This window comes from Crenobacter luteus (assembly GCF_004345725.1).
Taxonomy (GTDB): Bacteria; Pseudomonadota; Gammaproteobacteria; order Burkholderiales; family Chromobacteriaceae; genus Crenobacter; species Crenobacter luteus.
In genome coordinates this window covers 1-114697 of record NZ_SLXG01000003.1, presented here as the reverse complement: position 1 = coordinate 114697, position 114697 = coordinate 1, and the positions used below count along the sequence as shown (strand labels likewise).

The 114697-nt window shown below is 66.6% G+C and carries 102 protein-coding genes, 2 tRNA genes, 2 pseudogenes and 1 riboswitch (1 of these 107 cut by a window edge); of the genes and pseudogenes, 28 read left to right on the top strand and 78 right to left on the bottom strand.

Going from position 1 to position 114697, the window contains the following annotated elements; translation table 11 throughout:
• From metF to metK, 3 genes are all read right to left on the bottom strand, one after another.
• Positions 1–523, bottom strand: partial view of a methylenetetrahydrofolate reductase [NAD(P)H] gene (gene metF, locus EV683_RS03095; protein WP_131861795.1) — the 5' portion only. The gene continues 311 nt to the left of window position 1, outside the view; 523 of the gene's 834 nt are visible here — the first part of the coding sequence; its start codon is at positions 521–523; the stop codon falls past the left edge of the window.
• Between the two features lie 116 nt (positions 524–639).
• Positions 640–2040, bottom strand: coding sequence for an adenosylhomocysteinase (ahcY, locus tag EV683_RS03090; protein WP_066611897.1), 1401 nt, complete (start codon positions 2038–2040; stop codon positions 640–642).
• Between the two features lie 72 nt (positions 2041–2112).
• Positions 2113–2177: riboswitch (S-adenosyl-L-homocysteine riboswitch) on the bottom strand.
• A 142-nt stretch (positions 2178–2319) separates the two neighbouring features.
• Positions 2320–3489 (bottom strand): methionine adenosyltransferase, encoded by a 1170-nt coding sequence (gene metK, locus EV683_RS03085; protein WP_066611899.1) that lies wholly within the window; start codon positions 3487–3489, stop codon positions 2320–2322.
• A gap of 90 nt (positions 3490–3579) precedes the next feature.
• On the opposite strand from metK, the gene EV683_RS03080 reads away from it, so the two are divergent.
• Positions 3580–4464 (top strand): lysophospholipid acyltransferase family protein, encoded by an 885-nt coding sequence (locus EV683_RS03080; RefSeq protein WP_131861794.1) that lies wholly within the window; start codon positions 3580–3582, stop codon positions 4462–4464.
• Positions 4465–5331: a lipid A biosynthesis lauroyl acyltransferase gene (locus EV683_RS03075; RefSeq protein ID WP_131861793.1), complete on the top strand. Its 867-nt coding sequence runs from the start codon at positions 4465–4467 to the stop codon at positions 5329–5331. It abuts the gene before it with no gap.
• 180 nt (positions 5332–5511) lie between these two features.
• Here EV683_RS03075 and EV683_RS03070 read toward each other — a convergent pair whose 3' ends face one another.
• From EV683_RS03070 to tpiA, 18 genes are all read right to left on the bottom strand, one after another.
• Positions 5512–5811 (bottom strand): DUF2818 family protein, encoded by a 300-nt coding sequence (locus EV683_RS03070; RefSeq protein ID WP_066611904.1) that lies wholly within the window; start codon positions 5809–5811, stop codon positions 5512–5514.
• 108 nt (positions 5812–5919) lie between these two features.
• Positions 5920–7374, bottom strand: a complete 1455-nt coding sequence (nuoN, locus tag EV683_RS03065; RefSeq protein WP_066611905.1) for an NADH-quinone oxidoreductase subunit NuoN — start codon at positions 7372–7374, stop codon at positions 5920–5922.
• 18 nt (positions 7375–7392) lie between these two features.
• Positions 7393–8886 (bottom strand): NADH-quinone oxidoreductase subunit M, encoded by a 1494-nt coding sequence (locus tag EV683_RS03060; RefSeq protein WP_066611906.1) that lies wholly within the window; start codon positions 8884–8886, stop codon positions 7393–7395.
• A gap of 49 nt (positions 8887–8935) precedes the next feature.
• Positions 8936–10984 carry an NADH-quinone oxidoreductase subunit L gene (nuoL, locus tag EV683_RS03055; protein ID WP_131861792.1) on the bottom strand — a complete coding sequence of 683 codons (2049 nt, stop codon included), beginning with the start codon at positions 10982–10984 and terminating at the stop codon, positions 8936–8938.
• Between the two features lie 37 nt (positions 10985–11021).
• Positions 11022–11327, bottom strand: coding sequence for an NADH-quinone oxidoreductase subunit NuoK (gene nuoK, locus EV683_RS03050; protein ID WP_066611908.1), 306 nt, complete (start codon positions 11325–11327; stop codon positions 11022–11024).
• Positions 11328–11353: 26 nt separating this feature from the next.
• Complete coding sequence (locus tag EV683_RS03045; protein ID WP_066611909.1) at positions 11354–11998, bottom strand: NADH-quinone oxidoreductase subunit J; 645 nt, start codon at positions 11996–11998, stop codon at positions 11354–11356.
• Between the two features lie 9 nt (positions 11999–12007).
• Positions 12008–12487, bottom strand: coding sequence for an NADH-quinone oxidoreductase subunit NuoI (gene nuoI / locus EV683_RS03040; protein WP_197457439.1), 480 nt, complete (start codon positions 12485–12487; stop codon positions 12008–12010).
• 27 nt (positions 12488–12514) lie between these two features.
• Positions 12515–13561, bottom strand: a complete 1047-nt coding sequence (nuoH, locus tag EV683_RS03035) for an NADH-quinone oxidoreductase subunit NuoH (RefSeq protein ID WP_066611915.1) — start codon at positions 13559–13561, stop codon at positions 12515–12517.
• A gap of 3 nt (positions 13562–13564) precedes the next feature.
• Positions 13565–15922 carry an NADH-quinone oxidoreductase subunit NuoG gene (gene nuoG, locus EV683_RS03030; protein ID WP_131861791.1) on the bottom strand — a complete coding sequence of 786 codons (2358 nt, stop codon included), beginning with the start codon at positions 15920–15922 and terminating at the stop codon, positions 13565–13567.
• Between the two features lie 40 nt (positions 15923–15962).
• Complete coding sequence (gene nuoF, locus EV683_RS03025) at positions 15963–17258, bottom strand: NADH-quinone oxidoreductase subunit NuoF (protein WP_131861790.1); 1296 nt, start codon at positions 17256–17258, stop codon at positions 15963–15965.
• Positions 17258–17731, bottom strand: a complete 474-nt coding sequence (gene nuoE, locus EV683_RS03020; protein WP_066611926.1) for an NADH-quinone oxidoreductase subunit NuoE — start codon at positions 17729–17731, stop codon at positions 17258–17260. The genes nuoF and nuoE overlap by 1 nt, the downstream gene beginning before the upstream one ends.
• Positions 17731–18984 carry an NADH-quinone oxidoreductase subunit D gene (locus EV683_RS03015; RefSeq protein ID WP_066611927.1) on the bottom strand — a complete coding sequence of 418 codons (1254 nt, stop codon included), beginning with the start codon at positions 18982–18984 and terminating at the stop codon, positions 17731–17733. Before EV683_RS03015 ends, nuoE begins: the two co-directional genes overlap by 1 nt.
• Positions 18977–19570 carry an NADH-quinone oxidoreductase subunit C gene (locus EV683_RS03010; RefSeq protein WP_066611928.1) on the bottom strand — a complete coding sequence of 198 codons (594 nt, stop codon included), beginning with the start codon at positions 19568–19570 and terminating at the stop codon, positions 18977–18979. Before EV683_RS03010 ends, EV683_RS03015 begins: the two co-directional genes overlap by 8 nt.
• A gap of 12 nt (positions 19571–19582) precedes the next feature.
• A complete protein-coding gene (locus tag EV683_RS03005; RefSeq protein WP_066611930.1) occupies positions 19583–20059 on the bottom strand; it encodes a NuoB/complex I 20 kDa subunit family protein in 477 nt (158 codons plus the stop codon).
• On the bottom strand, positions 20050–20406 hold the full coding sequence (locus EV683_RS03000; RefSeq protein ID WP_066611931.1) for an NADH-quinone oxidoreductase subunit A: 357 nt from the start codon (positions 20404–20406) through the stop codon (positions 20050–20052). The genes EV683_RS03005 and EV683_RS03000 overlap by 10 nt, the downstream gene beginning before the upstream one ends.
• Before the next feature lie 93 nt (positions 20407–20499).
• Positions 20500–20585, bottom strand: a tRNA-Leu gene (locus EV683_RS02995).
• Between the two features lie 12 nt (positions 20586–20597).
• On the bottom strand, positions 20598–20942 hold the full coding sequence (secG, locus tag EV683_RS02990) for a preprotein translocase subunit SecG (protein WP_066611932.1): 345 nt from the start codon (positions 20940–20942) through the stop codon (positions 20598–20600).
• 11 nt (positions 20943–20953) lie between these two features.
• Positions 20954–21694, bottom strand: coding sequence for a triose-phosphate isomerase (tpiA, locus tag EV683_RS02985; protein WP_131861789.1), 741 nt, complete (start codon positions 21692–21694; stop codon positions 20954–20956).
• A gap of 139 nt (positions 21695–21833) precedes the next feature.
• Between tpiA and pstS the strand changes: the two genes are divergently transcribed.
• The 5 genes from pstS (at position 21834) to EV683_RS02960 (ending at position 27443) form a co-directional block, all read left to right on the top strand.
• On the top strand, positions 21834–22874 hold the full coding sequence (gene pstS / locus EV683_RS02980; protein ID WP_131861788.1) for a phosphate ABC transporter substrate-binding protein PstS: 1041 nt from the start codon (positions 21834–21836) through the stop codon (positions 22872–22874).
• A 187-nt stretch (positions 22875–23061) separates the two neighbouring features.
• Positions 23062–24024: a phosphate ABC transporter permease subunit PstC gene (gene pstC, locus EV683_RS02975; RefSeq protein WP_066611934.1), complete on the top strand. Its 963-nt coding sequence runs from the start codon at positions 23062–23064 to the stop codon at positions 24022–24024.
• 16 nt (positions 24025–24040) lie between these two features.
• Positions 24041–24889: a phosphate ABC transporter permease PstA gene (gene pstA, locus EV683_RS02970; RefSeq protein WP_082824159.1), complete on the top strand. Its 849-nt coding sequence runs from the start codon at positions 24041–24043 to the stop codon at positions 24887–24889.
• A gap of 12 nt (positions 24890–24901) precedes the next feature.
• A complete protein-coding gene (pstB, locus tag EV683_RS02965; protein WP_066611937.1) occupies positions 24902–25666 on the top strand; it encodes a phosphate ABC transporter ATP-binding protein PstB in 765 nt (254 codons plus the stop codon).
• A 202-nt stretch (positions 25667–25868) separates the two neighbouring features.
• Entirely contained in the window at positions 25869–27443 is a 1575-nt protein-coding gene (locus EV683_RS02960) for an inorganic phosphate transporter (RefSeq protein ID WP_066611938.1), read from the top strand.
• A 70-nt stretch (positions 27444–27513) separates the two neighbouring features.
• Here the strand turns inward: EV683_RS02960 and recG are convergent, their stop codons facing one another.
• The 10 genes from recG to EV683_RS02910 all read right to left on the bottom strand — a co-directional run bounded on the left by recG (position 27514) and on the right by EV683_RS02910 (position 37310).
• The gene (recG, locus tag EV683_RS02955) at positions 27514–29568 is read right to left on the bottom strand and encodes an ATP-dependent DNA helicase RecG (protein WP_131861787.1); all 2055 of its coding nucleotides are present in this window, start codon (positions 29566–29568) and stop codon (positions 27514–27516) included.
• Positions 29569–29703: 135 nt separating this feature from the next.
• Positions 29704–30135, bottom strand: coding sequence for a DUF2147 domain-containing protein (locus EV683_RS02950; protein ID WP_131861786.1), 432 nt, complete (start codon positions 30133–30135; stop codon positions 29704–29706).
• 83 nt (positions 30136–30218) lie between these two features.
• Positions 30219–31082: a PhzF family phenazine biosynthesis protein gene (locus EV683_RS02945; RefSeq protein WP_131861785.1), complete on the bottom strand. Its 864-nt coding sequence runs from the start codon at positions 31080–31082 to the stop codon at positions 30219–30221.
• Positions 31083–31233: 151 nt separating this feature from the next.
• Positions 31234–31620, bottom strand: a complete 387-nt coding sequence (locus EV683_RS02940; RefSeq protein ID WP_131861784.1) for a RidA family protein — start codon at positions 31618–31620, stop codon at positions 31234–31236.
• A gap of 1 nt (position 31621) precedes the next feature.
• On the bottom strand, positions 31622–32809 hold the full coding sequence (gene hemW / locus EV683_RS02935; protein ID WP_131861783.1) for a radical SAM family heme chaperone HemW: 1188 nt from the start codon (positions 32807–32809) through the stop codon (positions 31622–31624).
• Complete coding sequence (rdgB, locus tag EV683_RS02930; protein WP_131861782.1) at positions 32806–33399, bottom strand: RdgB/HAM1 family non-canonical purine NTP pyrophosphatase; 594 nt, start codon at positions 33397–33399, stop codon at positions 32806–32808. The genes hemW and rdgB overlap by 4 nt, the downstream gene beginning before the upstream one ends.
• A gap of 252 nt (positions 33400–33651) precedes the next feature.
• Entirely contained in the window at positions 33652–34638 is a 987-nt protein-coding gene (dusA, locus tag EV683_RS02925) for a tRNA dihydrouridine(20/20a) synthase DusA (protein ID WP_165916779.1), read from the bottom strand.
• The gene (rph, locus tag EV683_RS02920; protein ID WP_131861781.1) at positions 34635–35351 is read right to left on the bottom strand and encodes a ribonuclease PH; all 717 of its coding nucleotides are present in this window, start codon (positions 35349–35351) and stop codon (positions 34635–34637) included. The genes dusA and rph overlap by 4 nt, the downstream gene beginning before the upstream one ends.
• A gap of 80 nt (positions 35352–35431) precedes the next feature.
• Complete coding sequence (locus tag EV683_RS02915) at positions 35432–36316, bottom strand: PP2C family protein-serine/threonine phosphatase (protein ID WP_131861780.1); 885 nt, start codon at positions 36314–36316, stop codon at positions 35432–35434.
• Positions 36317–36326: 10 nt separating this feature from the next.
• Positions 36327–37310, bottom strand: coding sequence for a serine/threonine-protein kinase (locus tag EV683_RS02910; RefSeq protein WP_131861779.1), 984 nt, complete (start codon positions 37308–37310; stop codon positions 36327–36329).
• 110 nt (positions 37311–37420) lie between these two features.
• On the opposite strand from EV683_RS02910, the gene EV683_RS02905 reads away from it, so the two are divergent.
• On the top strand, positions 37421–38287 hold the full coding sequence (locus tag EV683_RS02905) for a YicC/YloC family endoribonuclease (RefSeq protein WP_131861855.1): 867 nt from the start codon (positions 37421–37423) through the stop codon (positions 38285–38287).
• A gap of 241 nt (positions 38288–38528) precedes the next feature.
• Positions 38529–39110: pseudogene (locus EV683_RS14765) on the top strand (tyrosine-type recombinase/integrase); the annotation flags it as partial.
• 266 nt (positions 39111–39376) lie between these two features.
• Here the strand turns inward: EV683_RS14765 and EV683_RS02895 are convergent.
• The 17 genes from EV683_RS02895 to EV683_RS02815 all read right to left on the bottom strand — a co-directional run bounded on the left by EV683_RS02895 (position 39377) and on the right by EV683_RS02815 (position 57481).
• On the bottom strand, positions 39377–40243 hold the full coding sequence (locus EV683_RS02895; protein WP_066611963.1) for an NAD(P)-dependent oxidoreductase: 867 nt from the start codon (positions 40241–40243) through the stop codon (positions 39377–39379).
• Between the two features lie 146 nt (positions 40244–40389).
• Positions 40390–40719: an EscU/YscU/HrcU family type III secretion system export apparatus switch protein gene (locus tag EV683_RS02890; RefSeq protein WP_131861778.1), complete on the bottom strand. Its 330-nt coding sequence runs from the start codon at positions 40717–40719 to the stop codon at positions 40390–40392.
• Entirely contained in the window at positions 40709–41773 is a 1065-nt protein-coding gene (gene fliK / locus EV683_RS02885) for a flagellar hook-length control protein FliK (RefSeq protein ID WP_131861777.1), read from the bottom strand. The genes EV683_RS02890 and fliK overlap by 11 nt, the downstream gene beginning before the upstream one ends.
• 4 nt (positions 41774–41777) lie before the next feature.
• Positions 41778–42140, bottom strand: coding sequence for a DUF2802 domain-containing protein (locus EV683_RS02880; RefSeq protein WP_131861776.1), 363 nt, complete (start codon positions 42138–42140; stop codon positions 41778–41780).
• A gap of 61 nt (positions 42141–42201) precedes the next feature.
• Complete coding sequence (gene fliT / locus EV683_RS02875; RefSeq protein ID WP_131861775.1) at positions 42202–42510, bottom strand: flagellar protein FliT; 309 nt, start codon at positions 42508–42510, stop codon at positions 42202–42204.
• Positions 42497–42934, bottom strand: a complete 438-nt coding sequence (fliS, locus tag EV683_RS02870; protein ID WP_131861774.1) for a flagellar export chaperone FliS — start codon at positions 42932–42934, stop codon at positions 42497–42499. The genes fliT and fliS overlap by 14 nt, the downstream gene beginning before the upstream one ends.
• A 24-nt stretch (positions 42935–42958) precedes the next feature.
• Positions 42959–44962: a flagellar filament capping protein FliD gene (fliD, locus tag EV683_RS02865; RefSeq protein ID WP_131861773.1), complete on the bottom strand. Its 2004-nt coding sequence runs from the start codon at positions 44960–44962 to the stop codon at positions 42959–42961.
• A 78-nt stretch (positions 44963–45040) separates the two neighbouring features.
• Positions 45041–45442, bottom strand: a complete 402-nt coding sequence (locus tag EV683_RS02860; RefSeq protein ID WP_165916778.1) for a flagellar protein FlaG — start codon at positions 45440–45442, stop codon at positions 45041–45043.
• Positions 45443–45523: 81 nt separating this feature from the next.
• Positions 45524–46975: a flagellin N-terminal helical domain-containing protein gene (locus EV683_RS02855; RefSeq protein ID WP_131861771.1), complete on the bottom strand. Its 1452-nt coding sequence runs from the start codon at positions 46973–46975 to the stop codon at positions 45524–45526.
• Positions 46976–47095: 120 nt separating this feature from the next.
• Positions 47096–48334, bottom strand: coding sequence for a flagellin lysine-N-methylase (fliB, locus tag EV683_RS02850; RefSeq protein ID WP_131861770.1), 1239 nt, complete (start codon positions 48332–48334; stop codon positions 47096–47098).
• A 21-nt stretch (positions 48335–48355) separates the two neighbouring features.
• Positions 48356–49099, bottom strand: a complete 744-nt coding sequence (locus EV683_RS02845; RefSeq protein WP_066611980.1) for an S-methyl-5'-thioinosine phosphorylase — start codon at positions 49097–49099, stop codon at positions 48356–48358.
• 129 nt (positions 49100–49228) lie between these two features.
• Entirely contained in the window at positions 49229–50734 is a 1506-nt protein-coding gene (locus tag EV683_RS02840) for a thymidine phosphorylase family protein (protein WP_131861769.1), read from the bottom strand.
• Positions 50734–52101 carry an MBL fold metallo-hydrolase RNA specificity domain-containing protein gene (locus EV683_RS02835; RefSeq protein ID WP_066611984.1) on the bottom strand — a complete coding sequence of 456 codons (1368 nt, stop codon included), beginning with the start codon at positions 52099–52101 and terminating at the stop codon, positions 50734–50736. Before EV683_RS02835 ends, EV683_RS02840 begins: the two co-directional genes overlap by 1 nt.
• Positions 52102–52245: 144 nt before the next feature.
• The gene (locus EV683_RS02830) at positions 52246–52788 is read right to left on the bottom strand and encodes a hypoxanthine-guanine phosphoribosyltransferase (RefSeq protein WP_066611985.1); all 543 of its coding nucleotides are present in this window, start codon (positions 52786–52788) and stop codon (positions 52246–52248) included.
• Between the two features lie 55 nt (positions 52789–52843).
• A complete protein-coding gene (galU, locus tag EV683_RS02825; protein WP_131861768.1) occupies positions 52844–53713 on the bottom strand; it encodes a UTP--glucose-1-phosphate uridylyltransferase GalU in 870 nt (289 codons plus the stop codon).
• An 83-nt stretch (positions 53714–53796) separates the two neighbouring features.
• On the bottom strand, positions 53797–56220 hold the full coding sequence (gene ligA, locus EV683_RS02820) for an NAD-dependent DNA ligase LigA (protein ID WP_207910386.1): 2424 nt from the start codon (positions 56218–56220) through the stop codon (positions 53797–53799).
• A gap of 91 nt (positions 56221–56311) precedes the next feature.
• A complete protein-coding gene (locus EV683_RS02815) occupies positions 56312–57481 on the bottom strand; it encodes a cell division protein ZipA C-terminal FtsZ-binding domain-containing protein (protein ID WP_131861766.1) in 1170 nt (389 codons plus the stop codon).
• Positions 57482–57659: 178 nt separating this feature from the next.
• Here EV683_RS02815 and EV683_RS02810 point away from each other — a divergent pair, with 178 nt between their 5' ends.
• The 4 genes from EV683_RS02810 to EV683_RS02795 are packed head-to-tail and all read left to right on the top strand — an operon-like array spanning position 57660 to position 59849.
• Positions 57660–58118, top strand: coding sequence for a MarR family winged helix-turn-helix transcriptional regulator (locus tag EV683_RS02810; protein WP_131861765.1), 459 nt, complete (start codon positions 57660–57662; stop codon positions 58116–58118).
• Complete coding sequence (locus EV683_RS02805) at positions 58115–58657, top strand: cytochrome b (RefSeq protein ID WP_131861764.1); 543 nt, start codon at positions 58115–58117, stop codon at positions 58655–58657. The genes EV683_RS02810 and EV683_RS02805 overlap by 4 nt, the downstream gene beginning before the upstream one ends.
• A 32-nt stretch (positions 58658–58689) precedes the next feature.
• Positions 58690–59238 carry a YceI family protein gene (locus tag EV683_RS02800; RefSeq protein WP_131861763.1) on the top strand — a complete coding sequence of 183 codons (549 nt, stop codon included), beginning with the start codon at positions 58690–58692 and terminating at the stop codon, positions 59236–59238.
• A gap of 38 nt (positions 59239–59276) precedes the next feature.
• Positions 59277–59849, top strand: a complete 573-nt coding sequence (locus EV683_RS02795) for a YceI family protein (RefSeq protein WP_131861762.1) — start codon at positions 59277–59279, stop codon at positions 59847–59849.
• A 61-nt stretch (positions 59850–59910) separates the two neighbouring features.
• On the opposite strand, the gene EV683_RS02790 is transcribed toward EV683_RS02795, so the two are convergent.
• Both EV683_RS02790 and smc read right to left on the bottom strand, forming a co-directional pair.
• The gene (locus EV683_RS02790) at positions 59911–60642 is read right to left on the bottom strand and encodes an energy transducer TonB (RefSeq protein ID WP_131861761.1); all 732 of its coding nucleotides are present in this window, start codon (positions 60640–60642) and stop codon (positions 59911–59913) included.
• A gap of 1 nt (position 60643) precedes the next feature.
• Complete coding sequence (gene smc / locus EV683_RS02785) at positions 60644–64171, bottom strand: chromosome segregation protein SMC (protein ID WP_481764291.1); 3528 nt, start codon at positions 64169–64171, stop codon at positions 60644–60646.
• 88 nt (positions 64172–64259) lie between these two features.
• On the opposite strand from smc, the gene EV683_RS02780 reads away from it, so the two are divergent.
• Together EV683_RS02780 and ruvX are read left to right on the top strand one after the other, a co-directional pair.
• On the top strand, positions 64260–64820 hold the full coding sequence (locus EV683_RS02780; RefSeq protein WP_066612008.1) for a YqgE/AlgH family protein: 561 nt from the start codon (positions 64260–64262) through the stop codon (positions 64818–64820).
• Between the two features lie 16 nt (positions 64821–64836).
• Complete coding sequence (gene ruvX / locus EV683_RS02775; RefSeq protein ID WP_066612009.1) at positions 64837–65265, top strand: Holliday junction resolvase RuvX; 429 nt, start codon at positions 64837–64839, stop codon at positions 65263–65265.
• A 60-nt stretch (positions 65266–65325) separates the two neighbouring features.
• Here the strand turns inward: ruvX and EV683_RS02770 are convergent, their stop codons facing one another.
• From EV683_RS02770 to EV683_RS02760, 3 genes are all read right to left on the bottom strand, one after another.
• Positions 65326–65799, bottom strand: coding sequence for a hypothetical protein (locus EV683_RS02770; RefSeq protein ID WP_207910385.1), 474 nt, complete (start codon positions 65797–65799; stop codon positions 65326–65328).
• A gap of 70 nt (positions 65800–65869) precedes the next feature.
• Entirely contained in the window at positions 65870–68146 is a 2277-nt protein-coding gene (locus tag EV683_RS02765; RefSeq protein WP_131861758.1) for an FdhF/YdeP family oxidoreductase, read from the bottom strand.
• 15 nt (positions 68147–68161) lie between these two features.
• Positions 68162–68380, bottom strand: a complete 219-nt coding sequence (locus EV683_RS02760) for an alpha/beta hydrolase family protein (RefSeq protein ID WP_207910384.1) — start codon at positions 68378–68380, stop codon at positions 68162–68164.
• A 183-nt stretch (positions 68381–68563) separates the two neighbouring features.
• On the opposite strand from EV683_RS02760, the gene EV683_RS02755 reads away from it, so the two are divergent.
• From EV683_RS02755 to EV683_RS02720, 8 genes are all read left to right on the top strand, one after another.
• Positions 68564–69895 (top strand): OmpP1/FadL family transporter, encoded by a 1332-nt coding sequence (locus EV683_RS02755; RefSeq protein ID WP_165916777.1) that lies wholly within the window; start codon positions 68564–68566, stop codon positions 69893–69895.
• Between the two features lie 239 nt (positions 69896–70134).
• On the top strand, positions 70135–71049 hold the full coding sequence (locus EV683_RS02750) for a VOC family protein (protein ID WP_131861756.1): 915 nt from the start codon (positions 70135–70137) through the stop codon (positions 71047–71049).
• Positions 71050–71151: 102 nt separating this feature from the next.
• Positions 71152–74151: a molybdopterin-dependent oxidoreductase gene (locus tag EV683_RS02745; RefSeq protein WP_131861755.1), complete on the top strand. Its 3000-nt coding sequence runs from the start codon at positions 71152–71154 to the stop codon at positions 74149–74151.
• Positions 74144–74980, top strand: a complete 837-nt coding sequence (locus tag EV683_RS02740; protein WP_131861754.1) for a 4Fe-4S dicluster domain-containing protein — start codon at positions 74144–74146, stop codon at positions 74978–74980. The genes EV683_RS02745 and EV683_RS02740 overlap by 8 nt, the downstream gene beginning before the upstream one ends.
• 37 nt (positions 74981–75017) lie before the next feature.
• Positions 75018–76157 (top strand): VOC family protein, encoded by a 1140-nt coding sequence (locus EV683_RS02735; RefSeq protein WP_066612018.1) that lies wholly within the window; start codon positions 75018–75020, stop codon positions 76155–76157.
• A 21-nt stretch (positions 76158–76178) separates the two neighbouring features.
• Positions 76179–77135, top strand: coding sequence for a fumarylacetoacetate hydrolase family protein (locus tag EV683_RS02730; protein WP_066612020.1), 957 nt, complete (start codon positions 76179–76181; stop codon positions 77133–77135).
• A gap of 62 nt (positions 77136–77197) precedes the next feature.
• A complete protein-coding gene (locus EV683_RS02725) occupies positions 77198–78172 on the top strand; it encodes an alcohol dehydrogenase catalytic domain-containing protein (protein ID WP_165916776.1) in 975 nt (324 codons plus the stop codon).
• A gap of 214 nt (positions 78173–78386) precedes the next feature.
• Positions 78387–80261, top strand: a complete 1875-nt coding sequence (locus EV683_RS02720; protein ID WP_131861752.1) for an acyl-CoA synthetase — start codon at positions 78387–78389, stop codon at positions 80259–80261.
• 33 nt (positions 80262–80294) lie between these two features.
• Here EV683_RS02720 and EV683_RS02715 read toward each other — a convergent pair whose 3' ends face one another.
• From EV683_RS02715 to EV683_RS02685, 7 genes are all read right to left on the bottom strand, one after another.
• Positions 80295–80957, bottom strand: a complete 663-nt coding sequence (locus EV683_RS02715; RefSeq protein ID WP_066612027.1) for a TetR/AcrR family transcriptional regulator — start codon at positions 80955–80957, stop codon at positions 80295–80297.
• A gap of 336 nt (positions 80958–81293) precedes the next feature.
• Positions 81294–81370: transfer RNA gene (locus tag EV683_RS02710), tRNA-Met, on the bottom strand.
• A gap of 45 nt (positions 81371–81415) precedes the next feature.
• Positions 81416–82237: an undecaprenyl-diphosphate phosphatase gene (locus EV683_RS02705; RefSeq protein WP_066612029.1), complete on the bottom strand. Its 822-nt coding sequence runs from the start codon at positions 82235–82237 to the stop codon at positions 81416–81418.
• 78 nt (positions 82238–82315) lie between these two features.
• The gene (locus EV683_RS02700; RefSeq protein ID WP_131861750.1) at positions 82316–82927 is read right to left on the bottom strand and encodes a thiol:disulfide interchange protein DsbA/DsbL; all 612 of its coding nucleotides are present in this window, start codon (positions 82925–82927) and stop codon (positions 82316–82318) included.
• A gap of 45 nt (positions 82928–82972) precedes the next feature.
• Entirely contained in the window at positions 82973–83689 is a 717-nt protein-coding gene (locus tag EV683_RS02695; protein ID WP_131861749.1) for an SPOR domain-containing protein, read from the bottom strand.
• Between the two features lie 44 nt (positions 83690–83733).
• A complete protein-coding gene (locus EV683_RS02690) occupies positions 83734–85230 on the bottom strand; it encodes a YifB family Mg chelatase-like AAA ATPase (protein WP_131861748.1) in 1497 nt (498 codons plus the stop codon).
• Positions 85231–85242: 12 nt separating this feature from the next.
• On the bottom strand, positions 85243–85530 hold the full coding sequence (locus EV683_RS02685; protein WP_066612038.1) for an accessory factor UbiK family protein: 288 nt from the start codon (positions 85528–85530) through the stop codon (positions 85243–85245).
• Positions 85531–85839: 309 nt separating this feature from the next.
• Between EV683_RS02685 and glnK the strand changes: the two genes are divergently transcribed.
• Together glnK and EV683_RS02675 are read left to right on the top strand one after the other, a co-directional pair.
• Positions 85840–86178, top strand: coding sequence for a P-II family nitrogen regulator (gene glnK / locus EV683_RS02680; RefSeq protein WP_066612039.1), 339 nt, complete (start codon positions 85840–85842; stop codon positions 86176–86178).
• A gap of 66 nt (positions 86179–86244) precedes the next feature.
• A complete protein-coding gene (locus EV683_RS02675; RefSeq protein WP_407919284.1) occupies positions 86245–87507 on the top strand; it encodes an ammonium transporter in 1263 nt (420 codons plus the stop codon).
• A 174-nt stretch (positions 87508–87681) separates the two neighbouring features.
• On the opposite strand, the gene EV683_RS02670 is transcribed toward EV683_RS02675, so the two are convergent.
• The 12 genes from EV683_RS02670 to gltB all read right to left on the bottom strand — a co-directional run bounded on the left by EV683_RS02670 (position 87682) and on the right by gltB (position 104517).
• The gene (locus tag EV683_RS02670; RefSeq protein WP_131861747.1) at positions 87682–88092 is read right to left on the bottom strand and encodes a ClpXP protease specificity-enhancing factor; all 411 of its coding nucleotides are present in this window, start codon (positions 88090–88092) and stop codon (positions 87682–87684) included.
• Between the two features lie 49 nt (positions 88093–88141).
• Positions 88142–88744, bottom strand: coding sequence for a glutathione S-transferase N-terminal domain-containing protein (locus EV683_RS02665; RefSeq protein WP_066612126.1), 603 nt, complete (start codon positions 88742–88744; stop codon positions 88142–88144).
• Between the two features lie 153 nt (positions 88745–88897).
• Positions 88898–89656 (bottom strand): cytochrome c1, encoded by a 759-nt coding sequence (locus tag EV683_RS02660; RefSeq protein WP_066612045.1) that lies wholly within the window; start codon positions 89654–89656, stop codon positions 88898–88900.
• 17 nt (positions 89657–89673) lie between these two features.
• Positions 89674–90993 (bottom strand): cytochrome b, encoded by a 1320-nt coding sequence (locus tag EV683_RS02655; protein ID WP_066612047.1) that lies wholly within the window; start codon positions 90991–90993, stop codon positions 89674–89676.
• Positions 90994–91008: 15 nt separating this feature from the next.
• Entirely contained in the window at positions 91009–91593 is a 585-nt protein-coding gene (gene petA, locus EV683_RS02650) for a ubiquinol-cytochrome c reductase iron-sulfur subunit (protein WP_066612049.1), read from the bottom strand.
• Positions 91594–91715: 122 nt separating this feature from the next.
• A complete protein-coding gene (locus EV683_RS02645; protein ID WP_131861746.1) occupies positions 91716–92462 on the bottom strand; it encodes a Nif3-like dinuclear metal center hexameric protein in 747 nt (248 codons plus the stop codon).
• Positions 92463–92623: 161 nt separating this feature from the next.
• The gene (gene groL / locus EV683_RS02640) at positions 92624–94261 is read right to left on the bottom strand and encodes a chaperonin GroEL (protein ID WP_066612052.1); all 1638 of its coding nucleotides are present in this window, start codon (positions 94259–94261) and stop codon (positions 92624–92626) included.
• Between the two features lie 48 nt (positions 94262–94309).
• Complete coding sequence (gene groES, locus EV683_RS02635) at positions 94310–94597, bottom strand: co-chaperone GroES (RefSeq protein WP_066612054.1); 288 nt, start codon at positions 94595–94597, stop codon at positions 94310–94312.
• A 233-nt stretch (positions 94598–94830) separates the two neighbouring features.
• Entirely contained in the window at positions 94831–96549 is a 1719-nt protein-coding gene (locus EV683_RS02630) for a potassium/proton antiporter (protein WP_131861745.1), read from the bottom strand.
• A 406-nt stretch (positions 96550–96955) separates the two neighbouring features.
• Positions 96956–98275, bottom strand: a complete 1320-nt coding sequence (locus EV683_RS02625) for a dicarboxylate/amino acid:cation symporter (protein ID WP_066612058.1) — start codon at positions 98273–98275, stop codon at positions 96956–96958.
• A 276-nt stretch (positions 98276–98551) separates the two neighbouring features.
• Positions 98552–99964, bottom strand: coding sequence for an FAD-dependent oxidoreductase (locus EV683_RS02620; protein ID WP_066612060.1), 1413 nt, complete (start codon positions 99962–99964; stop codon positions 98552–98554).
• Positions 99965–100068: 104 nt separating this feature from the next.
• Positions 100069–104517 (bottom strand): glutamate synthase large subunit, encoded by a 4449-nt coding sequence (gltB, locus tag EV683_RS02615; protein ID WP_131861744.1) that lies wholly within the window; start codon positions 104515–104517, stop codon positions 100069–100071.
• 255 nt (positions 104518–104772) lie between these two features.
• On the opposite strand from gltB, the gene EV683_RS02610 reads away from it, so the two are divergent.
• A complete protein-coding gene (locus EV683_RS02610; RefSeq protein WP_131861743.1) occupies positions 104773–106290 on the top strand; it encodes a phospholipase D-like domain-containing protein in 1518 nt (505 codons plus the stop codon).
• 70 nt (positions 106291–106360) lie between these two features.
• Here the strand turns inward: EV683_RS02610 and EV683_RS02605 are convergent, their stop codons facing one another.
• Positions 106361–107503 carry a trans-sulfuration enzyme family protein gene (locus EV683_RS02605; RefSeq protein WP_131861742.1) on the bottom strand — a complete coding sequence of 381 codons (1143 nt, stop codon included), beginning with the start codon at positions 107501–107503 and terminating at the stop codon, positions 106361–106363.
• A gap of 439 nt (positions 107504–107942) precedes the next feature.
• Between EV683_RS02605 and EV683_RS02600 the strand changes: the two genes are divergently transcribed.
• The gene (locus EV683_RS02600; protein ID WP_066612070.1) at positions 107943–110207 is read left to right on the top strand and encodes an arginine/lysine/ornithine decarboxylase; all 2265 of its coding nucleotides are present in this window, start codon (positions 107943–107945) and stop codon (positions 110205–110207) included.
• Between the two features lie 66 nt (positions 110208–110273).
• Here EV683_RS02600 and EV683_RS14760 read toward each other — a convergent pair whose 3' ends face one another.
• From EV683_RS14760 to EV683_RS02580, 5 genes and pseudogenes are all read right to left on the bottom strand, one after another.
• Positions 110274–110669, bottom strand: a complete 396-nt coding sequence (locus EV683_RS14760) for a CZB domain-containing protein (protein WP_231879857.1) — start codon at positions 110667–110669, stop codon at positions 110274–110276.
• A 45-nt stretch (positions 110670–110714) separates the two neighbouring features.
• A pseudogene (locus EV683_RS14755) lies at positions 110715–110972 on the bottom strand (methyl-accepting chemotaxis protein); the annotation flags it as partial.
• Between the two features lie 643 nt (positions 110973–111615).
• On the bottom strand, positions 111616–112275 hold the full coding sequence (locus tag EV683_RS02590; protein ID WP_131861741.1) for an amino acid ABC transporter permease: 660 nt from the start codon (positions 112273–112275) through the stop codon (positions 111616–111618).
• Positions 112276–112363: 88 nt separating this feature from the next.
• A complete protein-coding gene (locus EV683_RS02585; RefSeq protein WP_131861740.1) occupies positions 112364–113143 on the bottom strand; it encodes a cystine ABC transporter substrate-binding protein in 780 nt (259 codons plus the stop codon).
• 58 nt (positions 113144–113201) lie between these two features.
• Entirely contained in the window at positions 113202–114188 is a 987-nt protein-coding gene (locus tag EV683_RS02580; RefSeq protein WP_131861739.1) for a Wzz/FepE/Etk N-terminal domain-containing protein, read from the bottom strand.
• Positions 114189–114208: 20 nt separating this feature from the next.
• Here EV683_RS02580 and EV683_RS02575 point away from each other — a divergent pair, with 20 nt between their 5' ends.
• Positions 114209–114436 carry a hypothetical protein gene (locus tag EV683_RS02575; RefSeq protein WP_131861738.1) on the top strand — a complete coding sequence of 76 codons (228 nt, stop codon included), beginning with the start codon at positions 114209–114211 and terminating at the stop codon, positions 114434–114436.
• Positions 114437–114697: the final 261 nt, after the last annotated feature.

Below are 114697 nucleotides of genomic sequence, written 5' to 3'. Positions count from 1 at the left end.
CGTCGGCGTTATAGAAATACTGCGTGATCGCCGAGTCGGCGCCGGCCTCGACCTTGCGCACGAAGTTGTCGATGTCGGCCGCGGCGCTGGTCGCCTGCGGATGGTATTCCGGATAGGCGGCGACCTCGATGTGGAACCAGTCGCCGTGCGTTTCGCGGATGAAGGCGACCAGCTCGTTGGCGTAGCGGAATTCGCCGATGCCGACCATGCCGGACGGGATGTCGCCGCGCAGCGCGACGATGTGGCGGATGCCGTGGTTGCGGTATTCCTGCAGGATGGCGGCGATGCTGTCGCGCGTCGAGCCGATGCACGACAGATGCGGCGCGGCGGCGTGGCCCTCGCCCTGGATCTCGAGCACGGCGGCCAGCGTGCCGTCGCGCGTGGTGCCGCCGGCGCCGAAGGTCACCGAGAAGAATTCCGGCTTGAACTGCGCCAGCTGCTGGCGCGTGGTGCGCAGCTTGGCGACGCCTTCCGGCGTCTTGGGCGGGAAGAATTCGAAGCTGAAGGTGCGGTTCTGGCTCATGGACGTCTCTTGTCGCAAAAACGGCGGCGTACCGTTGCGGGCCGCCGCCGTGTGCCCGTTCAGGGTCGTTGTTCGAAAGCGCATGCCCGGCAGCGCGCAGCCCCGGGCGGACACGCTTAGTAGCGGTAGTGCGCCGGCTTGTACGGACCTTCCTTCGGCACACCGATGTAGGCGGCCTGCGCGTCGGACAGTTCGGTCAGCTTGGCGCCGATGCGCGCCAGGTGCAGGCGGGCGACCTTCTCGTCCAGATGCTTGGGCAGCACGTAGACTTCGCGGCCGTACTTGTCGCCGTGCTGGAAGATCTCGATCTGCGCCAGCACCTGGTTGGTGAAGCTGTTGCTCATCACGAACGAGGGGTGGCCGGTGGCGCAGCCGAGGTTCACCAGGCGACCCTCGGCCAACAGGATGATGCGCTTGCCGTCCGGGAAAATGATGTGGTCGACCTGCGGCTTGATGTTGTCCCACTGGTACTGGCGCAGGCTGGCGACCTCGATCTCCGAGTCGAAGTGGCCGATGTTGCACACGATGGCGTTGTTGCGCATCTTGACCATGTGCTCGTGGGTGATCACGCCGACGTTGCCGGTGGTGGTGACGAAGATGTCGCCCTGGTCGCACACGTCGTCCATCGTCACCACGCGGTAGCCTTCCATCGCCGCCTGCAACGCGCAGATCGGGTCGATCTCGGTTACCCACACGGTGGCACCGAGGCCGCGCAGGCTTTGCGCGCAGCCCTTGCCCACGTCGCCGTAGCCGAGCACCACGGCGATCTTGCCGGCCACCATCACGTCGGTGGCGCGCTTGATGCCGTCGACCAGCGATTCGCGGCAGCCGTACAGGTTGTCGAACTTGGACTTGGTCACCGAGTCGTTGACGTTGAAGGCCGGGAACGGCAGCAGGCCGTCCTTCTGCAACTGGTACAGGCGGTGCACGCCGGTGGTGGTTTCCTCGGTCACACCGCGGATGTGCGCGAGTCGCTTCGAGTACCAGGCCGGGTCGGCGTCGAGGTGACGGGCGATCGCGGCGTACAGCGCGACCTCTTCCTCGTTGCTCGGCTTGGCGATCACCGAACGGTCCTTCTCGGCCTTGCTGCCCAACAGCAGCAGCAAGGTGGCGTCGCCGCCGTCGTCGAGGATCATGTTCGCCGGCTCGTTTTCCGGCCATTCGAAGATCTTGTGGCTGAATTCCCAGTACTCGTCGAGCGACTCGCCCTTGAAGGCGAACACCGGGATGCCGGCGGCGGCGATCGCGGCGGCGGCCTGGTCCTGGGTCGAGAAGATGTTGCACGAGGCCCAGCGCACTTCGGCGCCCAGCGCGGTCAGCGTCTCGATCAAGACGCCGGTCTGGATGGTCATGTGCAGCGAGCCGGCGATGCGGGCGCCCTTGAGCGGCTTGGAGTCGCCGTATTCGGCGCGCAGCGCCATCAGGCCCGGCATTTCGGTTTCGGCGATCGCCAGTTCCTTGCGGCCCCAGTCGGCCAGCGCGATGTCGGCGACGATGTAATCGTTGAATTCAGCCATCGTGGATGATTCCTTCACGAAGGCCGGGAGGGACGCGGCTCACCCGGCATCCCGTGCCCGGCACGGGTTTTTGCGAGGTGAGCGCCGTTGATGCGGTCCGGGCCTGGGGCGGTTGCCTCGCAGCGCTCCCCGGAATGCGGCAATTATACAGGCACTTGAGGAAATGGTCGAAAGCTTGGCCAAACCGGTGCTGCGGCATGGCTCGGCCAAGCTTGCGCTTGCCGCGCCAAACAAAACGCCCCGCTCAAGGCGGGGCGTCGTCGGGTGGGCAGGCGCGGCTCAGAGGCCGGCGTCGGCGCGCAGCGCCTCGGCCTTGTCGGTGCGCTCCCAGCTGAATTCCGGCTCCTCGCGGCCGAAGTGGCCGTAGGCGGCGGTCTTGCCGTAGATCGGGCGCAAGAGGTCGAGCTGCTGGATGATGCCCTTCGGGCGCAGATCGAAATGGCGCTTGACCAGCTCGACGATCAGCTCGTTCGGTACGGTGTTGGTGCCGAAGGTATCGACCGAGATCGAGGTCGGGCGCGCGACGCCGATCGCGTACGAAACCTGGATCTGGCACTGGCGCGCGAGGCCGGCGGCGACGATGTTCTTCGCCACGTAGCGGCCGGCGTAGGCGGCCGAGCGGTCGACCTTGGACGGGTCCTTGCCCGAGAACGCGCCGCCGCCGTGTGGCGCCGCGCCGCCGTAAGTGTCGACGATGATCTTGCGGCCGGTCAGGCCGCAGTCGCCCTGCGGGCCGCCGATGACGAAGCGGCCGGTCGGGTTGATCAGGTACTTGGTGTTGGCGGTCAGCATCTCGGCCGGCAGCACCGGCTTGACGATGTCCTCGATCACCGCCTCGGTCAGCGTCTTGTGGTCGATTTCCGGCGCGTGCTGGGTCGACAGCACCACGGTGTCGATGCTTTTCGGCAGGCCGGTTTCGCTGTCGTACACGCAGGTGATCTGCGATTTGGCGTCCGGGCGCAGCCACGGCAGGCGGCCGTCCTTCCTGAGCTCCGACTGGCGCTGCACCAGGCGGTGCGCGTAGTAGATCGGGAACGGCATCAGCGTCGGGGTTTCGTCGCAGGCGTAGCCGAACATCAGGCCCTGGTCGCCGGCGCCCTGGTCGAGGTCGAGGCCCTCGCCTTCGTTGACGCCCTGGGCGATGTCCGGCGACTGCTTGTCGTAGCCGACCAGCACCGCGCAGCCGCGGTGGTCGAAGCCCATGTCGGCGTTGTCGTAGCCGATGCGCTTGATGGTGTCGCGCGCGATCTGGATGTAGTCGACGTTGGCGTGCGTGGTGATCTCGCCGGCCAGCACCACGAGGCCGGTGTTCACCAGCGTTTCGGCGGCGACGCGCGCGTGCTTGTCCTCGCGCAGGATCGCGTCGAGGATCGCGTCGGAGATCTGGTCCGCGACTTTGTCCGGGTGACCTTCGGACACCGACTCCGAAGTAAACAGGTATTCGCTCATTTCCTTGACGTTCCCGAATATTGTGGCAATTGCAGTGATGATAAACTACGCCGCCCCACCCCCTTCACAGGACAGGATTCCCGCCGCGCTATGGCCCGTTTGATCGAATGGTTGTTTCACGCCTTGTCCCGGCTGCCGCTGGGGCTGTTGCAGGGCTTGGGCGCAGCTTGCGGACGGCTGGTCTACCTCGCCTCGCCGCGGTTCGCCGCGAGGCTGAAATCGAATCTGGCGCAAAGCCAAATCGTGGGACCGTATCAGGACTTGACAAGCCTTGTCAAACAGTGCGCGGCCGAGACCGGCAAGGGCGCGTTCGAGCTGGCGATCGCCTGGTGCGCCGAGCCGGACGCGATCGCCCGGCAGGTCAGGCGCTGCGACGGCTGGGAATACGTCGAGGCGGCGCTCGCGCGCGGCGACGGCATCGTGTTCGTCACGCCACACCTGGGTAGTTACGACATCGCCGGCCGTTATCTCAGCCAACGGCTGCCCTTCCCGCTGACCGCGATGTACCGCCCGCCCAAGCTCGCCTGGCTCGAACCGCTGATGAACGCCGGCCGCGCGCGCGGCCAGGGCCGGACCGCGCCGGCGAACGCCGCCGGCGTGCGCCAGCTGGTCAAGGCGCTCCGGCAGGGCGAGGCGACCATCATCCTGCCCGACCAGGTGCCCGGCAGCGGCGAGGGCGTGTGGGCGCCGTTCTTCGGCCGCCACGCCTACACGATGACGCTGGTGGCACGGCTCGCGCAGCTCAAGGGCGTGTCGACGCTGTTCTTCACCGGCGAGCGGTTGCCGCGCGGCGCGGGTTTCGCGGTGAAGATCGAGCCGCCGGCCGAGCCGTTCACCGGCGACAAGGACGAGGACGCCGCGCGGCTGAACCGCACGATCGAGACGATGATCCGCCGCCACCCGGCGCAGTACCTGTGGAGCTACAACCGCTACAAGCGCCCGGCCGGCGTGCCGGCGCCCCCGACTGGACCCTGAATGAAATTCGTCTTCGCCTTTCTGTGGCTGGTGCGCTTCCTGCCCATCCCGCTGATCCACCTGTTGGCCGAGCTGCTCGGCACGCTTGCCTGGCTCGCCGCGCGCGAGCGGCGCCGCGTCGGCATGGTCAACGTCGGCCTGTGCTTTCCAGAGCTGACGCTCGGCCAACGTCGCCGCCTGGTGCGCGCCAACTTCGTGCAGATGCTGCGCCTGATGCTCGAGTACGGCATCTGCTGGTACGCGTCGGCCGACAAGATCCGCCGCCTCGTCACGGTGAAGAACCTCGACTACGTCACCGAGCTGCGCGACGCAGGCCACGACGTGATCATCTTCTACCCGCACTTCACCGCCTTCGAGATCGGCTGCTACCGGCTCAACCAGGACCTGCCGCTGGTCAGCGTCTACTCGCACCAGAAGAACCAGGAGCTGGACGCGGCGATCTACCGCCACCGCCAGCGCTACGACAACGTGAAGATCGTGTCGCGCCAGGAAAGCCTGCGCAGCATCATCAAGGCGATGAAGGCCGAGCACACGCCCTTCCTCTACCTGCCCGACCAGGACTTCGGCCCGCGCGACTCGATCTTCGTGAAGTTCTTCCACACCGACGCGGCGACCATCCCGGGGCTGTCGCGCATCGCGCGGCTGGCGAACGCGCGCGTGGTGCCGGCCGTCGCGCGGCGCGTCGGTTTCCGCTTCGAGCTCGAGTTCTACCCGGCGTGGGAAAACTTCCCGAGCGACGACGTGGTCGCCGACACGCGCCGCATGAACGCCTTCCTCGAAGAGCGCATCCGCGAGTGCCCCGAGCAGTACTTCTGGCTGCACAAGCGCTTCAAGACCCGTCCGGCGGGCGAGGCGCGCTTCTACTGAGCCACGCCGCCGGCCTGGCCGACGCGCTCGGCCAAGCGCCGACGGCACCGCCCCGCTCCGGCCAGCCCATTCTCCCCCCCTTGATGTGGACGCCGGCCTCCACCGCCTTGCGGCCTTTCGCGTGCCGGCCACGAAAAAACCCGGCCGCGGCCGGGTTGCGTGTCGTCGTACGGCGCCGCCTCAGGCGCCGCGCTTGGTCCAGAAGTAGCGGTAGACGAAGCCGGGAAAGGCGAACACCAGGAACAGCGACAGCGTGGTCACGTAGAACTGCCAGTTCTGCGCGTGCACCGGCGCGCTGCGCCCTTCGAGCAGGCGAGCGAACAGGCCGACCAGCGCGTACAGCACCGCCAGCTCCAGCAGGTGCCAGCCGAAGTGCTTGCGCTTGGCCGGCTTCAGCACGCCGGCGAGGCGCGGCGTCAGGAACGGCAGGTTGGCCGCCAGCACGGCGACGATCAACAGGATGGCGACACTCGCTTGCACGATCACTCCTAGGCTTACGCTCAACAAAGAGGCGACCGGCTGCGTCTCGCAGGCCGGTCGCCCGGGGGTGGCGGTTGGGCGGCGCGCGCCGCCCGAAGTTCCCGACGCTTACAGCACGGTCAGCGACTGCTTCATCGCCTCGACGCACAGCGCCACCAGACGCTCGGGCACCGCGCCGAGCACCAGCAGCGCCACGGCGTTGACCGACAGCAAGAGCTTCATGTCGCCGCGCACCACGATAGGCGCGGTGTCGACCGCGTCGTCGAAGTAGATGCACTTGACCACGCGCAGGTAGTAGAAGGCGCCGATCAGCGACATCACCACGGCGAAGACCGCCAGCCACACCAGGCCGATGTTCACCACCGACATGATGACCGCGAACTTGGCGAAGAAGCCCAACAGCGGCGGGATGCCGGCCATCGAGAACATCGCCAGCAGCATCAGCAGCGCGTACCAGCTGTTGCGCTGGTTCAGGCCCTTGAGGTCGTCGAGCGTCTCGCAGTCGAAGCCGGCGCGCGACAGCGCCAGGAGGATGCCGAAGCCGACCAGCGACATCAGCACGTAGACCACGGTATAGAACAGCGCGGCCGAGTAACCGTCGGCGTTGCCGGCGATCAGGCCCAGGAGCAGGAAGCCCATGTGCGAGATGGTCGAGTAGGCCAGCATGCGCTTGATGTTGGTCTGCGCGATCGCGGTGATGTTGCCGATCGCCATCGACAGCACGGCGACGATCGCCAGCATGCCCTGCCAGTCGGCGACCAGCGGACCGAGGCCCTGTACCAGGAAACGCAACACGAACACGAAGGCGGCCAGCTTCGGCGCGGCACCGATCATCAGCGCGACGGCGGTCGGCGAGCCCTGGTAGACGTCCGGCACCCACATGTGGAACGGCACGGCGCCCAGCTTGAACGCAAGGCCGGCGACGATGAACACCAAGCCGAACACCAGCAGCACCTGGTTGGCCGAGCCGGCGCCGATGCTCTTGGCGACTGCGGCCAGCTCGAGCGAGCCGGTCGCGCCGTAGACCATCGACATGCCGTACAGCAACAGGCCCGAGGCCAGCGCGCCGAGCACGAAGTACTTCATCGCCGACTCGGTCGCCGGCACCGAGTCGCGCTGCAGCGCGATCAGCGCGTACAGGCACAACGACAACAGTTCCAGGCCCATGTACAGCGACAGGAAGTGGCTGGCGCTGACCATGATGTTCATGCCCGCCAGCGCGAACAGCGACAGCGTGAAGTACTCACCCTTGAAGATGCCGCGGTCGGCGCAGTACTGACGCGAGTAGACCAGCACGGCGAAGGTGGTCGCGTACATCGCCAGCTTCACCAGCGTCGACAGCGGATCGGACACGAAGGTGTTGCTGAAGGTGTGGATCGCGTACGGCTCGGCCACCGCCAGCTGCAGCACGGCGGCGACGGCGAGGATCGCCAGCGACAGCACGTAGGTGATGCCGCGCTTGGCGTCGGAGACAAACAGGTCGAGGAGCAGGAGCACCGACACGGCCGAGAACAGGAACAGCTCGGGCGCGGCGGGCATCAGATTGAGATCAGCCCAGTTCATAGCGTTTTCCTTGGCCCCTTACAGCTTGCTCTGCGCCACGTGGGCGATCAGATCGTTGACCGAAAGGTGCATTTTTTCGACGAAGGCTTGCGGGTACAGACCCATGCCCAGCACGGCCAGACCCAGGAGGGCCAGCACCAGGAATTCGCGCTTGTTCACGTCCTTCATCTCGGCCACGTGGTGATTGCCGACGTCGCCGAAGATCACGCGCTTGTACATCCACAGCGTGTAGGCGGCGCCGAAGATCAGCGTGGTCGCGGCGGCGAAGGCGTACCAGAAGTTCACCTGCACGGCGCCCATGATCACCATGAACTCGCCGACGAAGCCGGAGGTGGCCGGCAGGCCCGAGTTGGCCATGCCGAACAGCATCATCAGCGCGGCGAAGATCGGCATCTTGTTGGCGACGCCGCCGTAGTCGGCGATGTTGCGGCTGTGCACGCGGTCGTACATCACGCCGATGCACATGAACATGCCGGCCGACACGAAGCCGTGGCTCACCATCTGGACGATCGCGCCCTCGATGGCCCAGACGTTCAGGTCGCTGCCGACGAACATGAACAGACCCAGCGTCACGAAGCCCATGTGCGAGATCGACGAATAGGCGACCAGCTTCTTCATGTCGGTCTGCACCAGCGCGACCAGGCCGATGTAGACCACGGCGACCAGCGACAGGCCGACCATGATCGGCGCCAGCTCGATCGAGGCGTCCGGCAGGATCGGCAGCGCGAAGCGCAGGAAGCCGTAGGCGCCGATCTTCAGCGTGATCGCGGCCAGCACCATCGAACCGCCGGTCGGCGCCTCGACGTGGGCGTCAGGCAGCCAGGTATGCACCGGCCACATCGGCACCTTCACCGCGAACGACAGGAAGAAGGCGATGAACAGCAGGATCTGCACCGACATCGCGATCTTCAGGTCGTGGAAGGCGAGGATGTCGAAGCTCTTGCCGGCCTGGAAGTACAGGTAGATGAAGGCCACCAGCATCAACAGCGAGCCCAGCAGCGTGTACAGGAAGAACTTGATCGACGCGTACACGCGGCGCGGACCGCCCCACACCCCGATGATCAGGTACATCGGGATCAGCATGCCCTCGAAGAACACGTAGAACAGGATCGCGTCCAGCGCGGCGAAGGCGCCGTTGATCAGGCCCGACATGATCAGGAAGGCGGCCATGTACTGGGCGACGCGCTTCTCGATCACCTCCCAGCCAGCCAGCACCACCATCAGCGTGGTGAAGCTGTTGAGCACGATGAACAGCATCGAGATGCCGTCCACGCCGAGGTGGTAGTTGATGTTGAGCGACTCGATCCACGGGCGGCTCTCGACGAACTGCATGCCCGCGTTCAGGTTGTCGAAGTCGGTAAACAGCGGCACGGAGACCAGGAAGCCGGCGACGGCGCCCGCCAGCGCCAACCAGCGCGCCAGGGACGCCCGCTGGTCCCCGCCGGTCGCCAGCACCAGCAACCCGGCCACGATCGGGGTCCAGATCACCAGACTAAGCGGATGTGTGAACATAGCAAGACCTAAGTTTGTTTTATTGCAATCTTGTACTTCGAAGCGGCGATCAGAAGATCAGCTGGGCAAACCACAGCGTCATCAGGGCCAGCACGCCGACGATCATCGTCGTCGCGTAGCTGTAGATGAAGCCGGTCTGCAGCTTGCGCACCACGCCCGAGAAGAAGCCCACCAGCTTGGCCGAACCGTTCACCACCAGGCCGTCGATCAGCAGCATGTCGCCGACCTTCCAGAAGAAGGTGCCCAGCGCGCGCGAGCCCTTGGCGAACAGATTGAAGTACAGGTCGTCCATGTAGTACTTGTTCTCGAGCACGCGGTCGATCACGGCGAAACGCTGCTTGATCGCGGCCGGGATGTGCGGCGCCTTCATGTAGAAGAACCACGCCAGCGCCACGCCCGCCACCGCCAGCCAGAACACCATGGTCTGCAGCGCGTGCACGCCCATCGCGGCGGCACCGTGGAACTCGTGCGCCAGCTCCGCCATCGCCGGGTGTGCCTCGCTGTTCACGACGATCACGCCCTTGAAGAAGTCGCCGTACAACAGCGGCTCGATCGCGAAGTAGCCGATCATCACCGACGGGATCGCCAGCACCACCAGCGGCAGCGTCACCACCCACGGGCTCTCGTGCGGCTTGTCGTTCGGGCCCAGACCGTGGTGGTGGTCGCCGGACGGCTCCTCGTCGTCGTGGTCGCCGTGGTGCTCATGGTGCGAACCGTGGTTCTCCATCCAGCGCTCCTTGCCGTGGAAGACGAGGAAGTACATGCGGAACGAGTAGAACGCGGTCACGAACACGCCGGCGACGACGGCGAAGTAGGCGAAGCCGGACGCGGCCAGGTTGGACGCGTGCACCGCCTCGATGATCGAGTCCTTCGAGTAGAAGCCGGAGAAGAACGGCGTACCGATCAGCGCCAGCGAGCCGAGCAGCGAGGTGATCCAGGTGATCGGCATGTATTTGCGCAGGCCGCCCATATTGCGCATGTCCTGGTCGTGGTGCATGCCGATGATCACCGAACCGGCGGCGAGGAACAGCAGCGCCTTGAAGAAGGCGTGCGTCATCACGTGGAACATCGCGATCGAGTAGGCCGAAGCGCCCAGCGCGACGGTCATGTAGCCAAGCTGCGACAGCGTCGAGTAGGCCACCACGCGCTTGATGTCGTTCTGGATGATGCCGAGGAAACCCATGAACAGCGCGGTGATCGAGCCGACGACCATGATGAAGTTCAGCGCGGTATCCGACAGCTCGAACAGCGGGCTCATGCGCGACACCATGAACAGACCGGCGGTCACCATGGTCGCGGCGTGGATCAGCGCCGAGATCGGGGTCGGACCCTCCATCGAGTCGGGCAGCCACACGTGCAGCGGGAACTGCGCCGACTTACCCATCGCGCCGACGAACAGCAGGATGCAGGTGACGGTCATCAGCGACCATTCGACCCCCGGGAAGATCGCGATCGTCGCGTTCGCCAAGCCCGGCGCGGCGGCGAACACGTCGCTGTAGTTCAGCGAACCGCCGAAATGCGCGAGCACCAGGCCGATGCCGAGCAGGAAGCCGAAGTCGCCGACGCGGTTGACCAGGAAGGCCTTCAGGTTGGCGAAGATCGCCGTCGGACGCTTGAACCAGAAGCCGATCAAGAGGTAGGACACCAGGCCCACCGCTTCCCAACCGAAGAAGAGCTGGATGAAGTTGTTGCTCATCACCAGCATCAGCATCGAGAAGGTAAACAGCGAGATGTAGCTGAAGAAGCGCTGGTAGCCCGGGTCTTCCTGCATGTAGCCGATGGTGTAGATATGCACCATCAGCGACACGAAGGAGACCACCACCATCATCATCGCGGTCAGCGTGTCGACCAGGAAGCCGACGGAGAACTCCATGCCGCCGACGGTCAGCCAGGTATAGACCGCTTCGTTGAAGACGCTGGCCTCGCCGGTCAGGAAACCGTGGAGGACCTTGAGCGACAGCGCGGCCGAAACGGCCACGCCGAGGATCGTCACGACGTGAGCCGCGCGGCGTCCGATCGCCCACCCAAACAAGCCTGCAATCAGCGAACCCGCCAGCGGCGAGAGCGCAATCAGCAGGTACAAGCTTTTCATATCCATGCTTAGCGTGCTTTAGGTAAGTTGAGATTCGGTGATCTTAGCCTTTGAGGCTGCCCAGATCTTCCACGTTGATGGTGTTCAGGTTGCGGAACAGCACCACCAGAATGGCAAGACCGATCGCGGATTCCGCGGCTGCCACGGTCAGGATGAAGAACACGAAGATCTGACCGGCGGTATCCGACAGGTAATGCGAGAACGCGATGAAGTTGAAATTCACCGCGAGCAGCATCAGCTCGATCGCCATCAACAGCACGATGACGTTCTTGCGGTTCAAAAAGATGCCCAGCACGCTAATGGCGAACAGGATTGCGGCCAGCACCAGGAAGTGAGTCAGCGTCAGCACGTTTCCTCCCTCTTTCTATGTGGCCGTCAGGCCTGTTGTTCTTCAGACACGACATCCGTGTCCGCCACGGCACGCTTCTCGGCGTCCATCTTCACGATGCGCACGCGGTCGTCGCGACGCACTTTGACCTGCACGGCCGGATCGATGAACTTGGTGTCCTTGCGCTGGCGCTGGGTCAGGCCGATCGCGGCGATGATCGCCACCAGGAGGACAAAGGCGGCCAGTTCGAACGGCAGCAGATAGGTCGTGTAGATCTGACGGCCCAGTTCCTTGACGTTGCTGGCGTCGGCGGCGAGCGGCGCGGCCGCCTTGAACTGGTCGAGCGAAGCCTCGGGGCTCATCAGGATCAGCGCCATCTCGGCGACCATGATCAGGCCGACCGTCCCGGCGAGCGGGAAGTGACGCCAGAACCCCTCGCGCAGCTTCTCGAAGTTGATGTCGAGCATCATCACGACGAACAGGAACAGCACCATCACCGCGCCGACGTAGACCAGCACCAGCGCGATCGCGAGGAACTCGGCCTGCAGCAGCAGCCAGTGGCCGGCGCTGGTGAAGAAGGCCAGCACCAGGTACAGCGCGGCGTGAACCGGGTTTTTGGCGGTGATCACGCGGAAGCTCGCGAAGATCAGGATCGCCGACAACACATAAAACACTACGGTTTGAAAGCTCATGACTCCCCCTTAGCGGTACTTGGCGTCGGCCGCCTTGTTGGCCGCGATTTCCGCCTCGTACTTGTCGCCCACGGCCAACAGCATCGGCTTGGTGTAGTAGAGGTCGCCACGTTTTTCGCCGTGGTATTCGAAAATATGCGTCTCGACGATCGCGTCGACCGGGCACGCCTCCTCGCAGAAACCGCAGAAGATGCACTTGGTCAGGTCGATGTCGTAGCGCGTCGTGCGGCGGGTGCCGTCCTCGCGCTGGTCCGACTCGATGGTGATCGCCATCGCCGGGCAGACCGCCTCGCACAACTTACAGGCGATGCAGCGCTCCTCGCCGTTGGCGTAACGGCGCTGCGCGTGCAGACCGCGGAAGCGCGGCGAGATCGGCGTCTTTTCTTCCGGGAACTGTACGGTGATCTTGCGGGCGAACAGGTGACGCCCGGTCAGCGCCAGGCCCTTCACCAGTTCGACCAGCAGGAAGGTTTTGAAAAAATTGCGAATCGTATCCATGCTCTTCACCACCCCGAATTACTGCCAGATCGACAGCGGGCTCATCATCCACGCGCCCAGTACGACCACCCAAACCAGGGTCAGCGGGATGAACACCTTCCAACCCAGACGCATGATCTGGTCGTAGCGGTAACGCGGGAACGTCGCGCGGAACCACAGGAAGCAGAACAGCACCATCGCCACCTTGAGCGCCAGCCAGAAGAAGCCGGCCGCGCCGAGGATGCCCCACGAAGCCGGGAACGGCGACAGCCAGCCGCCCAGGAACATGATCGCGGTCATCGTCGACACCAGGATCATGTTGGCGTACTCGGCGAGGAAGAACACCGCGAAGGCCATGCCCGAGTATTCGACGTGGAAGCCGGCGACGATCTCCGACTCGCCCTCGGCGACGTCGAACGGCGCGCGGTTGGTCTCGGCCACGCCGGAAATCAGGTAGACGAGGAACAGCGGGAACAGCGGCAGCCAGTTCCACGACAGGATCGAACCGCCGGCGACGCCGTGCGCCTGCTGCTCGACGATCTTCACCAGGTTCAGGCTGTCGGACACCATCAGCACGCCGACCAGCGCGAAGCCCATCGCGATTTCGTACGAGACGATCTGCGCCGCCGAACGCATCGCACCGATGAACGAGTACTTCGAGTTGGCGGCCCAGCCGGCGACGATCACGCCGTACACGCCCATCGAGGTGATCGCCATGATGAACAGCAGCGACGCGTCGATATTGGCCAGCACCAGGGTGTCGGTGAACGGCACCACCGCCCAGGCGGCCAGCGCCGGCATGATGGACAGCACCGGCGCCAGCAGGAACAGGCTCTTGTTGGCGTTGGTCGGGAGAATGATCTCCTTGAGCAGCAGCTTCAGACCGTCGGCGATCGGCTGCAGCAGACCCTTGGGACCGACCCGGTTCGGGCCGATACGGATCTGGATGTAACCGATCACCTTGCGCTCGGCCAAGGTCAGGTAAGCCACCGCCCCCATCATCGGCGCGACGATGGCGACGATCTTCAGCAGGGTCCAGGCCGTCAGCCCCGCTTCGTTGCCCAGAAGGCTTTGCAAGAATTCCATCGCTTAACCCCGCTTCAGTTCAATCGGGTCGAACAGGCCGCCAAGACCGACGGTCGCCGGATGCGCGGCCGCCAGGCGCAGCACGCCCTCCGGCAGACCGGCGTCGGCCTTGACCGGCACGCGCACCTCGCACGCGCCCTGGCGCACCACCGCCAGCTCGCCGTCGGCGAGGCCGGCCGCGGCCAGCACCGCCGGGTTGGCCGAGGCTACCGGCGCCTTGGCGTGCACGGTCGCCTGCAGCGACGGCGCGCGGCGCACGATGGCGTCGACGTGATACATCGGCACCTCGCCGACGCGCACCAGACCGGTGACGGCCGGCTTGTCGAGCGCGACGCCCGACACGGCGTTGGACAGCTTGGCCGCACCGTCGCCGAACGGGCCGACGAACTCGGCGCGCACGTCCTCGACGGTGTTCTGCTCGAAGCCTTGCAGCGACAGCAGGTTGCCCAGCACGCGCAGCACCTTCCAGCCCGGACGGGTCTCGCCCAGCGGGCGCACCACGCCGTTGAAGGTCTGCAGCTTGCCTTCCATGTTGACGAAGGAACCGGCGGTTTCGGTGAACGGCGCGGTCGGCAACAGCACGTCGGCGTAGTCGAGCAGGCCGTCGCCCTTGAACGCGGTGAACGCGATCACGGTCTCGGCGGCCTTCATCGCGGCGACGGCGGCCTGGCCGTCGTGGCAGTCGGCTTCCGGCTCGACGCCCCACAGCACGTAGGCCTTGCGCGGCGCGGCGATCATTTCGGCGGCGTTCAGGCCGGCGGTGACGGCGGCACCCGCGAAGCCGCGGCGCGGCAGCGCGCCGACGAACTGGGCGCCGACGCTGTTGGCGGCCTCGGAGAAGACGCCGAAGTGCGCGCCGCTCAGGCGGGCGATTTCGCCGCCGATGGCCAAGAGCTGCGAGAACACCGGCGAATGCTGCGCGACGCTACCGAGCACGACCGAGGCGGTTTCGGCGCGGACGAGGCTTTCGGCGATGCGGCGCGCCTCGTCGTAGACGGTCACGCCGGAAAGGTCGAGGTTGGCCGAGGCGCCCTTGAGCTCGGCGACGGCCTTGAGCACCTGCGCGAGGCCGTCGGCCAGCGCCTGCGGCGCGACGATCAGCTTGGCGTTGACGCGGGTCAAGAGCTCGTCGTCGGCGACGTGGATCAGGTTCAGTTCGGCGCCCTTCTTGACCGCCTGGCGCAGCCGGGCGGCGAGCAGCGGCTGCTCGTGGCGCTGGGTCGAGCCGACCACCAGCACCGCGTTGGCCGAGGCCATCTCGGCGATGGTCGAGCCGAGCCACAGCGCGCCGGTCTGCCCCTCGTCGGCGGCGAAGTCGCGCTGGCGCAGACGGTGGTCGATGTTGTTGACGCCGAAGGCGCGCGCGAGCTTTTGCAGCAGATACAGCTCTTCGGTGGTCGCACCAGCGCCGGCGAGCACGCCGATGGCGTCCTTGCCGTGCTGGGCGGATACGCCGGTCAGCCCCTTGACGACGTAGTCGAGCGCGGTCTGCCAGTCGGTTTCGTGCCACTTGCCGTCGTGCTTGATCATCGGGCGGGTCAGACGCGCGTCGGAATTGAGCGCCTCGTACGAGAAGCGGTCACGGTCGGAGAGCCAGCACTCGTTGATCGCCTCGTTCTCCAGCGGGAGGACGCGCATCACCTTGTGGTTGTAGACCTGGACGATCAGGTTGGAGCCGAGGCCGTCGTGCGGCGCCACGCTCTTGCGGCGCGACAGTTCCCACGAACGGGCGCTGTAGCGGAACGGCTTGGAGGTCAGCGCGCCGACCGGGCACAGGTCGATCACGTTGCCGGAGATTTCCGAATCCACCGTCTTGCCGAGGAAGGGCAGGATTTCCGAGAACTCGCCCCGGTTGGCCATGCCGATTTCCTGGAAGCCGCCGATTTCCTCGGTGAAGCGCACGCAGCGGGTGCAGTGGATGCAGCGGCTCATTTCCTCGGCCGACACCAGGGGACCCATGTCCTTGCCCGGCACCGAGCGCTTTTCTTCCTGGTAACGCGACGAGCCGCCGCCGTAGCCGACCGCGATGTCCTGCAGCTGGCATTCGCCGCCCTGGTCGCAGATCGGGCAGTCCAGCGGGTGGTTGATGAGCAGGAACTCCATCACGCCCTGCTGCGCCTTCACGGCCAGGTCGGAATGGGTGTGGACCCGCATGCCGTCGGTGACCGGGGTGGCACAGGCCGGCAGCGGCTTGGGCGCCTTTTCGACTTCCACAAGGCACATGCGGCAGTTGGCCGCGATGGACAGCTTCTTGTGGTAGCAGAAATGCGGGATATAGGTACCCACCGAGTGGGCAGCATCCATGATGGTGCTGCCCTGGGGCACCGTCAGTTTCTTACCGTCGATTTCGATTTCAAGCATAGCGATTCGCTACCCGATTTTTAGGACCCGTTGGACCGGATCAGCACCATTTGTGGTTGACCAGCGGCGTCTTGTGTTCGATCAGATGTTCGAACTCATGGCGGAAATGCTTGGTAAAGCTGCGGACCGGGAACACGGCCGCATCCGCCAGCGCGCAAATGGTGCGACCGGCCATGTTGTTGCCCACCGAGTCGAGCAGCTCCAGATCCTCCGGACGGCCTTCGCCGTTGAGGATGCGGTGGATCACGCGGTACAACCAGCCGGTGCCTTCGCGGCACGGCGTGCACTGACCACAAGACTCTTCGTGGTAGAAATAAGCGAGGCGCTCGAGCGCGCGGACCATGCAGACGTCTTCGTTCATCACGATCACCGCGCCGGAGCCGAGCATGGAGCCGGCCTTGGCGATCGAGTCGTAATCCATCGTGCACTGCATCATGATGTCGCCCGGCAGCACCGGCGCGGACGAGCCACCCGGGATCACCGCCTTGAGCTTCTTGCCGCCGCGCATGCCGCCGGCCATTTCCAGCAGCTCGGCGAACGGCGTGCCCAGCGGAATCTCGTAGTTGCCCGGACGGTTCACGTGGCCCGACACCGAGAACAGCTTGGTGCCGCCGTTGTTCGGCTTGCCCAGCTCGAGGAACTTCTGGCCGCCCTGGGTGATGATGTAGGGCACCGAGGCGAAGGTCTCGGTGTTGTTGATCGTGGTCGGCTTGCCGTACAGGCCGAACGAGGCCGGGAACGGCGGCTTGAAGCGCGGCTGGCCTTTCTTGCCCTCGAGCGACTCCAGCAGCGCGGTTTCCTCGCCGCAGATGTAGGCGCCGTAACCGTGGTGGGCGAACAGCTCGTAGCTGAAGGTCGAACCGAGGATGTTCTGGCCGAGGAAGCCGGCGCGGCGCGCCTCGTCGAGCGCCTCTTCGAAGCGCTCGTACTCGGCGAAGATTTCGCCGTGGATGTAGTTGTAGCCGCGGGCGGCGCCCATCGCGTAACCGGCGATGATCATGCCTTCGATCAGCGCGTGCGGGTTGAAGCGCAGGATGTCGCGGTCCTTGAAGGTGCCCGGCTCGCCCTCGTCGGTGTTGCACACGACGTACTTGTCGCCCGGGAAGGAGCGCGGCATGAAGCTCCATTTCAGGCCGGTCGGGAAGCCCGCGCCGCCGCGGCCGCGCAGGCTGGAGGTTTTCAGCTCGGCGATCACGTCGTCCTGGCTGATGCCCTCGGTCAGGATCTTCTTCAGCGCCTGATAGCCGCCGCGCGCCTGATAGGCTTCGATTTTCCAGCAGTTCGGGTCGGAGGTGTCGACGCCCTCGAACAGGATACCGTTAGCGAAGACCGCCATTATTCCAACTCCGCCAGTTTCTTATCGATGGCTTCACGCGTCATGAAGCTGCACATCGAATGGTTGTTCAACAGCATGACCGGCGCGTCGCCACAGGCGCCCATGCACTCGCCTTCCACCAACGTGAACCTGCCGTCGGCGCTGGTCTCGCCGAAGTCGATACCGAGCTTCTGCTTCAGGTAGTCGGCCGCGTCGTAGCCGCCGGACAAGGCGCACGGCAGGTTGGTGCAGACGGTCAGCTTGTGCTTTCCGACCGGCTTGAGGTCGTACATGTTGTAGAACGTCGCCACCTCGTAGGCGGCCACCGGCGGAATGCCGAGGTAGTTGGCCACGAACTCGATGGTCTCGGTGGCGAGCCACCCCTTTTCCTGCTGCGCGATGCGCAGCGCCGACATCGTCGCGGAGCGCTTCTGGTCGGCAGGGTACTTGGCGACCTCGCGGTCGATCTTGGCAAGCGATTCTGCGGACAACATTAGCGGTCGATCTCCCCAAATACGACGTCCTGGGTGCCGATGATCGCGACCACGTCGGCGATCATGTGGCCCTTGGCCATTTCATCCAGCGCGGCCAGATGGGCGTAGCCCGGCGCGCGGATCTTCAGACGGTAAGGTTTGTTGGCGCCGTCGGACACCAGATAGATGCCGAACTCGCCCTTCGGATGCTCGACCGCCGCGTAGGCTTCGCCTTCGGGCACGTGCATCCCTTCGGTGAAGAGCTTGAAGTGGTGGATCAGCTCTTCCATGTTCGATTTCATCGACTCGCGCGACGGCGGCGCGACCTTGTGGTTGTCGGTGATGACCGGCCCCGGGTTCTTGCGCAGCCAGTCGACGCACTGCTTGATGATGCGGTTCGACTGGCGCATTTCCTCGACGCGGACCAGATAGCGGTCGTAGCAGTCGCCGGTCACGCCGACCGGCACGTCGAACTCCATGCGGTCGTAGACGTCGTACGGCTGCTTCTTGCGCAGGTCCCAGGCGATGCCCGAGCCGCGCAGCATCGCACCGGTGAAGCCCAGCTGCAGCGCGCGCTCCGGCGACACCACGCCGATGCCGACGGTACGCTGCTTCCAGATGCGGTTGTCGGTCAGCAGGGTCTCGTACTCGTCGACGCACTTCGGGAAGCGGTTGGTGAAGTCTTCGATGAAGTCGAGCATCGTGCCCGAGCGGTTCTCGTTCAGGCGCGCCAGTTCCTTGGCGTTCTTGATCTTCGAGACCTTGTACTGCGGCATCGAATCCGGCAGGTCGCGGTAGACGCCGCCCGGACGGAAGTAGGCCGCGTGCATGCGCGCACCCGACACCGCCTCGTAGCAGTCCATCAGGTCCTCGCGCTCGCGGAAGGCGTACAGGAACATCGTCATCGCGCCGATGTCGAGCGCGTGCGCGCCGATCCACAGCAGATGGTTCAGGATCCGGGTGATTTCCGAGAACATCACCCGGATGTACTGCGCGCGCTCCGGCACCTCGAGCTGCAGCAGCTTCTCGATCGCCAGGCAGTAGGCGTGCTCGTTGCACATCATCGACACGTAGTCGAGACGGTCCATGTACGGCAGCGACTGGATGAAGGTCTTGTTCTCGGCCAACTTCTCGGTACCGCGGTGCAAGAGACCGATGTGCGGGTCGGCGCGCTGGATCACCTCGCCGTCCAGCTCGAGCACCAGACGCAGCACGCCGTGCGCGGCCGGGTGCTGCGGACCGAAGTTCAGGGTGTAGTTGCGGATCTCAGCCACCGTAGTTCTCCTCGCGGATGATGCGCGGCGTGATTTCGCGCGGTTCGATGGTCACCGGCTGGTAGATCACGCGGGCCTCGACCGGGTCGTAGCGCATCTCGACGTAGCCGGACAACGGGAAATCCTTGCGGAACGGATGGCCGACGAAACCGTAGTCGGTCAACAGGCGGCGCAGGTCGGAGTGGCCTTCGAACACGATGCCGAACAGATCGAACGCCTCGCGCTCGAACCAGTTGATGCCGTTCCAGACGGCTTCGAGCGACGGCAGTACCGGGAAGCCGTCGTCCGGCGCGAAGGCGCGCACGCGGATGCGGTGGTTGTGCTTGATCGACAGCAGGTGATAGACGACGGCGAAGCGCGGCCCCTCCCAGACGGTGTCCTGGTAGGTGCTGTAATCGATGCCTGCCGCGTCGATGCACTGCTCGAAGGAAAGATCGGGATGATCGCGCAACGTCGTCGCGACCTGGACGAGGTCTGCGGACTGACAGACGATGGTCAGTTCGTCGAGCGCCAGCTTGGTCGACACCAGTTTGTCGCCAAACACCTGCTCGACCAGCGCCTTGAGCGCTTCCGTTTTGGATGCCATGGGCGGGTTACCTTAGCGGGCGATGGTATAGGTGCGTTTGATCTTGTTCTGGAGCTGGATGATGCCGTAGAGCAGCGCCTCGGCCGTCGGCGGACAGCCCGGCACGTAGACGTCGACCGGCACGATGCGATCGCAGCCGCGCACCACCGAGTAGGAATAATGGTAATAACCACCGCCGTTGGCACAGGACCCCATCGAGATCACCCAGCGCGGCTCGGCCATCTGGTCGTACACCTTGCGCAGGGCGGGGGCCATCTTGTTGCACAGCGTGCCGGCCACGATCATCAGGTCGGACTGCCGCGGACTCGGACGGAACACGATACCGAAGCGGTCCAGGTCGTAACGGGCGGCGCCCGCGTGCATCATTTCAACCGCACAGCAGGCCAGACCGAAGGTCATCGGCCACAAGGAACCGGTGCGGGTCCAGTTGATGAGCTTGTCGGCCGAGGTGGTGACGAAACCTTTTTCAAGGATGCCTTCTACTCCCATTCCAGGGCTCCTTTTTTCCATTCATATGCAAGACCAATCGTCAGAACGCCCAGAAAGATCAGCATTGCGCCGAAACCGAACATGCCGAGCTCCTTGAACACCACGGCCCAAGGCACAAGGAAGGCGACTTCAAGGTCGAACAGGATGAACAGAATCGCCACCAGGTAGTACCGGACGTCGAACTTCATGCGCGCATCTTCGAAGGCCTCGAAACCGCACTCATAAGGAGAGAGTTTTTCCGGATCAGGACGGCTTGGTGCAACCAGACGACCCAGGAGAATCGGCGCGACGCCGACGAACAGACCCACCACGACGAACATCAGAATGGGAAAGTAGTTTTGCAGCATTCCCGCACACCCCTAAAAAAAGGAGGCCGCAGACCTCCTTGACACTGAACAAAACAGGCCGCCGGGATTCCCGGCGGCCTGTTTTTTCTTTGGTGGTGCCGACAGTGAGACTCGAACTCACACAGCCTTAGGCCACTACCCCCTCAAGATAGCGTGTCTACCAATTTCACCATGTCGGCTAAAACCTTATGTCACTCCGGAATCGTCGAAGCCGGAGCCTTTTCACCAGATGCCCCGCCCGGGACTTGCGGAGCGGCACTGTTGACTTGACCCTCCATCACGCCAAGCTCGCGCTTACCGCCAGAAGACAGATAAGCCAAACCAAGGCACGTAGAGAAGAAAACCACTGCGGATACCGCCGTAAACCGGCTCATGAAATTCGCGGAACCCGTGGCGCCGAACAGGCTACCCGAAGAACCGCCGCCAAATGCCGCGCCAGCGTCAGCCCCCTTGCCGTGCTGCATCAAAACCAGCACGATGATCGCAACCGCGGAGACGACGTTAAGGACCCAGATCAGCGTTTTCAGAATTTCCATACTTTATCATCTCATCCGGCAGCTTGGCAAATCTTTTCAAACGACTCGGCATCCAGCGACGCCCCGCCGACAAGAGCACCATCTACACCGGGCGTCGCCAAAATGGCGCTGGCGTTGTCGCTCTTGACGCTGCCGCCGTAGAGGACGCGAATATTAAACGAGCCCCCACTGGTTTGCAAGAGCTTTTGCGTCAGGTGCGCGTGCATTTCGGCGATCTGTCCGATGCTCGCCACTTTGCCGGTGCCGATCGCCCAGACCGGCTCGTACGCCACCACGCAGCGCCCGTCCAGCGCCAGACCGTCGAGCACCGCCAGCTGCCGCCCGGTGACGTCCAGGTGCCGGCCAGCCTCGCGCTCGGCCAACGTCTCGCCGATGCACAACACCGGCGTCATGCCGGCGTCGAGCACCGCCGCCAGCTTGTCGCGCAGGATAGCCTCGTCCTCCTGGAAATACTGACGGCGCTCCGAGTGTCCGAGCAACACGTAGCGCACGCCGAGGTCGGCCAGCATGTTGGCCGAGGTCTCGCCGGTATAGGCGCCGTCGACCGGAAAACGGCTCGCATCCTGGGCGCACAGCGCGATGCCGCTCCCCTCGAGCAAGGCCGCCACCTGCGCCAGATAGGGCGCCGGCACCGCGACGCCGACGTCGGCTGCGCAAGCGGCCAGGCGTTCGCGCAACTGCGCGACGAGTTCGGCGTTGCGCGCGAGGCGGCCGTGCATTTTCCAGTTACCGATGATCAGTTTGCGATTCATAAGCTTATCCTCGTAGACGGCGCGCATTATATAAGAAGATGCGCCGGCCGCACCCCGTTCGGCGACTTGTAATATTTCTGCAAACTCCCCGCTATAGCATCCGCCCTGTGCCATAAAGCGCTAACCATTGGGAGCTTGCATGAAAACCACCGTCCGCCTGGCTGCAACCCTCGCCCTGACCGGGGCCTTTGCCTCCACCGCCTTCGCCGCCAACATCACCGGCGCCGGCGCGACCTTCCCGTACCCGCTGTACGCGAAATGGGCCGAGGCCTACAAGGCCAAGACCAACAACAATATGAACTACCAATCGATCGGCTCGGGCGGCGGCATCAAGCAGATCCAGTCCAAGACCGTCGATTTCGGCGCGTCCGACATGCCGCTCAAGCCGGAAGAGCTGGACAAGCACGGCCTGCTGCAGTTCCCGACCGTGATCGGCGGCGTGGTGCCGGTGATCAACGTGCCCGGCATCGCTCCGGGCCAGCTGAAGCTGACCGGCCCGCTGTTGGCCGACATCTATCTGGGCAAGGTGAGCCAGTGGAACGACGCGGCGATCGCCAAGCTGAACCCGGGCGTCGCGCTGCCGGCACAGAAGATCACCGTGGTGCGCCGCTCGGACGGCTCGGGCACCACCTTCGTGTTCACCAACTACCTGGCCAAGGTGTCGCCGGAGTGGAACAGCAGCATCGGCGCCAACACCGCGGTCAACTGGAAGACCGGCGTCGGCGGCAAGGGCAACGAGGGCGTCGCCAACTACGTGACCCGCATCAAGGGCTCGATCGGCTACGTCGAGTACGCCTACGTCAAGCAGAACAAGATGACGTACACCAAGGTGCAGAACGCCGCCGGCAACTTTGTCGAGCCGAGCGACACCAGCTTCAAGGCCGCCGCCGCCAACGCCAACTGGAAGGCCGCGCCGGGCATGTACCTGATCCTGACCAACCAGCCGGGCAAGGATACCTGGCCGATCTCGAACCCGACCTTCATCCTGATGCACAAGAAGCAGGACGACGCGGCACGCGCCGCCGAGGCGCTGAAGTTCTTCGACTGGGCCTACACCCACGGCGACAAGATCGCCCAGGACCTGGTCTACGTGCCGATGCCGGCGAACGTGAAGGCGCAGATCCGCGACAGCTGGAAGCAGATCACCGTCGACGGTACCAAGCCGGTCGCCTGGAAGTAATGCATAAGTTGTAATAACGACGGGCCGGCCGCGACGCCCTTGCGTCGCACCGCCGGCCGAATTGACAGCCGGGGGATTCGCTCCTCCCGGCTTTTTGTCTAGATGTCGGCCGAACGGTTTATTCCAAAAGGATAAAAAGTGTATGCCTCCCTCCATGGATCAAGCACGGCTGCGCACTGAGCAAAGCATGCAAAAGTACCGGAATACCCCGAACCACCAGCGCCAGCGTCTGCTCGACGCGGCGTTCAAGAACCTGACCCGCGCCGCCGCCTTCCTCGTGCTGGCGCTGCTCTTGGGCATCCTGCTGTCGCTGCTCGTCGGCGCGATGCCGAGCATCCAGGCCTTCGGCTGGAGCTTTCTGACCTCGAGCGACTGGGACCCGGTCGCCGAAAAATTCGGCGCGCTGGTGCCGATCTTCGGCACGCTCGCCACCGCGACCATCGCGCTCTTGATCGGCGTCCCGGTCAGCTTCGGCATCGCCCTCTTCCTGACCGAGCTGTGTCCGGTCTGGCTCAAGCGTCCGCTGGGTATCGCGATCGAACTGCTGGCCGGCATCCCGTCGATCATCTACGGCATCTGGGGCCTGTTCGTGTTCGCCCCGTTCTTCTCCGACCACATCCAGCCGTGGATGATCGACAATATCGGCCCGCTGCCGGGCATCGGTTTCCTGTTCCAGGGCGCGCCGCTGGGCATCGGCGTGTTCACCGCCGGCCTGATCCTTGCGATCATGGTGATCCCGTTCATCGCCTCGGTGATGCGCGACGTGTTCGAGGTCGTGCCGGCCATGCTGAAGGAGTCGGCGTACGGCCTCGGCTCGACCACCTGGGAGGTCGTACGCCACGTGGTGCTGCCGTACACCAAAACCGGCGTGGTCGGCGGCATCATGCTCGGCCTCGGTCGCGCGCTCGGCGAGACGATGGCCGTCACCTTCGTGATCGGCAATACCGCGCTGTTCTCGACCTCGCTGTTCGACCCGGGCAACTCGATCGCCTCGGCGCTGGCGAACGAATTCGCCGAGGCACACGGCGAGCTATACCTCGCTTCGCTGATCGAACTCGGCCTGATCCTGTTCTTCATCACCTTCGTGGTGCTGGCCTGCTCCAAGCTCCTGCTGCTTCGCCTGAAGCGCCAGGAAGGCCGCCAGCACTAACCGGGGAGCTTTCATCTTGAATACTTCGATCTACCGCCGCCGCCGCTTCACCAACGCCTTCAACATGACGGCGTCGATGCTGACCATGGCCTTCGGCCTGTTCTGGCTCGCGTGGATTCTGTACACGCTGCTCGCCTACGGCCTGTCGGGCATCTCGGCCGACGTGTTCACCCAGATCACGCCGCCGCCGGGCAGCGCCGGCGGCCTCGCCAACGCGATCTACGGCAGCCTGCTGATGACGCTGTTCGGCACGCTGATCGGCACGCCGGTCGGCATTCTGGCCGGGATTTATCTGGCCGAATACGGCGAGCGCGGCTGGCTGGCGCCGGCCACCCGCTTCATCAACGACATCCTGCTGTCGGCGCCGTCGATCGTGATCGGCCTGTTCATCTACGAGGTCTACGTGATCTCGGTCGGCCACTTCTCCGGCTGGGCCGGCTCGCTGGCGCTGTCGCTGATCGTCATCCCGGTGGTGATCCGCACCACCGAAAACATGCTGCGCCTGGTGCCCAACAGCCTCAGGGAAGCCGCCGCCGCGCTCGGCGCGCCGCGCTGGAAGGTCATCATGTACGTGACGCTGCGCTCGGCCAAGGCCGGCGTGATCACCGGCATGCTGCTGGCGGTGGCGCGCATCTCGGGCGAGACCGCCCCGCTGCTGTTTACCGCGCTGAACAACCAGTTCATGACGCTCGACATGAACCAGCCGATGGCCAACCTGCCGGTGGTCATCTTCCAGTTCGCCATGAGCCCCTACGAGGACTGGCATACGCTGGCCTGGGCCGGCGCCCTGCTGATCACCTTCTCGGTGCTGTCGCTGAACATCATCGCCCGCTGGCTCGGCAGCCAGAAAACCCCATCGCATTAAGGCTGAACGACGATGACTGCCAAGAAAACCAAGCTCGAGGTCAAGAACCTCAACTTCTACTACGGCTCCTTCCACGCGCTCAAGGGCGTGAACCTCGAGATCGAGGCCAAGAAGGTCACCGCCTTCATCGGCCCGTCCGGCTGCGGCAAGTCGACGCTGTTGCGCACTTTCAACCGCATGTTCGAGCTCTACCCGGGCATGAGGAGCGAAGGCGAGATCCTGCTCGACGGCAACAACATCCTCGGCCGCGACGTCGACGTCAACCAGCTGCGCGCCAAGGTCGGCATGGTGTTCCAGAAGCCGACGCCGTTCCCGATGTCGATCTACGACAACATCACCTTCGGCGTGAAGCTGTACGAGAAGCTGTCGAAGGCCGACATGGACGACCGCGTCGAATGGGCGCTCCGCAAGGCCGCGCTGTGGGAAGAGGTCAAGGACAAGCTGCGCCAGTCGGGCAACTCGCTGTCCGGCGGCCAGCAGCAGCGCCTGTGCATCGCGCGCGCGGTGGCGGCCAAGCCCGAGGTGCTGCTGCTCGACGAGCCGACCTCGGCGCTCGACCCGATCTCGACCGCGCACATCGAGGAGCTGATCCACGAGCTCAAGCAGGACTACACGATCGCGATCGTCACGCACAATATGCAGCAGGCGGCGCGCGTGTCCGACTACACCGCCTATATGTACCTCGGCGAGATGGTCGAATTCGGCGCCACCGACGACATCTTCACCGCGCCGAAGAAAAAGGCCACCGAGGACTACATCACCGGCAAATTCGGCTGAATCCCGGCCGTTTCCGTCCGCACGATGCACCCCCGCCACACGGCGGGGGTTTTGCTTTGCGACGCGATTCACCAGCGAACGCAGACGCCGCCGCCGTTTAGCTTTTCGGCATAAACCGTGCGCTGAATCGGTAACGATCCGAAGTATAAAAACCGTCAAATTTCTGACACAATTCAGCCCTTTTGTAGCCCGGAACTGAGTAGTGGAACTCGAACATATCAGCAATATCGAAAAGGCCACCAAGCGCGGCAGAGGCGACCTGTTCCGCCTCGGGCTGGGCCTGGTTTTCGTCGTCGGCGTGGTGATGTACAGCCTCTCGATGGGCGGCGGCAATCTCGTGCTGGTTTTCTCCGCGGCGATCGGCGCTTACATGGCGATGAACATCGGCGCCAACGACGTCGCCAACAACGTCGGCCCGGCGGTCGGCTCCAAGGCGCTGACGCTGGGTGGCGCGCTGGTGCTGGCCGCGATCTTCGAGGCGGCAGGCGCACTGATCGCCGGCGGCGAGGTGGTCGGCACCATCCGCAGCGGCATCATCGACCCGGCGCTGATTCCCGACAAGGAGACCTTCATCTGGCTGATGATGGCGGCGCTGTTGGCCGCCGCGCTGTGGCTGAACCTCGCCAGCGCGATCGGCGCGCCGGTATCGACCACCCACTCCATCGTCGGCGCCGTGCTCGGCGCGGGCGTCGCGGCGCAGGGCATGGACATCGCCAACTGGAGCAAGGTCGGCGCCATCGTCGCCAGCTGGGTCATCTCGCCGCTGATGGGCGGCCTGGTGGCCGCCGGCTTCCTGTACCTGATCAAGCGCCGCATCACCTACCAGAACGACATGCGCGAAGCGGCGTGCAAAATGGTGCCGCTCTTGGTCGCCGCGATGGCCTGGACCTTCACCACCTACCTGATGCTCAAGGGCCTGAACAATATCTGGAAGATCGACTTCACGACCGCGCTCGCCTCCGGCTTCGCCGTCGCGGTCGCCGTGTTCCTGCTGCTGCGCCCGATGGTCGCGCGCCGCGCCGCACGCCTCGACAACAGCAAGGAGGCGGTCAACCAGTTCTTCACCGTGCCGCTGATCTTTGCCGCCGCGCTGCTGAGTTTCGCGCACGGCTCGAACGACGTGGCCAACGCGGTCGGCCCGCTGGCGGCCATCGTCGACGCGGTTTCGCACGCCGGCAACGAGATCGGCAGCAAGGCCGCGATCCCGCTGTGGGTGATGGCGATCGGCGCGCTGGGCATCTCGATCGGCCTGGCGCTGTTCGGCCCGAAGGTGATCCGCACCGTCGGCTCGGAAATCACCGAGCTCGACCAGATGCGCGCCTTCTGCATCGCGATGGCCGCGACGCTGACCGTAATCATCGCCAGCCAGCTCGGCATGCCGGTCAGCTCGACGCATATCGCCGTCGGCGGCGTGTTCGGCGTCGGCTTCTTGCGCGAATACCTGAAGAGCCGCTACGCGCAGATGGTCGCCGAAATCAAGGCGCACCATCCGGCCGACGACCAGGAGGCGATCGACGCCTTCATCGCCAAGTTCTCCGAGGCGTCGATCGAGGAAAAAGACCGCATGCTCAAGGACCTGAAGATCCGCGGCAAGCAGCAGCGCGACCCCGCGCACTTCTCGAAGGGCGAGCGCAAGGGGCTGCGCAAGGCCTACCGCAAGGAGCTGGTCAAGCGTTCGCAGATGAAACGCATCGCCGCGGCCTGGGTCATCACCGTACCGGCCTCGGCGCTGATGGCCGCGATGTTGTTCTACATGATTCGCGGCATCCTGCTCTGAGCGAGTCCCCAAACGCCAACCGCCCCGCAATCGACGGGGCGGTTTTTTTTCCGGCCGACGTTGGCCGAGCTCAGGCTTCGAGAAAATGTTCGCGGCCGGCGAGCCAGCGCGTCAGGTGCGCCTCGGCCAAGCCGGGGTGCTCCTTCAGCATCTGCGGCGCCAGCGCCCTCGCCTCCTCCAGCAAGGCGAGATCCTCCTCGAGGTTGGCGAAGCGCAGCATCGGCACGCCGCTCTGGCGCGCGCCGAGGAATTCGCCCGGGCCGCGGATCAAGAGGTCCTGGCGCGCGATCTCGAAGCCGTCGGTGTTCTCGTAGATCACCTTGAGGCGCGCCTTGGCGACCTCCGACAGCGGCGTCTCGAACAGCAGCACGCAGCTGCTCTTGGCCGCGCCGCGCCCGACACGGCCGCGCAGCTGGTGCAGCTGCGCCAAGCCCATGCGCTCGGCGTGCTCGATCACCATCAGGCTGGCGTTGGGCACGTCGACGCCGACCTCGATCACCGTGGTGGCGACCAGAAGCTGCAGCTCGTTGCGCGCGAACGCCGCCATCACCTCGGCCTTCTCGGCCGGCTTGAGCCGCCCGTGCACCAGACCGACCTTCAGCTCCGGCAGGTCCTCGGCCAACTGCACGTGGGTGTCGACCGCGGTCTGCAATTCGAGTGCCTCCGACTCCTCGATCAAGGGGCAGACCCAGTACACCTGCCGCCCCTCGGCGACGGTGCGGCGCACAAACTCGACCACCTCGTCGCGGCGATTGGCGTTGATCAGCTTGGTGACGATAGGCGTGCGCCCCGGCGGCAGCTCGTCGATCACCGACACGTCGAGGTCGGCGTAGAAGCTCATCGCCAGCGTGCGTGGGATCGGCGTCGCCGACATCATCAGCTGGTGCGCCTGCGCGTCGCCACTCTTGTCCTTGAGCGCGAGGCGCTGGCCGACGCCGAAGCGGTGCTGCTCGTCGACGATGGCCAGCCCCAGGCTCGCGAACGCGACGTCGTCCTGGAACAACGCGTGGGTACCGACCGCCAGCCGCGCCGTGCCGTCGGCGATGCGCGCCATCGCCTCGGTTTTCTGTTTCTTCTTCAGGCTGCCCGACAGCCACACCACCTCGACGCCCAGGGGCGCGAGCCAGCCGCTCAATTTGAGGTAATGCTGCTCGGCGAGGATCTCGGTCGGCGCCATCAGAGCGACCTGATGGCCGGCCTCGATCGCCGACAGCGCCGCCATCGCCGCGACGATGGTCTTGCCGCTGCCGACGTCGCCCTGCAACAGCCGGTGCATCGGGTGGGTCCGGGCGAGGTCGGCGTCGATCTCGGCCAGCACGCGGGTCTGCGCGCCGGTCAGCGCGAACGGCAGCGCCTCGGCCAACCTTCGGCGCAACGCGCCGCTGCCGACGAGCGGCAGCGCGCGGCCCTTGCGGCGCGCGCGATAGGCGAGCCGCATCGACAGCTGCTGCGCCAGCAATTCGTCGAACTTCAGCCGCTGCCAGGCCGGCAGCGCCGGGTTGGTCAGATCCTTGGCCGAATACTCGGGCGTCGGCGAATGCAAGAGCCGCACCGCGTCGGCGAAATCGACCAGATCGAGCCGCCGCCGCTCCTCGACGGGCAACGTGTCGGCGAGGTCCTGCACCTTCAGCTCGGCGGCGATCAGCCGGCGCAACACCGGCTGGGTCAGGCCGTTGACGGTCGGGTAGATCGGCGTCAGGTGGTCGGCGAGCGCGTCGCCCTCGATCACCTCGCGGATCTTCGGGTGGATGATCTCGTCGCCGTGGTAGCCGCGCTTGATCTCGCCAAGCGCGCGCACGCGGCGCCCCTTGGCGAGCTGCTTTTGCTGGCTGGGGTAGAAATGGATGAAGCGCAGGTTGAGCGTGCCGGTTTTGTCCTCGATCTGCACCAGCAACTGGCGGCGCGGCTTGAACTGCACCTCGCTGGCGATCACCTCGCCCTCGACCAGCACCGCCTGCCCGTAGGGCGCGTCGGCGATGGTGTAGAGGTGGGTTTCATCCTCGTAGCGCAACGGCAGGTGCAGCACGAAGTCGAAGCGGCGGCGGATGCCGAGCTTCTCGAGGCGTTTGGCGGTGGCCGGCGCGGCGACGACCGGCTGGTTGGCGATATCGGCGAACACATCCATGCGCCGATGTTAGCGCAAAAACGCATAAGCGGCGCCCGGCGGCGCGCGCAAACGAAAAAGCCCGGGATCGCCGGGCTTGGCAGGGGGCCGACCGCGCCGGGTGCGAGGCGGTGGCGTCGTCGGGCTTGGCCGGGTTTACTGGCGTTCCCAGATTTGCGTGCGCCCCAGCAGCGAGACGCCCATGAAGCCGCGCACTTCGAGTTTCTTGCCGTCGTCGGCGAGCCTCATCTTGGCGCTGTAGACCGCGCCCTTCTTCGGGTCGAGGATCTTGCCGCCTTCCCAGCCGTCGCCGGCCTTCTTCAGGCCCCACAGGATGGTCATGCCCTGGATCGGCTTGCCCTTCCTGTCGCCGTCGCACTTGTCGCACAGCGCGTCCGGATTGGCGAACAGCTTGACGATGCGGCCGGACAGCTCGCCCGTCGGGCTCTCGCTGACCTGCACCAGCGCCTTGGGCTGCTTCGTTTCGTCGTCTATGGCCTTCCAGGTTCCGGCGACGCCCTGGGCCAGCGCGGCGCAGGGCAGCAGGAGCGCGCAGGCGAGCGGCGCGAACTTCAGCATGGCTTTCATGGTTTTCCTCTTCTCTCGTGTTGGCCCGCATTCAAACGGACGTTTTATTGTGTCCGTCAATCTGCCAGCCGCCACCGACGCCGTCAAGCCGGCCGCGCGTCGTCGAGGGGCAGTCCGAGCGAACCCTGTCCCACGAATACCACATCGCCGCCGACGCGGATCGTGCCGGCCGCGTCGACGTCGAGGAAGAGATGGTTGGGCCGCGTGATCGCCTCGCCCTGCAGCAGGCGCCACGACAAGGGCAGCGGCACGCCGTTGAGCCGGCACCAGCCGCCGAGGTTGGCCGCCGCCGAGCCGGTGCCCGGGTCCTCGCGCAGGCCGCCGTTGTCGGCGAAGAACAGCCGCACCGTCGCCTGCCCGTCCGCCTCGTGCCACAGGTAGGCGAGCTGGCGTGCCGGGTCGTCGCCGCAGTGGCGGAAAAACAGCGGCAGCACGGGCCGCGCGGCGAGCACCGCGGCGCGGCTGGCGAGCCGGATCAGCAGTTGCTCGACGCCGGTGTCCACCCACACCGGGTCGGCGGCGACGTCGGCCTCGGCCAGGGTGAAGATCGCGGCGGCCTCGGCGCGCCCGAAGGCGGCCGGGCGCTGCGTCGGCGCGTTCGCAGTCAGCGTGGCGCGCATGCCGTCGAGCGCGACCGGGATCACGCCGGCGCGCGTCTTGAGCCGCACCGTACCGCCGAGGCCGTGCAGGCGCGCGAGCACCTGCGCGGCGCCCAGCGTCGGGTGGCCGGCGAAGGGCAGTTCGACGGCCGGCGTGAAGATGCGCAGTTCGGCGTCGGCCTCGTCGGACGGCAACAGGAAGACGGTCTCGGACAGGTTCATCTGGCGCGCGACCGCCAGCATCCGGCGCTCGTCGAGGCCGCGCCCGTCGGTAAACACGGCGAGCGGGTTGCCGCCGTCGAAGTCGCGGCTGAACACGTTGACGAGCAGGAAGGCGCGGTCGGTCATGGCGGATCTCGCAGCAAGGAAACGGAACGCTTCACGATAGAGGCCGGCGCGCCGCCCGACAAGCGACAGCGTCGCGCCCGCGCGCGCGGTACAGCGCGCGCAAAAAACGCGCCCCGCGGGGCGCGCTGCACACGGCAAGCTTGGCCGAGGCTTACTCGCCCAGCACCATCACCGCGTCGGCTTCGACCTGCACGCCCTTGGGCAGGCTGGCGACGCCGATGGCGGCGCGCGCCGGGTACGGCTGCGCGAAGTACTGGCCCATCACTTCGTTGAAGGTGGCGAAGTTGGACAGGTCGGTCAGGAAGGCGTTGAGCTTGACGATCTTGTTCAGGTCGCCGCCGGCCGCCTCGCACACCGCCTTCAGGTTCTTGAACACCTGGTGCGCCTCGGCTGCGAAGCCGCCTTCGACGACGGTCATGGTCGTCGGGTCGAGCGGGATCTGGCCGGACAGGTAGACGGTGTCGCCGGCCTTGACGGCCTGGGAGTAAGCGCCGATCGCGGCCGGGGCCAGGTCGGTGTGGATGATTTCGCGAGCCATGTCAGTCTCCTTCTTTGAGGAAGAGGGTCAAGAGGTCGTTCAGAAAACGTTGGCCGAGCTCGGTCGGCCGGATGGTGGCGAGGTCGCGCGCGATCAGCCCGCGCGCCTCGGCCTGTTTCAGTTCGGCTTCGATCTTGATCAGCGGCAGGCCGGTGCGCTCCTGGAACAGGCGGCTCTCGAAGCCGCCGGTCAGCCGCATCAGGTTCATCATGAATTCGAACGGCAGGTCGGCCTTGTCGACGCTATGCAGGCTCTGGTTCGGCACGCCGTCGGCGACCGCCTTCAGGTAGGCCGCCGGCTGCTTGGCGCGCATGAAGCGCTCGATGCGGTCGTGGAACGACAGCTTGCCGTGCGCGCCGGCGCCGATGCCGAGGTAGTCGCCGAACTGCCAGTAGTTGACGTTGTGGCGGCTCTGCTGGCCAGGCTTGGCGAACGCCGAGGTTTCGTAATGCAGGTAGCCGGCCTCGGCCAACCTTTGCTCGATCGCCTCCTGCATCCGGGCCGACTCGTCGTCCTCGGGCAGGTTGGCCGGCACCTGCACCGCGAACAGCGTGTTCGGCTCGATGGTCAGGTGGTAGGCCGACACGTGGCTGACGCCGTAGGAAATCGCGGTCTCGACGTCGGAGAGCGCCTCGGCCAAGGTTTGGTTCGGCAGCGCGTACATCAGGTCGAGGTTGACCCGCTCGAAGATGCCGGTCGCGATCTCGACCGCGCGGCGCGCCTCGGCGGCGTCGTGGATGCGGCCGAGCGCCTTCAGGTGCGCCTCGTTGAAGCTCTGGATGCCGATCGACAGCCGGTTGACGCCGGCGTCGCGGAAGCCCTGGAATTTGTCGATCTCGAAGGTGCCGGGGTTCGCCTCGAGCGTGATCTCGGCCTCGGGGTCGAGCTTCACGCGCATGCGGATGCCGGTCAGCAAGGCGTCGATCGCGGCGGCCGACAACAGGCTCGGCGTGCCGCCGCCGATGAAGATGGTGCGCACCGGCCGGCCCCAGACCTTGGGCAGGTCGAATTCGAGGTCACGCAGCAAGGCGTCGACGTAGGCCATCTCGTCGAAGCCGTTCTTCGCCTCGTGCGAATTGAAGTCGCAGTACGGGCATTTCCTCACGCACCACGGCACGTGCACGTAGAGCGACAGGGGCGGCAACTCCTTCAGCCCCCAGCGCAGCGCGTCGAGCGAGACGACGCTCATGCCAGCGCCTTCAGGCGCGCGATCAGCGCCGCGAGCGCCTGGCCGCGGTGGCTGATGCGGTTCTTCTCGGCCGGGTCGAGCTCGGCGGCGGTGCGGCCGTGCTCGGGCAGGAAGAAGTACGGGTCGTAGCCGAAACCGCCCTCACCCGCCGGCGTGTCCTGCACCTGGCCGACCCACACGCCGTCGGCGACGATCGGATGCGGGTCGTCGGGGTGGCGCACCAGCACCAGCACGCAGGTGTACCAGGCGCGGCGGTTCGCCTCGCCCTGCAGTTTTTCGACCAAGAGCGCGTTGTTGCGCGCGTCCGACTTCGGTTCGCCGGCGAAGCGCGCCGAGTACACGCCGGGCGCGCCGCCGAGCGCGTCGACGCAGATGCCCGAATCGTCGGCCAGCGCCGGCAGGCCGGTCACGCGGCTGGCGTGGCGCGCCTTCTCGAGCGCGTTCTCGAGGAAGGTGTGGTGCGGCTCCGGGCACTCGGGCACGCCCAGTTCGCCCTGCGGGATCACGGTGATCCCCAAGGGCGCGAACAGCGCGGAGAATTCCTTCAGTTTGCCGGCGTTGTTGCTCGCCAGCACGATGCGGTCGAACATGCTTGCTCCCAATGTCGGGCCCGGTGCCGGCAGCGATTTAGCCACAGATGCGCGCGCACCGGAAGCGAAAAATCCGCCGCCGGAAAAGCTCTGGATTCCGGGCGATTTATGTCCATTTTTTCGCGAAAAATCGTCACAAAGTAGACAATTTCGCTACGTTCTGTTTGATTTTCACGACATCGTCGCTGCTGCGAAAACGACGACCGGCCGGCCGGATCGACATCCGTGCCGGCCGGTGCGCACCACTGCCTATCAGTCGCGGGCAACGCGATCGCGCGCGGCGAGCAGCAGGCTGCCGTCGGCGCCCTTGAGCAGCGTCGAATCCGACAGCATGCGGCGCCAGACGCGCGCGCCCGGCTGGCCCTGGTAGAGGCCGAGGATGTGGCGCGCGATGTGGCGCAGCTGCGCGCCCGGCTCGGCCAACCTTTGCTCGATATACGGCAGCAGCGCCGCGATCACCGCGTCGCGCGTCGCAGGCTCGCCCGCGTCGCCGTAGAAGCGCGCGTCCCAGTCGGCCATCAGCCACGGGTTGTGGTAGGCCTCGCGGCCGACCATCACGCCGTCGACGTGTTCGAGGTGGGTGGCGATCTCGTCGTTGGTCTTCACGCCGCCGTTGATCAGGATCTCGAAGTCGGGGAAGTCGCGCTTGAGGCGGTAGACGTAGTCGTACTTGAGCGGCGGGATCTCGCGGTTTTCCTTCGGCGACAGGCCCTTGAGGATGGCGTTGCGCGCGTGGACGATGAAGGTGGTGCAGCCGGCCTCGGACACGCGGCCGACGAAATCGCGCACGTAGTCGTAATCCTCGACCGCGTCGATGCCGATACGGTGCTTGACGGTGACGTCGATGCCGACCGCGTCGCGCATCGCCTTCACGCAGTCGGACACCAGCGCCGGCTCGGCCATCAGGCAGGCGCCGAAGGCGCCCTTCTGCACGCGCTCGGACGGACAGCCGACGTTGAGGTTGACCTCGTCGTAGCCCCACTGCTCGGCCAACTTCGCGCAGCGCGCCAGTTCGTCGGGTTCGGAGCCGCCCAGCTGCAGCGCGACCGGGTGCTCGGCCTCGTCGTAGCGCAGGTGGCGCGCGACGTCGCCGTACAAGAGCGCGCCGGTGGTCACCATCTCGGTGTAAAGCCAGGTGTTCCGGGTGATCTGCCGCGCGAAGTAGCGGTAGTGGCGGTCGGTCCAGTCCAGCATCGGCGCGACCGACAGGCGGCGCGACGGTAAAACCTTCTTGCTCACAGCCCCAGCGCCTCTTTCTGCTTGGCGATCAGCTCGCCGATGCCCTTCTCGGCCAACTCCAGCAGCGCGTTCATTTCCTGGCGGCTGAACGGTTCGCCCTCGGCGGTGCCCTGCACCTCGACGAAGCGGCCGGCGCCGGTCATCACCACGTTCATGTCGGTGTCGCAGGCCGAGTCTTCCGGGTAGTCGAGGTCGAGCACCGGCACGCCCTCGTAGACGCCGACCGAGATCGCGGCGACGAAATCCTTGATCGGGCTCTCGGCCAGCTTGCCGGCGGCGATCAGGCCCGAGATCGCGTCGTGCAAGGCGACGAAGGCGCCGGTGATGCTGGCGGTGCGCGTGCCGCCGTCGGCCTGGATCACGTCGCAGTCGATCACGATCTGGCGCTCGCCGAGCCGGGCGAGGTCGACCACCGCGCGCAGCGAACGGCCGATCAGGCGCTGGATCTCCTGCGTGCGGCCGGACTGCTTGCCGGAGGCGGCCTCGCGGCGCATGCGGCTGCCGGTCGAGCGCGGCAGCATGCCGTATTCGGCGGTGATCCAGCCCTGGCCGCGGCCCTTGAGGAAGCCCGGCACGCTTTCTTCGACGCTGGCGGTGCAGATCACCTTGGTATCGCCGAATTCGACCAGCACCGAACCTTCGGCGTGGCGCGTGTAGTGACGGGTGAGTTTGACCGCGCGCAGGGCGTCGGCGGAACGTTGGGAGGGGCGCATGACAGGCACTCGTGCAAAAACCGTAAATTATACAAGCTCTTGGACGCGGGCTCGACCCCGGACGCGCCGGGGCCGGCCGCTCAGGCCCGCGGCGGCAGCTGGCTGGCGAGGATTTCGCGGTGGGCGATGGCGAGGTTGTGCTCGCAGCCGGGCTCGGACGGGCGCCGGCCAGTGGCGGCGCTGGCGGTGTCGATCAGGTCTGCCCGCTCGGCCAACTCGACCGTGTCGGGCAAGAGCGTGACGCCGAGCGCGGTCAGGTTGTCGCCGCCGGCGCCGCCGCGGCGCTCGGCGATCGTCATCAGCGCCGGCAGCACCACGCCGACCGTGCGACCGGCGGCGAACACCTTGTCCCATTCGGCGTCGTGGATATGGCCCCACAAGCCGTCGCTGCACAACAGCACCGTCTGGCCGGGCGCCAGCGGCTGGCGCTCGCCGATGTCGATGTCCGGCTCGGGCGCGGCGCCCAGGCAGTTGTAGATCTTGTTGCGGTCGGGATGGACGCGTGCGGTTTCCTCGGTCAGCAGGCCCTGCTCGATCATGCGCTGCACCTGGGAGTGGTCGCGCGAGCGCAGCCGCACGCCGTCCTGGTCGATCAGGTAAAGGCGCGAATCGCCGACGTGGCACCAGTACAGCATGCCCTTCTGCAGCAGCGCGACGACGACGGTGGTGCTCGGTATCTCGGGCAGGTGGTGGTCGATCGCGTGATCGAGGATCGCCTGGTGCGCGGCGCCGACGGCGTTGACGAGGAAACGGTTCGGGTAGTCGACGGTCGGTTGCGCCTGCCGGCGGAAACACTCGGCGAGCACGTCGCAGGCGATCTGCGCGGCGACCTCGCCCTGCAGGTGGCCGCCCATGCCGTCGGCGACGACCAGCAGCACCGCCTCCGCGGTATAGGCGAAGGCGCTGCGGTCCTGGTTGTAGGCACGGCCGCCGACGCGGCTGTCCTGGAAAAATGCCATTTTCATCGCCTCTTCCTCACTCGACGCGCCGGGTAATGTGCTTGAGCCAGCTCACCAGCCGCGACGGCACGTCGCCCCCCTCGACCAGCGCCGGCTCGGCGCGCTGCGTCGCCGGCGCGGCGTAGCCTTCGGCCATCAGCAGCTTCTGTAGCTGCATCAGGCTGGCGGGCCGTTCGTCGGGCGAGAGGGCGAGGCAACGGTCGGTCAGTGCGGCCAGTTCCGGCGAATAGTAGGCCGCGAACGCGTCGCGGGCCGGCGCGAGCGCGTCGTGCTGCACGCGCTCGTTGGCCGGCGGCGGCGGCGTGCCACCCATGCAGGTGTAAAGACAGGCGCCGATCGCGTAGATGTCGGTCCACGGCCCGAGCGCGCCGTCGCGCTGATACTGTTCGGGTGCGGCGAAACCCGGCGTATACATCGACGCGAACTGGCGGCTGCCGCGCATCAGCGTCTCGCGCGCGGCGCCGAAGTCGAGCAAGAGCGGCGCGCCGTTGCGCCTCAGGTAGATGTTGGCCGGCTTCAGGTCCAGATGCAGCAGGCGGTTCAGGTGCACCTCGCGCAGCCCGGCGACCAGATGGGCGAACACGCGCCGCAGGCGCCGCTCCGCCAGCCGGCCGCCGGCCAGCTCCAGCTCGCGCGACAGCGGGCGCCCGTCCGCGTACTCCATCACCATGTAGACGGTATGGTTGGCGCGGAAGAAATTGCTGACCCGCACCACGTTCGGATGGTGGATGCCCGCCAGCACGCGCCCCTCTTCGAAAAAACACTTCAGGCCGAGGTTGAAGGCGTCGCGGTCGAGCTCGTTCTTTACCGTCACCGCGAACTGCTCGCTGCGGCAGGCGAGGCTGTGCGGCAGGTATTCCTTGATCGCGAAGGTCCGCTCCTGATCGTCCAGCGCCAGGTAGACGATGCTGAAGCCGCCAACCGACAGCTGGCGGACCACGGTGTAATCACCCAGACGGTAGCCGGCGGGCAGCGGTTTTTGCGGCGCGGATTGAGTCATGTCGGGGCCGTTGTTATAGTGGACCGGGGTCTGAAAACCTGGCTTAGCTTAGCCGCTCAGACCGCGTAGGCGTCAATCATTTTACTGCAATATTTCCCGGAGTTTTCTTGATGATCCTCAGCATGACGGGCTTTTCCGTCGCGACGCGCGACCTGCCCGGCGCCGTGCTCAACCTCGAACTGCGCGCCGTCAACCACCGCTACCTCGACCTGCAGATGCGCCTGCCCGAGGAGCTGCGCCCGGTCGAGTCGCAACTGCGCGAACTGATCTCGGCCAAGGTCACGCGCGGCAAGGTCGAATGCCGCATCGGCTTCAATGTCGCCGAATCGGACGCCCCGTCGCTGGAACTGAACCGTGCGCTGCTCGAGCGCGTGCTCGCGCTCGGCGACGAGCTGGCCGCGCTGCGCCCCGGCCTCGCCCCGCTGTCGACCGCCGAGCTGCTGCGCTGGCCCGGCGTGCTCAAGAGCAACGAGCTCGCCGCCGAAACGCTGCAGAAGGGCGCGCTCGAAACGCTCGGCCGCCTGCTCGACGACTTCAACGCCAGCCGCGCGCGCGAGGGCGAGAAGCTCAAGGCCATCCTGCTCGACAAACTCGACGGCATCGAGGCCATCGTCGCCGGCGTCAAGCCGCGCCTGCCGCAGATCCTCGACGCCCACCTCGCCAAGCTGTCGGCGAGGTTGGCCGAGGCGCTCGGCAGCGTCGACGACGACCGCATCAAGCAGGAATTCGCGCTGTTCGCGCAGAAGATCGACGTCGACGAAGAACTCGGCCGCCTGTCGACCCACGTCAGCGAAGTGCGCCGCATCCTCAAGGCCGGCGGCCAGGCCGGCAAGCGGCTCGACTTCCTGATGCAGGAACTGAACCGCGAGGCGAACACGCTCGGCTCCAAGTCGGTGTCGCCGGAAACGACGCAGGCCTCGGTCGAACTGAAGGTGCTGATCGAGCAGATGCGCGAACAAATCCAGAATTTGGAATAGCCTGTCACGGCGTGTCATGCCGGATCATCGACACCAGCAAAGCCCCGTCAGCCGGGGCTTTATTCATTCATGTTGTGTCACGACGTGGCAGGAAAGCGCATAATTCGTGTGTACCCAAGCGTGTACCCAAGCCGGTTTGGGTACACGATTTTGGGACACACCCCCTATTCGCTGTTTGCGTTTTCCGACCTTCAAGGCCGGCGCGGGCCGGGGGCGTCTACTCGCTATTCAGGAGGCCGGCATGGGCAAGCTGACAGACGTACAGATCAAGGCATGGGTCCGGGCGGGCGAGCGCTTCGAGGGCAAGGCGGACGGCGATGGGCTGTGGCTGCGCTACCGCGAAGCGGACAAGGTGCCCGTCTGGCGCTTCCGCTACCGCTTCGCCGGCAAGCAACGCACGGTACAGATCGGCACCTACGCCGAGCTATCCCTCGCCAAGGCTCGCGAGGCCGCCAAGGCGCTGGCCGCGCGCGTCGCGCTCGGCCATGACGTGGCCGGCGAGAAACAGGAACGCAAGGCCGAGGCCGTCGCCAAGATCGAGGCCGAGAAAGCCGCGACGCGCGTGCTCGACCTCGCCAACGAGTATTACGAGCGCATGATCCTCGGACGCTGGAAGCACCCGGACATCGTGCGCCGCCGGATCGACAAGGACATCGGACCGCACTTGGGCAAGATGAAGGTCGAGGACGTGAAGCCGCGCCACATCGACGACATGCTGAAGGCCATCGTCAAGCGCGGCGCGCCGACCATCGCCAACGACGTGCTGAGGTGGACGCGGCGCATGTTCGACTATGCGATCAAGCGGCACATGTGCGAGTACAACCCCGCCTCGGCCTTCGACCTGAACGACGCCGGCGGCACCGAAAAGGCCCGCAAGCGCGCCCTGTCGCGCGAGGAACTGGCGAAGCTGTTCGCGGCGATGAAGGTCGCGACGCCCCCCTCCCGGCCCCGCTCTCGCGGGGCTTGTCGTTTCGGCGCCCGGCCGGGCCGCGACGTTGGCCGAGCCCGCGCGACGCCCCAAGCGAAGCGGTGTCCCGCCCAGCAAAAACCGCCCACGAAGGGGCGGTTCGGGGCGGGCGCCGGGCGGCTTCAGTTGTCTTCCCACACCAGCCGGGCGATCGCGGACGAATCGAGCTCGCCGTCGCCGCGCTCGATCAGCCGGTCGATCAGCTCGGCGATGTGCGCCGACTCGGGCAGCTTGATGCCGAGCTCGCGCGCGGTCTCGAGCACGATGCCCATGTCTTTCTTGTGCAGCACCGCCTTGAAGCCGGGCGCGAAGTTGTCGTCGATCATGCGCTGGCCGTGGATGTCGAGCACGGTGCTGGCGGCGAAGCCGCCCATCAGCGCCTGACGGACCGGCGCCGGGTCGACGCCGCAGGCGCGCGCCAGCTTCACCACCTCGGCGACGCCGAGGATAGTCGCGCCGACGGCGATCTGGTTGCACGCCTTGGCGACCTGGCCGGCGCCCGAGTCGCCGATGCGGGTGATCGACTTGCTCATCGCCGCGAGCGCCGGGCGCGCCTTCTCGAGCGCCTCGGCCTTGCCGCCGACCATGATAGACAGCGTCGCGTTGATCGCGCCGACCTCGCCGCCGGACACCGGACAGTCGAGAAAGTCGACGCCGTGCTCGGCCAAGCTTTCGGCGATGCGGCGCGCGCCGATCGGCGAGATGGTGCTCATGTCGGCGCACACGAGGCCGGGACGGGCGCCGTGGACGACGCCGTTGTCGCCCAGCAGCACGTTTTCCACGTCGCCGGTGTTGGGTACGTTGGTGATGACCAGCTCGACCTCGCCGGCCAGCGCGGCCGGGCTGTCGGCCCAGCTCGCGCCGGCGGCGAGCAGGTCCTCGGCCGACTCGCGGCGGCGGGCCCAGACGGTGACGGCGTGGCCGGCTTTCAGGAGGTTGAGCACGCACGGCCGGCCCATGATGCCGAGCCCGATGAATCCGACTTTCATTCTGCTTCCTTTCGATGACGGGGCGGCGACGGCGGCCGCCCTGCGCGGTGGCAAAGTCTTGTGGGTGTCGCAGCCCGGAGACTAAGCGACGGAGCGCCTGTCGCGCCAGATACAGCGCCCCGGGGCGGCGGGCGGCACAGCCCGGCTCAGGAATCGGCCGCCGCCGCGGGGCGCGCGGCCTGCCGGTCGGCGAAGGGAGTGTCGGGCGACAGCGCCTGCTGTTCGAGGAAGTAGACGAAGGCGAGCACCTCGGCGACCGCGCGGTAGAGTTCGGGCGGTATCTGGCTGTCGAGGTCGACCTGCATCAGCAGGCCTACCAGGGCGGGCGAATCGTGCACGAACACGCCGGCCTCGCGCGCGCGCTCGACGATGCGCTCGGCCAACTCGCCGTAGCCCTTGGCGACCACGCGCGGCACCTTCTGGCCCTCGCGGTACGACAGCGCGACCGCCGAGCGGCGATTGTCCTCAGTCGGCATCGCGGCCATCGGCGCCCACCGTCAGTTGCGCGAGGTGCAGGCCGGCCGCGCCCAGGCCGGACGCGAGCCGGTCGGCGTGGCGTTCGATCAGCGACGACGCGGCCGCGTCGTCGGCCGCGAAGCGGACCTGGACCGCGCCGCCGGAGAGCGCGAGCCGCACCGACAGGCCGCCGAGCCCGGGCAGTTCGAGGTCGAGCCGTGTGTGCCAGCCGCGCGCGGCGGCGTCGCCCTCCCCGCCGTCGGCCTCGCGCTCGGCGCGCGCCTCCTCGCGCAGCGTCAGTTCGGCCGGCTGCCCCGGCCAGGCGAGCACCGGCAATTGCAGCTGGCGCTGCTCGAGCGCGTCGAGCTGGCGCTGTACCAGTTGGCCGAGCTCGGCGACGGCCGAGCGGCCGGACGCGCGCTCGTCCTGCTCGGCAGCCGCGAGCCGCGCCTGCGGCTCGTCGCGCAGCTCGGCCAGCGACCGGCGGCCGTCGGCCCAGTCCTTCAGGTGGGACTCGTAAAAGGCGCCGCTCTTGCCGACCGCCTGCCGCAGCCCCTCGGCCAGGCTGTCCGGCTGCTCGGGGGTGAGGGACAGCAGCGCGCCCTGCGCGCGGGCGGCGCCGCCGCCGCGCTCGCGCGCGGCGGCCAGGAGGTCGTTCAGGTATTGCGCCGAGCGGCTCAACTGCACGGCGGTCGAGCCGTCCGTCCCGGCAGCGTCGGCGGCCGGCTGGCCGGCGTCCAGCAACACGAAGGTCAGCGACGGGCTGGGCTGGCTGACGCGCAGCCTGAGCGTGTCGCCGCCGACCTTGAGGTCGGGCGGCAAATCGAGCGTGAAGGCGTTGCCCTTGATCAGCGCAACCAGCCGGTTGCCGTCGAGCCGTTCGGCGACGCGCGCCAGCACCTGCTCGCCGACGGCCAGAAGCGGCACGCGCGCCGGTAGTACGCTGGCGGCGATCAGCGGCCGGCTGCCCTCGCCCAGCAGCTTGACGGCGGCGACGGCCTGAGGGGCCGACGGGCCGGCCTGCGGCGCCGGTGCGACCGAGGAGCCGGGGGGCGGGACGATGGGGTTCAGCATGCGCTCAGGAAGGCGAGTTGTTGCGATACAGCGAAATGATCAGTTCGGCCTCGCTGCGCGAGATGCCGCAGCGTTCGGCGACCTCGGCGGCGGCCAGCCCCTGGCGCACCAGCTCGATCGCCTGCGCGTAGGGGGTGCTGGCGGCGACCTCGGCCGGCAGCACGCGCGCCGATGGCAGCGCCGGGCGCTTGCTCGTCTGCTCGGCAAGATAGCGCAGGTCTTTCTGCAGCGCGACGATCTGCTGCTGCAGGCCGTCGAGGTGGGCCGAATCGATGCGGCGGGCCATGTGCAGCGAACGGACCCACCACGCCAGTGCCCCGGTACCGACCATGGAAACGCACAAGAGAGACAAGACCAACCATTCCACGATCAGCACCCTGGATGTTGTGACGCCGGCCGCATGCACCCCACCGAACCGTCAGCGCAAGCTAGCCGCCGTAGGCCTTGCTTAGTTTGTCTTCGGTTCGCAGCGATTGCAGCGCCGCAGCCAGTTCGTCGCGTTGCAATGCCATGCCCTGCTCGATCGCGCGGATGTCGCCGCGCGCCGTCTCGAGCGCCGCGACCAGCGCTGGCTCGGCGCCAGAGCCGCCCAGGTCGGGGAGACGGCGCTGCAGCTCGAGCACCTCGGCCGCCCGTTCGATCGCCTCGTCCCAACGCTCCGCTTCCAGCAGTTGCCGCAGGGTACTGACAGTATCGAACCATTGCCGCCAAGTCTCAAGGCCGTCAGGCTGCCCCATAGTGCATCCCCTGCTGGGCCGGCGGCCGGGCCGGCGCGGTGGCGGGCGCCTTGCCGATCTGCGCCCAGGCGTCGCGGATCTCGCCCAGGAGGCGGGCGACCTCGTCGAGCAGCGCCGGGTCGTTGTTCAGGTTCGCCTCGAGCAGGCGCAGGCCGCAGTATTCGTAGAGATCGTCGAGATTGGCCGCCAGTTCGCCGCCGGCGTCGCGGTTCAGCGAGGGGCGCAGCCCCTCGTCGATGATGGCGGCGGCCTTGCCGATCAGGCGCCCCTTTTCGGGCACGTTGCCGTTGGCCATCTGCAGCGCGGCCTGACGAATGGCGGCGACCGCGCCGTCGAACAGCATCAGCACCAGCTTGTGCGGGCTGGCCGCCTCCACCTCGACGGCCAGGCTGTCCTTGTAAGCGTTCAGATAGGGATTGCGCATGGTGTGTTCCTCGGCCCGCTAGGGTTACGACTTGTTCAGGCCCGCGAGTTGCTGGCTCAGGAAGTTACCGATGTTGTTGAATTGCGAGACCATCGCGTCCAGCGCGGTGAACTGTGCCCGGTAGCGTTTTTCCACATCCTCGAGACGACGGTTCAGCACGTCGCGCTGCTTGCCAAGCTCCTTGACCGAATTGTTCAGGCCCTCGGTGCGGGACGCGATCGCCCCCCTCTTGTCGTCGAGCAGTTGCGCCAGCACGCCGTCGAGCGCGAAGGCGAAGCCCTTGGCGAAGCCGACGGTGCCGCGCTCGCCGGTCGGGCCGCCGCCGATGTCGATGGCCAGCCCCTCGACCGGCGTGCCGACGGCGCCGGTCAGCACGGTGCCGTTGCCGGTCGCCGCGTAGCCGCCGATGGTGCCGGACACGTTGGCCGAGCCGGCCACGCCCGCGCCGTTGTTGAACAGGTTGACCGGCGAAGTGCCGACGGCGTCCAGACCGCTGAGCACCTCGACGGTCGAGCTGGTGCCGGTCTTTTGCGAGCTCATCACCAGCTTGCCGGTGACGCTGTCGACCGAAACCGCCACCTTGGCGCCCGCCGCGGTCAGCGTCGCGTCGCCGTTGATCGCGCTCTGCAGCGCGGTGGCGAGCGAGGCCGGCGTGTACGTGCCGGCCGGCAGCGTCAGCATGGCGCTGCTGGTGCCGTCGATCTTGACCCGGAAAGTCTGGCCGCCGGGCGCGACGGTCAGCGCGGACGGCACGACGCCGGCGCCGCCGAGCACGCCGTTGGGCAGACTGGCGACGTTGACCGCGTAGTCGCCGCTGGCGGTCTTGCCCGAGGCGGAGACGAAGGACACTTGCGGGTCGGTCGGCGTGCCGACCGAGCCGAACAGCTTGAGGATGTCCTGCGGGTTGCTGTCGATGGCCTTCTGCAGCTTGCCGGTGTCCAGCTTCATCGAGCCGTCCTGGTTGAAGCCCAGGCCGACGTCGGCCGGCACGCGGTAGGCGCCGCCGACGTCCTGCACCGAGTTGAACACGTTGCGGATCTGGGTGCGGATGGTGCGGATCACCGTCTCGCCGCTCAGCGCGGCCGCCGGCCGTGCCTCGCCCGGCTTGGTGGTCGCGTTCATGTCGACCGACGACGCCTGGGTCAGCGCCGAATTGAGCTCGTTGAAGCTCTTGACGAAGTCCTCGATGGTCTTCTTGATGCCGCTGCTGTCGCGCGTGACCGACAGCGATACCGCCGCGTCCTCGGCCTTCTGCTTCTGCTTGAGCGTCAGGGTCAGCCCCTCGACCGCATCGGTCACGGTGTTGCTCTGCTTGACGATGGTGAGGCCGTCGAGCGTGAAGCGCGCGTCCTTGGCCGCCTGCACCTCGGTCAGCGTGCTGCCGCCGGGCACATGCGCGAAGCCGGCCAGCGCGCCGCCGTCGTCGCTGTTCTCGATCTTCAGCGTGCTCGCGGTGCCGGTCGTGTTCGAGCTGAACACGAGGCGGTTGCCGCTGCCGTCGTTGACCACGCTGGCCGACACGCCAATGTCGGCCTTGTTGACCGCGTCGCGGATGTCGTTCAGCGTCGCGTTGTCGGGAATCGTCACCGTCTTCGGGATCTTCTCGGCGTTCGGCGTAAAGCTGCCGCCGCTGGTGCTGCCGAAGGTGAAGGTCAGCTTGCCGCCGCCGATCGCCGAGCTCGCGCTGCTGAAGATGCCGCTCGCCAGCTTCTGGCTTTGCGCCAGTTCCTCGACCTTGATCGAATAGTTGGCCGAGGCCGCCTTGCTGCCGGCTGAGATCGTCACCACGTCGGCGTTGCCGCTACTGGACTTGACGGCGTTGAACTTGCTGCTGTCCTGCAGCGCACGGGTCGCATTCTGGAACGCGGACACCGCACCCTTGATCTGCCCCAGCGCCGACACCTTCGCCAGGTAGGATGCCTCCTTGCTGTTCAGCTTCTGCAAGGGTTGCGATTCGACCGACATCAACTTGGAGATCAGGTCGTCGATCGGCAGGTTGGAACCCAGGCCGGATACGCTCAGCGCCATGGTCTCTCCTCGACTTCAACAGGGGCGGCCGCGTCGCGCGCCCCGACTCTCGACAATCGCCGGCAGCGGGCCGGCGGCTCAGACCTTCTGTTCGACGAACACGCCCAGGATCTTGTCCAGGCTCTTGGCGATGCGCAGCATTTCCTCGGACGGAATCTGGCGGATCACCTGCTCGGTCTGGCGGTCGATCACCTTGACGACCGGCGTGCCCGACTCCTTGTCGACGGAAAACTCCAGCTCGCTGCGCCAGGCGGACACGGCCTTGCCGACCTTTTCCAGCGCGTCTTCCAGCTCCTCGTCGGACGGCTGGAAACCCCGCTGCGCCTCGCTGGCCGACGCGGCCTGCACCGCCTGCGGCGCGACCTCGACGGTCGGCGCGGCGGCGCGCTGGCCGGGCAGCGGCGCCGGCCGGCCAGGTGCCTCGGCGAGGCCGTTCGGCACCAGCGAGGCGCCGGGAACGATAGGACTCAAAGCTGACATCATACTCTCCCAAGGAGAAAACCCGGCGACCAACGGCCACCGGGTTTTTTTTCAGGACTGGCCGATCAATCAGGCGCCCGATCAGCGCAGCAGCGACAGCACCTGCTGCGGCAGCTGGTTGGCCTGCGCCAGCATCGCGGTACCGGCCTGCTGCAGGATCTGGTTGCGGCTCAGCGTCGCGGTCTCGGCAGCGAAGTCCGCGTCGCGGATGCGGCTGCGCGAGGCGGTCAGGTTTTCCGACGACGACTGCAGGTTGGAGATGGTGTTCTGGAAGCGCGACTGCAGGGCACCGAACTGGGCGCGCTGGCCGTTGATCGCCTGCAGGGCCGAGTCGACGATCTTGATCGCGTTCTGCGAGTTGGCGAACGAGGTCACGTCGAGCGAGGCGACGGTCTTCAGCGACGACGCACCGCCCAGCGCCAGACCGGAGCCGGCGTCGGTCACCGAGAAGCTCTTCTCGGAGTCGAACACCACGGTACCGTTGGCGATCGTGGTCGCGCCCGCCGCGGTCGCACCCGGTGCGGCGACCAGCGCCGGCGTGGTACCGGTGTTGTTGTAGGTCGCCAGCGTGATGTCGCCCGAGCCGGCATTGTTGTCCAGCTTGATGTCGGCGCCGGTGCTGTTGGTCAGCTTGATGCCGCCCAGCGTGGCGTCATACTCGGCGGTCACGCCGGTCTTGCCGCTGGCGGCGTTGATCGCGTTGATCGCCTCGTTGTAGTCGTCGGCGCTCGACACGCTGGCGCCGGTGCGGAAGGACACGTTGATGGCGGTCGCGTTGTCCGAGGTAATGGCGATCGAGAAGGTCTTGCTGGCTTCCAGCGTCAGGTTGGCCTCGGTCTTGGCGGTCGCGGTCACGCCGGTCTGCGAGGTCAGCTTGTTGACGTTGGCGGCGATGCTCTTGGCCGAGTCGGAGGCGACGGTGGTGTACTTGGCAGAACCGAGGTGGCCGGACACGGTGATGTCCTTGCCCGCTACCATATTGGTGGTGGCCTTGGACGCGCTGCCGGCGACGGTGACGTTGTTGTTGCCGTAGTTCTGGGTGCGGAAGTTGCTCGCGGTCGCCGAGATGGTCTGGTTGGAGTTGGCGCCGACCTGGAAAGTCAGCGTGCCCGAGGTGCCGTCGAGCAGCTTCTGGCCGTTGAATTCGGTGGTCTGGGCGATGCGGTCCAGTTCCGAGGTCAGTTGGGTCACTTCGGCCTGCAGCGCTTGGCGGTCGGACGCCGAGTTGCTCGAGTTGGACGACTGTACCGCCAGCTCGCGGATGCGCTGCAGGATGTCGCCGGCCGACGACAGCGCGCTTTCGGCGGTCTGCGCCATCGACACGCCGTCGTTGGCGTTGCGCTTGGCCTGATCCATACCGCGGATCTGGCCCGACATGCGTTCGGAGATGGCCAGACCGGCGGCGTCGTCCTTCGCGCTGTTGATGCGCAGACCCGACGACAGGCGTTGCAGCGAGGTCGACAGCGCGTTTTGCGAGGAGCCCAGGTTGCGCTGCGCGGTCAACGAGGGAACGTTGGAGTTGATAGTTAGCATGGTCCGCTCCTTGGAAGCATCGATACTGGCGTTTCGCCTGCCGGCCCCATGCCGGCGCTACCGCCTTCACTGGCTATATCGTCATCGCCGGACGGAACTTTAGGCCCTTTTTGAATATTTTTAGTCGGGCAGCAACAGCAGCCAGTGCTCCGCCTGCACCAGGCCGGCCTGCTCGAAGGCGTCCATGCAGCGCGGCAGGTAGTCCTGGTAGTGGATCGTGGTGCGGTAAAACAGGTAAACCAGCTCGGCCTGGTCCGCGTCGGACAGTTCGCCGCCGCGCGACAGCGCAAGGCCCGCGCACCAGAAGCGCAGCATCAGGAACTGCAGGCACAGCCCCCTTACCTCGTGCGCCAGGCCCTTGTCCGTCTGCAGCGGGTAGTAGTGGATGTGGGCGAAGTTGAGCAGCACGCGCCCGAGCGCGGCGTCGCGCGCGTCGGACAGCCGCGCCTGCCCGAGGCGCCGGAACGCCTCGTCGTCACCGGCCGCCTCGTCGCCCTCCAGCCCGAGCGCCGAGAGCGCCTCGCCGATCAGCGCGAGATAGCGCGGACGGTTGAAGTGCATCTCGCTGCGGATCCGGCTGGCGGCGGCCAGCGCGCGCAGGTGCAGCGGCTGGTTGCGACGCCAGCCCGCCAGCGCATCGAGCGCCAAGCCGTCGGCGAGGCGCTGCTGCCAATCGTCCAGAACCGCCCGCGTCACCCGGGCGTAATCCTCGTCGCTGTCCGGCGCAGCGGCGCTCATCGCCTGCTCGAGCGATTCGGCTACCAGCAGCGACAGCGCCAGCCGCTGCCACACGCGCAGCACGTCGGCGCCCAGCAGCGCGAGGAAGAAGGCCCTAACCTCCTCGTTCGCCGCCGTTTTTCCCGTCTCGGCGATTTCCAGCACCATGCGCTTGCGCACCGGCTGCGTCGCGACCGACAGCGTCATCGCCGCGGGGTCGGCGATCATCAGCCGCGCGACCTCCGGGCAGGACGGCATCGCGAACTGTTCGTAGGCACCGGCGACCGACTTGGTCATGCGCGGGTAATTGGCGCAGATGTCTGGCAGGATGGCCTCGCCGCATTTGGCGTGCAGCCGGCACAAGCCTTCGTCGCTCAGCAGTTCGCAACGCGCCGAGGCATCCGTGCTGATCGACAGGTAACCGAAGTCCCGGCTGCCGCTCTTGCCGTCGCCGCGGTGCAGCGCCGACTTGATCAGCGGCTTGAGTTCCCGGTCTGGCAGGTCCCGCAGGCGCGTATAGGTTTCGTGCTCGACCGGCACTTGCCAGCCGTAGCAGCAGGTATCCGGACAGGCCGGGCCGACGCAGGAGAACTGCGTCAGGTAGCGAGGCACGATCATCTCGCGCTTGAGGATTTCGGACATCGGGCCTTCCTTCTGGGGCGCTTAGGGATTGGCCGAGCACAAGGCGCGCAGCAACTCCTGCGCGCCGGCCAGCGCGCGGGCCAGCTGGCTGCCGTCGCGGTCGAAGATCACTTCCTCGCGGCTGTCGCCGCGGCCGGCCGACCAGTTCGACACCACGCACAGGTGGGTGTAGCCGAGGCCGAGCTCGCGCGCGAGCGCGGTTTCGGGCATGCCGGTCATGCCTATCATGTCGACGCCGTCGCGCTGCAGGCGCGTCACCTCGGCGCTCGATTCGAGCCGCGGCCCCTGGGTGCAGCCGTAGACGCCGCCGTCGACCAGCGGCACGCCGACCCGCTGCGCCGTCTCGATCAGCCGCGCGCGCAAGGTACGGTCGTAGGGGTGGGTGAAGTCGACGTGCACCACCGGGCGGTTCGGTCCTTCGAAGAAGGTATGTTCGCGCCCCCAGCTGTAGTCGATCAGGTTGTCGGGCACCACCAGGGTGCCGGGCGCGAGGTCCTGGCGGATGCCGCCGACCGAACCGATGCCGATCACGCTCTTGACGCCGACCTCCTTGAGCGCCCAGATGTTGGCGCGGTAGTTGATCTCGTGCGGCGCCAGCGAATGACCGTAGCCGTGGCGGGCGATGAAGACGACGTTCTGGTCGGCGAGGCGGCCGAAGCTGAGCGCGCAGGACGGCTCGCCGTAGGGGGTGCGCACCACCTGGCGGTGGGTGACTTCGAGAATCGGCAGGCGGGACAGCCCGCTGCCTCCGATGATGGCCAGCATGATCGCAACCTGTTTATGTTGTTCGTATCAGGCGGCTAGTTTCATGAAAAACGCCCGTCAGGGCAATCCTTGGCGGGCGGATTTTCCGGCCAGGCCGGCGCGCGCGCCGTCAGGCTTCCGCCCCCCGGCTCATGCCGGCAGCACCACGACCGTCTCCGGGTGGGCGGCGAGGTAGTCGAAGGCGTAGTCGAGTTCGCCCGGGCTTTCGGCGTGCAGCGCGTAGAGCGGCGCGCCGGCGTCGACGCGGTCGCCGACCTTGACGAACAGCTCCAGCCCGGCGGCGGCGTCGCGCGGGGCGCCGGCGAGCTTGGCGATGCGGCTGACCAGCCGGTTGTCGATCGCACCGACGCGGCCGGCGCAGGGCGCGTCGACCATCCGCACGTGGGCGGCGCGCGGCGGCTCGCGAAAGCCGCCCTGCGCGTCGGCGATGGCGAGGAACTTGCGCCAGGCGCGGCCGGAGTCGAGCAGGCCGCGCGCGGTCGCGATGCCGGTGCCCTCGGCGGCGGCGCCGCAGAACTCCAGGAGCGCGCCGGACAGCATCAGCGCGCGCTCGGCCAGGTCGGCCGGCGCGCCGGCCTCGCGGCGCAGCACGGCGAGCACGTCGCGCGCCTCGAGCGCCGGGCCGACGCCGCGGCCGACCGGCTGCGCGCCGTCGCTGAGCACGATGCGGGTGGACAGGCCGAGCGTGGCGGCGACATGCTCGAGCAGGGTCATCAACAGCGCGGCCGCCTGCGGCGAGCGCACCTTGGCGGTCGGCCCGACCGGGATGTCGATCAGCGCGTGCGTGGCGCCGGCGGCGACCTTCTTGGACAGCACCGAGGCGACCAGCTGGCCCTCGCTGTCGAGGCCGAGCGGGCGCTCGACGCGGATCAGCATGTCGTCGGCCGGGCTCAGTCCGACCGCCCCGCCCCAGACGACGCAGCCGCCCTCGCGCTCGACGACGCGGCGGATCGCCGGCAGGTCGAGCTCGACCGGCGCCATCGTTTCCATCGTGTCGGCGGTGCCGGCCGGCGAGGTGATCGCACGCGACGAGGTCTTGGGCATGGTCAGCCCGGCGGCGGTGGCGATCGCCACCACGATGGGCGTGGTGCGGTTGCCGGGCAGGCCGCCGACGCAGTGCTTGTCGGCGATCGGCGCGCGGCCCCAGTCGAGCCGCTGGCCGGCGTCGACCATCGCGCGGGTCAGCGCGACGGTTTCGTCGACGTCGAGCCGGCCACCGGCGCAGGCGGCGACGAAGGCGGCCAGGTAGATGTTGGCATAGCGGCCGGCGGCGATGTCGTCGACGATGGCGCGCATCGCCGCGGCGTCGAGCCGCCGGCCGTAGATCTTGCCGCGCAGCGCGACGAGCGAGTCGAGCGGCGGCTCGGCCGACACGCGCACCGTGTCGCCGTCCGCGACGCGCAGCTGGCGCCAGGCGACGACCGACAGGCCGGCCTCGCACGGGGCGAGGATGTCCGAGTCGACGACGTTCAGCGTGGCGACGATCTGGCCGCCCGCCGCCTCGACGCGCACGCGCGCCTGCGCCTCGAAGCCTTCGGAGCGGCACACCTCGCAGTCGCGGTGCAGGTAGATCACCGCCTCCTGGTAGGTGTCGATGCCCAGCCACTTGAGCGTGAGCGGATGGCCGGCGCCCATCACGCGTCACCCGGCAGCTCGAAGCCGGCCCGGTGCTCGGGCACCGACACGCTCCAGCCCTTTTCGTGCGCGATGCGGCGCCGCAGCGTATCGGCGGCGCCGGCCTCGCCGTGGACGACGAAGGTGTGGCGCGGCGCGCGCGCGAAACCGTCCAGCCACGCCATCAGCTCGTCGGCGTCGGCGTGCGCCGACAGGTGCTCCATCGCGACGACCTCGGCGCGGATCGGCACGTCCTCGCCGAAGATGCGCACGCTGCGCGCGCCGCCGACGATGGCCGCACCGCGCGTGCCGCCGGCCTGGAAGCCCGAGAACAGCAGCGTGTTGCGCGGGTCGGGCGCGAAGGCCTTCAGGTGGTGCAGCACGCGGCCGCCGGTCGCCATGCCGCTGGCGGCGATGATGACGGCCGGCCCGTGGCGCTCGTTCAGCCGCTTCGACTCCTCGACCGAGCGGACGATGTGCGCGACGCGGCACATGCCGGCGCAGTCTTCGGCCGACAGCCGGTGCTCGGCGTGGAAACGCTGGAACAGGTCGGTGACGTCGCTCGCCATCGGGCTGTTCAGGTAGATCGGCAGCTCGGGGATGCGGCCGGCGCGCCGGAGGCGGTACAGGTAGTACATCAGCGACTGTGCGCGCTGGACCGCGAACGACGGGATCACCGTGACGCCGCGCCGCGCAGCGGTGCGGTTGACCACCTCGGCCAACTGCCGCTCGGGACTGTCGGCCGGGTGGCGGCGGTCGCCGTAGGTCGATTCGACGAGCAGGTAGTCGGCGTGGGCGACCGGCTCGGGCGCCATCATGATCGGGTCGTGCGGCCGCCCTAGGTCGCCCGAGCAGAGCAGCGTGACGCCGCCGGCGACGATCTCGACCGAAGCCGCACCGAGGATGTGGCCGGCCGGCCGCAGCCGGCAGCGCACGCCGGGCGCGACCTCGTGCTCGGCGCCAAAGGGCAGCACGCGGAAGTTCTCCAGCGCCCGCTCCGCGTCCTCCTCGGTGTAGAGCGGCAGCGCCGGATGATGCTTGGAATAGCCGTGGCGGTTGGCGTACTCGGCCTCCTCCTCGAGCAGGTGGCCGCTGTCGGGCAGCAGGATCCCGGCCAGCGCGCCGGTGGCGGCGGTGCCGTAGACCGGCCCGGCGAAACCGTCGCGCACCAGCACCGGCAGGTAGCCGCTGTGGTCGAGGTGGGCGTGCGTCAGCACCACCGCGTCCAGCGTGTCCGGCGGCACCGGGAAGACGTCGCGGTTGCGCAGCCGCAGCGCCTTGTAGCCCTGGAACAGCCCGCAGTCGACCAGCACGCGCCGGCCGCCGTGCTCGATCAGGAATTTGCTGCCGGTGACCGTGTCGGCGGCGCCGAGAAAGGTGATGCGCATCCGTGTCTCCCGATGGGACGGGGTTGCGGCGCACCCGATGGCGCCCCCCTCTGGAAGGATAGGCACGAACGGGCGCGACGGCGGCGGCGCAAAACAAAGCCCCCGGCCAGCAAGGCCGGGGGCGGTGTCGGGAGGGGGCGGCGCTTACTTGAGCGCGTAGATCGCCGGCAGGTTGCGCCAGATGCCGCGCACGTCCATGCCGTAGCCGAACACGTAGCGGTCCGGCACGTCGATGCCGACGAAGTCGGCGGCGATCGGCTTGGCCTTCTGGATCAGCTTGTTGGCGAACACGCCGCTGTAGAAGGCCTTGGCACCCATTTCCATCACCTTGTCGCGGATCGCGGCCATGGTCTCGCCCTCGTCGAGGATGTCGTCGAGCACCAGCACGACGCGGTCGCGCACGTCCTCCTTGGGCGCCATCTTCCAGTTCAGCTCGCCGCCGCGCGTCTTGTCGCCGTAGCGCGACACGTGCACGTAGTCGAAGTCGAGCGGGAACAGAAGGCGCGGCAGGAGCTGGCCGGTGAACACCACCGCGCCGCCCATCACGGCCAGCACCAGCGGGTATTCGCCGCCGAGCTTCTCGGTGATCTCGGCTGCCATGCGGTCGACGGCGGCGTTGACTTCTTCGGCGGTAAAGAGGACGTCGGCACCGTTGAGGATGCCTTGGGCTTCGGCGAGGTTGGGCATGGAAAACTCCTGGATGACAAGGGCGGCACGCCGCCCTCTGGGGCGCGCCGGCGGATTAGGGTTTCAGTTGTTCGAGGTGGGCGGTGAACTCGCGTCCCACCTCGGGATGCTTGAGGCCGTAGGCGACGGTCGCCTTCAGGTAGCCGATCTTGGAACCGCAGTCGTAACGCACGCCGTCGAACGGGTGGGCCAGCACGGCCTCGTCCTTCAACAGCGCGGCGATGCCGTCGGTCAGCTGGATCTCGCCGCCGGCGCCGGCGCCGGTGGTCGCCAGCTTGTCGAACACGCGCGGCGACAGGATGTAGCGGCCGACCACCGCCAGCGTCGACGGCGCGACGTCCGGGTGCGGCTTCTCGACGATGCTGGTGACGCGGTGGCGGCCGTCGGGTGCGTCGGCGATCTCGACGATGCCGTAGGAGCCGGTCTCCTCGCGCGCGACGGTCTCGACGCCGAGCACCGACGCGCCGCTCGCCTCGTAGACGCCGACCATCTGCTCCATCGCACCGGGTTCGCCGTCGATCAGGTCGTCGGCGAGGATGACGGCGAACGGCTCGTCGCCGACCACCGGCCGTGCGCACAGCACCGCGTGTCCGAGGCCGAGCGCCTCGGCCTGACGGATGTAAACGCAGGTCACCGACGGCGGCAGGATGCCCTTCACGATGTCGAGCAGCTTCTGCTTGTTCTTGTACTCGAGCTCGGTCTCGAGCTCGTAGGCCTTGTCGAAATGGTCCTCGATCGAGCGCTTGTTGCGGCCGGTGATGAAGATCAGCTCGGTCATGCCGGCGGCGATCGCCTCCTCGACCGCGTACTGGATCAGCGGCTTGTCGACGATGGGCAGCATTTCCTTCGGGCTCGCCTTGGTCGCCGGCAGGAACCGGGTACCGAGACCGGCTACCGGGAACACGGCCTTGGTGATCTTTTTCATGTTCGCTTCCTTCGAAGAGACCGGGGCGGATTGTAGAGGGTTTGCCCTTCCGCCTCCAGTCCGTTGCAAAAAATAAGCCGTTGTTATTGCGTATCTTGCAGCAGCGCCAGCAGGCCGCCCTCGTCGAGCACGGCGACGCCGAGCTCCTCCGCCTTGGCAAGCTTGCTGCCGGCCGCCTCGCCGGCGACCACGTAGTCGGTCTTCTTCGACACGCTGCCGGCGACCTTGCCGCCGGCAGCCTCGATCATTGCCTTGGCCGCGTCGCGCGTCAGCGTCGGCAGCGTGCCGGTCAGCACCAGCGTCTTGCCGGCGAGCACCAGCCTGGCCGGGCACGACTCGGCCGGCAGGCTGGCCAGCAGTTCGGCGCGCAAGGCGGCAAGCCGGCGCAATTGCGCGCGGTTCGTCTCGTCGTCGAGCCAGTCGGCCAGCGCGTTGACGACCTCGGCCGGCAGCTTGAACTCGATCACCTCGCGGCGCGGCAGCTCGGCCAACGTCGCCAGATCCGGCTGCTGCCCGGCCAGTTGCCGCGCGCGCGTCTCGGTCAGCTTCGGGATCGCCAGTCGCGCCAGCAGCACGGCCGGTTCGAGCTTCGCGGCCAGCTCGGCGCGCGGCGGGTGCTCGTCGGCCGGCGCGACGCCGGCGGCCAGAAGCGCGTCGAGCGCCGCCGCGTTGTTCGGCTCGGCGAAGAAGTCGGCGATCGCCTCGGCGACCACGGCGCCGATATCCGGCAGCGCGGCCAGCAGCGCCGCCGGCGCGCGGCGGATGGTGGCCAGTTGGCCGAGCCAGTCGGCCAGTGTCTTGGCGGTCGATTCGCCGACGTGGCGGATGCCGAGCGCGAACAGCAGCCGCGCCAAGGACGGCCGGCGGCTCGCGGCGATGGCCGAAAGCAGGTTCTCTGCCCACAAGGTCGCGATCTTGCCGGCCTTGACCGTCTCGGGCTCGACGCCGTCGCGCGCGTCGGCGCGGCGCTTCATTTCCAGGAGGTCGGCCAACGTCAGCCGGTACAGGTCGGCGACGCCGTTGACGTAGCCGAACTCGACCAGGTTCTCGACGTAGCGCTCGCCGAGGCCCTCGATGTCCATCATGCGGCGGCCGGCGAAGTGCAGGATCGCCTGCGCGCGCTGCGCCTTGCACGCGAGCCCGCCCGAGCAGCGCGCGACCGCCTCGCCCTCCTCGCGCACCACGTGGCTGCCGCATACCGGGCAGGTTTTGGGCAATGCGTACGGCCGGTACAGCGGCTCGGTCGACTCGCTGAACAGGTCGCCGCCGTCGGCCGGGCGCATCGGCCGGCGCTCGAGCACCACCGACACCACCTCGGGGATCACGTCGCCGGCGCGGCGCACGATCACCGTGTCGCCGACGCGCACGTCCTTGCGGCGCACCTCGTCCTCGTTGTGCAGCGTCGCGTTGGTGACGGTGACGCCGCCGACGAACACCGGCGCCAAGCGCGCGACCGGCGTGATCGCGCCGGTGCGGCCGACCTGCACGTCGATCGCCTCGACCACCGTCAGCGCCTCCTCGGCCGGGTACTTGTGCGCGATCGCAAAGCGCGGCGCGCGCGACACGAAGCCGAGCGCCTCCTGCTCGGCCTTCTTGTTGACCTTGTACACCACGCCGTCGATGTCGAACGGCAGGCTGGCGCGGCGCGCGAGCACGCCCTCGTAGAAGCGCGCCAGCCCGTCGGCGCCCTCGACCACGGCGGCGAGGCCGTCGCCGACGCGCGGGATGCCGAGCGTCGCCAACCACGCCATCTCGGCCTCGTGCGTCGCCGGCGCGTCGGCGCCCTCGACGCGGGCGACGCCGTAGGCGAAGAACGACAGCCGGCGCTGCGCGGTGATCCTGGAGTCGAGCTGGCGCAAGCTGCCGGCGGCGGCGTTGCGCGGGTTGGCGAAGGGCTTGTCGCCGCGCGCCGCCTGCTCGGCGTTCAGGCGCTCGAAGTCCTTTTTCAGCATCAGCACCTCGCCGCGCACCTCGAGCAGCGCCGGCGGGTTCGGGGTCTCGAGTCGCAAGGGAATGCTGCGCACGGTGCGCAGGTTCTCGGTGACGTTCTCGCCGGTCGTGCCGTCGCCGCGCGTCGCGCCCTGCACCAGCACGCCGTTTTCGTAGACAAGGCTGACGGCGAGGCCGTCGAATTTCGGCTCGCAGGCGTACTCGACCACCGCTTGGCCGAGCCCCTTGCGCACGCGCTCGTCGAAGGCGATCAGCTCGGCGTGGCGGGTGGCGAAGTCGGGGGCGTCGAGGTCGGAGAAGGCGTTGGACAGCGACAGCATCGGTACCGCGTGCACCACCGGCGCGAACGCCGGCAACGGCGCGGCGCCGACGCGCTGGGTCGGCGAATCGGGGCGCCTGAGTTCGGGGTGCGCGGCCTCGAGCTCGGCCAACTCGCGGAACAGCCGGTCGTATTCGGCGTCGGGCACGGTAGGCGCGTCGAGCGTGTAGTACTCGTGGTTGTAGCGTTCGAGCAGCGCGGCGAGCTCCGCCGCGCGCTCGGCAAGCGCTTGGGACATGGTCGTCATTCGCGAAAATCGGGCAAGGCCGCCATTGTAGCGCGGCCGGATGCGACGAGGCCGGCTTGCGCCGGCCCGGAGGGGTGACAGATCAGGCGAACAGCCGCAGCGCGGCGACGCTGCCGGGCGCGATGCCGCGGTCGTCCATGCTGCCGTAAATGTGCACCAGTTGCTCGCGGATGCGCGCGAGGCCCGCGTCGGACAGCTCGCGGCGGTTGTCGTCGACCAGGCGGGCGTCGAACTCGACCGCCATGCGGCGCGCGACCTCGACCGCGCGGTCGAACACCTCGACGCCGCCGGCGACGCGCGGCACGTCGAACAGCAGCGTCAGCGCGGCGAAGCGGCCGCCGGCGAGGCTGGCCGGCGTGAGCGGCGTCTGGTCGGCCGACACCAGCGAATACAGCGTGTTGCCCGAGTCGGACAGATAGTGGAAGGCGCCGTCCGGCTCGAGCGTGAAGCCGGCCGCCTCTGCGAAGCGGGCGAGACGCCCGCCCTCGAGCGGCGCGGCCGGCACGACGTTGATGCCGATCAGCACGTCGACGTCGGCGCAGAAGCGGTCGAGCTCGCGCGCGGCGACGATCTTCTGCTGACGGTGCGGCAGGTTGACCGCCGCGTCGTGCGCGTCGGCGAAGCGCGCGACCTGCTGGCAGAAGCTGTCGAGCTCCTGCTCGGTGACCGCGCCGCCGCGGTCGACCTGCTGCAGCGCGATGTTCAGCTGCTTGTAACGCGTGCCCGGCACCGCCTCGGCCGGCTTCCACAGCCCGCGCTCGGTGCGGCCGATGAGCTGCACGCGCTTGGCGACGTTGAAGCGCGGCAACGCCGCCAGTTCGTGCGGCTCGGCGAACACCACTTCGGCGATGAAGTCGAGCGAGGGGTCGAGCAGCGACGCCACCAGCGCCTGGCGGTCGGCGTCGCTGAAGTCGTCCGGCGGCACCTCGTCCTCGTCGGGCGGCAACTCGAGCGTGACCGGCTCGCGGGGCGGCGGCGCGGGCTCGTCGTCGACGCGGGGTAGCGGCGCGGCGCGGTCCGGCTCGTCGTCGAGCTCCGGCGACGCGCCGGCCAGCACCGGCTCGAGCCGGTCCGCCCTGACGCCGTCGCGCACGTTGTTCTTGGGCACCTCGAGCAGCACGTCGGGGTGGGCGCGCGCGAAGGAGGCCCGCGTTTTCTTGCGGAAACGCCATTCCTGGTACAGGTTGAAGCCGTATACCAGAGCGATCACCGCCGCGCCCAGCAGCAGCAGTCCGATTTGTAGTTCGCTCATTCGCTTAAGGGACGCCCAAAATTTGCCGTTCGTTATTATAACGATCGCCCGCGCGCCCGCTACAACAGTTGCATGGCGCGGCTTCACAGTCTTTAACAAAGCGCCGGCATCATCGCCGGGCGGCTTGCCATTTAGTTCTAATTAGAACTATCCTAGCGTGAACTTTTTGGAGCCGTTCATGCCAAACGCTTTTCGGGAGCCCTTCTTGCCGCTGATCCGCGAACTCGTGCGCACCTATCAGGCCTTCGAGGCTTATTCGAACGCGCATGTGCGCGAACTGGGGCTGACGCCGCCGCAGTTCGACGTGATCGCGACGCTCGGCAACACGCCGGGCATGAGCTGCAAAGAGCTGTCCGAACGCACGCTGATCACCAAGGGCACGCTGACCGGCGTGATCGACCGCCTCGCCGACAAGGGGCTGGTCGGCCGTCAGGCCCTGGCCGAGGACCGCCGCAGCGTGTTCGTCGCGCTGACCGACGCCGGCCAGACGCTGTTCGACACCGTGTTTCCGGCGCACCTGGCGCATATGCGCCAGGCCTTCGCCGCTTTCGACAACGACGACCTTGCGCGTCAAATCGCCGAACTGGCCGCGCTCAGGCGCGCCTTCGGCACCGCGATGGAGCACTACAAACGATGAACGATCCGGCCGAGCGCTACGCTGCCCCGACCGTCCTGTTGCACTGGCTGATGGCGGCGCTGATCGTCGCGACCTTCTGGCTCGGCCTGACGGTGGCCGACATGCCGCTGTCGCCGACCAAGTTCAAGTGGATCGCCTGGCACAAGTGGCTGGGCGTCACCTTGCTGGGCCTGTTGGCGCTGCGTCTGCTGTCGCGCGCGCTGACGCGCGCGCCGGCGCTGCCGGCGACGATGGGCACGCACGCCCGGACGATGGCCCGGCTCGGCCACCTCGGCCTGTACGCGCTGATGCTGGCCGTACCGCTGAGCGGCTGGCTGATGAGTTCGGCCTACGGCTTCCCGGTCGTCTACCTGCAGCTTTTCGCGCTGCCCGACCTGGTCGCCAAGAACGAGGCGCTGGGCGACGCGCTGCGCGACGCGCACACGGTCCTGAACTGGACGCTCGCCGCGCTGGTGGCCGGCCACGTGCTCGCGGCGCTCAAGCACCAGTTCGTCGACCGCGACGGCCTGATGGCCCGCATGCGGCTGCGCCGTCGCTGACCCCGTTTTTGTCCTTTGCCTTCAGGATGACCATGAAAAAGACCGCCCTTTTCGCCGCCGCGCTGCTTTGCGCCCCGCTCGCCTTCGCGCAACAGGTCGACCTCGCGCAAAGCCGTATCGGTTTCACCCTCAAACAGCTGAACGTGCCGGTCGACGGCAGCTTCGCGCGCTTCTCGGCCAACGTCGTGTTCGACGCCAAGAAGCCCGAGGCCGGCAAGGCCGACTTCACGATCCAGACCTCCAGCATCAACCTGCCGACCACCGACGCGGTGGTCGAGGCGAAGAAGAAGGACTGGTTCAACACCGCCCAGTACCCGACCGCGCGTTTCGTGTCGACCGGCATGAAGGCGATCGGCAACGGCCGCTACCAGCTCAGCGGCAAGCTGACGATGAAGGGCATCACTCGCGACGTGTCCGCGCCGTTCACCGTGCGCGACGCCGGCGCGCTGACGCTGGTCGAGGGGACCTTGCCCGTGTCGCGCCTGGCCTTCCGGATCGGCGAGGGCGAGTGGTCCGACACCGGCACCATCGACGACAAGGTCGAGATCAAATTCCGCGTCGCGCTCAAGCGCGGCGCCTGACCCCAGCCGTTCAACCGCCCCAAGCACAGGAGAACCCCATGCTCAAACGCACCGCCCTCGCCGCCATCCTCGCGTCCGCCGCCACCGTCGCCCTGGCCGCCCCGGCGACCTACACCATCGACCCGACCCACACCTACGCCGGCTACGAGGTCAACCACCTCGGCCTGTCGGTGCAGAACGGCGTGTTCACCAAGGTCAGCGGTACCGTGAACCTCGACGAGGTCGCCAAGAAGGGCTCGGTCGACGTCAGCATCGACGCCGCGTCGATCAACACCTACTTCGGCAAGCGCGACGAGCACCTCAAGGGGGCGGACTTCTTCAACGTCGCCAAGTACCCGACGCTGACCTTCAAGTCGACCGAGCTGAAGTACAAGGGCGACCGCCTGGCCGAAGTGAAGGGCAAGCTGACCCTGCTGGGCGTGACCCGCCCGGTCACGCTGACCGTGACCCAGGTCGCCAAGAAAGAGCACCCGATGCTGAAGAAGGAAGCCTACGGCGTGAACGCGGTCGGCACCATCAAGCGCAGCGACTTCGGCATGGGCTACGGCCTGCCGGGCATCGCCGACGAGGTGAAGCTGAACATCGCGCTCGAAGCGATCAAGTCGAGCTGAGCGGTTCGGCGTTGGCCGAGCCCTCCGAACGCCCCGGCCCGCCGGGGCGTTTTGCTGGCCGTCAGCGCGGCGCTTCGAGCCGGAACGGCATCGGCACGATCAGCCACGCTTCGACCGGCGTGTCGCCGCGCCGCGCCGGCACGAAGCGCCAGCCGGCCACCGCGCGCAGCGCCGCGTCGTCGAGGCGCCGAAAGCCGCTCGAACGGTGCAGCAGCACCTCGGCGGCGCGGCCGTCGGGGCTGACGCGCACGCGGACCTCGACGCGCCCCTCCTCGCCCAGCTCGCGCGAACGCTCCGGATAGGCCGGCGGCGGATTGCTCAGGTAATCGGCGCGATAGCGCGCCGGCGTCAGCGGCGCCTCGTCGGCGCCGCCACCGGCGGACGGGGCGCCCCCCGCGACCGGCGCGGGGCTCCTGCCCGCCTCCGACCCGGACGGCGACGCGGCGGCATTGCCTCCGCCGACCGCGCCGGCCTCGCGTGTGACGGGCGCCACCGGCACGGCGCGGGAGGGGGCGGCTCTGTCTCCTTGCCCCGGGGCGCGACGCGCCGGCTCCCGCGCGGCAAGATCGCCGGAGCGACGGGCCGGAGCCGCCGCGCGCTGCGGCGCTTGGGAGGGTGCGGCGGAGGTCACGACGCCTTTTCCAGCCGGCGCCGGCGTGTCGCCCGACACCAGCGCGACCGTCAGCGGCGCCGGCACGCCTATCGGCAACGGCCGCGGCGGCCACAGCGCGAAGGTCGCCGCGTGCGCGGCGAGCGAGGCGGCCAGCGCCGCCGCGAACGCGCGCCGCCGCATCTTAGGCGCTCTCCCGCATCTTCATCGCCTCGACGATGTCGACCGCGACGATGCGGCTGACGCCCTGCTCCTGCATCGTCACGCCGACCAGCTGCTCGGCCATTTCCATCGTCAGCCGGTTGTGCGAGATATAGAGGAACTGCGTGTTGTCCGACATCTTCTTCACCAGATCGCAAAAGCGACTGGTGTTGGCGTCGTCGAGCGGCGCGTCGACCTCGTCGAGCAGGCAGAACGGCGCCGGGTTCAGGCTGAACAAGGAAAACACCAGGCTCATCGCGGTCAGCGCCTTCTCGCCGCCCGACAACAGGTGAATCGTGCTGTTCTTCTTGCCCGGCGGCTGCGCGATGATCTGCACACCGGCGTCCAACAGGTCCTCGCCGGTCAACACCAGCTCGGCGCGGCCGCCGCCGAACAGCGTCGGGAAGAACTCGCGCATCTTGGCGTTGACCGCCTCGTAGGTGTCCTTCAGCAGCTCGCGCGTTTCGGCGTCTATCCTGGCGATCGCCTCGATAAGCGCCTCCATCGCCTGGTTGAGGTCGAGCGACTGGCTGGCGAGGTACTCGCCGCGCTTTTTCGCCTCGTCGAGCTCCTCGAGCGCCGCGAGGTTGACCGCGCCGAGGTTCTCGATCGCGCGGGCCAGACGCGCAATCTCGGCCGCCAGCGCGTTCGGCTTCACCGCGTCGCTCAGGTCGGCCAGCAGCGCGGCCTCGTCGGCGCCGGCCTCCTTCAATTCCTCGTTGTAACGCTCCAGCCCGATGCGCGCCTCCTGGTGCTTCAAGAGCCAGTCCTGGCGCGCCTCGCGGATAGACGGCAAGCGCGCGTTGGCGTCCTGCTGCTGCTGCGCCAACAGCCGCATCCGCTCGGTCAGGTGGTTGAGCGCGTCGCGCGCCTCGGCCAGCGTCGCCTCGCAGGCTTCGCGCACGACCAGCGCCTCCTGCAGCGCCTCCTCGGGCACCGCCTCGTCGACCGTCTCGGCCTCCTCGGCCAAGGCCATCAGCTTGTCTTCGAGCGCGCCGTCGCGCTCGGCAAGCTCGCGCGCGCGGCGCGCCAGCTCGGCGACCTTCTGCTCGGCGGTGTGCTGCGCGAGCTTGATTTCGTGCAGGCGCCGCTCGGCGTCGCGCGTCTTGTTGCGCGCCAGCTCCAGCCCGGTCTCGGCGTTGAGGCGATCGAGCCGCGCGTCTTCCAGTTGCGCCGACAGCGCCTCGAGCGTCATCGCCGCCTCCTCGGCCAACATTTCGCTCTCGACGATGGTGTCCTCGGCGGCGGCGCGCTCCTCGGCCAGGCGGTCGCGCTCGGCGCGGATCGCCGCCAGCCGCGCCGCGCCCTGGCGCGCCGCCTGGTCGAGCTTGACCTGTTCGAGCGTCGCGGCGTTCAGCTCCCCTTCGAGCCTCGTCAACGCGCCCTTTTGCGCGCGCACCGCCTCGGCCATCATGCCGGCGCGGCTCACCAGGCTCTCGCGCGTTTTCTGCAGGTTCTCGATCTCGGGCGCGAGCGCCTCGGCGGCGGCCTGCGCCTGCGACAGCGCCTGCTGGCGCGCGAGCAAGCCGTCGCCATGGCCTTCGGCGTGGAAAGCGACCGCGTGCGCCGACACCCGGTGTCCGTCGGGCGTCAGCAGCACTTCGCCCGCGGTCAGTTCGCCGCGTTGGCCGAGCGCGGCCTTAAGCGAGTCGGCCAGATAGACGTCGGCCAGCCAGTCGGCCAGCGGCGCGGCGAACGGCGCGTCGGCCTCGATCTTGTCGAGCAGGCGCGGCCACGGCCGCTTCGCGGCCAGAACGTTGGCCGAGCCGGCCGCATCCACCACGGTGAACGGCGCCGGCGGCGCGCCATCCGGCAAGGCGCCGGCGCGCGCGGCCAGCCGCTCGCCCAGCACCGCCTCGAACGCCACGCGCCACTCGGGCGCCACCGTGACCGACTGCCACAGGCCCGGTGCGGTCTCGAGTCCCTGTTCCTTCAGCCAGTCGCCGATCTTCTCGCCGGCCGCCTCGCGCGCCAGCACCGCCGCCAGCGCGTCGGCCTCGGCCTCGGCGCGCGCCAGGCGCGTGCGCGCCTCGGCCAAGGTTTCGTCGAGTTTCTCGCGCTCGGACGCCATGTCGGCCAGCTTGCCCTCGTCGGCCGCGACGCGCGCGCGCACCGCGTCGAGCGCGGCCTTCGCGCGCGCGACCTCGTCGCCGGCGGCCGCGAGCGCGTCGTCGCCGGGCAGGTTGAGGTCGGACAATTCCTTGGCGAGCGCCGCTTCGCGGCTGGCCAGTTGCTGCAAGCTTTCCTTCAGGTGCTCGCCGCGCTGGCGCGCCAGATCCCGCTCGCGCGTCAGGTTGGAGAGCTGCGCGGTCAACTGCGACAGCGCCGCATCCTTCTGGCGGAACAGCGCCTCGGCCTCGGGCAGGCTGTCGGCGCCGTCCTCGAGCGACATCTGCGCCTCCTCGAGCATCAGCTGCGCCTCTTCCTGGCGCGGCAGCCAGTCGTCGAGCTCGGCCTCGACCGTGGCGCGCGCCTCGGCCAACCTTTGCCGCTCGTCGCGCGCGGCGGCCATTTCGCGCTCGATGCGCGCGCGGCTCTGCTCGCGGTGGCGGCTCTGCTCCTCGAGCCGCGCCAGCTGCGCGTTGGCGTCGGACAAGCGCTGCTGCGCCGCCTGCACCGCGTCGCTGGCCGCGTAGTGCTCCTCGCGCAGCGTGGTCAGTTCGGCGTCGAAGTGCGTCGCGGCGGCCGACAGCGCGGCCTCCTCGGTCTCGAGCCTGGCCAGCTCCTCGCGCGCGGCGGCCTCGACCCTGGCCGCCTCCTCGCGCCGCGCCAGCGCCAACAGGTTCTGCTTGTGCGTCAGCGCGCCGCGCATATCGTGGTAGTGGGCGGCGACCTCGGCCTGCTCGGACAGCTTCTCGACCTGACGGTCGAGTTCCTGCTGCAGGTCGGCCAGCCGTTCGAGGTTGTCGCGCGTGTCGGCGAGCCGGTTTTCGGTCTCGCGGCGGCGTTCCTTGTACTTGGACACGCCGGCGGCTTCCTCCAGATACGCGCGCAGCTCCTCGGGCCTCGCCTCGATGATGCGCGAGATCATGCCCTGCTCGATCACCGCGTAGCCGCGCGCGCCGACGCCGGTGCCGAGGAAGAGGTCGGTGATGTCGCGGCGGCGCACCTGCTGGTTGTTGATGTAGTAGCTCGACTCGCCCTGGCGCGTCAGCACGCGCTTGATCGACACCTCGGCGTACTGGCCCCACGGTCCGGTCAGCTGGCCGTCCGCGTTGTCGAACACCAGCTCGACCGACGCGCGCGACACCGGCTTGCGGGTGCTGGAGCCGTTGAAGATCACGTCCTGCATCGACTCGCCGCGCAACTGCTTGGCGGACGACTCCCCGAGCACCCAGCGCACGGCGTCGATCACGTTGGACTTGCCGCAGCCGTTCGGGCCGATCACGGCCACCAGCTGGCCCGGCACCGGAATGGCGGTCGGGTCCACGAAGGACTTGAAGCCGGCCAGTTTGATATGGGTGAGACGCAAGACGCCCTCGCTCGAATCGGTAAAGACAGAACGCGCCATTTTAGCCGCTTTTCGGCCCGGGACGACCGCGGCGGACCGGACATGCGAAGTGCAAGCTCCGGCTGTTCCGCTGTGCCATAATGCCCGCATGGAAACGTTAACGCTCTCCAACCAGTTCCTGATCGCCATGCCCGGCATGGCCGACCCGCTCTTCGCCAAGAGCTTGGTCTACATCTGCGAGCACGGCGAACACGGCGCGATGGGGCTGATCGTCAACAAGCCGTCCGGCATCGCGCTGGCGCAGCTGTTCGAGCAGATCGACCTGCCGCTGAACGACCACGAGCTGGCCGCGCTGCCGGTGTACTTCGGCGGCCCGGTCCACCCGGATCGCGGCTTCGTGCTGCACCAGCCGGCCGGCAACTGGCAGTCGAGCCTGATGGTCACCGACGAGCTCGCGCTGACCACCTCGAAGGACGTCCTCGCCGCGCTCGGCGAAGGGCGCGGCCCGAACGAGCTGATCGTCAGCCTCGGCTATTCGGGCTGGGAGCCCGGCCAGCTCGAGCAGGAAATCGCGCAGAACGCGTGGCTGACCGTCCCGGCGTCGACCGACATCATCTTCAGCCTGCCCCCCGAGGAGCGCTTCGAGGCCGGCATGGCGCTGCTGGGCATCCACTCGACGCTGCTGTCCGGCGACGTCGGCCACGCCTGACCCCGCCGGCTCCCCGATGACAGATTCGACCGTACTGGGCTTCGACTTCGGCGAGCGCCGCATCGGCGTCGCGATGGGCGCCGCCGAGGTCGGCGTCGCCACGCCGCTCGTGACGCTGGATACCCCGAGCAACGACGAACGTTTCGCCGCGATCGGCAGGCTGATCGCCGAATGGCAACCCGGCGCGCTGGTGGTCGGCCTGCCGACGCACGCCGACGGCACGCCGCACGAGATGACGCGGCTGGCAACCAAGTTCGCACAGCGGCTCAAGGGCCGCTTCGGCCTGCCGGTGTGGCTGGTCGACGAACGCCACACTTCGCTACTGGCCGAGTCGCTGCTGGCCGAGGCCGGCGTGCGCGGCAGAAAGCAGAAACCGGCGCTCGACCAGGTTGCGGCGATGGCCATCGTGCAGACCTGGTTCGAAACCGGCGGCGCGGCGGTCTGAGCCGCCTCGCCCACGTCAAAAAGCCGCGGCATGCCGCGGCTTTTTGACGTATGGCCGCCGCTATTTCGGCGGTGCCGGAAACACCGCCGCCGGCCCGCGCGGCGGCTCGCCGGGTGGCTGGTAGGCCGGCGCCGGCTCGCCGGCCGGGCCGAGAAAGCGGATGTAGCGGTAGAGCGCCACCAGATCGGCGTCGCTCATCGCGCGCAGCGTCGGCACCGGCATCGGCGGCCGCAGTTCGCGGTGGCGGGCGACCTTGAGCCAGTCCGACTCGCTGAGGCCCTGCATGTAGAGCCGCAGATTGCTCGCGTAAGTGGTGCCCCACGGACCGTTCCAGCCGAAGGCGTCGCCGGTCAGCCACTGCTTCTCCGGCACCTTGCCCCCCGACATCAGATAGCCGGGCGTGTGACAGTCGTTGCAGCCGGCGATCTGCGTCAGGTAGCGGCCACGCTCGACCGACCTCGACTCGCCGCCGCGCTTGGCGGCCCACGCCTGCGGCACGGCCAGCGCCGCCGCCACGGCCAGCACGATTCCCATTCTTCCCGTCACGATGCCCTCCCGCTCCGCGTCGCCCCGATTTTCCATCGTAGCCGACGCGGCACCGGACTCAAGGCCCGCTGCGCTCGAGCCGGATCGGCACGAACTTGGACGTCGGCGTGCGGCTGTCGTCGCCGACGCTCGCAAGCGCGACGAGCGGGTTGGTTTCCGGGTAGTAGGCGGCGGCGCAGCCGGCCGGGATGTCGTACTCGACCAGCGTGAAGCCGTCGGCGCGGCGCGTCACGCCGTCGCCCCACTCGGCGACGAGGTTCACCGTCTCGCCGGCTTTGAAGCCGAGCCGCGCGAGGTCGGCGGCGGACACGAACACCACGCGCCGCCCGCCGAACACGCCTCTATATCGGTCGTCGAGGCCGTAGACGGTGGTGTTGTACTGGTCGTGCGAGCGCAGCGTCTGCAAGGCCAGCTCGCCCTCGTGCGACTCGAGGTGGTCCGGCAGCGGCGCGGCGGCGAAGTGGGCGCGGCCGCTGTCGGTCTGCCAGCGCCGCTCGCGCGCGCTGTTGCCCAGATAGAAGCCGCGCGGCGAAGCGAGGCGCGCGTTGAAGTCCTCGAAGCCGGGGACGGTGTCGGCGACGAGCTCGCGGATGCGGTCGTAGTCCTCGACCAACCACGCCCAGTCGACCGGCCACTTGCCGAGCACCGCCTCGGCGAGCCCGGCGACGATAGACGGCTCGGACTTGAGCTGCGCCGACGCCGGTTCGAGCACGCCGGCCGAGGCGTGCACCATGCTCATCGAGTCCTCGACCGTGATCCGCTGCGGCGCGCCGGCCTGAATATCGATCTCGGTGCGGCCCAGGCAGGGCAGGATCAGCGCGGCCTTGCCGACCACCAGGTGGCTGCGGTTGAGCTTGGTGCTGACCTGCACCGTCAAGTCGCAGTTCCGCAGCGCCGCCTCGGTCGCGGCGGTGTCCGGCGTCGCGGCGGCGAAGTTGCCGCCGAGCGCGAAGAACACCCGACTTTGCCCGGCGCGCATCGCTTCGATCGCCTCGACCACCGCGTGGCCGTGGCGGCGCGGCGGCGCGAAGCCGAAACGTTGGCCGAGCGCGTCGAGGAAGGCGTCGGCCGGCCGTTCGTTGACGCCCATCGTGCGGTCGCCCTGCACATTGCTGTGGCCGCGCACCGGGCACAGGCCGGCGCCCTCCTTGCCGACGTTGCCGCGCAGCAGCATGAGATTCGCGATTTCCTGGATCGTCGCGACCGAATGCTTGTGCTGGGTGATGCCCATCGCCCAGGTCGCGATCACGCGCTCGGCGCGGCGGTAGACCTCGGCCAACCCTTCGATGGTCGCGCGTGCGACGCCGCTCTGGGTTTCGATCGCGTCCCAGCCCGTCGCGTCGACTTCGGCGAGATAGTCGGCCAGCCCCGCGGCGTGCTCGGCGAGAAAGGCGTGGTCGAACACCGGCGGCTCGCCCCGCTCTTGCGCAGCGCGTTCGGCGGCCAAGAGCGACTTGACCATGCCGCGCACCAGCGCCATGTCGCCGCCGAGCCTGGGCTGCACGTAGCGGGTGTGCATCGTCGTGCCGCCGCCGGCGAGCATCTCGAGCGGGTGCTGCGGGTGGGTGAAGCGCTCGAGCCCCCGCTCCTTCAAGGGGTTGACCGCGACCACCTGCGCGCCGCGCCGGACCGCGTCGCGCAAGGTGTCGAGCATGCGCGGGTGGTTGGTGCCGGGGTTCTGGCCGAACACGAAGATCGCGTCGGCCCGCTCGAAGTCGTCCATCGTCACCGTGCCCTTGCCGACGCCGACGCTGCGCCTGAGCGCGACGCCGCTGGCCTCGTGGCACATGTTCGAGCAGTCGGGGAGGTTGTTGGTGCCGTAGGCGCGCACGAACAACTGGTACAGGTAGGCCGCCTCGTTGCTGGTGCGCCCCGAGGTGTAGAACTCGGCCTGGTCGGGCGAATCGAGCGCCTTCAGGTGCCGGGCGATCAGCGCGAAGGCGCCGTCCCACGAGATCGGCCGGTAGTGGTCGGTTTGCGCGTCGTAGACCATCGGCTCGGCCAACCTGCCCTGCGCTTCGAGCCAGTGGTCGCTCTGCGCGTACAGCGAGGCGACCGAATGCTCGGCGAAGAAGACGGCGTCGACGCGGCGCGCGGTCGCCTCCCAGTTCACCGCCTTGGCGCCGTTCTCGCAGAAGCTGACCCGGCCGCTGTGCTTGCCCTCGCCCCACGCGCAGCCGGGACAGTCGAAGCCGCCCGGCTGGTTGGTGTTGGCGAGCGTCTTCAGGTTGCTCAGCGCCTGCTCGCTGTTCAGCAGGTGGCGGGTGGTGCTCTTGAGCGCGCCCCAGCCGCCGGCGGGGCCGGCGTAGGGTTCGATGCGGAATTTCTGGCTCATGGCGGATGCCGCGCGTCAGCGCGCCGACAGGCGTTCGGCGTGGTGGCGCAGGTGGTCCTCGACGAAGGTGGAGACGAAATAATAACCGTGGTCGTAGCCGGCGTGGCGCCTCAGGGTCAGCGGCTGGCCGGCGTCGGCGCAGGCGGCCTCGAACGGTTCGGGTACAAGCTGCGCCTCGAGAAAGGGATCCGGCCTGCCCCGGGCCCGGAACCGACCCGTCCACGCGGTTGACACGGCAGCAACACCGCCACGGGCTCGATTCCTTGCAGCCCCCTGCGCGCCAGGTGACATAAAAACGACAATCGCTTCGTTTTCTTTGTGAACATCAATGTCAAGTTGACACTATTGATGTTTTTGAATCAAAGTCGAAGGACGCTACGAAGAGGGCGAGCTTCACAATGCACAAAGGAGACGGGAATGTCGAAGAGGACAATGGCGAGGCATGCCATACTGGCTGCCGCTGCATATGGTGCAGCCCAGGCGGCTTGGGCTGCCGGCTATCAACTGGAATTGCAAAGCATCAGGGCGCAGGGCAGCTCGAACGCCGGCTCGGCTGAGGCGGCCGACCCTTCCGCGATTTTCTACAACCCGGCGGGGCTGACGCAGCTGGACAGCAGCCAGCTGACCGTTGGCGCCGACATTGTCGTCCCGCATTCGGCGTTCAGCGGCAGCGCGGCCACCCGCAACGACATCTTCGGCAATAGCGCTCCGGTCTCTCCGGCCGGCGGCGGCGGGCGCTACGCCAAGACCGCCGTGGCGCCACACTTCTACCTGGCGCACCGCCTGAACGAGCAGTTGACCGCCGGGGTCGGCGTATACGCGCCGTTCGGCGCCAAAATCAAGTATGACGACGATTTTGCCGGCCGCTATTACGGCAGCGCGATTGATTTGAAGTCGATCGCGATCAACCCCTCGATCGCGCTCAAGCTGAGCGAACAGCACAGCATCGGTTTCGGCGTCACGGCGCAATATATGGATGCGGTGCTGGAGAAGAAGCTGAGCTTCGTCTCGTCTGAGCCCGATTCCAGAATCCGTGTGACCGGCGATGACTGGGGATACGGCTTCAATCTCGGCTACCTGTTTACGCCCACTTCGGATACCCGCATCGGCGTCGCATACCGTTCTTTCATCAAGCATACGCTGCGGGGCAATGCCCGCTATTCCGTCCCCGGCACGCCGGTGTCGCAACTGGTCAAGGGTACGGGCGCCCTCGACGACAGCGATAGCTCGGTCGATCTGACCACGCCGGAAACGCTCACCCTCCATGCTTACCAACAGCTGGATTCCCGCTGGGCGATCATGGGCGATGTGACCTGGTCCCGCCATAGCCGCTTCCAGTCCCTCGTGATCGAGATGCCGACCGCGCAGGATCCCGATCGCAAAGCCACCGACAAACTCGAATGGAAAAACAGCTGGCGTGCCTCGCTCGGTGCGAGCTACCGGCTTGACGGGCAATGGACACTGCGCGGGGGGTATATGTATGACCACTCGCCCGTTTCCGACTCTCGCTACGCCCAGCCGCTGATGCCGGACAGCGATCGGCAAATGCTTTCGCTGGGGGCCAGCTACCGGATCGATGAGCACAACACGGTCGATGTCGCCTACAGCTATCTGAAGTTCAAAGAAGCGGCCATCGACCGCAGCGCCAACAACTACGACGGCAGTAGCACCGACCGCCCGGGCACGCTGCATGGCCGCTACCGCAGCCACGCCAACCTGCTCGGGATCGGCCTCACCCACAAATTCTGAGCGAAGGTTTTCCCCCTGCTACGTCAAGCTATTTGCCTGACAGCGGACGTCGCATCTGCATCCGTGGTGCGGATAAATGGGGCGGATACAGGTTTTCGCCGATCGCGAGCGGTATGGATTCCCAGCCTTCGCTCGTGGCCTCCATCCGCTTGAAGCGGGCTCGCCGGCTAACAGCGTGTCTTTGGACCCGCGATGGCACTTTGGCGCACGGGGGTTGTTGGAACGAGAAGGAAAGTTAAATGCTGATCGACGATATTGAATACGTCATTTTCCGTCATCCCGACTTGGCTGCCATTCGCCAATTCATGCTCGATTACGGTTTGCTGGATGCGGTGCAGCAGGATGATGCACTTTATCTGCGCTCCTATGGCGGTGCACCGTTTTCCTATGTCACGACGCAAGGCGATGCCGCCTTTGTCGGCATGGGCTTCCGGGTCGCCAGTGAGGACGCCTTGCTGCAATTGGCCACCCGTTTCGGCGCCGACATCACCGATTGCCCGCACCCCGGTGGCGGCCGCTATTTCCATACCACCGATCCGGAAGGACGTCGGCTCGAATTCGGCTTTGGTGCCCGGCGTTTGGAGCCGCTTCCCTGCGGTGGCGAGCCCATCGTCTGGAACGATGCGCACGCCAAGAACCGTCTCGGCCGATACCAGCGTCCGGGGTATGGACCGTCGCACATCCAGCGGCTCGGCCATCTGGCCGTGTTCTCGTCGGCCGCCCAGCAGATGATCGAGTGGTACGGGCATAACCTCGGCCTGAAACCCTCCGAGCTGATCCACGACGGTAACGAGGCGAATGTGCTGGCGGCCTTCATGCACCTCGACAAGGGCGCCGAATGGACCGACCACCACACCCTCGCCATCGTGCAGGCAGCGGCGCCGGGGCTGGATCACGCGTCCTTCGAATGCCGCGATTTCGACGATGTCGGCACCGGCCACATGCTGATGCAGGACAAGGGCTACAAGCACCGCTGGGGTATCGGCCGCCACTTCCACGGCAGCCAGATCTTCGACTACTGGACCGATCCGGCCGGTTTCCATGTCGAGCACTACTCCGATGGCGACATGGTCAACGCCGACACGCCGACGCTGCGTTACCCGTTCGGCCGCGACACGCTGTTGCAGTGGGGGCCGCCCTTCCCTGGTCTGTGACCATTCCGGACATCCCTTAACCCATGGCCGACGAGTTCTGTCCGCGGCAAAACGCAGCGGGCAGAACCTCCGGCAGCGGGACCCGATTCAAGATTGCCCCCCATGAAGAAACTACTCCTCAAGACCATCCTGTTCGCCCTGCCCAAGGTGCTCGGCTTTACCGCCCGCAAGTACCCGGCGTTCCGCACGCGCCTGCTGCAGAGAAACTGCACCGCCTATATCGGCTTGCAGGATGGCAGCATCGGCCGCTTCCTGGAAATCCGCGGCGGCAAGGTAATGGCCCGCGCCGGCAAGGCAACCGATGCCGATGTCAGCATGCTGTTCAAGGATCTGCCGACCGCTCTCAAATTCCTGATGCCCAACCCGGACCAGGGCGAGATCATCCATGCCGCCAAGAATTTCAAGGTCGTCGCCAAGGGACCGGATCAGCTGGTCGTCTGGTTCATGCAGACGCTCAATCTCAGCCAGACCGTCGGCCTGGAGATGGGCGTCGCGATGCGCGACGGCACCCGGCGTTACACTACCTGCACCAACGGCGGGCCGCTGTTCGTCTACGTCAAGAATGGTCGCATCCAGCGCGTCACGCCTCTCGAGCTCGACGACAAGGACGCGCCAAGCTGGGAGCTGCAGGCGCGCGGCAAGACCTTCCGCCCGCAGCGCCGCGCCTTGGTGGCGCCGCACGCGCTGTCGCTGAAGTCGCTGGTCTATTCCGACAAGCGCATTCTGCAGCCGATGAGGCGGGTCGATTTCGACCCCGATGGCGAGCGCAACCCGCAAAACCGTGGCAAGTCGGGCTATGTGCCGATCAGTTGGGACGAGGCGCTGGACATCGTCAGCAAGGAAATCAAGCGCCAGAAGCGCGTGCACGGCCCCGGCTCGATCACCTTCCCGATGTCGTCGCATCATTCGTGGGGCAATGTCGGCTATTACCTCAGTTCGCTGATGCGCTTCGCCAACCTGATCGGTTTCACCCGCGTTGCGGCCAACCCTGACAGCTGGGAGGGCTGGTACTGGGGCGCCACGCATCACTTCGGCAATTCGATGCGCATCGGTGTGCCGGCAGGCTATAGCACGGTCGAGGACTGCTTGAAGGAAGCCGAGATGATCGTCTTCTGGTCCTGCGACCCGGAGAGCACCAACGGCGCCTACGCCGGCTTCGAGGGCACGACGCGCCGTCTGTGGGCCAAGGAACTCGGCATCGAGTTCGTGCATATCGACCCGCATAACAACCCGACCGCACAGTTGCTCGGCGGACGCTGGATTCCGATCCGGCCGCAAACCGACGCCGCGCTGGCCATCGCCATCATGTATGTGTGGACCGTCGAAGGCCTGTACGACAAGGACTACGTCGCGGCCCGCACTACCGGTTTCGACGAGTGGAGAGCCTACCTGCTGGGCGAGACCGATGGCATCGCCAAGACTCCCGAATGGCAGGAGGCCGAAACCGGCGTGCCGGCCAAGGACGTGCGCGCGCTGGCGCGCAAGTGGGGTAACAAAAAGGTCTATCTGGCGACCGGCATGACCGGCGCCGGCTTCGGCGGTGCTGGTCGCGGCGCCACCGGCCAGCAGTGGGCACGCTGCCTGATCATGATGATGGCTATGCAGGGCTGGGGCAAACCCGGCGTCAACTTCGGCTGCCTGCAAATCGGTACGCCGGTGGACCATCACTTCTATTTCCCCGGCTATGCCGACGGCGGGATTTCCGGCGACCTGATGTGGACCGGCAACGCGGTGAACAATTACCAGCGCATGCCGCACATCCTGACCATGAATCCGGTAAAGCAGCTGGTTCCGCGGCAGCAACTGCCCGACGCCATCATCGACGGCCATGCCACCGGTTATATCTGGGACGGCATGTCGCAGGAGGCGCAGTTCGCGCCCTTCACCTATCCGATACCCGGCTATTCGCCGATCCACATGATCTACCGCTACGGCGGTTCGGCGTTCAGCACCGTCACCAAGTCCGGTCGCTGGATCGACGCCTACCGCCACGACAGCATCGAATTCGTGGTCAACCAGTCGATCTGGATGGAGGGCGAAGCGCAGTTCGCCGACGTCATCCTGCCGGCCTGCACCCAGCTTGAGCGTTGGGACATCGGCGAATGGTGCAATTCGGGCGGTTATGCCCACCACGGCTATACCCTGGTCAACCATCGTCTGGTGACGCTGCAGCACAAGTGCATCGAGCCGCTCGGCGAGTCGCGTTCCGACTACGACATCTTCACGGCCATTCTGGAACGGCTGGGGCTGGGCGGCGTGTTCACCGAGGGGTGCAGCGAACTGGACTGGGTCAAGCGGATGTTCGACTCCTCGGACTTGCCGGAGAGGATCTCCTGGGCCGAATTCTGCCGCAAGGGTTACTACGTCGTGCCACCGGAAAGGCCGGAGCTGCGCGCGCCGGTAGACATGCGCTGGTTCGCAGAAGACCGCCGCAAGGATGTGCCGGAGCCGCATCCGCTGCCTTCGCAATTCGCCGACGAGTTCGGCAAGGGGCTGCAGACCCCCAGCGGCAAGATCGAGTTCGTGCCGGAAATCCTCAAGCGCCATACCAGGGACAACCCCGAGCGGCCAGCGCTCAACCGTTACATCCCCTCGTGGGAAGGTCTGGGCACAAGCGAACTGGCCGCCAAGTATCCGCTGCAGATGATCGCGACCCACTCGCGCTACAGCTTCCATACCTCCAGCGACGGCAAGAGCAGCGTGACCAGCCGGGTGCAGGACCATCGCGCCCGTATCGCCGGCCACGACTTCTGGCTGCTGCGCATCAGCCCCGCCGATGCGGTTGCACGCGGCATTGCACACCGCGATCTGGTCAAGGTCTGGAACGACCGCGGTGCGGTGATCTGCGCCGCCGATGTGTCGGCGCTGGTGGTGCCGGGGGTGGTCAAGTCCTTTGAAGCCAGTGCCGAGTTCCAGCTGGTGGAGGTGGCCGGCGAAGTGGTCGAAATCGGTGGCTGCATGAACATGCTCACCCCGGACCGGCCGCAGACCCAGGGGACCAGCAGCATGAGCCCGAACTCGTGTCTGGTCCAGATCGAGAAATGGCAGGGAGCCGAAGCCTTCAAACACAGCCGTATCGAAGCAGGAGTGGCCCATGACTAAGTGGAATCTGATCATCAACGTCGGGCGTTGCGAGAACTGCTACAACTGCGTGATCGCCGACCGCGACGAACATGTCGGCAACGACTATCCGGGCTACGCGGCGCCCGCGTCTCTCGCCAGCGAGGCGCCGATCCGCATCCTGCGCCGAGTGCAGGGAGAGGCGCCGATGGTCGAGACGACCTACCTGCCGGTGATGTGCAACCACTGCGACGATGCGCCGTGCATGAAGGTCGGCGGCGACGCGATCAGCAAACGCGACGATGGCATCGTCATCATTGACCCGGTCAAGGCGAAGGGGCGCAAGGATATCGTCCGTTCCTGCCCCTACAAAGCCATCGTCTGGAATGAAGAGCAACAGGTGCCGCAGACCTGGATTTTCGACGCCCATCTGCTGGACGCCGGCTGGAAAGGCCCGCGCTGTCAGCAGTCCTGCCCGACCGAAGTATTCGAGGCGGTCAAGCTCGACGATAAGGCCATGCAGGAAAAAGCCGGCAAGGAGGGGCTGCGGACGCTGCTGCCCAAGCTGAATGCCAAACCTCGCGTCTATTACCGGAATCTGGATCGCTGGGAGAAGTGCTTCATCGGCGGCAGCGTCAGCGCCAGCGTTTCGGGGGTCATCGATTGCGTTGCCGGTGCCGACGTCGTGCTATTCCAGGGGGAGAAGATAATCGCCGCAACGCACAGCGACGACTTCGGCGACTTCCGTTTTGGCGATCTGGACAGGGCGAGCGGTGCCTATCGCGTCGAAATCCGTCACGCACTGGGGCGGGCGCGGATCGACTGCGAACTCACGGAAAGCCTGTATCTGGGCGAAATTCGTATCGCCTGATTCACGGGCCAATTTGTTTCAAGGAAGGACAGTGTTTATGAAGAAGTCCAACGAACTGCAGGCGCCACCCGAGTACCCCTCCAGCCAGGCTCCCCAGCATGTCAAGAAACTGGTACGGCCACGGCCGTGGCAAAAGGCGACCCAGCTTGCCTTCCTGCGCTTCGAAAAGAAGGATCTGATCGAAGCCGAGCGTTTCTGGAGCGATTTCGGCCTGGTGACGGTATCCCGTAGCGCCGAGCAGTTGGTGATGCGCGGCGCCGGCACCGCACCGGCCATCCTGGTGGCGACGAAGTCCGAGCGCCCCCGCTTTGCCGGGGCGGCGTTCGTGGTGCCCGCCGACACCGACTTCGCGCGGCTGGAGCGGGAGAGCCAGGCCAAACCGCTCGCGCCCGAGCTGATCCCCGGCGGTGGCCGCGGCGTCGCACTCGTCGATCCGGATGGCAACGACCTTTGGCTGATCACCGACTGGGGCTCCGTACCGGCCTTGCCGACCCGGCCGTCACTGCAGCAGGACATGAACGTGCTGGGTGACATCCGGCGCGTCAACAGGACGGTCCGTTCGGCCATCGCTCCGGCCCTGGTTGGCAGGCTGGGCCATTTCGTCTACCAGACCGCCAACTTCGAAGCCATGGCCGAGTGGTATATGCGTCACATCGGGATCATCCCGACCGACGTGCAATACCTCGAAGACGGCTCGCCCATTGTGACCTTCTTCAGACTCGATCTTGGCGAGCAACCTGCGGATCACCACACCTTTGTGTTGGCAAGTGCGCTGGAGCCGCGGTACGAGCACAGCGCTTGGGAGGTCATCGACCTGGATGCGCTGGGTCAGGGCCAACAGGTCATGCATGCACGCGGTCACAAGCATTTCTGGGGCATCGGTCGGCACCTGCTGGGCAGCCAGTTGTTCGACTACTGGAAGGACGCGGACGGCTTCGACTTCGAGCACTACACCGACGGCGACGTGTTCACCGCCGACTACGAGACGCGCTACGTGCCGTTTTCGACGGGCAGCATCTGGGCCTGGGGCGACGATGCCCCCCGCGAAATCTTTCCCGCCAAGTCGCTGGGGCTCGTCTGGCGCGCCCTGAAACTCATCTGGCAGGGGCGACTGAGCATGGCCAAGCTGCGTCTGATCGGCAAGACGCTCGATACCCCGGCCCGCCCCTGGCTCTAATTGAACGCTCAAGGAAGTACCATGGCTACCCAACTGATCCGTTTCCTCTCCAATGGCACGCCACAGTGGGGCGTTGTCTTCGGCAACAAGATCGCCCCGCTGGCGGGCGACTACCCGACGACCGCCGATGTCGTCCGCAAAGGGCGCGACGCCGCCCGGCAATTGACTGCCGCCCAAGCGACGATCGACCTGGGCAGCGTCCGCGTGCTGCCGCCGGTGACCGCGAATCAGCAGTTCATCTGCCAGGGTGTCAATTACGAGAGCCACGTGCGCGAATCCGGCCTCGACCCGAAGAACTTCCCGTTCAACACCATCTTCACCAAGGCGCCCTCCTGCATCAGCGGCCCCTACGACGACGTGGTGCGCCCAGCTCACGTAAAACTGCTGGACTATGAGATCGAGCTGGGTCTGGTGCTGGCGCGGGATCTGGTGCCCGGCGAGGTGGTCAGCGACGACCGACTGCACGAGGTACTGGCGGGCGTGACCATCGTCAACGACGTATCGGCGCGCGACGTACAACTGCCACAGGGCCAGTTCTACAAGGGCAAGAGCTACCGCACCTTCGGCCCGACCGGCCCGGTATTGCTGCTGCTCGAACCGCAGGAGTGGCGGCGCTGGCGCGAGTTGAACATGACGCTGAGCGTCAATGGCGATGTCCGGCAGCGAGCCTACTGTGGCGAGATGCTGTTCAAGCCAGCCCAAACCCTGACCGAGCTGGCCGCGATGCACGATATGCAGGCTGGCGACCTGATCGCGACCGGCACGCCGGCCGGTTGTGCCGCCAAGGCACCGGGCAAACTGGTCATGTTCATTCTCAAACACTTCATGTCCGATGCGGCGAAGTGGAAGGCCTTCATCGCGAAAGCGACGAAGAATCCGCTCTACCTTCAGCCCAACGATGTCATGACGCTGAGCATTCGTACCGACGACGGCGCGCTGGATCTCGGTCAGCAACGCACGAAGGTCGTCGCTAAATGAATGTTGGCCAGCGTCTTCTCTGCACCTCTCCCGCGGAGTTGCCGGCATTCAGGATCGAGGCCATGCCCGTGCCGCAACCTGGCAAGGGGCAGGTCGTGGTGCGCGTCGAAGCGGCGGCCGTCAATCCTATCGACGTCAAGCGCGCAGGCGGCTACGGCCAACGTTTGTTGACGCTCAGGGGGGCAGGACGATTCCCGCTGGTGTTGGGAAACGATATCGCCGGCGTCGTCGAGGCCGTCGGTCCGGCAGTCACAAGCTGGCGCCCGGGAGACCGCGTCTTCGGTCTTGTTCCGACGGGGAAGAATGGTGCGTACGCGACCCATGTGGCGGTGGACGCGCGCTGGCTCCGCCCCTTCGTCGCGGGTCACGACGCCCACGCTCTGGCGGCTTTTCCATACACCTTTACCACGCTGTGGCAATCGCTGTGCAAGGCTGGCATCAGCGAGGCCAACGCCAGGGGGTGCGAAGTACTGGTACACGGCGCCTCCGGCGGGCTCGGCCGACTGGCCATCCAGCTACTGCGACGCTGGGGGGCAATCGTGACCGCGATCTGTGCTACGCAGAATGTCGAGGTTTGCAAAAGCCTCGGTGCGACCGGGGTTTGGGATCGCAAGCGCCAACCTTTATCCGGCTTGCCGCAGTGCTACGACGCGGCGCTGAATTTTGGCGCCTGGCAGGACGAGGAAACGCTGATCGCGGCACTCAAGCCGGGGGCACTGGGCATGGCGACCACGGTTCACCCCTTGCTGCCGAATTTTGACAAGCACGGCTGGATTGGCGGCGCCTGGCGAACCCGGCGTGACTTTCAGCGCGCCAGAACGTTGGCCACGGCCAAAGGGGCCCGTTACGGCTGGGTCGTGTTCAAACCGGAAGAAGAAGCGCTCGACGCGCTGCATCGCTTGCTGAGTGAAGGCGCGCTGAAGCTGCCGGTGGGCATTGCCGTTCCCTTCGCTAATGCCAGGCAGGCTTTCGATCATGTGGCATGGCAGCGACCCGGCCGGGCGCTGCTGTTGCCTCCTGTCGTTTGTCGACGGTGAGGCGCGCCGTCGCGTCGCAAGGCGGATAAAGCGCGTGCCGGCCTACATTCCCCGGCAGGATCAGGTCATGCCGGTGTCCGGGATGCGGGCCTTGACGCGGCAGCCAGCCGGCGGCTCATGCCGACGCCCTTTAATCGACGTCACCGCGAGTGGGGACGGATGTAGCAACCACAGCAATCACACACTTTACAGAGATCACACCTGGAGCAGCGCTATGAGTGACCGAACAATTCATTCTCTGGCCGATATCGAGCGGTTGGAGTCCACCCCGCTTGACCAGCGTCTGGAGGGTTTCGACTCTAGCTACGACGTGTTCAGACGCGCGGCCAAAGCTTGGCCTGATGCCCCGGCATTGAGTTTCCTGCCGCAAGGGTCTGCCGACGAAGCGGCATTGACCGTGAGCTACAAGGAACTGTTCTCCAACATCACGCGCGCAGCCAATCTGTTCCATACGCTAGGCGTAGGGGCGTCTGACGTGGTGTCCTACCTGTTGCCCAATCTGCCGCAGACCCACTTCGCATTGTGGGGAGGGCAGGCTGCAGGCATCGTCAACCCGATTAACCCGCTATTGGAGGCCGAGCAGATTGCGGCGCTGCTGAACGAGGTTTCCTGCAAGGTGTTGGTTACGCTCGGGCGCAGCGCTGGGCCGGAGTTGTGGGATAAGGTCGTACAACTGCGCGGCAAAGTCCCGTCGTTGCAGGCCGTTCTGGTGGTCAACGAGTCAGCTCCGGAAGAAGGAGCCCTGTCGTTCGACATCGAGCGGCTCAAGATGCCGGCGGATCACCTGCTCAGCGGCCGTCGTATCAAGCGCGATGATATCTGTGCTTATTTTCATACCGGCGGTACCACCGGTACACCCAAGACCGCCAGGCACAGCCACGGTAACGAGCTGGCGAACGCCTGGTGCGGCACGGTCGCAGTCGACCTTGGTCCCGGCGACACCCTGCTGTGCGGCCTGCCGCTGTTCCATGTGAATGGCGTCATTGTCACCGGCTTGACCGCCTTCATGGCCGGCTCGCATGTCGTACTCGCGGGACCGCAGGGCTACCGCAACCGGGCCATGCTTGCCCAGTTTTGGCAACTGGTCGAGCGTTTTAAAATTACCGCCTTCTCGGCCGTACCGACGGTATACGCGGCCCTGATGGCCGTGCCACGGGGCGAGGCCGATCTGTCGTCGTTGCGATTCGGCATCTGCGGCGCCGCACCGATGCCGGCCGCGCTGATCCGGCAGTTTGAACAGAGCACAGGTATTCGCATATTGGAAGGCTACGGCCTGACCGAAGGAACTTGCATCAGTGCGATCAATCCGCGCGATGGGGAGCGCCGGCCTGGCTCGATCGGCCTGCGCATTCCCTACCAGCAGATGAAACCGGTGATCCTGGACGAACAGGGTGTCTATGTGCGCGATTGTGCAGTCGATGAAATCGGCGTGTTGACCATCAGCGGTCCCAACGTGTTTGCTGGTTACATGCAGGAAGAAGCCAACCGCAAGTTGTGGATCGATGGTCGATGGCTGAACACCGGCGACCTGGCCCGGCGTGATGCGGACGGCTATTTCTGGCTTACCGGCAGGCAAAAGGAACTGATTATCCGCGGCGGCCACAATATCGATCCCGCGGTGATCGAAGAGGCCCTCATGCGACATCCGGCCGTCCAGCTTGCGGCGGCCGTCGGCAAGCCGGATCGTTACGCCGGCGAGTTACCGGTTGCTTATGTCACGCTGCACGAGGGGGCGAGCGTCAGCCAGGAAGAGCTGATCGATTATGCCCGTACGGCGATCCCAGAGCGCGCGGCAGTGCCAGGCGAGATCTTCGTCGTCGGCAGTTTGCCGCTTACGGCCGTCGGCAAGGTCTTCAAGCCCCATCTGCGCAATGACGCAACCGAGCATGTGCTGCGCACCGTGCTCGCGCCGTGTGTCCAGCAGGCGTCGGAGTGGCAGGTCAGCGTGGAACCGCACCCGGTTCATGGTGTTTATGCCAGGATCGTACTTACGGCACCGCAGCCGCTGCATTCCGAAATCACCCAGGCCATCAACGAGGCCATGGCGGGGTTCAGTCTGAAGTATGAGGTGACCTGGGTTGCTGCGTAGCTTGGCATAACCGCGGCCGGCGACGAAGCCGGCTCAGGCTACAGGCATAGACACCGGCAGACGTCGCACCATGGGCAGGGGGTGTGACAGTGCCGTGTCTATCCGGGCCGGTTCCACTCCCAGCCCCTGCAACACGATGCGAACGATATCGGTGGTATAGCCTGCCGGCGTATTACCCTGAACGTAGCCTTGCATGGCGACGATCATCGTACCTGCCAGCAAATCGAATGCGACCCGCTCATTGGGGAAGTCAAGCAGGCCCGCTTGCCGGCCTTCATGCAGGTCGCGCCAGACTGGCTCAAAAGGCAGGCGTTTGATGAAGTCCGGACGGGCCACGAACGAAGCCCAGGCAAGATCATGCTCCGCCTTGTACAGCCATAACTGCAGGCCGGTCGCCAAGCGCAACAAGGGGTCGGTTTGTTCGCCGAGCTCGCACTCGATCGACTCGATAAAGTCGGCACTCAGCCATTCTATCGTGGCCTCCAACAACTCGCCCGTGGTCCGGAAGTAGTTGTAAAAAGTACCGCGAGCGATACCCGCCTCCACGATGAAATCTTCGATTAAAGGGGCATTGGTACCTGTCCGTGCAAACACCTTGAGCGCGGCAGATAGAATCTTCTGCCGTGTGCGCTCACGGCGCTGCCGACCGACCAAGGTGCGGTGGTTGACCGGTTCGGAGGTGGGGGACTTAGTCATGTTATATGCACACGCTGATGCCAGCAGTGGGATGGGGCCGTCTTTCCTGAAGATCGTAACTGAAGGTAGCAACCTTGTCATTTCCGGGCTAAACGCCCCTGGCAAAACGACTCCCCCGGGCTGCGCATGCCTGTATCTGTGTGCTGCCCACGCTCGGGGCTGGACAACGAAAAACCGCAAAAAGGCGGTACGCACTCAAGCCCGGTGCTGACCGCGCTATCACCGCTGCATGCCTGAAAGCGGCGCAGCGCTGCACACCACAGGGTTGTGGCAGCGTTAGCGACACATAACGGAAAACCCCTGATTCAATTGAAAACTGAATCAGGGGTTTATATTTGGTTGCGGGGGCAGGATTTGAACCTACGACCTTCGGGTTATGAGCCCGACGAGCTACCAGACTGCTCCACCCCGCGTCAGGGAAAGCGAATTTAACGCAATCCACCCGTCAGGTCAAGCACTCATTGCACCACCCAGTCTATCCAGCCGAACTGCCACGACAGCAGGATGAACAGGCCGAAGGCGATGCGGTACCAGGCGAACGGCACGTAGTTGTGCCCCGACACGAAGCGGATCAGGCCCCGCACCGCGACGAAGGCGCTGAAAAAGGCCGCGACGAAGCCGACCCCGATCACCGCGACGTTGGCCGAGCTGAACAGCTCGTAGTGCTTGTAGATGTCGTAGAAGGTCGCCGCGAACATCACCGGCACCGCCAGGAAGAAGGAGAACTCGGTCGCAGCCTGACGGGACAGGCCGAAGGCGATGCCGCCGATGATGGTCGAACCGGAGCGCGAGGTACCGGGAATCAGCGCCAGCACCTGCGCCAGGCCGACCTTCAGCGCGTCCAGCGGGCGCATTTCGTCGACGGTACGCACGCGCACGTGGTTGTCGCGCCGCTCGACCCACAGGATGATCAGGCCGCCGACGATCAGCGCGGTGGCGACGCTGATCGCGTTGAAGAAATGGGCCTTGATCGGCTTGATGAACAGCATGCCCATGATCGCCGCCGGCAGGAAGGCGATGAACAGGTTGAGCACGAAGCGGTTGGCGAGCCGATCGCGCCCGAGACCGCAGGCGACCCGGAGGAAGCGCGCGCGGTATTCCCATACGATGGCGAGGATCGCGCCCAGCTGGATGACGACCTCGAACACCTTGCCGTCGTTCTGGAAGTTGATCAGGTCCCCGATGACGATCAGGTGACCGGTGCTCGAAATCGGCAGGAATTCGGTCATCCCCTCGACCAGGCCCAGCAGCAGCGCCTTGGCCAACAACAATATATCCACGGTGAATTCTCGTTAAGGCAATGAAGAAGGCAGCCTGGGCTGCCTCGCATGAACCGTCAAAGCGACGCGCGTGCCGGACTAGCGGCCCTGTTCCTTGCGCGCCTTCGCGATCAGTTCGTCGACGACCTGCATCAGGCGGGCCGGCTCGGCCGGCTGCGTCGCGTACTTGCCGGCGACGACGATGGTGGGCGTACCCTCGATCGCGTAATCGCGGGTGATCTTGCCCGCCCGCGCCACCTGCGCGTTCACGCCGAAGGACTGGTAGGCCTGCATGAAACGGTTGGTATCGACGCTCTGCGTCTTGACCCAGCCGGACAGCACCGTCGCGTCGGCCAGGTTGGCCTTCTGTTTGATGACCGCGTCGAACGCCGGCTGGTGCAGCTTGCCGACGGTGCCGGTGGCGTTCATGGTCGCGTACAGGCGGGCAAAGCCCTCCATGTTCTTGGCCCACACGATCTGTTCGCGGCGGAAGGCGACGTCGGCCGGCAGCTTTTTCTCCCACGCGCCGATCACAGGCTCCAGGTGATAGCAGTGGATGCAGGTGTAGGAGAAGAACTCGATCACCTCGACCTTTTTCGGGTCGGCGACCGGCTGCGGCTTGGCCAGCACGGTGTAGTCCTTGCCGAGGGTGATCGCCGCCTGGGCAAGCGAGCTGGCGAACAAGAGCGCCACGAGCGCGAGTTTCTTCATCGAATCGTCTCCGCGATAAAAGTGCGGCACCGCAGGTGCGGCGTCCTAGTTGTCGATCTTGACGACGGCGGTATCGATGCCGTCCTGTTTCAGTTGGGCGCGCACGCGGTCGAGATCCTCGCCGCGGCTGAACGGCCCCACCCGCACACGGTGTACCAGGCCCTTGTCGGGCACGGTGACCGACTGGATCTTGGCCTCGACGCCGAGCAGCGCGAGCTTGGCCTTCAGGTTGTCGGCCTCCGCCTCGTGCTGGAAGGCGCCGGCCTGCAGGTAGGCCTTTTTGGCCGCCACCGGGGCGGAAGGTTCCTTCTTGCCGCCCTCGCCCGGCACCGCGTCGAGCTGGCCCGGCAGGATCTTGTAGAAGTCGAACTGCGCCTCTTCCTCCTTCAGCGCGGCCGGCTTCGGCGGCGCGGCCTTGGCGATCGCCTGCGGGGCCGGCACGGGAAGGTTTTGGGCCAGCGGCGCGGAGCTCGGCTGCGGCGCTTCGGTTTGCGGCGCCTCGGCCAGGCGGGTGCCCGGCGCGAGTACCTCGGGTTTGTCCTCGGTCTGCGCCGTCGCGTCGCGCTGGTTCTTTTCCAGATTGCTGAACGGCGTGGACGCGCGGTTGAAATACATCACCACGCCGACCACCACGGCGACGCCGATGATAAGGCCGACCAGCACGCCGGCCAGCACGCCGCCGCCGCCCTTGCTCGCGGCCGACTTGCCACGCGAACGGCTCGCCGCCGGACGCGGCGAGTTCTTCAAGTCTCGATTGCCCATGCAACCTCTATACAAACGGATTTCATCGGATATGCCCGCGCCCGTCAGCCCTCGACGAGCGCGCGGCGCAACTGAACGGCCTGCAGCACCTGCGCGCGCCCGAGCCGGTCCGCCGCAGCCAGGTCGGCGATGGTCAGCGCGACCCGCCAGACCCGGTGGAAACTGCGCGCGGACAGGCCCAGCCTCTCGCTCGCCCGGCTCAGCGTCGCCAGCGCGTCTTCGTCGGCCAGGTCCAGCTCTTCGAGCTCCCGACCGCTCAGCTGGGCGTTCGGCTTGCCCTGGCGCGCCAACTGGCGCTCCCTGGCCGCCTCGACGCGGCGCCTCACCAGCGCGCTCGCCTCTCCGGGCTCGCCCTGGCGCAAATCGGCCGGCGCGAGGCTGGGCACCTCGACGACGAGATCGATGCGATCGAGCAGCGGACCGGAGATTCTACCGCGATAGCGCCGAAGCTGCTCGGGCGAGCAGCGGCAACGCCCCGACGGATGGCCGAGAAAGCCACAAGGACAGGGATTCATCGCGGCAAGCAGCTGGAAGCGGGCCGGAAAACTCGCCTGCCGCGCGGCGCGCGAGATGTGGATCACCCCGCTCTCGAGCGGCTCGCGCAACACCTCGAGCACCTTGCGGTCGAACTCGGGCAGCTCGTCGAGGAACAGCACGCCGTGGTGCGCGAGGCTGATCTCGCCCGGCTTGGGCTCGGAACCGCCGCCGACCAGCGCCACCGCAGAAGCCGAGTGATGCGGCGCACGGTAAGGGCGATGACGCCAAGGCAAGCGGCCGCCGGACTCGCTCAGCGCATGCAGGGACGCCGCCTCCAGCGCCTCGGCTTCGCTCATCGCCGGCAGGATGCCGGGCAGGCGCGCGGCGAGCATCGACTTGCCGGTGCCGGGCGGGCCGACCATCAACAGATGGTGGGCTCCGGCGGCGGCGACCTCGAGCGCGTGTCGCGCGCCGGCCTGCCCCTTGACGTCGAGCAGGTCCGGATAGTCGTCCTGGACCTCGACCGGGGTCGCCGGCTGTGCGACGAGCGGGCTCAGGCCGTTCAGGTGCGCGCAGACCGAGGTCAGCGAGGCCGCCGGCAAGACCCGGGCCTGCGCGACGCGGGCCGCCTCGGCGGCGTTGGCCGAGGGCAGCACAAAGGCCCGCCCGGCACGGCAGGCGTGCCACGCCATCGCCAGCGCGCCGCGCACCGGACGCAGCTCGCCCGACAGCGCCAGCTCGCCGGCGAACTCGTGCTCGGCCAACCTGGCCGCGGACACCTGTCCGCTGGCGGCGAGGATGCCGACCGCGATCGGCAGGTCGAAGCGCCCGGACTCCTTGGGCAGGTCGGCCGGCGCGAGGTTGACCGTGATGCGACGGGCGGGAAACTCGAAGCCGGCGACTTGGATCGCCGCCCTCACCCGCTCGCGGCTTTCCTTTACCTCGGTATCGGGCAGGCCGACGACGGTGAAAGACGGCAGGCCGTTGGCCAGATGCACCTCGACCGCCACCTCGGGTGCGTGCATGCCGGACAGCGCCCGGCTGTGCACGATCGCGAGCGCCATCGCCGCGCGGGCTCAGGAGTGGCCCTGGCTTGCCTCGGTTTCTTCCCGTTCGGCGGCGACCTCGGGAAATTGCGCGGCTTCCAGCCTGGCGAGGCGAGCCTCGAGCTGGGTGAGCTTTTCGCGCGTGCGCGCAAGCACTTCCTGCTGGACGTCGAATTCCTCGCGGGTGACGAGGTCCATCCGCGAGAAGGTCGACGACATCAGCGACTTGATGTTCTTCTCCACGTCCTTGGCCGGACTCGCGGCGATGGTTTCGCTGATCTTGCTGCTGAGTTCTTCGAAGAGTTTCTGGCCGAGCATGTTCGCCTCCTTGCCTGTGTCATTTCCTGTCTGCTCGAGTGTAGCAAAAAGGGCAGGCCAACGCCGCTTTGACTCGCCCCGACGGCAAGGTTCCCTTGCGATACCTCGCCGCCCCAGCCTGGTGCCGGAAGCCCGCCGCGGTCCAACCTGGTGCACGGAAGGTCGGCTTTCGCTCCCTGTCGGTGCAAGGGGCGACTCCCCTTCCCGCTACCAAGCCCTCTCCGGGCCGGTCGGCATGCTGGCACGGTTTCTGCATGTCGTTCCCGGCAAGCAATCCGGCCAACCGAATCCTCTGAAGGAGGCTCCGCCATGAAACTGGTAAGCGCGATTATCAAGCCGTTCAAGCTCGACGAGGTCCGCGAGGCCCTGTCGGCCATCGGCGTGCAAGGCATCACCGTCACCGAGGTCAAGGGCTTCGGTCGCCAGAAGGGTCATACCGAGCTCTACCGCGGCGCGGAATACGTGGTCGACTTCCTGCCCAAGGTCAAACTGGAAATCGCGATCCCCGAAGACCTGCTCGAAGTGGTGCTCGAGGCGATCGAGAACGCCGCGCGCACCGGCAAGATCGGCGACGGCAAGATCTTCGTGATGGACCTGGAGCAGGTAGTCCGCATCCGTACCGGCGAAACCGGCGCCGACGCACTGTAAATCGAGAGGAGAGCAATGATGAAAACCATCAACCGTTCCGCCTGGCTCGGCGCCGGGCTCGCCGCGATGCCGGCGCTGGCGCTGGCCGACGGCGCCCCCACCCTGGTCGATGCGTCGACGATCAGCGCCGGCGACACCGCCTGGATGCTGACCGCGACCGCGCTGGTGCTGTTCATGACCATTCCCGGCCTCGCGCTGTTCTACGGCGGCATGGTGCGCCGCAAGAACGTGCTGTCGACGCTGATGCAGAGCTTTGCGATCTGTGCGCTGATCACCGTGCTGTGGACGGTGGTCGGCTACAGCCTCGCGTTCACGCCGGGCAACCCGTTCATCGGCGGCTTCGACCGCGTGCTACTCGACGGTCTCGTCTACCTGAAGGACGACGCCAAGCTGACCACCCACCCGCTGGCCGGCACGATTCCCGAATCGGTATTCATGATGTTCCAGATGACCTTCGCGATCATCACGCCGGCGCTGATCACCGGCGCCTTCGCCGAGCGGATGAAATTCTCGGCGATGTTGGTGTTCATGACGGTCTGGTCGCTGGCGGTCTACGTGCCGGTCGCGCACTGGGTCTGGGCGCCGGGCGGCTGGATGGCTGACCACGGCGTGCTCGACTTCGCCGGCGGCACCGTCGTCCATATCAACGCCGGCGTCGCCGGCCTGGTGGCGGCGCTGGTGCTCGGCAAGCGCGTCGGTTACGGCCGCGAGGCGATGGCGCCGCACAACCTGGTGCTGACGCTGATCGGTGCGTCGATGCTGTGGGTCGGCTGGTTCGGCTTCAACGCCGGTTCGGCGGTGGCCGCCGACGGCCGCGCCGGCATGGCGATGATGATCACCCAGATCGCGACCGGCGCCGCCGCGCTGGCGTGGATGTTCGCCGAATGGATCGCCAAGGGCAAACCGTCGGTGCTCGGCATCGCCTCGGGCGCGGTCGCCGGCCTGGTGGCGATCACCCCGGCCGCCGGCTTCGTCGACGCCAAGGGCGCGCTCGCCATCGGCCTGATCTCCGGCGTGGTGTGCTACTGGGGCGCCACCGGCCTGAAGCACATGCTCGGCTACGACGACTCGCTCGACGCCTTCGGCGTGCATGGCGTCGGCGGCATCGTCGGCGCGCTGTTGACCGGCGTGTTCGCGGTCAAGGCCATCGGCGGCGTCGAGGCCTCGCTGTCGGCGCAGGCGCTCGGCGTGGCCATCACCATGGCCTACTGCGCGGTGGTGACCTTCGTGATCCTCAAGCTGGTCGACGCGGTGATCGGCCTGCGCGTCGACGAAGAGAAGGAACGCGAGGGCCTGGACCTGGTGCTGCACGGCGAACGCGTCGAATAAGGCTTGCCTCTTGCGCAGTCCGGATCTTGAGGGAGGACGGGCCGCGCAATCTTCACGACGGGGATCGATCCGGTCCCCGTCTTTTTTCGCGCTCGGCCAACGTTGGCCGACGGCGACAAAGAACGGCCCGCACCATGACGGTGCGGGCCGTTCTTGATGAGCCGCGCGCGGCGCTTACTTGACCACGCGCAGGTGGGCTCGCGCACCGCCGGCGGGACCGGACTCGCCTTCCGGCCGGGGTGACTCGGTTTCACCGGACGGCGCGGCTTCCTCCGCCGGCTCGACCTCGAAGCCCATGCCCTCGCCGGTCTCGCGCGCGAAGATCGACAGCACGTTGCCGACCGGAATCGCGATCTCGCGCGGCACGCCGCCGAAGCGCGCCGAAAAGGACAGCCACTCGTTGTCGATCTTCAGCCCCTGCGTGGCGCTGTAGCCGATGTTGAGCACGATCTCGTTGTCCTTGACGAACTCCTTCGGCACCCGGGTGCGGCCGTCGACCCACACCACGATGTAGGGCGTGTGGCCGTTGTCGCAGCACCATTCGTGCAGCGCGCGGATCAGATAGGGTTTGGTACTGGCAGCCATGGCAGACTCCTCGGGGCTCGGCCAACCGCTGTGCGGCCGGCCGGCGTCCTTACTTGCGCATCGCCTTTTCGGACGGCGTCAGCGAATCGATGAAGGCCTGGCGCTGGAAGATGCGCTCGGCGTACTTCAGGATAGGCGCGGCGGCCTTGCCCAGTTCGATGCCGTAGTGCTCGAGGCGCCACATCAAGGGCGCAATCGCCACGTCGATCATGGTGAATTCCTCGCCGAGCATGTACTTCTGCTTGGCGAAGATCGGCGCGATCATGGTCAGGCCGTCGCGGATCGCTTCGCGGGCGCGGGTGGCCTCCTTGCCGCTGGCGCCGGCCTCGAGCGCCTTGACGTGGACGAACAGCTCGTTCTCGAAACGGTGCAGGAACAGGCGCGCGCGCGCGCGCATCACCGGGTCGGCCGGCATCAGCTGCGGGTGCGGGAAACGCTCGTCGATATACTCATTGATGATGTTCGACTCGTGCAGGATCAGGTCGCGCTCGACCAGCACCGGCACCTCGTTGTACGGGTTCATCACCGCGAGGTCTTCGGGCTTGTTGTGGATGTCGACGTCGATGATCTCGAAATCCATGCCTTTTTCGAACAGCACGATGCGGCAGCGCTGGCTGAACGGGCAGGTGATGCCAGAGTAGAGGGTCATCATGGCGGGCAGGGTCCCTTGCGAATTGATCAACAAATGAGCAGATTCTACCACTTGTCAAGCGGAAAAATCCAGAAAAACACAGCAAATCATTGATTTGAAAACAAAAAACGGGGAGCGCGCTCCCCGTTTCTTTCTGATCGATCACCTGCTGCGTCAGTGGATGTCTTTCCAGTATTCCTTCTTCAGGAAGTAGGCAAACGGCAACAGCAGCAGGAACAGGAACATCAGCACGACGTAGCCGATCTGGTGGCGCTTGACCTGGTTCGGCTCGCCCATGAAGACGAGGTAGTTCACCAGGTCGGCGACGCGACGGTCGTACTCGGCCGTGTTGGCCTTGCCGTTTTCCAGCTTGGTCATCGTGCCCGGGGTCACCAGTTCGAGCGTTTTGCTCTCGTGGCCCTTGGCATCCTTGGCCACCTTGAGCACCTGCTCGCCCTGCCACTCCCACAGCACGTGCGGCATGCCGACGCGGTCGAACACCAGGTTGTTCCAGCCGGTGTCGCGGCTCGGGTCGCGGTAGAAGCTTCTCATGTAGGAGTAGAGCCAGTCGGCACCGCGCGAACGCGCGATCAGCGACAGGTCGGGCGGCGCGGCGCCCATCCAGCCCTTGGCGTCTTTCTTGTCCATCGCGACGGCCATGGTGTCGCCGATCTTCTCGGAGGCGAACATCAGGTTGCCCTTGATCTCTTCCTCCGACAGCGCGACGTCCATCAGGCGGTTGTAGCGCATCGCGTTGGCCGAGTGGCACGACAGACAGTAGTTGACGAAGGTCTGCGCGCCGCGCTGGATCGACTCGGTGTCCTGGATGTCGATCGGCGCCTTCTCGAGCGGCACCCCGCTCTCGGCGGCGAAGCCGGCCGCCGGCAGCACGAGGGCGACCGCGGCGATCAGATGACGGAATGTTTTTTTCATGCTGGTCGTCCCCTCAATTACACGAACATCGCAAACAGCGCCGCACCGACGATCGTCACCGCGAACAACACGAGGAAGCGGATCTGACGGGCAGGCGTGCTCTCGGTCACACGGTCGGGCACCGGCACGGTGCCGACGTCGTTCTTGGTGTAGAACGGCATGCCGAAGAAGAACGCGAAGTAGACGACGGTCAGGATTTGCGACAGCACGGTGCGGGTGTTGGTCGCCGGCAGCGCGCCCAGGATGCCCAGGCCGATGAAGGCGATGATGAACAGCACCAGCATGAACTTGAACTTCGGACCGCGGTAGCGGATCGATTTCACCGGCGACTTGTCCAGCCACGGCAGCAGCGCGATCACCACCACGCCGGCGCCCATGCCGAGCACGCCCCACACCTGGGTACCGAAGAAGGACGGGATCGCGCGCAGGATCGCGTAGAACGGCGTGAAGTACCACACCGGCGCGATGTGCGGCGGCGTCTTCAGCGGGTCGGCCGGGTCGAAGTTCGGATGCTCGAGGAAGTAGCCACCCATTTCCGGCAGGAAGAACACGATGGCCGAGAACACGATCAGGAACACCGCGACGCCCAGCACGTCCTTCACCGTGTAGTACGGATGGAACGGAATGCCGTCGACCGGGTGACCGGTTTTCGGGTCCTTGTTCTTCTTGATCTCGATGCCGTCCGGGTTGTTCGAGCCGACCTCGTGCAGCGCCACCAGGTGGGCCACCACCAGCGCCAGCAGCACCAGCGGCACCGCGATCACGTGCAGCGCGAAGAAGCGGTTCAGCGTCGCGTCGGACACCACGTAGTCGCCGCGGATCCACACCGACAGGTCAGGGCCGATCACCGGGATCGAACCGAACAGGTTGACGATCACCTGCGCGCCCCAGAACGACATCTGGCCCCACGGCAACAGGTAGCCCATGAAGGCCTCGGCCATCAGCACGAGGAAGATCAGCGAACCGAACACCCACACCAGCTCGCGCGGCTGCTTGTACGAGCCGTAGATCAGGCCGCGGAACATGTGCAGGTAGACCACGACGAAGAACATCGACGCGCCGGTCGAGTGCATGTAGCGGATGATCCAGCCACCGGGCACGTCGCGCATGATGTACTCGACGGACAGGAAGGCGAGGTTCGCGTCCGGCTTGTAGTTCATGGTCAGGAAGATGCCGGTCACGATCTGGATCACGAGCACCAGCAGCGCCAGCGAACCGAAGAAGTACCAGAAGTTGAAATTCTTCGGCGCGTAGTAATCGGTGACGTGTTCCTTGAGCGTCGACGACAGCGGGAAGCGTTCGTCCACCCAGTTGAGAAGCTTTTGCCCTTTGCTCATCTTGTGTCCTTCAGCTTATTTGTCGTCGCCGACCAGCAGTCGGGTATCGGACAGATACTTGTGCGGCGGAATTTCCAAGTTCTTCGGCGCCGGCACGCCCTTGAACACGCGGGCGGCGAGGTCGAACTTGGAGCCGTGGCACGGACAGTAGAAGCCGCCCAGCCAGTCCGGGCCGAGGTCGGCCGGCGCGAGGTCGGGGCGGAAGGTCGGGGAACAGCCCAGGTGGGTACAGATGCCGACGGCGACCAGGATCTCCGGCTTGATCGACCGGGTCTCGTTCTGGCAGTAGGCCGGCTGCTGCTCGATCTCGGACTTCGGATCGGCCAGCTTGTCGTCGTTCTTCGGCAGGTTCTTGACCATTTCCGGCGTGCGCGACAACACCCACACCGGCTTGCCGCGCCATTCGACGTTGATCTTCTGGCCCGGCTCCAGCTTGCTGATGTCGACTTCAACCGGCGCGCCGGCCGCTTTGGCCCGTTCCGACGGGAAGAAGCTCATCAAGAACGGCGTGGCCACCCCGGCCACCGCCACCCCACCAACCGCGCTGGTAGCGACCGTCAGAAACCGACGGCGCCCCGTATCGACGTGTTGTTCACTCATTTACAGTCATCCTCAAACGTGGAAACCGAGCATTTTCAAAATCGCCCGATTTTACCCGATTACCACTAGGGACTTGAAGCCGTTATGAAAAGAAATTGTTGCAGCGCGGGTTACGAACCGTTTCACACCGGGTTGGGCAGGTCGACGAATTCGACCTCGGCCCCGGTTTCGCGCGCGACGAATTCGCCGAGCGCCTTGATGCCGTAGCGTTCGGTCGCGTGGTGGCCGGCGGCGACGAAGGCGACGCCGTATTCCTCGGCCAGATGGTGATTCTGCTCGGAGACCTCGCCGGTGACGAAGGCGTCGACGCCCATCGCGACCGCGTCGGCGAAAAAGCCCTGCGCGCCGCCGGTGCACCAGGCGACGCGGTGCACGGTCTTGCCGGCAGGCCCCAGGAGCAGCGGCTCGCGGCCGAGGCGCGCCGCCACGCGGGCGGCGAAGTCGCGCGCGCTCTGCGGGACGTCGACGCGGCCGTGCCACAGCAGCCCCTGCTCGCCGCCCTGCCCTTCCAGCGCCAGGCCGAGCACCTCGGCCAAGCGCGCGTTGTTGCCGAGCGTCGGGTGCGCGTCGAGCGGCAGATGGTAGGCGAGCAGGTTGAGTTCGGCGTCGAGCAGCGTCTTGAGACGGCGGCGCTTGACGCCGGTCACGCGCGCGTCCTCGTTCTTCCAGAAATAGCCGTGGTGGACCAGCACCGCGTCGGCGCCGCGCGCGACGGCCACGTCGAGCAGCGCCTGGCTGGCGGTCACGCCGGTAACGATCTTACGCACGGCGTCGCGCCCCTCGACCTGCAGGCCGTTCGGCGCGTAGTCCTTGAAGCGCCACGGTTCGAGCGTGGCATCCAGAAGGGCGATCAATTCGCTGCGTTGCATGGCGGACTCCTGAAAAAACAATCAACATCGGAATGGCGCGATTGTGCCAGCCCTCCTTCGCCGCTCCAAGGTTGGCCGAGCCGTCGGCCGGCCGCGCACGGCAAAGAAAAACCCCGCTCGAAGGAGCGGGGTTTTGTCGTCGGACGGATCCGGACGCTTGCTTACATCATGCCGTCCATGCCCATGCCGCCCATGCCGCCCATCGGCGCGGCCGGCTTGTCTTCCGGCAGCTCGGCGATCATCGCGTCGGTGGTCAGCATCAGGCCGGCGACCGAAGCGGCGTGTTGCAGCGCCGAACGGGTCACCTTGGCCGGATCGAGCACGCCCATCTCGAGCATGTCGCCGTATTCGCCGGTGGCGGCGTTGTAACCGAAGTTACCGCTGCCTTCCAGCACCTTGTTGATCACCACCGACGGCTCGTCGCCGGCGTTGGCCACGATCTGGCGCAGCGGGGCTTCGATCGCGCGCAGCACGATCTTCACGCCGGCAGCCTGGTCGGCGTTGGCGGTCTCGACGCTGGCCAGCGTCGCGCGGGCGCGCAGGATGGCCACGCCACCGCCCGGCACCACGCCTTCTTCGACCGCGGCGCGGGTCGCGTGCAGCGCGTCTTCGACGCGGGCCTTCTTCTCTTTCATTTCGACTTCGGTCGCGGCACCGACCTTGATCACCGCCACGCCGCCGGCCAGCTTGGCCACGCGCTCCTGCAGCTTCTCGCGGTCGTAATCGGAAGTCGACACTTCGATCTGGGCGCGGATTTCTTCGACGCGAGCCTGGATCGCGGACGCCTCGCCAGCGCCGTCGATGATGGTGGTGTTTTCCTTGCCCACTTCGACGCGCTTGGCCTGACCCAGCAGCGACAGGTCGGCTTTTTCCAGCGACAGGCCGACTTCTTCGGCGATCACGGTACCGCCGGTCAGCGTGGCGATGTCCTGCAGCATGGCCTTGCGACGGTCGCCGAAGCCCGGGGCCTTAACGGCGACGACCTTCAGGATGCCGCGGATGGTGTTGACCACCAGCGTCGCCAGCGCTTCGCCTTCGACGTCTTCGGCGATGATCAAGAGCGGACGGCCGGCCTTGGCCACCTGCTCCAGCACCGGCAGCAGGTCGCGGATGTTCGAGATTTTCTTCTCGAACAGCAGCACGAACGGGTTTTCCAGCAGCGCGATCTGTTTTTCCGGGTTGTTGACGAAGTACGGCGACAGGTAGCCGCGGTCGAACTGCATGCCTTCGACCACGTCCAGCTCGTTCTCGAGCGACTTGCCGTCTTCGACGGTGATCACGCCTTCCTTGCCGACCTTTTCCATCGCGTTGGCGATGATCTGGCCGATGTCGCTGTCGGAGTTGGCCGAGATCGAACCGACCTGGGCGATTTCCTTCGAGGTCGCGCACGGCTTGGCGATGTTCTTCAGTTCGCCGACCAGCGCGACCACGGCCTTGTCGATGCCGCGCTTGAGGTCCATCGGGTTCATGCCGGCGGCGACGTACTTCATACCTTCCTGCACGATGGCCTGCGCCAGCACGGTCGCGGTGGTGGTGCCGTCACCGGCGATGTCCGAGGTCTTGGAAGCGACTTCCTTGACCATCTGCGCGCCCATGTTCTCGAACTTGTCCTTCAGTTCGATTTCCTTGGCGACCGACACGCCGTCCTTGGTGATGGTCGGCGCGCCGAACGAGCGGTCGAGCACCACGTTGCGGCCTTTCGGGCCCAGGGTCACCTTGACCGCGTCGGCCAGGATATTGACGCCGTTGACCATCTTGGCGCGGGCGGAATCACCGAATTTGACTTCTTTTGCTGCCATGTTCTCTATCTCCAGAATCTGAAAGTAAACGGAAGGCTTGGCGCGGACTTATTCCACGATGCCCATCACGTCTTCCTCGCGCATCACGAGGACTTCTTCGCCATCGACCTTGACGGTCTGGCCGGAGTATTTGCCGAAGATGACCTTGTCGCCGACCTTCAGTTCGAGCGGACGGCGTTCACCGTTCTCGAGGATCTTGCCGTTGCCAACGGCCAGCACTTCGCCCATGTCCGGCTTTTCAGCGGCGGCACCGGGCAGGACGATGCCCGAAGCGGTCTTCTCTTCAGCTTCGAGGCGCTTGATCACTACGCGATCGTGCAAGGGACGGATTGCCATTGATCTCTCTCCTAATTGGACTTTGAAAACGGGATTTTCGGTCAAAATCCCACAAAAATCAGAGCATTGGGCCGGTTATTAGCACTCGACACCAGTGAGTGCTAATAATAGGGGCGGCTTTGCCGCATTTCAAGAGCCCACGCCTTCGCGCAACGGCGACGGCATGGGCATGACGTGGGGAAAGACGGGAAGGATTTCAAGAGCCTCCGCGCGGCAAAGACGCGGCGGCGTGCTCAATCGTCATCGGCGGCGAAGCGGATGCCGAGGCGGCTGACACGCCCCGCCTCGCATTCGGCGACCACCAGCGTCAGGCGGCCGAAGGGCACCGTGTCGCCGGGCACCAGCGCGACACGGCCGTGACGCTCGCAGTACTCGGCCAAGGTCGCGCCGGCCCAGACCGGTTCGAGGGTGACGCCGTAGGCGCCGGCCAACTCGGCCGCCGGTAACGCGGCGTCGACGGTGAACACGCCGTAGAAGCGCCGCGCCTCGCGCTCGACGCGGCCGGCGAACAACGCGCCCGCCTCGGCGAGCGCCTCGCCTTCGCCGACCAGATACAGCCAGTCGCCCTCGGCCAGCGCGCCGGCCGCTTCCGGCGCCTGGCGCTCGCCGGCGCGGAACAGCGCCGCCAGATGGGCGCCGGCCGGCAACGCCAGCGCGTCCAGCGTCGTCCCTTCGGCGACCGACTCGGCCTCAACGCGGAAGGAGGCCGCCTCGTAGTGCGAATCGATGCCGGTTTCGACGCGCACGCTGCGCGCCGGACGCGCCGCCGCCGGCAGCTTCAGCCCCATGCGCGCGGCCAGCGGCACGATGCTCCAGCCCTGGAACACCAGCGACATCAGCACGACGAAGAAGGCGACGTTGAAATAGACCGTACTGTTGGGCAGGCCGGCCATCAGCGGGAAGATGCCGAGAATGATCGGCACCGCGCCGCGCAGGCCGACCCAGCTGATATAGAGCTTCTCGGCCCGGGGCAAGGCGAACGGCAACAGCCCGAGCCAGACGGCGACCGGCCGCGCGACCAGCATCAGCACCAGCGAGATCGCCAGCGCCGCCGGCGCCAGCGGCACCAGCTCGGACGGCGTCACCAGCAGGCCCAGCACGAGGAACATCACCACCTGCGCCAGCCAGGCGTAGCCGTCCTGCACCTTCAACAGCGTCGACAGCCCGGCCAGACGCGCGTTGCCGAGCAGCAGACCGGCGAGGTAGATCGCGAGGAAACCGCTGCCGCCGGCCACCGTCGCCAGCGCGAACAACAGCAGCGCGGCCGCGAGGCCGAACATCGACAGCAGCGCGCCTTCGAGCGACAGGCGGCGGAAGATCCACACCATCGCGCGGCCGCCGGCCCAGCCGGCCAGCGCGCCGACGCCCATCTGCTGCAAAAAGACCACGAGCAAGGACGCATCCGGCGTGCTGCGGCCGGCCTCGATCAGGCCGATCAACGCCATCGTCAGGAACACCGCCATCGGGTCGTTGCTGCCCGACTCGATTTCCAGCACCGCGCTGAGCCGCTGGTTCAGGCGCAAACCGCTGCCCGACAACAGCGCGAACACCGCCGCCGCGTCGGTCGAGCCGACGATGGCGCCGATCAGCAGCCCCTCCAGCCACGACAATTCCAGCACCCAGGCGGCGAAGCTGCCGGTGATCAGCGCGGTGACCAGCACGCCGAGCGTCGCCAGCGACATCGCCGGCTTGAGGCCGACGCGAAAACTGTCGATACGCGTCCTCAGCCCGCCGTCGAACAGGATCACCACCAGCGCGACGGTACCGATCAGGTAGCTGAGCGGATAGTTGTCGAACACGATGCCGCCGGGCCCGTCCTCGCCGGCCAGCATGCCGAGCGCCAGAAAAACCAGCAGCAGCGGCGCGCCGAGCCGCGACGCGAACGACGAGACCAGCAGGCTGATGAACAGGATCACCGCGGCGACCAGAATCGATTGGTTGATGAGATCCAACAAAACCCTCCACGAGAATGCAGCGACGAAGACGACGGATACGGGCAGACCGGCGGGACAGGATCGAGTTCACCACGAGTCGGCGACGGCCAGGAAATCCGGCCAGGAATATGAAAAGAAAATCAAATTCCTTCTGGCTATTTTGCCCGGGCATTTGTAACGACGCCACCATGCACCGCGACGCCTGCGGGGCTTTTCCGCTGCGGACGCCGACGGTCGCCTCGTCGGCCCCGCAGCGGAAGAAGATCGGGCAGGCAAGCCGCTGGCGCGCGGGTACGCGATCCCCGCCTCGCCCCTGCCACCCGAAGCGACGCGCGCGCCACGCCCCGCCCCCTCCCGCTTGGGCGCAGCATGAAAAAAGCCCGCCGGGTGGCGGGCTCAAGTACAACAAGGCGGAGGAATCGGATCAGCGGCGCTCTTCGGCCAGCGCGGCGACCGGCTCGACGAGGGCTTCGGTGTCGATCAGCGGGCTCGGGTTGGCCAGTTCGCGCTTCAGCGTCTCGGTATCGAGCGAGTCTTCCCACTTGGCGACCACCACGGTGGCGACCGCGTTGCCGACCAGATTGGTCAGCGCGCGCGCCTCGGACATGAAGCGGTCGATGCCGAGGATCAGCGCGAGACCGGCGACCGGGATGTCCGGCACGGTGGCCAGCGTCGCGGCCAGCGTGATGAAGCCCGAGCCGGTGACGCCGGCGGCGCCCTTGCTGGTCAGCAGCAGCACGCCGAGGATGGTCAGCTCCTGAGTCAGCGTCAGCTCGATGCCGCAGGCCTGGGCGATGAAGATCGCCGCCATGGTCAGGTAGATCGAGGTGCCGTCGAGGTTGAACGAGTAGCCGGTCGGCACCACCAGGCCCACCACCGACTTCTGGCAGCCGAGGCGCTCCATCTTCGCCATCAGGCGCGGCAGCGCCGATTCCGACGACGAGGTGCCCAGCACGATCATCAGCTCTTCCTTGATGTACTTGATCAGGCCCCAGACGCTGAAGCCGGCGGCGCGGGCGATGCTGCCCAGCACCAGGAACACGAACAGTACGCAAGTCAGGTAGAAGGAGCCCATCAGCGCGGCCAGCGAGGTCAGGCTGGCGACGCCGTACTTGCCGATGGTGAAGGCCATCGCGCCGAAGGCGCCGATCGGGGCGAGCTTCATGATCATGCCGATCACGACGAACAGGCCCTGCGACACCTTCTCGAACAGGTTGACCAGCGGCTTGGCCGGCGCGCCGATCTTGGCCAGCGCGAAGCCGAACAGCACCGAGAACAGCAGCACCTGCAGGATCTCGCCCTCGGCGAAGGCGCCGACCACGCTGTTCGGAATCACGTGCAGCACGAAATCGACCACCGACTGCTCGCCGGCCTTGGCGGTGTACTTGGCGATCGCGCCGGCGTCCAGCGTCGCCGGGTCGACGTTCATGCCGGCACCCGGCTTGAGCACGTTGACGACCACCAGACCGATGATCAGCGCCAGCGTGGTCACCACCTCGAAGTACAGCAGCGCCTTGCCGCCGACGCGGCCGACCTTCTTCATGTCCTCCATGCCGGCGATGCCGACCACGACGGTGCAGAAGATGATCGGCGCGATCATCATCTTCACCAGCTTGATGAAGCCGTCGCCGAGCGGCTTGAGCGACGCGCCGGTGTCCGGCCAGACATGGCCGACGGCCACGCCGAGCACAATCGCGACGATGACCTGGAAGTACAGGGTGCGGTAGAAAGGTTTGTTCTGCATGGTCAAGTTTCCCGTCTCTGTGCGAAGCGGTACGTCGCCGCCTCTTTGTGTTGTGGATCGTGACCGGATAATGGACGGCGCCCGGGAGCGGCGAAATCAGGAGTTTTCGCATTGCGGAAAACCCCATCAGGGAAGGCCGCAACGCGGCAGGAGGACGCGCGGCACGGACGGGAACAGCGACCGCCAGCTTGGCCGAACGGGCCTTCGCCAAGCTGACGGCAAGAAAAAAGCCCGCCAAAGGCGGGCCGGCATACCGGGCGGGAAGGAGCTGCCTTCTTACCAGACCTGCAGGTACTCGAGGATGCCCTCGGCGGCCTGACGGCCTTCGAACACGGCGCGTACCACCAGGTCGGCGCCGCGTACCTGGTCGCCGCCGGCGAACACCTTCGGGTTGGTGGTCTGGTACTTGAACGCATGACCGCTGGCGACGGTGCGGCCGCGCTTGTCGGTCTTGATGCCGGTGTGGCCGAACCAGTCGGCGGCTTCGGCCTGGAAGCCGAAGGCGACGATCACGTGGTCGCACGCGATGACCTGCTCGGAACCCTCGACCACCACGGCGGCACGGCGGCCCTTCTCGTCCGGCTCGCCCAGGCGGGTCTCGGCCAACTTGAGCAGCAGACTGCCGTCGGCGGCCTTCTCGATGCCCTGCGGCTGACGGTTCCACAGGAACTCGACGCCCTCTTCCTTGGCGTTGGCCACTTCGCGCTTGGAGCCCGGCATATTGGCCTCGTCGCGGCGATAGGCGCAGATCACGCTGTCGGCGCCCTGACGGATCGACGTGCGGTTGCAGTCCATCGCGGTGTCGCCGCCGCCGAGCACGACGACGCGCTTGCCGGCCATCGACAGGTGCGCCTCGCCCTCCGGCAGCGTGCCGAGGTTGTGGCGCACGTTGTTGATCAGGAACGGCAGCGCCTCGAGCACGCCGTCGAGGTGTTCGCCGTCGAAGCCACCCTTCATGTACTTGTACGCGCCCATGCCCATGAACACGGCGTCGTACTCGTCGAGCAGTTCGTCGATGGTCACGTCGACGCCGATCTCGGTGTTCAGACGGAACTCGACGCCCATCTCCTCCATGATCTTGCGACGGGTCCTGACGACGTCTTTCTCGAGCTTGAACTCGGGGATGCCGAAGGTCAGCAGGCCGCCGATTTCCTCGTAGCGGTCGAACACCACCGGCTTGACGCCGTTGCGCACCAGGATGTCGGCGCAACCGAGACCGGCCGGGCCGGCGCCGATCACGGCGACCTTCTTGTCGGTCCACACGACCTTGGACATGTCCGGACGCCAGCCCTGCTTGAAGGCCTCGTCGGTGATGTACTTCTCGACCGAACCGATGGTCACCGCGCCGGCGTCGACCTGGTTCAGCGTACACGAGCCTTCGCACAGGCGGTCCTGCGGACAGACGCGACCGCAGATCTCCGGCAGCGAGTTGGTCTTGTGCGACAGCTCGGCCGCTTCGAACAGGCGGCCTTCCTTCACCAGCTGCAGCCAGTTCGGGATGTAGTTGTGGACCGGGCACTCCCACTCGCAGTAGGGGTTGCCGCAGGACAGGCAGCGCCCGGCCTGCTCGCCGGCATCCGTCTTGGACAGCGGCGTGTAGATTTCCTTGAACTCGATCTTGCGCACCGCGACGTCGACCTTGTCGCCGGGGTTGCGCTGCACGTTCATGAACTGGAATACGTCACCCATGGGGGCTTTCCTCGAAACTTTATCTCGAAGCGGACTCGCCGCCTCGGCAATTCTGATCCTGGGGCGACCGGCCCGGCGCGCGCGCCGGGCCGGCTTGCCGCGACTTAGTCCTTCAAGAGGCTGTCGAGCTTGGCGGCCTTCGGCTTCACCAGCCAGAAGTAATCGACGTAGTCGTCGAAGTTCTCCAGCATCGCGCGGCCGATTTCCGAGCCGGTGTACTCGACATGCTTGGCGATCTTGTCCAGCAGGAAGGCGCGGTACATGCCCATCGCCTCGCCGTTGATCAGGTTGATGTCGATCAGCTCGTTGTTGTAGCGGTAGGCGAAACGCTCGCTCGGGTCGTACACGAAGGCGAAGCCGCCGGTCATGCCCGCGCCGAAGTTGTAGCCGGTCTCGCCCAGCACGATCACGGTACCGCCGGTCATGTATTCGCAGCAGTGGTCGCCGGCGCCCTCGATGACCGCCAGCGCGCCGGAGTTGCGCACCGCGAAGCGCTCGCCCGCCACGCCGGCCGCGTACAGCGCACCGCCGGTGGCGCCGTACAGGCAGGTGTTGCCGACGATGATCGCCTCGTTCGATTTGTAGGCCGAGCCTTTCGGCGGGTAGATCACCACGCGGCCGGCGTGCATGCCCTTGCCGACGTAGTCGTTCGCGTCGCCTTCGAGCTCGAGGTTCAGGCCCGGCGCGTTCCACACGCCGAAGCTCTGGCCGGCCGAACCCTTGAACTTCACCGTCAGGCAGCCGTCCGGCAGGCCGGCGGCGCCGTGGCGCTTGGCGATCTCGCCCGACAGACGCGCACCGATCGAACGGTGGATGTTCTCGATGTTGTACTCGAGCGTCAGCATCTGCTTGTTCTCGAGCGCCGGCAGCGCGTCGCGGACCATCTCTTCGGCCAGCTCGCCCTTGTCGAACGACGGGTTGGAATCCTCGACGCAGAAGCGCGGCTCGGTTTCCGGCACGTTGCCGAGGCTCAACAGCGGCGACAGGTCGAGTTTTTTCTGGCGCTCGGTCTGACCCTCAGCGAGGTCGACCAGGTCCATGCGGCCGATCAGTTCGTCGAGCGAACGCACGCCGATCTTGGCCATCCACTCGCGGGTCTCGCGGGCGACGAAGCGGAAGTAGTTCATCACCATTTCCGGCAGGCCGATGAAGTACTTGTCGCGCAGCTTGATTTCCTGGGTCGCCACGCCGGTCGCGCAGTTGTTCAGGTGGCAGATGCGCAGGTATTTACAACCGAGCGCGATCATCGGCGCGGTACCGAAGCCGAAGCTCTCGGCGCCGAGCACGGCGGCCTTGATCACGTCGAGGCCGGTCTTGAGGCCGCCGTCGGCCTGCACGCGTACACGGCCGCGCAGACCGTTGGCGCGCAGCACCTGCTGCGCTTCGGACAGACCCAGTTCGAACGGCGTGCCGGCGTACTTGACCGAGGTCAGCGGCGACGCACCGGTGCCGCCGTCGTAACCGGAGATGGTGATCAGGTCGGCGTAGGCCTTGGCCACGCCGGCGGCGATGGTGCCCACGCCCGGCTCGGCGACCAGCTTCACCGACACCAGCGCGTCGGGGTTGACCTGCTTGAGGTCGAAGATCAGCTGCGCCAGGTCTTCGATCGAATAGATGTCGTGGTGCGGCGGCGGCGAGATCAGGCTGATGCCCGGCTTGGCGTGACGCAGCTTGGCGATCAGCGGCGACACCTTGTCGCCCGGCAACTGGCCGCCCTCGCCCGGCTTGGCGCCCTGCGCGACCTTGATCTGCAGCACTTCGGCGTTGACCAGGTAGTGCGGGGTGACGCCGAAGCGGCCCGACGCGACCTGCTTGATCTTGGACATGCGCTCGGTGCCGTAGCGGGACTCGTCCTCGCCACCCTCACCGGAGTTGGAGCGGCCGCCGAGGCGGTTCATCGCGGTCGCCAGCGCCTCGTGCGCCTCCGGCGACAGCGCGCCCAGCGACATGCCGGCGGAGTCGAAGCGCTTGAGGATGGATTCCTCGGACTCGACCTCGTCGATCGGCAGCGGGGTCTCGGCCAACTTCAGCTGCATCAGGTCGCGGAACATCGATACCGGACGGTCGTTCACCAGGTGGGCGAAGGTCTGGTAGGCGTCGTAGTCGCCGTTCTGCACCGCCTTTTGCAGCATCATCACGACGTCGGGGTTGTACGCGTGGTACTCCTCGCCGTGCACATACTTCAACAGGCCGCCCTGCGTCAGCGGACGCATCGGGTTGAACGCGAGGCGGGCCAGCTTTTTCTGGTCTTCCTCGAAGTCCTCGAAGTGGGCGCCCTCGACGCGCGACACGGTGCCCTTCAGGCACAGCTCGACCACCTCGCTGTGCACGCCGATCGCTTCGAACAGCTGCGCGCCGCGGTACGAGGCGATGGTCGAGATGCCCATCTTCGACAGCACCTTCAACAGGCCCTTGTTGATGCCCTTGCGGTAGCGCTGCAGCGCCTCGTTGACCTTGAACGACACGGTGCCGTCGGACACCAGGTCGGCGATGATCTGGTAGGCCAGGTACGGGTAGACGCCGGTCGCGCCGTAGCCGATCAGACAGGCGATCTGGTGCGGATCGCGCGCGGAGGCGGTCTCGACGACGATGTTCGACTTGCAGCGCAGGCCGGCGTCGATCAGCGCGTGGTGCACCGCACCGGTGGCGAACAGCGCCGGGATCGGCAGACGGAACTGGCTGATGTTGCGGTCGGACAGTACGACGATCACGGTGCCTTCGCGCACGGCGCCGATCACATGCTCGGTCAGGCGCTCGATCGCGCCCTTCAGGCTGGTCTCGGCCGGGTCGTAGCACAGATCGAAGGTGGTCGCCTTCAGGTGCGCTTCCGGACGGGTGGTGATCTGGGTGAACTTCTCCAGCGACAACACCGGGCTACGCACCTCGAGGCGCTTGGCGTGCTCGGCCGACTCCTCGAACAGGTTGCGTTCCGGGCCGAACACGGTGTTCAGCGACATCACGACCGCTTCGCGGATCGGGTCGATCGGCGGGTTGGTCACCTGCGCGAACTGCTGGCGCAGGTAGTCGAACGGCGAGCGCACCTTTTGCGACAGCACGGCCATCGGGGTGTCGTCGCCCATCGAGCCGATCGCTTCCTGGGCGTCGTCGGCCAGCACGCGGATCACCTGGTCGCGCTCTTCGACGCTGACGTTGAACAGCTTCTGGAACACGTCCAGCTCTTCGCGCGGCAGCAACTCGAGCGCCGAGTCGTCCTCGCTGGAGAGCTCCAGGTACTTGGCGCTGTCCTTGATCCACTGGCGGTAGGGCTTGGCGGACTTCAGTTGCGCGTCGATCTCTTCCGGCATCAAGAGTTCGCCGGTCGCGAGGTCGGCGGCGAACAGCTGGCCCGGCTTCACGCGGCCTTTCCTGACCACGTCTTCCGGCTTGTAGTCCCACACGCCGACTTCGGACGCGATGGTCAGCACGTTGTCGCGCGTCAGCACCCAGCGCGCCGGGCGCAGGCCGTTGCGGTCCAGCAGACAGGCGGCGTAGCGGCCGTCGGTCAGCACGATGCCGGCCGGGCCGTCCCACGGCTCCATGTGCATCGAGTTGTATTCGTAGAAGGCGCGCAGGTCCTTGTCGGTCGAGTCGACGTTCTGCCAGGCCGGCGGCACCAGGAGACGCAGCGCGCGGAACAGCGGCACGCCGCCCATCAGCAACCCCTCGAGCATGTTGTCGAGCGACATCGAGTCGGAGCCGTCGGTCTGCACGATCGGGCGCACCGCGTCCATGTCGAGCAGCGGCGAGGCCATGATCTGCTCGCGCGCGCGCGCCCAGTTGCGGTTGCCCTGCACGGTGTTGATCTCGCCGTTGTGGGCGAGGAAGCGGAACGGCTGCGCGAGGCGCCACTGCGGCCAGGTGTTGGTCGAGAAGCGCTGGTGGAACACCGCGAGGCTGGACTCGAAGCGCGGATCCTTCAGGTCGAGGAAGAAATTGGCCAGGTTGTCCGGCGTCACCAGGCCCTTGTACGACAGCGTGTGCGTGTTCAGCGTCGGCAGGTAGAAGTAGCCGTCGTCGGCCTTGTTCGCCTTCTCGGCGCCGCGGCGACCCTGGTAGAGTCGACGCTGGAAGGTGGTCTCGTCCATGCCGAACGGGCAGTTGACGAACACCTGGCTGAAGGTCGGCAGCGACTTGAGCGCGGCCTCGCCGCACACCGAGGCGTCGGTCGGCACGGTGCGGAAGCCGGCGACTTCGAGGCCCTGCGACTCGAGGTGTTCCTTCAGGCGGCGCAGCGAGCGCTGGCCGACGGTTTCGTCGGGGTGCGAGAACACCAGACCGGCGGCGTACACCGCCTTCAGCGAAATGCCCGCCTCGGCGGCGACTTCGCGCAGGAAGCCGTCCGGCTTGCGGAACAGCAAGCCACAGCCGTCGCCGGACTTGCCGTCCGCCGCCACCGCGCCGCGATGGGTCAGCTTGGCGAGCGAGGAGATCGCGGTGCCGACGAGCCAGTGGCTGGGTTTGTCGTCCAACTGGGCGATCAAACCGAAGCCGCAGCTGTCCTGTTCGAAGTCCGGGCTGTACAGGGTCCCCTGCAACCAGCGCTGTCTGTCCATACCAGTTACCTACTTATAATGTGAAACGAATGTTTCGATTCTAAGGGCAAGGCGCGCGACGCTGCAACCGCTTTTTGCCACCCCGTTTTTCCCTTAAAAATCAATTGTTTACGACAATTCCGGCGATCGTTTCCGGACCCGTTTCCGGTCTGTTTTGGAATTTTTTTTTCGTTTATGAGACTCGAATATTCACAAATGCGACGCTGCCGTTCATTTTTTAGGCAAACCTGTTCGAAGTCAAACATTTAGCACCTAATGACATCGCCATCACCGACCCCCGCCTCGTTCGAATTCGTCCGCCAGCTGGCCGACCAGGCCTTCTCCCGCTCGGCCGGCGCGCCGCTGGTCGGCGGCAACGCCGTCACCCCGCTGTTCGACTGCACCGACAACTTTCCCGCCTGGGAGGCGGCGATCGCCGCCGCGCGCGACTCCATCCACGTCGAGATGTACATCTTCGCCGCCGACGCCTTCGGCACCCGGCTGCGCGACCTGTTGGCCGAGCGCGCGCGCGCCGGCGTGCGCGTGCGCCTGCTGTACGACTGGCTCGGCTGCTGGAAGGAGCACCTGTGCGGCTTCTTTCGCCCCATCGTCGCCGCCGGCGGCCAGACGCGCGCGTTCAACCCGCCGTCGCTGGGCGGCGCGGCCAGCCTGCTCGGGCGCGACCACCGCAAGCTGATCGTCGTCGACGGCCGCGTCGCCTTCGTCGGCGGGCTGTGCGTATCGAGCCGCTGGGAGGGCGACGAGCGGCGCGGCGGCGCGCCGTGGCGCGACACCGGCGTGAAGCTCGAAGGACCGATCGTGCGCGACGCGGTGCTCGCCTTCGCCGACAGCTGGGCCGCCTGCGGCGCGCCGCTGCCGGCCGACGAGCTGCCGCCGCCGCCCGCGCCGGTCGGCGAGGTCGCGGCGCGGCTGATCGCGACCACGCCGGACACCGCCAACATGATGCGGCTCGACCTGCTGATCGCCAGCTTCGCGCGCCGCACGCTGTGGCTGTCCGACGCCTACTTCATGGCCAACGGCCTGTATCTGACCGCGCTCAAGCACGCGGCGCAGGACGGCGTCGACGTGCGGCTCTTGGTGCCGCGCTCCTCCGACATCGGCTGGATCGCGACGGTATCGCGCACGCTGTACCGGCCGCTGCTGCTGGCCGGCGTGCGGGTGTACGAGTGGGACGGGCCGATGATGCACGGCAAGACGGCGGTCGCCGACGGCCGCTGGGCGCGCATCGGCTCGACCAACCTGAACTGGTCGAGCTGGATCGCCAACCGCGAGGTCGACGTCGCGATCGAGGACAGCGCGCTGGCCGGCCAGTTGGCCGAGCGCTTCCTGAAGGATCTGGAAAATTCGACCGAGATCGTGCTCGCCGGCCACAAGACGCGGCCGGTCGCCGTCAGGCCGCGGCCGCGCGCGAAGCCGACGCTGCTGTCGCCGTCGCACACGCCGCGCGAGCGCGCCGGCGCGGCGGCGGTGCGCCAGGCGGCGCGGCTGGGCGACGCCTTCGGCGCGGTGGTGCGCGGCACGCGCACCGTCGACCTCAGCGAGGCGGCGGCCTTCCTGACCATCGGTCTGTTCTTCGTCGCGCTGGCGCTGCTGATGGCCTTCTTCCCCTACCTGGTCGCCGCGCCGCTGGCGCTGTTGTCGCTGTTGTCCGGCGGCGCGATCACGCTCAAGGCGGTCAACCTGTTCCGCGCGCGCCGGCGCCGCAAGCTGGCCGAGGCGGCGACGCTCGCCGCCGCTGCCGTGCCGCCGGACGACGCGCCGCCGGCGCAGTGAATCGCGACGCCGCGACAAGTTGGCCGAGCCCTTTTGCGGGGCTCGGCCAACTTGTCGGGCTTTTACGGCCTCAGGCCAGCGCTTGCGCCAGATCGTCGAGCAGGTCGTCGACGTCCTCGATGCCGAGCGACAGCCGCAGCAAGCCCTCGCGGATGCCGAGCTCGCGCCGCTTCTCCGGCGGCAGCGAGCCGTGCGACATGGTCGCCGAGTGGTTGACCAGCGACTCGACGCCGCCGAGCGACTCGGCCAACGCGAACAACCGCAGGCGCTCGGCGACCCGGCTGGCGGCCTCGCGGCTGTCGTCCCTCAGGTAGAAGGACACAATGCCGCCGAAGCGGCGCTGCTGCCGTTTGGCAAGCGCGTGCTGCGGATGGTCGGGCAGGCCCGGGAAGAACACCTTTTCTACCGAGGCTTGGCCGAGCAGGAAGTCGGCGACCCGCTCGGCGTTGTCGCAGTGGCGCTCCATCCTGAGCGCCAGCGTCTTGATGCCGCGCAGCACGAGGAAACAGTCCTGCGGCCCGGGCACCGCGCCGGCCGACAGCTGCACGAGGCGGATGTCGCGGAACAAGGCCTCGTCGTCGAGCGCGACCAGCCCCAACAGCACGTCCGAATGGCCGCCGAGGTACTTGGTCGCCGAGTGGACGACGACGTCGGCGCCCAGCTCGAGCGGGTTCTGCAGGTAGGGCGTCGCGAAGGTGTTGTCGACCGCGACCCTGACGCCGGCGGCGCGCGCGATCGCCGCGAGCGCGGCGATGTCGACGAGATTGAGCAACGGGTTGGACGGCGACTCGAGCCAGACGAGCTTCACGCTCCCGTCAAGCAGCGCGGGCAGACTGGCGGGGTCGGACAGGTCGGCGAACACCACCTTGACGCCGGCCGGCTGCAGCAGCCGCGTCAACAGGCGGTAGGCGCCGCCGTAGCAGTCGGCCTGCGCGACGACCGTGTCGCCAGGCTTGAGCGTCGCGCGCAGCACCGCGTCGATCGCCGCCATGCCGCTGGAAAACGCCAGGCCGTGGCGGGCGTTCTCCAGCCCGGCGAGGCAATCCTCGAGCGCGGCGCGGGTCGGCGTGCCGCCGCGCGCGTAGCTGAACGGCAGCGCCTCGCCGACGTGGTCGAAGGCGAACGCCGAGGTCTGGTAGACGGGCGGCATCACCGCGCGCTGGTGCGCCTTCGGGTCGTGGCCCAGATGGATGGCCTTGGTGGCGAATTTCATGGAATGGTCCGGACGGAAAACGGTCTGACAAGGGTAGCGGGAGCAGACGACGGCCGGCAAGGCAAGCGCCGTCGTGTCGTATTGTCGTAAAACTGCGACGCTTTTTCGCCCGGGCACGACGGCCAAAAGCGCCGAAACACGGGCACTTAGCCCGGCAAACCCGCGCCGGCGCTGGATTCGCGCCGACAAGAACGCAATCTTGTCACCGTTCTCGTTTAAGATACGCCCCTTTTACGGGTGACTTGGGGCCGAAGCGGAGCCTGCGCCGTCGCGGCGCGCGCCTTCACGACACCCCCGGGCCGGCTGACGAGACGGTTGCCGAAAGCAGCTCAAGTACGCACTGCGGCGCAAAGCGCCCTTTTTTCAGCGCCCTCAGGACGGGCCGGTCGTTCGCACCGCTCCGCACCGCCAGCGCAGTTTGCTTTTTCAGGAAACTGGCATGCGTTTTTACTTCCCCATCGTCATCATCGACGAAGACTTCCGATCCGAGAACACCAGCGGCTCCGGCATCCGCGAGCTGGCGGCGGCCATCGAGGCCGAGGGCATGAGCGTGGTCGGCTACACCAGCTACGGCGACCTGACCTCCTTCGCGCAGCAGCAGAGCCGCGCCGCCGGCTTCATCCTGTCGATCGACGACGAGGAATTCGGCGGCGGCACCCCGGAGGAAACGCTGGAGGCGCTCGCCCAGCTCAGGGGCTTCGTGCAGCGCATCCGCGGCCGCAACCCGGACATCCCGCTGTACATGTACGGCGAGACGCGCACCGCGCGCCACATCCCGAACGACATCCTGCGCGAGCTGCACGGCTTCATCCACATGCACGAGGACACGCCGGAGTTCGTCGCGCGCCACATCATCCGCGAGGCGAAGTCCTACCTCGACAGCCTGGCGCCGCCGTTCTTCCGCGCGCTGGTCGACTACGCCTACGACGGCTCGTACTCGTGGCACTGCCCGGGCCACTCGGGCGGCGTCGCCTTCCTGAAGAGCCCGGTCGGCCAGATGTTCCACCAGTTCTTCGGCGAGAACATGCTGCGCGCCGACGTGTGCAACGCGGTCGACGAGCTCGGCCAACTGTTGGACCACACCGGCCCGGTCGCCGCGAGCGAGCGCAACGCCGCGCGCATCTGCCACGCCGACCACCTGTTCTTCGTCACCAACGGCACGTCGACGTCGAACAAGATCGTCTGGCACAGCACCGTCGCCGCCGGCGACATCGTGCTGGTCGACCGCAACTGCCACAAGTCGAACCTGCACGCGATCATCATGACCGGCGCGGTGCCGGTGTTCCTGATGCCGACGCGCAACCACTACGGCATCATCGGCCCGATCCCGAAATCGGAATTCCAGCCGGAAACGATCCGCCAGAAGATCCTCGCCAACCCGTTCGCGCGCGAGATCGTCGAGAAGAACCCGAACGCCAAGCCGCGCATCCTGACCATCACGCAGTCGACCTACGACGGCATCCTGTACAACGTCGAGGAGATCAAGGGCCTGCTCGACGGCGAGGTCGACACGCTGCACTTCGACGAGGCGTGGCTGCCGCACGCGGCCTTCCACGACTTCTACGGCGACTTCCACGCGATCGGCGAGGGCCGGCCGCGCTGCAAGGAGTCGATGATCTTCTCGACCCAGTCGACGCACAAGCTGTTGGCCGGTTTGAGCCAGGCGTCGCAGATCCTGGTGCAGGACCCCGAATCGCGCCCGCTCGACCGCGACAGCTTCAACGAAGCCTACCTGATGCACACGTCGACCAGCCCGCAGTACGCGATCATCGCCAGCTGCGACGTCGCCGCCGCGATGATGGAGCAGCCGGGCGGTCACGCGCTGGTCGAGGAATCGCTGGTCGAGGCGCTCGACTTCCGCCGCGCGATGCGCAAGGTCGACGAGGAATACGGCGACGACTGGTGGTTCCGCGTCTGGGGCCCCGAACAGCTGTCGGCCGAGGGCATCTGCGACGCCGACGACTGGAAGCTCAAGGCCGGCGAGGCCTGGCACGACTTCGGCAACATCGAGGACGGCTTCAACATGCTCGACCCGATCAAGGCGACGCTGTTGACCCCGGGCCTGAACGTCGACGGCAGCTTCGAGGAACTCGGCATCCCGGCCGCCATCGTCACCAAGTACCTGACCGAGCACGGCGTGGTGGTCGAGAAGACCGGTCTGTACAGCTTCTTCATCATGTTCACCATCGGCATCACCAAGGGCCGCTGGAACACGCTGATCTCGCTGCTGCAGCAGTTCAAGGACGATTACGACAAGAACCAGCCGATGTGGCGGATCATGCCGGAGTTCGTCGCCAAGTACCCGGAGTACGAGCGCGTCGGCCTGCGCGACCTGTGCCAGAAGATCCACAACCTGTACCGCGAGCACGACATCGCGCGGCTGACCACCGAGATCTACCTGTCGGGCATGGAACCGGCGATGAAGCCGTCGGACGCCTTCGCCAAGATGGCGCACCGCGAGATCGACCGCGTGCCGGTCGACGAACTGGAAGGCCGCATCACCGCGGTGCTCTTGACGCCGTACCCGCCGGGCATCCCGCTCCTGATCCCGGGCGAGCGCTTCAACAAGACCATCGTCGACTACCTGCGCTTCGCTCAGGACTTCAACCGCCGCCTGCCGGGCTTCGAGACCGACGTGCACGGCCTGGTCGCGCAGGAGCAAGACGGTCGCAAGGTCTACTGCGTCGACTGCGTGCGCCTGTAAGCGCCGCACAAGCCGGACGCGACAACGCCCCGCTGTGCGGGGCGTTTTGCCGTATGGGCACCGGCGTCAGCCGGCCAGCGTCTTGGTGCACGGCTGCTGCTCGAAGCGGGTCAGGATCGCCATCACCGCCTCGGACTGCCTTTCCATCTCGCGCAGCGCCTCGCGCGTCGCCGCCGCGTCCTGGCGCGCCCAGGCCGAGAGCGCCTGCCGCCCCTGCTCGTGCACGGCGGCGTGCGGTTTCTCCAGCCCCAGGTAGTCGGGATGGTCGCGGCACTCGTGGTAGCCGCGCCCCTCGTAATACCACTTGCCGAGCCGGCAGGTGGTATGCGAGGACAGGCTGTCGGCGTCCAGCGCCGAGAAGCCGATCAGCGCCTTGTAGATCTCGAGCTTGAACACGATGTGGTCGAGCTTGACGATCTCGAGGAAGCTGACGTTGGCGCCCTGCCCGATCACGCGCGCCATCGTCTCGGCCATGTCGGCCAGCTCGCGGATGCGCGCGGCGGTCGCGCGGCCGGCCTCCTGATAGCGGCCGGCCTCGCCCGCGGCGAGGTCGACCTGCTGCTTGGTCGCGTGCGAGGCGGTCTCGATACCGCCGACCAGCGACGCGATCTCGGTGGTGGCCAGCGCGGTGCGCTCGGCCAACTTGCGGACCTCGTCGGCGACCACCGCAAAGCCACGACCCGATTCGCCGGCGCGCGCGGCCTCGATCGCCGCGTTCAACGCCAGCAGGTTGGTCTGGTCGGCCACCTCGCGGATCAAGCGCACGAAGCCGCTGATGCGGGTGGTCTTCTCGACCAGGTCGTCCATCGCCCCCGAGGTCTGCCGCTGCTTGCTGACGATCTCGTCGAAATTGGCGACCATGCCGTCGACCGCCTCGCGGCTGTAGGCCAGCGCGCTGACCGCGCGCGTCGCGGTATCGAAATGGCCGTCGAGCAGTTGCGCCACCTCGGCGAACGACTGCCGCAACGCCGGCAGGTCGTCGCAGGTGGCCGCGAACGGCCCCATATAGGCGTCGCGTCGCGCCTCGCCGGCGCGCAGCGCGGCCAGCTCGTCCTCCAGCCGCCGCTGCTCGGCCTCCAGCGCGGCAAGGCGCGCCAGCGCCGCCTCCTTCTCCCTTTCCGCCTGCTCGCAGCGCGCCTGCCAGGCCGCCAGTTTCTTCGCTGCACCAAACACCGTTCGTCTCCTTTCGTCCTTGGCCCGCACCCGCCCGCGGGCGAGGCGCGCCGCCGCATCGCGGCGGCTTCAATCAAAGAGCAAACCTAGACAAAAGTTAAATGACATTCAAGCATTTCGTTGAAATATCTGCATCGAGTTTGCGTCAGGTAAAACTTCCTCGTCCTCCTCCGCCATCCGGCGTCCACAAACACACGCCCCGCGAAGGCGGGCGTGTCGGGCGAACGGGGCCGGCTCAGCGCCGGTGCGCCCGCTCCAGCCGCGCCTCGACGCGCTTTTGCACGCGCTCGAAGCTCGCCGACAGCGCCCAGTAGATCGCCGCGGCGGCCAGGTACAGCGGCAAGGGCTGGAAGGTTTGCGCGATCACTTCCTTGGTCGCCAGCATCAGCTCGGTGACGGTGATCACCGACACCAGCGAGGTATCCTTGATCAGCGAGATCAGGCTGTTCGACAGGCTCGGTACCGCCAGCCGCAAGGCCTGCGGCGCGACCACGTAGCGCATGCTCTGCCACCAGGTGAAGCCGAGCGACAGCGCCGCGTCCCACTGCCCCTTCTCGACGCCGGCGATCGCGCCGCGCATGCTCTCGGACAGATAGGCCGCCACGTTCAAGGTCAGCGCGAGAATGCCGGCGGTCACCGGCTCGAACTCGATGCCGACGCCCGGCAGGCCGTAGTAGATGACGAAGATCTGCACCAAAAGCGGCGTGCCGCGCATCGCGCTGACGTAGAAGGCCGCGAGATGCGAGACGAGCGGCACGCGCGCGACGCGTACCAGCGCGACGGCGAAGCCGAGCGCGAGGCCGAGCACCATGGCCGCGACCGCGAACAGCAGCGTATACAACGCGCCGGTCAGCAGCACCGGCCCGGCGGTTGCGAACAATTCCCACCAATTCATGTTGTTGTTCCAAATGCGAACGCCCCCGGGGCGGGCCCCGAGGGCGTGAGGAGCGCGCTTGCCGCGCCTCAAGGTTGGCCGAGGGCGCTTATTTTGCGCCCGGCGCCTGCGACACGTCGATGCCGAACCATTTCACCGAGATCTTCCTGAAGCTGCCGTCGGCCTGCATCGCGCGGATCGCCTTGTCGACGGCGGCCTTGAACTTCGGGTTGCCGCGGGCGAACGGCACGCCCATCTGCGTGACGCCGCCGACCGCCGCGCCGGCCTTCACCGGCAGCTTCGACTCCCGGATCGAGAACGGGATCATCAAGCTGTCGTTGAGCGCCGCGTCGACGCGGCCGGCCGCCAGGTCCTGCAGGTACTCGGGCGCGCCCGGGTAGGTCTTGACCTCGACGCCCGGCACCGCCTTGGCCATGTCGGCGTAGTTGCTGCCCTGACCGACGCCGAGCTTCTTGCCCTTCAGGTCCTCCAGGTTCTTGAAGCTGCGCGTCTCGTTCTTGCGCACGATCAGCTGCGCGCTCGACACCGTGTAGGGCACCGAGAAGTCGAACACTTCCTTGCGCTTGTCGGTGATCGACACCTGGTTGAGCACCACGTCGAACTTGCCCGCTTGCAGGCCGGCCAGCAGGCCGCTCCACTCGCCGGTGACGAATTCCGGCTTCACGCCGAGCCGCTGCGCGAGCGCGCGGCCGAACTCGACCTCGAAGCCGGTCAGTTGCTGGTTCTTGTCCTTGAAGTTGAACGGCGGGTAGGTCCCTTCGAGGGCGATCTTCAGAGAACCACGGCTTTTGACCGTGTCGAGCAGGTCGGCGGCCGTCGCTTGGGTCGATAGCAAAAGCGCCGCCAACAAGAAAATAGATTTCTTCATCGATTTTCCTCTTCATCACAAAAACAGAACTAAGGTAAAGCCTTTATTCGTCTTGAGATTAATTTTTCGAAACAGCAGACCTGGCCAGCTTTTTCTGCATGCGATGCTTGAACGTGGGCCAACTTGTTTTAAAAACAACCCAAAATAAGGCACCGAACAGACCAATCACGCCCGCCAAGGCCAAGATTCTGGCCGATTTTGGCGAACTTTTTTCGACGGGCACCTCGGCCAAGCGAACTTCACCAAAACTGTCTTTCAACACTGGCTGAAGCATGGTGATATCGCGATCAATCCGTTTCAGCAGCGCCTCATAGAAATATTGCTGCCTGACGAGACGCTCGACCACAGAGCCGGACGACCACTCGGACGAGTCCGGCACTTCAACAACCACGGTCTCTTTATCCGTTTTCGCGGATAGATCGCTCAGCATCGCCAGCAGTTTCCCCTCCCGTTCCAGCTGCTGACGCACCGCTTCCGAAGGCATGGCCACCGCCCCAACGCCACCAATACCTTGGTGCAGCTCGGCGAGCCTGTTCACAACCTGAATCCGCCTGACAGATAAGAACGCAAGCAATTGGCCTTCCGGCGTAGCGGTCGACTGGGACAAAACATCCTGCCCGGCAAGAGCGAAACTATTGGCCAGCTTGGTCGCGCGCTCCGCGACAGCATCTTCTACCGTCACCTGAATCAAACCATCTTTTGTCAGCACGGTTTTAACTCTGGCTTTCAGGTATGCCCTCCTTTCGGTTTCGGAGATTTGCGCCCCAGCCGCATCAGAAAGCGCTGCGACAAGAAGAGCATTCTTCTGCAGTTTGTCCCCGTTGAAAAGATTCAGAGCCCCTCGCCCATCCACTTTTGTGGGCAACACAACGCTTGCCGTGGCTGAATAGCGTACCGGCGCCTGAAACAGAAACAACAAGGCAGTCGCGATTGAGAGCAATGGAATCAACAAAAACCAATACCAGTTATTCCAGGCGACAATCAACAAGTCCGCAATATCCAGCTCTTCGTGTTCGCGCATATCGTCAGGCATCATTGCGTTCATAGCATTTCAATGAGGAGATAATGAAAAACATGACCGCCCCGGAGAGCGAAGGCGAGTCCATAGAAAGCAATTATGCCAACAGCGAGAAAATATTGCCTGTCATTTTTATCCCACCCAGACGGGAGCCCGACGGCAGCAAGCTCCTGACCGGCCCATTCAGCCATAACAGCGCAAAAAAACGCCGCCACCTTCATAGGGCGACGGCGTTGCTCTCTTGCTCGCCATCAGACATTGAACAGCGATTGTGACTGCAAGTCGTTGAATAAACAGTTCACCATGCTGCTCCATTAAAAAACATACTCATGTTTGTACTCAAGAAACTCAGCGTTGAGTACGTTCAACCGTGATCTGTCGCCGTTGCGCCGGCTCGGATTCAGCTTTCCAGACGCCGGCGACAGTCATCAATGGCGGATTTTATCTGTTGCGCCAGCATCTGCCTGATCGGCGCACGCTCCAACCGCTCACCCAATGGGCTTGCCTGCAGCAACATCCGTTCGATGACCTCTTCC

Bases quoted from the DNA above. Each gene is read 5' to 3' on its own strand.
- ahcY (WP_066611897.1), bottom strand. From the start codon at position 2,040: ATGGCTGAATTCAACGATTACATCGTCGCCGACATCGCGCTGGCCGAC.
- metK (WP_066611899.1), bottom strand. From the start codon at position 3,489: ATGAGCGAATACCTGTTTACTTCGGAGTCGGTGTCCGAAGGTCACCCG.
- EV683_RS03080 (WP_131861794.1), top strand. From the start codon at position 3,580: ATGGCCCGTTTGATCGAATGGTTGTTTCACGCCTTGTCCCGGCTGCCG.
- EV683_RS03075 (WP_131861793.1), top strand. From the start codon at position 4,465: ATGAAATTCGTCTTCGCCTTTCTGTGGCTGGTGCGCTTCCTGCCCATC.
- nuoN (WP_066611905.1), bottom strand. From the start codon at position 7,374: ATGAACTGGGCTGATCTCAATCTGATGCCCGCCGCGCCCGAGCTGTTC.
- EV683_RS03060 (WP_066611906.1), bottom strand. From the start codon at position 8,886: ATGTTCACACATCCGCTTAGTCTGGTGATCTGGACCCCGATCGTGGCC.
- nuoL (WP_131861792.1), bottom strand. From the start codon at position 10,984: ATGGATATGAAAAGCTTGTACCTGCTGATTGCGCTCTCGCCGCTGGCG.
- EV683_RS03045 (WP_066611909.1), bottom strand. From the start codon at position 11,998: ATGAGCTTTCAAACCGTAGTGTTTTATGTGTTGTCGGCGATCCTGATC.
- nuoH (WP_066611915.1), bottom strand. From the start codon at position 13,561: ATGGAATTCTTGCAAAGCCTTCTGGGCAACGAAGCGGGGCTGACGGCC.
- nuoG (WP_131861791.1), bottom strand. From the start codon at position 15,922: ATGCTTGAAATCGAAATCGACGGTAAGAAACTGACGGTGCCCCAGGGC.
- nuoF (WP_131861790.1), bottom strand. From the start codon at position 17,258: ATGGCGGTCTTCGCTAACGGTATCCTGTTCGAGGGCGTCGACACCTCC.
- nuoE (WP_066611926.1), bottom strand. From the start codon at position 17,731: ATGTTGTCCGCAGAATCGCTTGCCAAGATCGACCGCGAGGTCGCCAAG.
- EV683_RS03010 (WP_066611928.1), bottom strand. From the start codon at position 19,570: ATGGCATCCAAAACGGAAGCGCTCAAGGCGCTGGTCGAGCAGGTGTTT.
- EV683_RS03005 (WP_066611930.1), bottom strand. From the start codon at position 20,059: ATGGGAGTAGAAGGCATCCTTGAAAAAGGTTTCGTCACCACCTCGGCC.
- EV683_RS03000 (WP_066611931.1), bottom strand. From the start codon at position 20,406: ATGCTGCAAAACTACTTTCCCATTCTGATGTTCGTCGTGGTGGGTCTG.
- secG (WP_066611932.1), bottom strand. From the start codon at position 20,942: ATGGAAATTCTGAAAACGCTGATCTGGGTCCTTAACGTCGTCTCCGCG.
- tpiA (WP_131861789.1), bottom strand. From the start codon at position 21,694: ATGAATCGCAAACTGATCATCGGTAACTGGAAAATGCACGGCCGCCTC.
- pstS (WP_131861788.1), top strand. From the start codon at position 21,834: ATGAAAACCACCGTCCGCCTGGCTGCAACCCTCGCCCTGACCGGGGCC.
- pstC (WP_066611934.1), top strand. From the start codon at position 23,062: ATGCAAAAGTACCGGAATACCCCGAACCACCAGCGCCAGCGTCTGCTC.
- pstB (WP_066611937.1), top strand. From the start codon at position 24,902: ATGACTGCCAAGAAAACCAAGCTCGAGGTCAAGAACCTCAACTTCTAC.
- recG (WP_131861787.1), bottom strand. From the start codon at position 29,568: ATGGATGTGTTCGCCGATATCGCCAACCAGCCGGTCGTCGCCGCGCCG.
- EV683_RS02950 (WP_131861786.1), bottom strand. From the start codon at position 30,135: ATGAAAGCCATGCTGAAGTTCGCGCCGCTCGCCTGCGCGCTCCTGCTG.
- EV683_RS02945 (WP_131861785.1), bottom strand. From the start codon at position 31,082: ATGACCGACCGCGCCTTCCTGCTCGTCAACGTGTTCAGCCGCGACTTC.
- EV683_RS02940 (WP_131861784.1), bottom strand. From the start codon at position 31,620: ATGGCTCGCGAAATCATCCACACCGACCTGGCCCCGGCCGCGATCGGC.
- hemW (WP_131861783.1), bottom strand. From the start codon at position 32,809: ATGAGCGTCGTCTCGCTCGACGCGCTGCGCTGGGGGCTGAAGGAGTTG.
- rdgB (WP_131861782.1), bottom strand. From the start codon at position 33,399: ATGTTCGACCGCATCGTGCTGGCGAGCAACAACGCCGGCAAACTGAAG.
- rph (WP_131861781.1), bottom strand. From the start codon at position 35,351: ATGCGCCCCTCCCAACGTTCCGCCGACGCCCTGCGCGCGGTCAAACTC.
- EV683_RS02915 (WP_131861780.1), bottom strand. From the start codon at position 36,316: ATGAAAATGGCATTTTTCCAGGACAGCCGCGTCGGCGGCCGTGCCTAC.
- EV683_RS02910 (WP_131861779.1), bottom strand. From the start codon at position 37,310: ATGACTCAATCCGCGCCGCAAAAACCGCTGCCCGCCGGCTACCGTCTG.
- EV683_RS02905 (WP_131861855.1), top strand. From the start codon at position 37,421: ATGATCCTCAGCATGACGGGCTTTTCCGTCGCGACGCGCGACCTGCCC.
- EV683_RS02895 (WP_066611963.1), bottom strand. From the start codon at position 40,243: ATGAAAGTCGGATTCATCGGGCTCGGCATCATGGGCCGGCCGTGCGTG.
- EV683_RS02890 (WP_131861778.1), bottom strand. From the start codon at position 40,719: ATGCCGACTGAGGACAATCGCCGCTCGGCGGTCGCGCTGTCGTACCGC.
- fliK (WP_131861777.1), bottom strand. From the start codon at position 41,773: ATGCTGAACCCCATCGTCCCGCCCCCCGGCTCCTCGGTCGCACCGGCG.
- fliT (WP_131861775.1), bottom strand. From the start codon at position 42,510: ATGGGGCAGCCTGACGGCCTTGAGACTTGGCGGCAATGGTTCGATACT.
- fliS (WP_131861774.1), bottom strand. From the start codon at position 42,934: ATGCGCAATCCCTATCTGAACGCTTACAAGGACAGCCTGGCCGTCGAG.
- fliD (WP_131861773.1), bottom strand. From the start codon at position 44,962: ATGGCGCTGAGCGTATCCGGCCTGGGTTCCAACCTGCCGATCGACGAC.
- EV683_RS02860 (WP_165916778.1), bottom strand. From the start codon at position 45,442: ATGTCAGCTTTGAGTCCTATCGTTCCCGGCGCCTCGCTGGTGCCGAAC.
- EV683_RS02855 (WP_131861771.1), bottom strand. From the start codon at position 46,975: ATGCTAACTATCAACTCCAACGTTCCCTCGTTGACCGCGCAGCGCAAC.
- fliB (WP_131861770.1), bottom strand. From the start codon at position 48,334: ATGTCCGAAATCCTCAAGCGCGAGATGATCGTGCCTCGCTACCTGACG.
- EV683_RS02845 (WP_066611980.1), bottom strand. From the start codon at position 49,099: ATGCTGGCCATCATCGGAGGCAGCGGGCTGTCCCGCCTGCCGATTCTC.
- EV683_RS02840 (WP_131861769.1), bottom strand. From the start codon at position 50,734: ATGGGCGCCGGCCATCCGCTCACGCTCAAGTGGCTGGGCATCGACACC.
- EV683_RS02835 (WP_066611984.1), bottom strand. From the start codon at position 52,101: ATGCGCATCACCTTTCTCGGCGCCGCCGACACGGTCACCGGCAGCAAA.
- EV683_RS02830 (WP_066611985.1), bottom strand. From the start codon at position 52,788: ATGCCCAACCTCGCCGAAGCCCAAGGCATCCTCAACGGTGCCGACGTC.
- galU (WP_131861768.1), bottom strand. From the start codon at position 53,713: ATGAAAAAGATCACCAAGGCCGTGTTCCCGGTAGCCGGTCTCGGTACC.
- ligA (WP_207910386.1), bottom strand. From the start codon at position 56,220: ATGTCCCAAGCGCTTGCCGAGCGCGCGGCGGAGCTCGCCGCGCTGCTC.
- EV683_RS02815 (WP_131861766.1), bottom strand. From the start codon at position 57,481: ATGAGCGAACTACAAATCGGACTGCTGCTGCTGGGCGCGGCGGTGATC.
- EV683_RS02810 (WP_131861765.1), top strand. From the start codon at position 57,660: ATGCCAAACGCTTTTCGGGAGCCCTTCTTGCCGCTGATCCGCGAACTC.
- EV683_RS02805 (WP_131861764.1), top strand. From the start codon at position 58,115: ATGAACGATCCGGCCGAGCGCTACGCTGCCCCGACCGTCCTGTTGCAC.
- EV683_RS02800 (WP_131861763.1), top strand. From the start codon at position 58,690: ATGAAAAAGACCGCCCTTTTCGCCGCCGCGCTGCTTTGCGCCCCGCTC.
- EV683_RS02795 (WP_131861762.1), top strand. From the start codon at position 59,277: ATGCTCAAACGCACCGCCCTCGCCGCCATCCTCGCGTCCGCCGCCACC.
- EV683_RS02790 (WP_131861761.1), bottom strand. From the start codon at position 60,642: ATGCGGCGGCGCGCGTTCGCGGCGGCGCTGGCCGCCTCGCTCGCCGCG.
- smc (WP_481764291.1), bottom strand. From the start codon at position 64,171: ATGGCGCGTTCTGTCTTTACCGATTCGAGCGAGGGCGTCTTGCGTCTC.
- EV683_RS02780 (WP_066612008.1), top strand. From the start codon at position 64,260: ATGGAAACGTTAACGCTCTCCAACCAGTTCCTGATCGCCATGCCCGGC.
- ruvX (WP_066612009.1), top strand. From the start codon at position 64,837: ATGACAGATTCGACCGTACTGGGCTTCGACTTCGGCGAGCGCCGCATC.
- EV683_RS02770 (WP_207910385.1), bottom strand. From the start codon at position 65,799: ATGGGAATCGTGCTGGCCGTGGCGGCGGCGCTGGCCGTGCCGCAGGCG.
- EV683_RS02765 (WP_131861758.1), bottom strand. From the start codon at position 68,146: ATGAGCCAGAAATTCCGCATCGAACCCTACGCCGGCCCCGCCGGCGGC.
- EV683_RS02755 (WP_165916777.1), top strand. From the start codon at position 68,564: ATGTCGAAGAGGACAATGGCGAGGCATGCCATACTGGCTGCCGCTGCA.
- EV683_RS02750 (WP_131861756.1), top strand. From the start codon at position 70,135: ATGCTGATCGACGATATTGAATACGTCATTTTCCGTCATCCCGACTTG.
- EV683_RS02745 (WP_131861755.1), top strand. From the start codon at position 71,152: ATGAAGAAACTACTCCTCAAGACCATCCTGTTCGCCCTGCCCAAGGTG.
- EV683_RS02740 (WP_131861754.1), top strand. From the start codon at position 74,144: ATGACTAAGTGGAATCTGATCATCAACGTCGGGCGTTGCGAGAACTGC.
- EV683_RS02735 (WP_066612018.1), top strand. From the start codon at position 75,018: ATGAAGAAGTCCAACGAACTGCAGGCGCCACCCGAGTACCCCTCCAGC.
- EV683_RS02730 (WP_066612020.1), top strand. From the start codon at position 76,179: ATGGCTACCCAACTGATCCGTTTCCTCTCCAATGGCACGCCACAGTGG.
- EV683_RS02725 (WP_165916776.1), top strand. From the start codon at position 77,198: ATGCCCGTGCCGCAACCTGGCAAGGGGCAGGTCGTGGTGCGCGTCGAA.
- EV683_RS02720 (WP_131861752.1), top strand. From the start codon at position 78,387: ATGAGTGACCGAACAATTCATTCTCTGGCCGATATCGAGCGGTTGGAG.
- EV683_RS02715 (WP_066612027.1), bottom strand. From the start codon at position 80,957: ATGACTAAGTCCCCCACCTCCGAACCGGTCAACCACCGCACCTTGGTC.
- EV683_RS02700 (WP_131861750.1), bottom strand. From the start codon at position 82,927: ATGAAGAAACTCGCGCTCGTGGCGCTCTTGTTCGCCAGCTCGCTTGCC.
- EV683_RS02695 (WP_131861749.1), bottom strand. From the start codon at position 83,689: ATGGGCAATCGAGACTTGAAGAACTCGCCGCGTCCGGCGGCGAGCCGT.
- EV683_RS02690 (WP_131861748.1), bottom strand. From the start codon at position 85,230: ATGGCGCTCGCGATCGTGCACAGCCGGGCGCTGTCCGGCATGCACGCA.
- EV683_RS02685 (WP_066612038.1), bottom strand. From the start codon at position 85,530: ATGCTCGGCCAGAAACTCTTCGAAGAACTCAGCAGCAAGATCAGCGAA.
- glnK (WP_066612039.1), top strand. From the start codon at position 85,840: ATGAAACTGGTAAGCGCGATTATCAAGCCGTTCAAGCTCGACGAGGTC.
- EV683_RS02675 (WP_407919284.1), top strand. From the start codon at position 86,245: ATGCCGGCGCTGGCGCTGGCCGACGGCGCCCCCACCCTGGTCGATGCG.
- EV683_RS02670 (WP_131861747.1), bottom strand. From the start codon at position 88,092: ATGGCTGCCAGTACCAAACCCTATCTGATCCGCGCGCTGCACGAATGG.
- EV683_RS02665 (WP_066612126.1), bottom strand. From the start codon at position 88,744: ATGATGACCCTCTACTCTGGCATCACCTGCCCGTTCAGCCAGCGCTGC.
- EV683_RS02660 (WP_066612045.1), bottom strand. From the start codon at position 89,656: ATGAAAAAAACATTCCGTCATCTGATCGCCGCGGTCGCCCTCGTGCTG.
- EV683_RS02655 (WP_066612047.1), bottom strand. From the start codon at position 90,993: ATGAGCAAAGGGCAAAAGCTTCTCAACTGGGTGGACGAACGCTTCCCG.
- petA (WP_066612049.1), bottom strand. From the start codon at position 91,593: ATGAGTGAACAACACGTCGATACGGGGCGCCGTCGGTTTCTGACGGTC.
- EV683_RS02645 (WP_131861746.1), bottom strand. From the start codon at position 92,462: ATGCAACGCAGCGAATTGATCGCCCTTCTGGATGCCACGCTCGAACCG.
- groL (WP_066612052.1), bottom strand. From the start codon at position 94,261: ATGGCAGCAAAAGAAGTCAAATTCGGTGATTCCGCCCGCGCCAAGATG.
- groES (WP_066612054.1), bottom strand. From the start codon at position 94,597: ATGGCAATCCGTCCCTTGCACGATCGCGTAGTGATCAAGCGCCTCGAA.
- EV683_RS02625 (WP_066612058.1), bottom strand. From the start codon at position 98,275: ATGCAGAACAAACCTTTCTACCGCACCCTGTACTTCCAGGTCATCGTC.
- EV683_RS02620 (WP_066612060.1), bottom strand. From the start codon at position 99,964: ATGGGTGACGTATTCCAGTTCATGAACGTGCAGCGCAACCCCGGCGAC.
- gltB (WP_131861744.1), bottom strand. From the start codon at position 104,517: ATGGACAGACAGCGCTGGTTGCAGGGGACCCTGTACAGCCCGGACTTC.
- EV683_RS02610 (WP_131861743.1), top strand. From the start codon at position 104,773: ATGACATCGCCATCACCGACCCCCGCCTCGTTCGAATTCGTCCGCCAG.
- EV683_RS02605 (WP_131861742.1), bottom strand. From the start codon at position 107,503: ATGAAATTCGCCACCAAGGCCATCCATCTGGGCCACGACCCGAAGGCG.
- EV683_RS02600 (WP_066612070.1), top strand. From the start codon at position 107,943: ATGCGTTTTTACTTCCCCATCGTCATCATCGACGAAGACTTCCGATCC.
- EV683_RS14760 (WP_231879857.1), bottom strand. From the start codon at position 110,669: ATGGCGCGCGTGATCGGGCAGGGCGCCAACGTCAGCTTCCTCGAGATC.
- EV683_RS02590 (WP_131861741.1), bottom strand. From the start codon at position 112,275: ATGAATTGGTGGGAATTGTTCGCAACCGCCGGGCCGGTGCTGCTGACC.
- EV683_RS02585 (WP_131861740.1), bottom strand. From the start codon at position 113,143: ATGAAGAAATCTATTTTCTTGTTGGCGGCGCTTTTGCTATCGACCCAA.
- EV683_RS02580 (WP_131861739.1), bottom strand. From the start codon at position 114,188: ATGAACGCAATGATGCCTGACGATATGCGCGAACACGAAGAGCTGGAT.
- EV683_RS02575 (WP_131861738.1), top strand. From the start codon at position 114,209: ATGAAAAACATGACCGCCCCGGAGAGCGAAGGCGAGTCCATAGAAAGC.